The following is a 110,715-nucleotide window of genomic DNA, read 5'->3' as shown; positions in this document are numbered from 1 at the left end:
GGATACTTCGAGTTCGAGGCCCAGCCGCCCATGATCACGCCGTAGACCTCAAGCGAGGAGATGGCGAAAATGTACAAAATGGCCACGTTTATGTTCGAAACCACCCAGCCGTCGTTGAACGGGATCACCGCCCAGGCGATCAGCGACATCACCAGGCTGATCATCGGCGCCAGCAGGAACACCGTCCGGTCGGCCCCGGCGGGAAAGACCACTTCCTTGACCATGTATTTCAGGAAGTCGGCAAAACTCTGAAGAAGACCGTAGACACCCACAACGTTGGGTCCGCGGCGCATCTGCACGGCGGCCCAGACCTTGCGGTCGGCATACATCAGAAACGCCAGCGCCACCAAGAGCGGCACGACGACCAGCAGCACCTGTCCGATCAGGACCAAGGCGATGCCCAGGTAGGTGTTGGAAAAGAAATCAGCCATAGGTCCTCACACCGTGGGTATTCCGTTCTCCGCGCAATGCGCAACCACGACTTCGGCGTCGAGTTTGCGCAGCCCGCGGGGCAGCGATGGCGAGATGGTGTAAACAGCATCTGCCGACCACACGCCACCCTCTTCTTGTACATTTGTGCGCAGATGCCGGGCAAAACCGTAGCCCCGGATCAGCGCGTATTGCGCCGCAGCGCATTCCGCATAGGCATCCACGTCCGCGTTGTCGCGGGCGCCGGTCATCTCGACGGTGAACTGCACCAAGTCGCCGTCCAGCAGACGGGTTTCGACCCCCCGGTACTCCGGGGCAAAGCGCGTCACCGCACCGCCGGGCTGCATCGCGCAGGCCGCCAGCAACAGGGGCGATATGATCACCGCCCGGTTCATTCCGCCGCCAGTTTCCCGGATTTGCGCGCCGCCGCGTTGGCGCTGAGTTCGGCCATCACGGCCGAGGCCCGGGCAATCGGGTTGGTCAGGTAGAAATCGCGGATCGCGTTGCGGAAATCGGCCTTGCCCAGCGGCGCGGCATCCAGCGGCTGCCAGTCGTTTTCCGGGACCGTGTCGATCCCGGCCAGGTGCGGCACCTCGGCGACCAGTGCCTGGCGCAGCTGCGCGAGCGAGTCATAGGGCAGCGTCGCGCCCAGTTCACCAGACAGCGCCCGAAGGATGGCCCAGTTCTCCTTGGCCTCGCCGGGGGCAAAGCCCGCCCGCAGCGCCAGTTGCGGACGCCCCTCGGTATTGACGAACAGGCCCGGCTCCTCGGTATAGGCGGCGCCGGGCAGGATCACGTCGGCCCGGTGCGCGCCACGGTCGCCATGGCTGCCCTGGTAGATCACAAAGGCACCCTCGCCGATCTCGACCTCGTCGGCGCCGAGGTTGTAGATCACGTCGGCAGCGCTGACCGCCTCCATGCCGCCCTCGGCGGTGGCGCCCACGTCCATCGCGCCGACACGACCGGCGGCGGTGTGCAGCACCAGAAGTTTCGACCCCGTGGCTTCGGCCATCTGCATCGCCTTGGCGATCACCGCGGCGCCGTCGGCCTCGCGGATGGCGCCCTGCCCGAGCACGATCACCGGGTTCTTGTCGGAGATGTCATGGGCATCGGCCGCAGCGGCCTCCAGCGCGGCGCGATCCGTGCCCACATGGGTATAGTCATAGGTCAGATCGACCGCTTCGCCGATCATCCCCACCGCGGCGCCGTTCAGCCAGGCCTTGCGGATGCGGGCGTTGAGCACCGGCGCCTCGTCGCGCGGGTTGGTGCCGATCAGCAGGATCGCCCTGGATGCGTCGATATCCTCGATCGCCGCGGTGCCGACATAGCCCGAGCGGTTACCGGCCGGCAGCCGGGCCCCGTCGGTGCGGCATTCCACGACGCCACCCTGCCCCTCGATCAATTGCTTGAGTGCGTAGGCGGCCTCGACCGGAGCCAGATCCCCGACCAGGCCGGCCAGTTTCTCGGCGCCCTTGATCGCGGTGGCGGCCTTGTCCAGCGCCTCGGGCCAGGTGGCCGGGCGCAGCTTGCCGTTCTCGCGGATAAAGGGCTTGTCCAGCCGTTGGCGCCGCAGCCCGTCCCAGATGAAACGGGTCTTGTCGGAAATCCATTCCTCGTTCACGCCGTCATGGTTCCGCGGCAGGACGCGCTTCACTTCGCGCCCCTTGGTATCGACGCGGATGTTCGATCCCAGCGCGTCCATCACGTCGACGGTCTCGGTCTTGGTCAGCTCCCACGGGCGCGCGGTAAAGGCATAGGGCTTCGAGGTCAGCGCACCCACCGGGCACAGGTCGATGATGTTGCCCTGCAGGTTGCTGTCCAGCGTTTCGCCCAGATAGGACGTAATCTCGGCATCCTCGCCGCGCCCGGTCTGGCCCATCTGGGTGATCCCCGCCACCTCGGTGGTGAAGCGCACGCAGCGGGTGCAGGAGATGCAGCGGGTCATGTTGGTTTCGACCAGCGGCCCGAGGTTCACGTCATCCATGGCGCGCTTGGCCTCGCGAAAGCGCGAGAAATCGACGCCATAGGCGATCGCCTGATCCTGCAGGTCGCATTCGCCGCCCTGGTCGCAGATCGGGCAATCCAGCGGGTGGTTGATGAGCAGGAACTCCATCACCCCCTCACGGGCCTTCTTGACCATGGGCGAGTTGGTCTTGACCACCGGCGCCTGGCCTTCCGGCCCGGGCCGCAGGTCCTTGACCTGCATGGCGCAGGAGGCAGTGGGCTTGGGCGGGCCGCCGACGACCTCGACCAGGCACATCCGGCAGTTGCCGGCGATCGACAGACGCTCGTGATAACAGAACCGCGGCACCTCGATCCCCGCGACCTCGCAGGCCTGGATCAGGGTCATGGCCCCGTCCACTTCGATCTCGGTTCCGTCGATGTTGACTTTGCGCAGGTCAGACATGGTCTATTTCGCCCTCAAAAGCGCGCCGATTGCGCTGTTGTTCTTGATTTCCAGCCGGCCCAGCCGGCACAGGTCGCCCGGTGTGTCATAGTCGAGCCCGGCCTTGGCCATATAGGCCCGTCCGCGGTCGATCATCCGGGCCTTCTCGGCCTTGGAGTCGAGCAAGGCGCGGATCTCGCCATCGGAGTACCCCAGATCGTTCGCGCGGGCCTTGAGCCGGCGGATCTGTGCAATCCCCTTGAGAAGTCGCCCGCTGATATCGTCGCATTTGCGGCGAATCTCGTTGGCGACAACGATCGTGAAAATACCGTCGGCAATCTCGGGCACGTCGCGCAGCGGCGGCTTGGCCGAGGCGGCCCCGGCGGGCAGGCCCAGCAACAGGGTGACCGAGAACAGAACGGCAGACAGATACGGCATGGCAAATTCCTCCTTTGCGGAGGTCACAGCACAGGCCGCAGGGCGGCTGTTATGCAATAACGGCCACCCGGACAGGCGGGGATATGCCGCCAGCGTACTCATGGTTTCAGACAAGTCCCGCGGAAGGTCAACGTATCGCCCTCGATCCGCAACACGGCGGGATCGGTGTCCGGCCCGATGGCCCAGTCGATCCGCGACGAGCCGAAATTGGCGATGCAATAGCGGATGCCGGCATATTCCCCGGCCCCGCGCGCCCCGTCGAGCGATTGCGTGGCTTTCTTGACCTCCACCTGGAAATCGGCCGCCGAAACCTTGCGGTCGACCGCCTTTGCCTTGGTCTTGAAATGGATTCCGTCGAACCGGACCCGCTTGTCCTTGTCGGTACACCCGCCAAGCGCCAGCAGGCAGAGCGCCGCCAATGCCGCGCCCCTTGCCAGTTTGGGATATGTTGCCGAAGCCCCCATCATTGCGCTCACTCGGCCGCCATGGCGCCCATGCGCCCGGTTTTCTTGGCCTTGATGCGATCCTCGATCTCTTCGCGGAAGTGCCGGATCAGGCCCTGGATCGGCCAGGCCGCCGCATCGCCAAGCGCACAGATGGTGTGGCCCTCGACCTGCTTGGTGACCGAGAGCAGCATGTCGATCTCTTCCACCTCGGCATCGCCGGTCACGAGCCGGTCCATCACCCGCATCATCCAGCCGGTGCCCTCGCGGCAGGGCGTGCACTGGCCGCAGCTTTCATGCTTGAAGAATTTCGACAGCCGCCAGACCGCCTTCACCACGTCGGTGTTCTGATCCATCACGATCATGCAGCCGGTGCCGAAAGAGCTCTTGTTCTCGCGCATCCAGTCGAAATCCATGATCGCGTCTTCCAGCGCGTCCTTGGGCAGCACCGGGCAGGAGGCGCCACCGGGGATGATGGCCTTGAGGTTGTCCCAGCCGCCGCGAATGCCGCCGCCGTGACGCTCGATGATCTCGCGCACCGGCATCGACATCGCCTCTTCGAAAACGCAGGGCGTGTTCACATGACCGGTCAGCGCCATCAGCTTGGTGCCGTGGTTGTTGGGTCGCCCGAACGAGCTGAACCACTCCGGCCCGCGCCGCAGGATGGTCGGCGCCACCGCGATGGATTCCACGTTGTTCACCGTGGTCGGGCAGCCATAAAGGCCGGCCCCCGCCGGGAACGGCGGTTTCATCCGCGGCATGCCCTTCTTGCCCTCGAGGCTTTCCAGCAGTGCGGTTTCCTCGCCACAGATATAGGCGCCGGCACCGTGATGCAGGTAAAGGTCGAAGTCCCAGCCCGACTTGGCCGCGTTCTTGCCCAGCAAGCCCGCGTCATAGGCCTCGTCGATGGCCGCCTGAAGCGCCTCGCGCTCGCGGATGTATTCACCGCGGATATAGATATAGGCGGCATGCGCGTTCATCGCGAAGCTGGCGATCAGCGCCCCCTCGATCAGCGGGTGCGGATCGTGGCGCATGATCTCGCGGTCCTTGCAGGTCGCGGGCTCGGATTCGTCGGCGTTGATAACCAGATAGGCCGGGCGCCCGTCGCTTTCCTTGGGCATGAAGGACCACTTCAGCCCGGTCGGAAAGCCCGCGCCGCCGCGTCCACGCAGCCCCGAGTCCTTCATCTGCTGGATGATCCAGTCGCGTCCGTTGCCGATGATGCCGGCGGTCCCGTCCCAATGGCCACGGGCCATCGCGCCTTTCAGCGAGCGGTCATGCATCCCGTAGAGGTTGGTAAAGATCCGGTCCTGGTCCTTGAGCATGAGAGCTACCCTTGGCTGTCCTGGCGCATGCGCCAGAGTTGATAGATGTTGACGAAGGCCCAGATGAAGGCCGCGATCGATCCGAAATAGATCAGCATCTCGTAGCGGATCGACAGACCCAGCTGATGCACGATCCAGGGCGCCAGCAGCGACAACAGCGCGGCCGCGGCGATCACCACCCCGGTGAGCCGCCCCTTTCGGGTCATGGCCTTGTCACGTTCTTCGCTCATCGTCTTCCGTCACAATCCCCCCGCGCGGTCCGCGCGGCGGTGGTCAGTCGTACAGTTTGTCTTTTTTCGCCCGCTTGGCGAATTCCGTTTCTTCACCGGCGGCAAGCTTTGCTGCCTGCTCGATCCAGCCGTCCCGTTCGATCCGGCCCTTGAAGGTCAGCCGGTTGTCGACCCAGGCCACCTCGGCCGGGCCCCAGGCCGCGATCTGGTCGAAGTGATAGAACCCCAGGTCGTTCAGGGTCTGCTCCAGCTTCGGCCCGACGCCCTTGAGCATCTTCAGATCATCCGCCCCGCCCTCGCGCGGGCCGCTCAGGATCTCCGGCGCGACCTCCGCGACCTCACCCTCGGCGGGGGCTTCCGGCGTCGCCACCGGCTTGACCGGGGCCGCCTGTTTCGACACGCCGGTTTCGTCGGCCGCGCGCCCCTCGGAGCGGTCGGCGTTATCCGTGGCGGTCCCGTCCGACGGCGCGTCAGGCGCCGCATCGCGCACCCAAGGCGTCAGGATCGGCACCTCGGTGCCGTCAATGCGCTTGACGGTGTCGCCCAGTTTCACCGCGCGGTCGACGCTGGCGTTGTACTGGGTCCGACCGCTTTCGAAATCCTTGAGCGTGGTCAGCCCGGCGGCCGGCTCCGAGGCATAACGCCCGTTCTGCGGCCCCGGCACCGGCACCTTGCCGGCAGCCAGTTCATCAAGAATCTCGGCAAAGCGTTCGGCAGTCAGATCCTCGTAGTAATCCTTGCCGATCTGCGCCATCGGCGCGTTGGAACAGGCCCCGAGGCATTCCACCTCTTCCCACGAGAACTTGCCATCGGCGCTGAGCATGTGCGGCTTCGGCGCGATCTTGTCGCGACAGACCGCGATCAACTCACCCGCGCCACAGATCATGCAGGTCGTGGTGCCGCAGATCTGGATGTTCGCGACCGAGCCGACCGGCTGCAACTGGAACATGAAATAGAACGAGGCCACCTCGAGCGCGCGGATATGCGCCATGCCCAGCATGTCCGCGACATATTCGATCGCCGGGCGGGTCAGCCACCCCTCCTGCTCCTGCGCGCGCCACAGCAGCGGGATGATCGCGCTGGCCTGGCGGCCCTCGGGATACTTGGTGATCTGCGCCTCGGCCCAGGCCAGGTTGGCCGGGGTGTAGGTGAAGCTGTCAGGCTGTTCGTGATACAGGCGGCGGAGCATTATTCTGTCCCCTTGTCAGGGCCGCACCGGAGGATGCCTCCGGCGGGAGTATTTTTGCAGAGAAGAAGCAGGCTGGGCATGCGGGTCATCACCGGTCCACCTCGCCGAACACGATGTCGAGCGAGCCGATGATCGCGGCGATGTCGGCAAGCTGGTGCCCCTTGGCGACATGGTCCATCGCCTGCAGGTGCAGGTAACCCGGTGCGCGCAGCTTGGCGCGATAGGGCTTGTTGGTGCCATCGGCCACCAGGTAGACGCCGAATTCGCCCTTGGGCGCCTCAACGGCGGCGTAAACCTCGCCGGCGGGCACGTGGAAGCCCTCGGTATACAGCTTGAAGTGGTGAATCAGGCTTTCCATCGAGGTTTTCATGTCGCCGCGCTTGGGCGGGGTGATCTTGCCCCGGGCCAGGATATCGCCCTGGTTTTCCGGCATCCGCAGCTTTTCGATGGCCTGCAGGATGATCCGGGTGGATTGGCGCATCTCTTCCATCCGCATCAGGTAGCGGTCGTAGCAGTCGCCGTTCTTGCCCACCGGGATCAGGAAGTCGAACTCGTCATAGCACTCATACGGTTGGGCGCGCCGCAGGTCCCAAGCCAGCCCGACCGAGCGCGCCATGACACCCGAGAACCCGTACTCCTGAACCGTTTCTTCGGTCACCACGCCGATGTCGACGTTGCGCTGCTTGAATATCCGGTTCTCGGTCAGCAGCCCGTCGACATCATCAAGGAAGGCCGGAAAGGCCTTGGCCCATGTCTCGATGTCGTCCAGCAGCGCCGGCGGCAGGTCCTGGTGCACGCCGCCGGGCCGGAAATAGGCCGAGTGCAGCCGCGCGCCACAGGCCCGCTCGTAGAAGATCATCAGCTTTTCGCGTTCCTCGAAGCCCCAGACCGGCGGCGTCAGCGCGCCCACGTCCATGGCCTGGGTCGTCACGTTCAGCAGGTGGTTCAGAACGCGGCCGATCTCGGAATAGAGCACCCGGATCAGCGAGGCACGGCGCGGCACCTCGACCCCGGTCAGCCGTTCGATGGCCAGGCACCAGGCATGCTCCTGGTTCATCGGCGCCACGTAATCGAGCCGGTCGAAATACGGCAGGTTCTGCAGGTAGGTGCGGCTTTCCATCAACTTCTCGGTGCCGCGATGCAGTAGCCCGATATGCGGGTCGCACCGCTCGACGATCTCGCCGTCCAGTTCGAGCACGAGGCGCAACACGCCGTGCGCCGCCGGGTGTTGCGGGCCGAAGTTGATGTTGAAGTTGCGGATCTTCTGTTCGCCGGTCAGGGCATCTTCGAAGCCTTTGGAGCCGTCCATCAGAGTTTCTCCAGCTCTTGCAGTTTCACCGCCATGACCCAGGCCAGGATCGGCACGGCGATCGGGATGACGCAGGCCAGCGCCCAGTACTTGTGAATGCCGAAATGCGGCAGCAGTTTCAGCATCGGAATCGCCGTGATCGCGAAGATCGCCCAGAACAGGATTTCCATCACTTGGCCTCCGGCTTCTCGTCCCCTGGCAGGATATACTCGGCACCTTCCCAGGGGCTCATGAAATCGAACTGGCGGTATTCCTGGACCAGGCTGACCGGTTCGTAGACGACGCGTTTCTCCGCCTCGTCATAGCGCACCTCGGTATAGCCGGTGGTCGGGAAATCCTTGCGCAGCGGATAGCCGCGAAAGCCATAGTCGGTCAGGATGCGGCGCAGGTCCGGATGGCCCGAGAACAGGATACCGAACATGTCGAACACCTCGCGCTCGAACCAGTTGGCCGAGGGGTGGATGTCGATGATCGAGGGCACCATGTCCTCCTCGCGGATCGAGACCCGCAGGCGGATGCGCTGGTTCTGGTACATCGACAGCAGGTGATAGACCACGTCGAACCGTTTCGGCCGGTCCGGGTAATCCACCGCGGTGATATCCACCAGCGTGGAAAACTTGCAGGTGGCGTCGGCCTTCAGGAACTCGACCAGCCCCAAGATGTTGGCCGGGGCCACATCCACGTTCAGCTCGCCAAAACTGACGTCCCAGCCAAGGACACAGTCGGCGCGCCTGGCCTCGATATGCGCGCCCAGCTCGTTCAGTGCTTCGCTCATCGTGCTCTCTCCATCCTCGCGCGGGTCAGCGCACGATCGTGCCGGTGCGGCGGATCTTGCGTTGCAGCTGCATCAGCCCGTAAAGCAACGCCTCGGCGGTCGGCGGGCAGCCGGGCACATAGACGTCGACCGGCACGATGCGGTCACAGCCGCGTACCACCGAGTAACTGTAGTGATAATAACCGCCGCCATTGGCGCAGGAGCCCATCGAGAGCACATAGCGCGGCTCGGGCATCTGGTCGTACACCTTGCGCAGCGCCGGCGCCATCTTGTTGGTCAGCGTGCCGGCCACGATCATCAGGTCGGACTGGCGCGGAGAGGCCCGCGGCGCGATGCCGAACCGCTCGGCGTCATAGCGCGGCATCGAGGTATGCATCATCTCGACCGCGCAGCAGGCCAGGCCGAAGGTCATCCAGTGCAGCGACCCGGTGCGGGCCCAGTTGATGACATCCTCGGTCGAGGTCAGCAGAAACCCCTTGTCCTGCAACTCGCGGTTCAGCGCCTGGGTCGCGACCTCCTTGTCGGCCCCGGCGGTGTTGGCTCCGGCCATCACTCCCATTCCAGTGCCCCCTTCTTCCATTCGTAGGCAAAGCCGATGGTCAGAACGCCCAGGAACACCATCATCGACCAGAAGCCCAGATCGCTCAGGTTCTTGAACCCGACCGCCCAGGGAAACAGCATCGCGATTTCCAGATCGAAGATGATGAACAGGATCGACACGAGGTAGAACCGGATGTCGAATTTCATCCGGGCGTCGTCAAAGGCGTTGAAGCCGCATTCGTAGGCGCTGACCTTTTCCGGATCCGGATTGCGCACCGCCAGAACGACGGCGGCAAGGATCAGAACCAGCCCAAGCCCAATGGCGACCGCCAGAAACACCAGAATCGGGAGATATTCCCGCAACAGCTCTTCCACGAGTGGCTCCTTTCCCGCGCGCCTGCCGTGGCGCACCGTCAATTGGCATGTTGACCTGCCGCTTCTCTACTCTCGACGGTCCGGAGCGTCAACCAAGCCGGGCGCATTCCCGGCCTGTTCTTGCGACAGGGCGGATTGCGTTCAGAATACTGAATATTGGTGGCTTTTCCCGCATCTCCCCAGCCCTGCCGCAGTGCAGCGCAACCGCGCAGCGGCAAACCGACCCCGACCGCCTGCCGGGTTTCGCGGCACCGGGTGGGGTTTTCCGGCATAACGAGTCCGCTTTGGCGTCCAGCATCGGGCGACTCAGCTGCCGAACGCCCAGGCCGGTTTGCGCTTGTCGAAAAACGCGGCGATTCCCTCGCGGGCCTCTTCCCCCTCCCAACGATCCACCAGTGCGCGAATGGTATGGTCGATCACCGCCTCGTCGATGCGCGGCCCCAACTCCCGCGTGAGCCGTTTTGCCGCGGCCACCGCCCCCGGCGCGCAGGCGAGATAGGGGGCCACCTCGGCCTCGGCGGCCTCGGCGAGGTCACCGGCCGGCACCGCCCGCGCCAAAAGGCCAAGCTCCACCGCCTCGGTGGCATCGAACAGCCGCGCCGACATGAACACCCGCCGCGCCCGCGCCTCGCCCATGCGGGCGATGACATAGGGGCCGATTGTCGCCGGGATCAGCCCCAGACGGGTCTCGGTCAGGCCCATCTTCAGATGATCCACCCCCAGCGTGACGTCACAGACCGAGGCCAGCCCAACCCCGCCGCCAAAAGCATTGCCCTGCAACGCGCCGATCAACGGCTTGGGCAGGGTATTGAGCGCCTGCAGCGCCAGCGCCAGCTTGCGCGCCTCGATGAACCGGGTCTCGGGATCGGCGGCCATCTGGTCCTGCATCCACCCCAGGTCGCCCCCGGCGCAAAAGCTCTTGCCCGCACCGGTCAGGATCACCGCCCGCACCGCCGCGTCGGCCGCCAGTTTCTGCGCCGCCTGCGTCAGTTCCGCGATCATCGTGGCCGACATCGCGTTATGCTTGTCCGGCCGGTTCAGTGTCAGCGTCGCGACACCCCGCGCGTCGGTCTCGATGGTGATCGTGTCAAACATGTCTCAGCTCCCTTCGCCCCGGCGCATCGCCCGCGCCATATCCGCCGCCCTAGCGATCACCGCGGCATCCAACCCGGTGTCATACCCCGACCGCGCCAGATGCGCCTGCACCGCCTCGGTCGCCACGTTCCCTGCCGCGCCGGGCGCGTAGGGGCAGCCGCCCAAGCCGCCAACGGCGGCATCGAAGACCCGGACCCCCTGCGCCAGCGAGGCGTCGATATTGGCCAGCGCCCGGCCCGCCGTGTCGTGGTAATGGCCGGCCAGCCGATCCGCCGGCACCACGCCAGAGACCGCCTGCAGCATCGCCGTGATGCTCTCCGGCGTGGCCTGTCCGATGGTGTCGCCCAGCGAGATCTCGTAACAGCCCATGTCGAACAGCCTTTCGGCCACCTCGGCCACCTTGCCCGGCGCAACCGCCCCGTCATAGGGGCAATCGGTCACGCAGGAGATATAGCCGCGCACCGGCATCCCGATCTCGCGCGCGGCCTCCATGATCGGCACGAAGCGCGCGATGCTCTCCTCGATCGTGGCGTTGATATTGGCCTTGGAAAATCCCTCCGAGGCGGCGGCGAAGACCGCCACCTCGGAGGCCCGCGCCGCGACCGCATCCTGGAACCCGCGCATGTTCGGCGTCAGCGCGGCATAGCGCACACCGGGCGCCCGGGCGATCCCCGCCAACACCTCGGCGCTGCCGGCCATCTGCGGCACCCATTTCGGGCTGACGAAACTGGCGCATTCGATGCGCGAAAACCCGGCCCCGCTGAGGCAATCGACCAGCGCCACCTTTTCCGCCACCGGGATCGCGCGTTTCTCGTTCTGCAGCCCGTCACGGGGACCAACCTCGAAGATCTCGACCCGTTCACCCATCTGCGCCCCTTTCCCGCTTCTTCTCTTTCCAAATACTCACCGTCGCGCGGCCCGCCGCCTGCGCGCCGCTCAGCCTTCTTCGTCCTCCAGCCGCACCAGCGGCGCCCCGGCCTCGACCTGCGCACCGGCCTCGGCCAGGACCTCGGCCACCGTGCCGTCGCGTGCCGCCGTCAGGGTATGCTCCATTTTCATCGCCTCGAGCACAGCCAGTTTCTCGCCCGCGGTCACCGCCTGCCCGGCCGCGACGAACACCGCCTTGACCAGCCCCGGCATCGGCGCCTCGATCAGGTTGCCGTCACCGCCGGCCTCCTGCGCGCGGTCCAGCGGATCGACCACCGTGAAGGCATGGCCCGGCCCGTCGAACACGGTCAACCTGTTGCCGGCTCGCGCCATCGGTGCGGCCCGGGTCTCGGCAAAGGTCCAGCCGCGCGGCGCGCGCCGGGCCTGCACGATCTCGGCACCGACCGCGATCTCGGCGGCTTCAGATCCGGTCAGCCGGATCACCACGCGATACTCCTCGCCGTCCAACTCCAGGAACAAGCTGCGCGCCAGCGGCGACCACAGGGTAAAGCCAGTTGCATCGCCTTCCTCCATCAGCCCGGCGGCGGCAAAGCCGGCCTGGGCCACCACCCGGGCCGGGACCGCATCGACCCGGGTCAGTGCCTCGAGATCGCGCTCGATCAAACCGGTATCCACGTCGCCCCCGGCAAAGCCCGCGTGCCGTGTCAGCGCCCCGAGAAAGGACAGGTTGGTGACCGATCCGGCCACCTCGCTTTCGTCCAGCGCCCGCGACAGCCGCGCCAGCGCGATCGCGCGGGTGGGGCCATGGGTGATGACCTTGGCGATCATCGGGTCATAGAACGGGCTGATGGTATCGCCCGCCCGCACGCCGCTGTCGATGCGGGCCCGCGCCGGGAACTCCAGGTGGGTCAGCGTCCCGGTCGCGGGCAGGAACCCCTTTGGCACGTCCTCGGCATAGAGCCGCGCCTCGAAGGCATGGCCGGTCAGCGTGATCTGCTCCTGCGTCAGCGGCAGCGGTTCGCCGGCGGCAACCCGCAATTGCCATTCGACAAGGTCGATGCCGGTGATCGCCTCGGTCACCGGGTGCTCGACCTGGAGCCGGGTGTTCATCTCCATGAACCAGAACCGGTCGGGGCGCAGCCCGTCCGAGCCGTCGACGATGAACTCGATGGTGCCCGCGCCCTTGTAGCCGATGGCGCGCGCCGCGCGCACCGCCGCCTCGCCCATCGCCTCGCACATCTCGGACGTCATGCCGGGGGCCGGGGCCTCCTCGATCACCTTCTGGTGGCGGCGCTGGAGCGAGCAGTCGCGCTCGAACAGATGCACCGCCTCGGTGCCGTCGCCAAACACCTGCACCTCGATATGGCGCGGTTTTTCCACGAATTTCTCGATCAGAACCGCGTCATTGCCGAAAGCGGTGCGCGCCTCGCCACGGGCGCTGTCCAGCGCGGCGGCGAACTCCTCGGGGCGCGCGACCTTGCGCATGCCCTTGCCGCCGCCGCCCGCGACCGCCTTGATCAGGACGGGATAGCCGATGGTATCGGCCGCGCCCGAGAGATGCTCGGGGTCCTGATTCTTTCCGTGATAGCCCGGCACCACGGGCACCCCCGCCTCTTCCATCAGCGCCTTGGCGGCGTCCTTGAGGCCCATCGCCCGGATCGCGTCGGCCGAGGGGCCGATGAAGGTGAGGCCCGCGGCCTCCACCGCCTCGACGAAATCGGGGTTCTCGGACAGAAAGCCATAGCCGGGGTGGATCGCCTGCGCGCCGGTGTCCAGCGCGGCCCGGATGATCACCTCGCCGCGCAGGTAGCTGTCGACTGGGGCCGAGCCGCCGATATGTACGCTTTGGTCGGCCAATTGTACATGTTTGGCCCCCGCATCGGCGTCGGAGTAGACCGCCACGGTTTTCACCCCCATGGCGCGGGCGCTTTCGATCACGCGAACTGCGATCTCGCCGCGGTTGGCGATCAGGATCTTGGTGAACATGCGTCAGGTCCTTTCATAGGATGCGCACCGGGGGCGGTGTGGGTTCCCGTGTCGCGCCAACGGCGCCCCCCGGAGTATGTGTCTGCCAGAAAAAGGCCGGTCGGAAATGAAGAAGAGGCGGGCCCGCTCATGTCACCGCTCCCCGCCAGCTGCCGCCAAGCAACGCCTCGGCCTGCGCGACCATCGCGGTCAGGATCTCGCCCGCCGGTGGCCGGTCATGGATCAGGCCCGCCGCCTCGCCGACAAAGGTATTGGCACGCGCCGGATCGCCCGCATCCCAGCCGGCCTTCCAACCGGCGGCGATCTCATCGGCGTGGGCGGCAAGCCCCTGCGGGTCGTCGTGCCAGCGCTCGGTGACCGGGTTTTTCAGCACCCGCGCGGTGTACCGCCCCGGCCAGTTCAGCCCGCGTGCCGCGTCCATCACCGTGCTGCGGATGGTGTCGTCGCCGCTGGCGGCGATGGCGGCCTCGGTCATGCCGGGCGCGGCCAGCGATTCCGCGCTGGCCCAGAACCGCGAGCCGACCAGCACCCCATCGGCCCCCAGCATCAACGCGGCAGCCAGCCCGCGCCCGTCGGCAATCCCGCCGGCGGCGACCAGCAGGGTCTCGGGGGAATGCGCGGCAAGCCAGTCCGCCACCTCGGGCACCAACGTCAAGGTGGCGCGTTTCTCGCCATGCCCCCCGGCCTCGGCCCCCTGTGCGACGATCACGTCGGCCCCTGCCCCGGCCGCCCGTTTCGCATCCGCCAGCGTCTGCACCTGGCAGATCAGCGGCACGCCAGCGGCCCGGATCGCGGCGGCGAAGGGCACCGGATCACCGAAGGAGAGAAAGACCGCCGCCGGGTTGCGGGCCAGAACCGCATCAAGCAGGCTTGGGGTTTCCGCCAGTTTCCAGGTGATGAAGCCGCAGCCGACAGACGTATTGCCCGCCGCGTCGAACTCCCGCGCGATCCAGTCGGCGTCGCAATAGGCCCCGCCAATCAGGCCGAACCCGCCGACGCGGGTGACCGCCGCCGCCAACCGCCCGCCGGTGGCCAGCGCCATCGGCGCGCAAAGCACCGGGGCGTCGATGCCGAAGGCTTTCGTCAGTCGGGTTTCGATCATGGCGTCTCTCCCTGCCGCGCGCTCACATCCGGAACACGCCAAAGCGGGTGTCGTCGATCGGCGCGTTGAGCGCGGCGCTGAGCGACAGGGCCAGCACGTCGCGGGTCTTGCGCGGGTCGATCACGCCGTCATCCCAAAGCCGCGCGGCGGCATAGAGCGGGTGCGACTGGCGCTCGAACATCTCCAGCGTGGGGCGCTTGAACTCGGCCTCTTCCTCCTCGGACCAGCTGCCGCCGCTGCGTTCGATGCCGTCGCGCTTGACCGTGGCCAGTACGCCCGCCGCCTGTTCACCGCCCATCACGCTGATGCGGGAATTGGGCCAGGTCCAGAGAAACCGCGGCTGATAGGCGCGGCCCGCCATGCCGTAGTTGCCCGCGCCGAAACTGCCGCCCACCAGCATGGTGATCTTGGGCACGTTGGTGGTGGCCACGGCGGTGACCAGCTTGGCCCCGTGGCGCGCGATTCCCTCGTTTTCGTATTTTCGCCCGACCATGAAGCCGGTGATGTTCTGCAGGAAGAGCAGCGGGATATGACGCTGGCTGCAGAGCTCGACGAAATGCGCGCCCTTTTGCGCGGCTTCCGAGAACAGCACGCCGTTGTTGGCGATGATCCCCACCGGGCACCCCTTGAGATGGGCAAAGCCGGTCACGAGGGTCTCGCCGAAGCGCGGCTTGAACTCGTCAAAGCGCGACCCATCGACCACCCGCGCGATCACCTCGCGGATGTCATAGGGGGTGCGCAGGCCGGCAGGCACCGCGCCGAGGATCTCGTCGGGGTCATAGGCCGGCTCTTCGGGCGATTGCCATTGCACCGTCTGCGGCTTGGCGCGGTTCAGATGGCTGACCGCGCGGCGGGCCAGCGCCAGCGCATGGGCATCATCCTCGGCCAGGTAATCGGCCACCCCGGACAGGCGCGTATGCACGTCGCCGCCGCCCAGATCCTCGGCGCTGACCACCTCGCCCGTCGCCGCCTTGACCAGCGGCGGACCGGCGAGGAAGATCGTGCCCTGTTCCTTGACGATGATGGTCACGTCCGACATCGCCGGCACATAGGCGCCGCCGGCGGTACAGGACCCCATCACCACGGCGATCTGCGGAATGCCGCGCGCCGACATGTTGGCCTGGTTGTAGAAGATGCGGCCGAAATGATCGCGGTCGGGGAACACCTCGTCCTGTTGCGGCAGGTTGGCGCCGCCGCTGTCCACCAGATAGACGCAAGGCAACCCACATTCGGCGGCGATCTCCTGCGCGCGCAGGTGTTTCTTGACCGTCATCGGGAAATAGGTGCCGCCCTTCACGGTGGCGTCGTTACAGACCACCATGACCTCCTGCCCCTCGACCCGTCCGATCCCGGCGATCACCCCGGCGCAGGGGGCGGCGCCATCGTACATGTCATGCGCCGCCGTGGCGCCGATCTCGAGGAATGGCGATCCGGGATCGAGCAGGTTCGCCACCCGCTCACGTGGCAGCATCTTGCCGCGCGAGACATGGCGCGCGCGGGATTTCTCGCCACCGCCCGCCGCCGCCAGTTCGGCGGCCTCGCGGATCACCGCCAGCGCCTCCAGGTGGGCAGCGCGGTTGGCCTGAAACTCCTCGGACGAGGGGATGATCTTGGACACGAGTTTCATTGTTCGGCCTCCTGTTCCGCCGCCGCGCGGCGTTTGAGTTCCTTGCGGATCACCTTGCCCGTCACCGTCATCGGCAGCGCGTCGAGAAAGGCGATTTCCCTAGGGTATGAATAGCTTGCGAGTCGCTCTTTCACATAGGCCTGCAGGTCCGTCCCGGTCGCTGTCGCGCCGGGCTTGCGCACCACATAGGCCTTGACGATCTCGGTGCGCAGCGGGTCGGGCTTGCCCACCACGCCCACGGTGGCGACATCCGGGTGGGTCATCAGGCAATCCTCGATCTCGGCCGGGCCGATGCGGTAGCCGGCGCTGGTGATCACGTCATCCTCGCGCCCGACAAAGCGCAGGTAATCCCCCTCCCAGACGCCGCGATCGCCGGTGATCAGCCAGTCGCCCTGAACCTTTTTCGCGGTTTCTTCCGGGTTGTTCCAGTATTGCAGCAGCATCGAGGCCGAACCGCGCCGCACGGCGACGTCGCCCTCCTCCATCGTCGGTTGCCCAGCCCCGTCCAGCACGGCAATCTCGTGCCCCGGAACCGGCTTGCCGATGCAGCCGGGGCGCGCCGGGAAATCGGCGCCGCAGGAGGTGGCGATCATGTTGCACTCGGTCTGGCCGTAGAACTCATTGATCTCGAGGCCGAAGGCACCACGGCCCCAGGCCAGCATCTCGGCACCCAGCGGTTCGCCCCCCGAGGCGACCGAGCGCAGCCCCGGAACGCCCTGGTCGGCGGCCTTGAGCATCCGCAGGGCCGTGGGCGGGAAAAACACGTTTCGGACAGAGGCTTGCGCGATGATCTTCGCGGCCCCTTCGGGGGTGAACTTCTCCATCCGCGCGGCGACCACCGGCACCCCCAGCGCCAGCCCCGGCATCAGCACGTCGAACAGCCCGCCGATCCAGGCCCAGTCGGCCGGGGTCCACAGGCAATCGCCCGGCTGGCCCAGGCGATCATGGCTGAGGAACACCCCCGGCAGATGGCCGGTCAGCACCCGGTGCGCGTGCAGCGCGCCCTTGGGGCTGCCGGTGGTGCCGGAGGTATAGATCAACACGGCGGGATCCTCGGAGCCGGTATCGGCGAAGGGAACCGGATCGCCCGCGATCCCGGCCTCCTCCACCATCAGCGGCGTCGCCAGGTCGCCCAGGAGTCCTGCGCCCTCGGGATCGGTCAGCACCAGCCGCGCGCCGGCATCTCCCACCCGGCTGCGCAGCGCGTCATGCTTGAACAGCTTGAACAAGGGCACCGAGATCGCGCCGATCTTCCAGATCGCCAGATGCGCCGCAGCGCACCAGGGCGATTGGCTGAGCAGCACGCCGACCCGGTCGCCGGTTACAACGCCCTCGGCCAGCAGGCGCCGGGCCAGCGCATCGGCCATCGCCGCAAGCTCGGCCACCGTCACATCCCGGCGCGCGGGTCCGGTCAGGTCGATGATCGCCAACCGATCCGGATCGCCGCCCAAGGCTTGCGCGGCCATGTTCAACCGCGGCGGCACATCCCAGCCCCCCGCTACGCTCAAACCGGGTATTCCCTCAGCGGGCATCACGATACAACCTTTTGTTTTTGTGTCACTTTATTACAGGCGCGCGGATCGCCTCGTCGCATCTTCCCGATCCGGACTTGATCCAGATCACGGAAACGCCTGCCCCCCGGCGCGAAGGTCCGGCCACGAGAATAAGAAAGGACAGACAGATGACACGCCAAACGGCTGCATTGCTTTTTTCCACGGCTCTGGCCACGATGCTGGCCGGGCCCTTGGCCGCTCAGTCCCAAGGGGATTGGACCGTGGGTATCGGGTTCGGCCTCGTGAACCCGAAATCCGATAATGGTACGCTGGCGGGTGCCGCAGCGACGGTTGACGACAGCGTGCGTCCGACCTTCACGGGTGAGTACTTCTTTCGCGACAACTGGGGTATCGAGTTGCTGGCCGCGACGCCGTTCAAGCATGATGTGAACATCGGTGGCGCCTACGCCGCGACGGTCAAGCAACTGCCGCCGACCCTGACCGTGAATTACCATATTCCGACCCAGTCGGCCTTTACCCCGTTTGTCGGCCTCGGCCTGAACTACACCACCTTCTGGGACGAAACCTCGCCGCTTGGGGTGGTCGAGATCGATGATTCCTGGGGCGTGGCCGCACATGCGGGTGTGGATTACGACATCGGCAACAATGGCGCGCTGCGCATGGACGTGCGCTGGGTCAACATCCAGTCCGACGTGACGCTGAACGGCGCCTATATCGGTGAGGCCGAGATCGACCCGCTGGTCTGGGGCATTTCCTACATTCACCGGTTCTGATCTCCCCCCATGTGCGCCGGGCCGTGTGCCCGGTGCCGCTGACCGGCCCGCGCGCCTCCCTCGGTCGCGCGGGCCGTTTGCGTTTCGGCTTGGCCGCTCAGCCCATCGCGCCCATCAGTTCGCGCCCGATCAGCATGCGGCGAATCTCGCTGGTGCCGGCCCCGATCTCCATCAGCTTGGCATCGCGGAAAATCCGGCTGACGGCGGCATCCGACAGAAAGCCCGCGCCGCCCATCGCCTGCACCGCCTGGTGCGCCTGTTTCATCGCCTCCTCGGAGGCATAGAGACAGCAGGCCGCCGCATCCTGCCGGGTCACCGCCCCCTTGTCGCAGGCCTTGGCAACCTCGTAGACATAGGCGCGGGCCGAGTTCATCGCGGTGTACATGTCGGCGATCTTGCCCTGCATGAGTTGGAAGTTCCCGATCGGCTGGCCGAATTGTTTGCGCTCGGCCAAATAGGGCATGATTTCATCCAGGCAGGCGGCCATGATGCCGGTGCCGATCCCGGCCAGCACCACGCGCTCATAGTCCAGCCCCGACATCAGAACGCGCACACCCTTGCCTTCTTCGCCCAGCACGTTCTCGAACGGCACCTCGCAATCGTCAAAGATCAGTTCGGCGGTATTGGAGCCGCGCATGCCCAGCTTGTCGAAATGCGGCGAGGTCGAGAACCCCTTCATCGTCTTCTCGACGATAAAGGCGGTGATCCCGCGCGCGCCCGCCTCCGGATCGGTCTTGGCATAGACCACCAGCGTATCGGCGTCGGGGCCGTTGGTGATCCAGTACTTGTTGCCGTTCAGCACGTAGTAGCCGTTGCGCTTTTCCGCCCGCAGCTTCATCGACACCACGTCGGAGCCGGCACCGGGTTCGCTCATCGCCAACGCGCCCACATGCGTGCCTGAGATCAGCCCGGGGAGGTATTTCTTCTTCTGTTCCTCGTTCGCGTTCAGCTTGATCTGGTTGACGCAGAGGTTGGAATGCGCCCCGTAGGAGAGCGAGACCGAGGCGCTGGCGCGAGCGATCTCCTCGACCGCGATGGTATGGGCCAGGTACGACATGCCGGCGCCACCGTACTCCTCGGAAACGGTGATGCCGAGCAGGCCCAGATCGCCCATTTCCTTCCACAGATCGGCCGGGAAATCATTGTTGCGGTCGATCTCGGCCGCCATCGGTTTGACCCGCTCCTGCGCCCAGCGATGCACCATCTCGCGCAGCGCATTCACATCCTCACCCAGATCGAATTGCATGGTTGCGTTAAACATGGCCCCTCCCGGCGCATTTAATGAACACGTGTTCATTTAATACGGGCAAGACATGAGTCGCGTCAAGCATTGCATGCCGACCCGCCGGGACGGCGACCTTTCGTTGGATTTTCTGGCGGTGCGGCGCCCCTAGACGCAGGGCAGCAGGTAGAACGAGAACACCGCCCCCTGGCCTTCGACGCTTTGCACCTCGATCGAGCCCCCATGTTCCTCGACGATGGAGCGCGCGATCGCGAGGCCGAGACCGGCCCCGGCTGTGGTGCGTGCATCCGACTGATCCGCCTGGGTGAACGGCTGAAAGATGCTCTTGAGAAACTTCTTTGGAATGCCGATGCCCCGGTCGATGACCGATACGGCAACCCGCGCGCCATCCCGTTGCACCCGAACATCGACACTGCCGCCGGGTTCGGAAAACCGAACCGCGTTCGACAACAGGATGCTGAACACCTTGGACAGCCCCAGCGCATCGCCCTTGACGCACACCGGCGCCTTTGCGGGTTCATAGCGAATCTCGACCCCCTTCTCGGACCTGTAGTCCGCCAGGTCGGCGATGACCTCTCCGATCACCTTGTCGAGGCTCAGCCGGGTCAGCTTTGACGAATTCCGCCCGGTCGCGATCCGCTCCATGTCCAACAGGTTCTCGATCAGGTATTCCAGCCGCGCCGTGTTCTTGAGCCCCATGTCGGCCAGGCGGCCCGCCGTGCCCCCGGCGCCCCCCACGGGTCCGGAGTTGATCAGGCCGAAGGCCCCCTTGATCGCGGTCAGTGGCGTTCGCAACTCGTGGCTGAGATTGGCAACGAACTGTTGCTTGGCAAGCTCCGCCTGCTTGCGCTGGCTGATGTCGCGCACGTGGGCCAGAAAGCGCGGTTTCTCGTGGCGCGGGCGGATCAACTGGATGGTCACCTCGGCCGGTGTGCGGCGCCCGTCCGGGCGTCGCTGTTCCGCCTCGAAGTTGATCCACTTACTTCCGCCGGACAGGAGCTTTTTCACCCGCTCGACGATCTCCTTGCGCGAAAACCCTTCGATCAGATCGCAGGGGGTCAGTTCCGTCGCCGCCTGCCCCAACGCCCGAAGCCGGATACGCGCGCTCCGGTTGGTATAGAAAACATGATAGGTTTCCGGCCAGAACAGATAGATCTCGTCCTTGATGTGGTCAAAGGACATCTGCCGCTGCAAGTTCGCCTCGGCCGATTTGACCTCGGTGATATCGGTGTGGATGGACAGGTATTTCTCGGGCTTCCCGTCAGGAGAGAAGAACGGAACAATGGTCGCCTTGACCCAGTACGTCTCTCCGCTCTTCTTGATTTGCTTGACTTCCCCGCTCCAGGTCTTGCCGCTGGAGATGGTGGCCCAGAGTTCCTCGTAAAGCTCGGGGGGATGCTCATCGGAGCGCAACAGGCGATGGGTTTGCCCGATCAGTTCCTCGCGGGAGTAGCCGCTGATTTCGGCATAGCGATCATTGACATAGAGGATTTTTTCCTCGGCGTTTGTGACGCTGACAAGCGCGTGCTGATCCAGGGCATAGGCCAGAAAACTTTCGCCGGCCGCCGTACCGGGAGACCGTCGAACGATGGTGGGAAACAAAGTAGCCAAGTCCCCCTGGACCGTGCCGCCAGCCATTTCATCTCTCCTCAATGTCGCCCGACTGTTTTCCTAGGGTGACCTATCTTGTTATTTTTCTTCGTGGCTACACTATAGGTTGCCGGCCTGCGGGCTAGTCAATATCTAATTGATTTTTACCGGCTCCTGGCAGCGGTTTGCCGCACCGTCACTGTGCCTGAGCAAAACCCGGAAAGCCGGATTTGCGCGAAAATCCTCTTGGTTCCGCATTGACACAAGACTGCGCGCCAGGATCAGGGTGATGCGACGGCCCTACGCGGGGTCCTGGAACACGCCCCCCACCTCGGCGCGGATGATCCGCGCGATCAGCGCGCAATCCTCGAGGCTGAAGGTCAAGGGCACCCTCAAATCCACGATACCGGCAAGAACCCGGTCGGTCTGCGGCATGGCGGCAGAGGGCGCATAGCGCCAACTGTCATAACGCGAGGTGAAGCCCTGGGGTTCGGCGGCGCCGAACCACTTCAACTCGACCCCACGCGCAGCGCACCGCCGCAGCACCGCCTGCACCTTCTCCTCGGGCCAGTCGAGCAGCAGGAACTGGAACGACGATCCGACCGGTGTTTCGGCCTTCGGACGGTCGATCACGGTCAGCCCGGGCGTATTGCGCAGCCCCGCCTCAAGCACGCCGTAGCGTTCGTTCCAACGCGCCACCTGGGCCTCCAGCGCGCGCAATTGCGGACGCAGGATCGCGGCGCGCAGGTTGTCCATCCGGCCCGAGATATTCGGCGTGTCGTACTTGACCCGCTCGAACACCTCCGGCCCCGGTGCGGCGAGGTGACGATCATACAGCATGTAGGATCCCGACAGGATCACCGCCCGCGCGGCGACCTCTTCGTCGTCGGTCACCAGCAACCCGCCCTCACCCGAATTCACATGCTTGTAGGTCTGGCAGGAATAGCAGCCCACCAGCCCATGCCGCCCCGAGGGCACACCGTTCCACGCCGCCCCCATGGTATGGGCGCAATCCTCGATCACGGTGAGGCCGGCGGCGGTGCAGATCTCCATCAGCCGATCCATGTCGCAGATATGCCCACGCATGTGGCTGAGCAGCAGCACCCGCGCCTGATCCGCCTTGGCGACCAGGTCGTCCAGGTCGATGGTCAGCTGTTCGGTCACGCCGACGTAGGCGGGCTTTGCCCCGATCGAGGCGATCGCGCCCGGAACCGGCGCCAGGGTAAAGGCATTGGTCAGCACCGTGTCGCCGGGTTTCACCCCCGCCGCCCGCATCGCCGTCGACAGCGCATAGCCGCCAGACGTGACGGCAAGGCAGTATTTCGCCCCCATCTGCGCCGCGAACTCCTGCTCCAGCAGCGCCGCCTCGCTCACCTCGCCCTCGGCCACGTTGTAACGATGCAGCCGGCCATGACGCAGCACCGCCAGCGCCGCCTCGATCCCCTGTTCCGGGATCGGCTCCTGCTGGGTGAAACTGCCTGTGAAAATCTCGCTCATGCGCCGTTATTGGGCCGCCTGCACGGCACGGTCAATATCCCCCGGCGCGATTTCACGAAGTTGAAACCTTGTCCGATTGCGCGTCGCAAACAGGACAGATTGCCGCCGCCGCTTCCCTAGCCTGTCTGCATGACACCGCTCGACCTGATCCACGGGCTGTCCTGGCCCGACCTGCCGCCCGAGGTGCGAGCGCGGGTGCGCCTGTGCCTGCTCGACCTGATCGGTGTCGCCGCCGGCGGCCACGGCACGAGACTCAGCGCGATCATCCGCGATCATGCCGCCGCGCATTTCGGCGGCGATGCGCCGATGCTGTTCGAGGCCCGAACCGCCAGCCTGCCCGGCGTTGCGCTGGCCGGCGGCATGATGATCGACTCGCTGGACGGACATGACGGCTACAACCCGTCCAAGGGTCATATCGGCTGTTCCCTGTTCCCCGCCGCACTGGCCGTGGCGCATCGGGCGGGCGCCAGCGGCGCCGACTTTCTTGCCACCATCGCGATGGGTTACGAGATCGGCGCGCGCGTGGCCGAGGCCCAGCATGGCACCGTGCCCGAGTTCCACACCTCGGGCAGTTGGGGGGCGGTAACGGCGGCGGCCGCCGCCGCGCGCCTGTTGCGGCTGGATCGCGACCGGACCCGCCACGCGCTCGGCATCGCCGAGTACCACGGCCCGCGCAGCCAGATGATGCGCTGCATCGACCATCCCACCATGGTCAAGGACGGCTCTGGATGGGGGGCGATGGCCGGGGTCTCTGCCGCCTTGCTGGCCCAAGAGGGGTTCACCGGCGCCCCCGCCGTGACGGTCGACGCGGCGCCGGCGTACTGGCGCGATCTCGGCCAGCGTTGGGCCGTCCTCGAGCAGTATTTCAAACCCTACCCGGTCTGCCGCTGGGCCCATGCCCCGGTCGAGGGGGTGCTGGCGCTGCGCCGCGCCCATCACCTGCGCCCCGAGCAGGTCACGCGCATCGAGGTCGAGACCTTTCACGAATCCGTTCGCCTCGCGATGCGCGAGCCCAAACGCTCGGACGAGGCACAGTATTCCACCTCCTACCCCGCCGCGCTGGCCATGGTGCATGGAGAGATCCGGCCCGAACACCTGGCCGACGACTCCCTGGATCACCCGGAGGTGCTCCGGCTGTCCCGCTCCATGGTGCTGCGCGAAGCCGACCGCGCCAATGCCGCGTTCCCGCTGCGCCGTTTCGCCCGGGTCACGCTGATCCTGCACGACGGGCGCAGCCTGCGCGGCGATTGGGTCACCCCGCGCTGGGATCACACCGATCCCCCGACCGAAGGTGAGCTTCGCGTCAAGTTCCACGATCTGGCCGACCCTGTGCTGGGACGGCCCCGCGCCGACGCCATCGAGGACGCCCTGTCAAAACTGGAAAGAACCGGGCTGGCGCCGCTGACCGATCAGCTGTTCGCGCCGATCAACTGAGCCACGAGGCCGGGCAGATCCTCGAACCGCTCCAACAGCGCCTCGGGCGCCAGCGCCGCCATGTCGGCACCGGAGGGGCCGAAGGTCACCAGAACCGAGGGCACGCCGGCGGCGCGGGCGGTGTTGCGGTCGGTGTCGGAATCGCCGACCAGCAGCGTCCTGGCCGGATCGCCACCGGCGCGCCGGGCCGCCTCGCGCAGAGGTTCGGGATCGGGCTTGCGCACCGTCAGCGTATCGGCCCCGACCAGCGCGGCAAAGACGTCGCGCACGCCCAGCCGCCGCAGCAGCAGGTCGGCCAGCCCTTCGGGCTTGTTGGTGCAGACGCCAAGACCATAGCCCGCCGTACCCAGCGCCTCGACCGCCGCCATCGCGCCGGGATACAGCACGCTGTGCCGGTCGATATCCTCGGCATAGGCCTCGAGCAGCACCGGGTAATAGGCCTCGACCGTATCGGCGTCATAGCGCCCCAGCCGCTCCAGCCCCACGGTCAGCATCCGCTTGCCGCCACGCAGCGCAACACCCTGGTCGGCATCGGGATCAAGCACGTCGCCAACCCCCATCTGCCGGAAACAGGCATTGGCCGCCGCAATCAGGTCGCCCGAGGTATCGGCCAGCGTCCCGTCCAGATCGAAGATCACCGTGCGCATGTCCTGCCTCCTTCGGCGTGTTTCCGCCCGCCCCTGTTGCATCCCGCAACCTTGTTTGATCACGCCAACTGTTGCGCTGCTCCTCGCAGCGGATAAAACGGGCGGGACCAAAAGACAAAGAGAAATCGCAATGCCCATCGCCCTTGTCATCCTCGCTGCCGGAAAAGGCACGAGGATGAAATCCGACCTGCCCAAGGTTCTGCACCAGATCGGCCAGGCGCCGATGCTGGCCCATGCGGTGCAAAGCGGCGCGACGCTGGAGCCCGAACGCACCGTCATCGTGGCCGGACACGGGGCCGATGCGGTCGCCCTGGCCGCAGGAGAGATCGACGAGACCGCCCAGGTGGTGATCCAGTCCGAGCAGCTTGGCACCGCGCATGCGGTCGATCAGGCCCGCGCGGCGCTGGAGGGGTTCGCGGGCGACGTGGTCGTGCTCTACGGCGACACCCCCTTCGTGCAGCCCGAAACGCTGGAGCGGATGCTCACCGCGCGGGCGCAGAACGACGTGGTGATCCTGGGTTTCCATGCCGCCGACCCGGCCCGCTACGGGCGGCTGGTGATGGCCGGTGACCAACTCGATCGGATCGTCGAATACAAGGATGCCACCGAGGAAGAACGCGCCATTAGCTTTTGCAACAGCGGGCTTCTGGCCTGTGATGCGCAAACCCTGTTCGACCTGATCGCGCAGGTCGGCAATGACAACGCCTCGGGCGAATACTACCTGACCGACGTGGTCGAACTGGCGCGCGCGCGTGGCCTTTCGGTCACTGCCGTCGCCTGCGACGAGGCCGAGACGATGGGCATCAACTCCCGCGCCGACCTTGCCGGGGCCGAGGCGGTGTTCCAGGCCCGCGCCCGGGCCGAGCTGCTGGAGGCGGGGATCACGCTGATCGCGCCCGACACCGTGCACCTGGCCTTTGACACCGTGATCGGCCGCGACACGCTGATCGAGCCGAACGTGGTCTTCGGCCCCGGCGTCACGGTGGAATCCGGCGTCACGATCCGCGCCTTTTCACACCTCGAGGGGTGTCACGTCAGCCGCGGCGCGGTGGTCGGCCCCTATGCAAGGCTGCGCCCGGGGGCGGAATTGGCCGAGGATGTGCGCATCGGCAATTTCGTCGAGATCAAGAACGCCGAGATCGCCGAGGGCGCCAAGGTCAACCACCTGAGCTATATCGGCGATGCCAGCATCGGCGCCGGCAGCAACATCGGCGCCGGCACCATCACCTGCAACTACGACGGGGTGATGAAACACCGGACCAAGATCGGCCGCGGCGCCTTTATCGGGTCGAACACCATGCTGGTGGCCCCGGTGACAGTGGGCGACGGCGCGATGACCGGCAGCGGATCGGTCATCACCAAGGACGTCGAGGCAGAGGCCCTCGCCCTGGCCCGTGCCCGGCAGGAGAACAAACCCGGCCAGGCCCGGAAATTGTTCGCTTTGTTAAAGGCACGGAAAGAAAAACGTAATCAGGAGGCCGGATAATGTGCGGAATTGTCGGGGTCCTGGGAAGCCATGAAGCCGCGCCGATCCTCGTGGAGGCGTTGAAACGGCTGGAATACCGGGGCTATGACAGCGCCGGGATCGCCACGGTCAACGACGGCGTGCTGGACCGCCGCCGCGCGGTCGGCAAGCTGGTCAACCTCAGTGATCTTCTGGTCCATTCGCCGCTGGCGGGCAAATCCGGCATCGGCCATACCCGCTGGGCCACCCACGGCGCGCCGACGGTGAACAATGCCCACCCGCACCGCGCCGGCGCGGTCGCTGTGGTGCACAACGGCATCATCGAGAATTTCCGCGAACTGCGCGAAGACCTGGCAAAGGACGGCATCGGGTTTGAGACCGAAACCGACACCGAAACCGTGGCGCTGATGGCCCAGCGGTTCCTGCAACAGGGGGAAACCCCGGTGGCGGCTGCGATGAAGACCGTCGACTGCTTGCAGGGCGCCTTTGCACTGGCCTTTCTCTTCGAGGGTGAAGACGACCTGATCGTCGCCGCGCGCAAGGGCTCGCCACTGGCAATCGGACATGGCAAGGGCGAGATGTACGTGGGTTCGGACGCCATCGCCCTCTCGCCCTTCACCGACCGCATCACCTATCTCGAGGAGGGCGATCGCGCCGTCCTGACCCGGACCTCGCTGGAAATCCGCGACGAGCGGGGTGAACTGGCCAACCGCCCGGTCAGGACCATCCAGGTCGACGCCGCCCGCGTCGACAAGGCCGGGCACAAGCATTTCATGGCCAAGGAGATCGCCGAACAGCCCGCCGTTCTGGCCGATGCGATCCGCCACTACCTGCCCGCCGACCAGGAGACCGTGTGTCTGCCGGGTGCCGGGCTGGACTTCTCCAAGGTCGAACGGCTCACCCTCGTGGCCTGCGGCACCGCCTATTATGCCTGTCTGACCGCGAAATACTGGTTCGAACAGCTCGCCCGCATCCCGGTCGAGGTCGATATCGCCAGCGAGTTCCGCTATCGCGAACCGCCCCTGCCCAAGGGCACCGTGGCCCTGTTCGTCAGCCAGTCGGGCGAGACCGCAGACACGCTGGCGGCGCTGCGCTATTGCCGGGACAAGGCGGATCACATTGTGTCGGTGATCAACGTGCCGGAAAGCTCGATCGCGCGCGAAAGCGACCTGGCGCTGCCGATCCATGCCGGGGTCGAGATCGGCGTCGCCTCGACCAAGGCCTTTACCTGCCAGTTGACGGTGCTGCTGATCCTTGCGCTCAAGGCGGCGACGGATCGCGGTGAGATGACGCCCGAGGCGCGGGCCGACCTGGTCTCGGCGCTGCGGGGTCTGCCGCAAGTGATCAACAGCGCGCTGGCGTGCAACAATGACCTGAAGGCGGCGGCGCAGCAGTTGAGCAGCGCCCGCGACGTGCTGTTCCTGGGCCGGGGCCTGATGTTCCCGCTGGCATTGGAAGGCGCACTGAAACTAAAGGAAATCAGCTATATCCACGCCGAAGCTTATGCGGCTGGCGAATTGAAGCATGGCCCGATTGCCCTGATCGATGCCAGCGTGCCGGTGGTGATGATGGCGCCGATGGATCCGCTGTTCGACAAGACCGTCTCGAACATGCAGGAGGTGATGGCGCGCGAGGGCAAGGTGTTGCTGATCTCGGACGCCGCCGGGCTGACCGGGGCCGGCGACGGGGTCTGGCTGTCCGTGACGATGCCCGAGGTGACGCCGGTTCTGGCCCCGATCCTCTATGCCGTGCCGGCCCAATTGCTGGCCTATCACACCGCCATCGCCAAGGGCACCGACGTGGACCAGCCGCGCAACCTGGCGAAATCCGTGACGGTGGAATAGGAGGCCCGCAATGATCCAGACATCCGGTACAGCCGCCCCCGGGAGGCACGAAACGGGGAAATCCGGGGGGCGTTTCGTACAATCGCGCCCTGCGCTCCTGCCATGACACTTGACGACGCGCTGGCCCAGCTCAGGGCCCATGTCGAGCCCGGCCGCGCCGAACAGATGGCCGCCTATCACAAGCAGAGCCGCGTGGTGCTGGGCATCCCGAACCCGGTCCTCAACGACCTGACCAAGGGCTGGCGGCAAAGCCTCTCGGTGGTGGAGCGGGTGGCGCTCTCCGACGCGCTGTGGCGCAGCGACATCTTCGAGGCCCGACTGGCGGCGGCGAAACTCCTGACCCAGGCACGCATCCGGCCCGATGACGCAGTCTGGGCGCTGATCCAGGGCTGGGTGCCCGAGTTCGACAGTTGGGCGATCGCCGATCACGCCTGCATGGCGGCGCAGAAACGGCTGGTGGCCGATCCCGCGCGACTCGACGCGGTCGAGGCCTGGACCCGGTCCGAGCATATGTGGACCCGCCGCGCCGCGCTGGTCGCCACCCTGCCCTGGACCAAGCAGAACCACCCGAAACCGGCGGAGCTGGAGCAGCGCGACCGCATCCTCGGATGGGCGGCGGGCTATGTCACCGACCGCGACTGGTTCATTCAAAAGGCGGTGGCCTGGTGGCTGCGCGAGTTGAGCAAGCATGACCCGGAGCGCACCCGCGCCTTTCTTGCCCGCCACGGCGACGCGATGAAGCCCTTTGCCCGCAAGGAGGCGGCGAAATACCTGGCCGAGACGCCCGGTACGGATCAGCCCTCGGCGTAGACCTCGACCTCGATCAACTCGGTCAGCGGCGCGCCGAGGATGCGGAACGCCTCCAGCGACAGCCGGCTGCCGGCGGTGACCTCGCCGCCCGCCGGGATCAGCGCCACCGCGACCCAGCGCCCGGTGGTCGGCCAGACCACGCGCCCCTTGCCGCCCGCCGTGACCAGCGGCGTTTCCATCCAAAGCCCGGTCTTTCCCGGATCGCCCAGCCCGACCACCGTGCGACCCAACCCGCCATCGGCGGCCTGCGGCACGGCGGCGACCGGCGGCTCGTCCGGCAGGGAATCGCTGGCGGGGGGCAGCGGTTCCGCCTCCTGCACCTGCGGCGCATCGGATTTGCCAAGCCCGCCCAGACTGCCGCGCACGCTATCGACGACGCCGCCGACCTGCGCGCAGCCGGTCACGAACACAAGGGAAAGGATCGCCAGATGTCTCATGCCGGTGATCATATCCCGGTGCCACGGCCCGTGCCAGAGCCAATCCCCCTTGCCGCGAGGTCGGCAGCACTCTACCTATGCCTCATGAGCGCACCCTTGATCGATCCCTTTGCCCGCGCAATCACCTACTTGCGCGTCTCCGTCACCGACCGGTGCGATTTCCGCTGCGTTTATTGCATGTCGGAGAACATGACCTTTCTTCCCAAGAAAGAGTTGCTGACGCTGGAGGAGCTGGACCGCATGTGTTCGACCTTCGTGCATCTCGGGGTCGAGAAACTGCGCATCACCGGCGGCGAGCCGCTGGTGCGGCGCGATATCATGACCTTTTTCCGGTCGATGACCCGGCACCTGGACAGCGGCGCGCTGAAGGAGCTGACGCTGACCACCAACGGATCGCAGCTCGAACGGTTCGCGCAGGACCTGTTTGATGCCGGCGTGCGCCGGGTGAACATCTCGCTCGATACGCTGGACGAGGCGAAATTCGCCGAGATCACCCGCTGGGGCCGACTGCCGCAGGTACTGCGCGGCATCGACGCGGCGCAAAAGGCCGGGCTGCGGGTCAAGATCAACGCGGTGGCGCTCAAGGGCGTCAACGAGGACGAGCTGCCACGCATCACCGAATGGTGCGCCGAACGCGACATCGACCTGACCTGGATCGAGGTGATGCCGATGGGCGACATCGGCAACGAGGATCGGCTGGATCAATACTGGTCGCTCGACGACGTGCGGGCGCGCTATGCGCAGCATTACACCGTCACCGACCTGGCCGAGCGCACCGGCGGACCGGCGCGTTACGTGCGGCTTGAGGAGACCGGGCAGAAGATCGGGTTCATCACGCCGCTGTCGCATAACTTCTGCGAAAGCTGCAACCGCGTGCGCCTGACCTGCACCGGCGAGCTTTACATGTGCCTGGGACAAGAGGACATGGCCGATCTGCGCAGCCCCCTGCGCGATCACCCCGATAGCGACACCGCGCTGGAACAGGCGATCCGCACCGCGATCTCGCACAAGCCCAAGGGCCACGACTTTGACTATTCGCGCCAGCGGGCCGATGGGCAGATGTCGCGCCACATGAGTCACACGGGCGGCTGAATGCCCTCGGCCCCGGCGCTGTTCCGGCTGTATCGTGCCGTCACGCCGGTGATCCAGCCGCTGGCCTGGTGGGTGATGGCACGCAAGCTGCGCGCGCATGGGGTCGCCGCGAGCCGTCAACGCGAACGGCTGGGCCATGCCACCCTGCCCCGCCCCGAGGGGCAGTTGATCTGGTTCCATGCCGCCAGCGTCGGCGAAAGCCTGTCGGTGCTGAGCCTGATCGCGAAGCTGGGGGAGCGCCTGCCGGGGGCCGCATTCCTGATCACCTCGGGCACCGCCACCTCGGCCGAATTGATCGAAAAGCGGATGCCGCCACGCTGCCGCCACCAGTTCGCGGTGATGGATGCGCCGGGGCCTGTCGCCCGGTTCCTTGACCATTGGCGGCCCGATGCGGCGCTCTTCGTGGAAAGCGAGATCTGGCCGCTGACCATCGCGGAGGCCGCCAAACGGAACGTCCCGCTGGCGCTGATCAACGCGCGGCTCTCGGCCAAATCGGTCGCCGGGTGGAAGAAACGACCCGCGACCGCGCGGTTTCTCTTCGGGCACTTCTCCCTGCTGGTGGCACAGACGCAGGCCACCGCCGAGGATCTGGTCGCGATCGGCGCCCCCGCCGATAGGGTCGCGGTGGGCGTGAACCTCAAGACCACGACACCGCCGCCGCCGGTGGACGACGCCACAGTCGCGGCGTTGCGCGCCCGGATCGGCGCGCGGCCGGTCTGGCTGGCCGCTTCGACCCATGCGGGCGAGGAGGATGTCGTTCTGGCGGCCTACAAGGCGTTGCTGGGCGACCACCCCGACCTCTTGCTGCTGATCGCGCCGCGCCACCCCGAGCGCGGCGACGCGGTGGCCGCGCTGATCGAGGCGGGCGGCTTTTCCAGTGCCCGGCGCACCCGGGGCGAAGAGATCGGGGCGCAGACCCAGGTCTACCTCGCCGATACGCTGGGCGAGACCGGGGCGTGGTATACCCTCGCCCCCTTCGCCTTTCTCGGCGCCTCGCTGGTCGACAAGGGCGGCCACAACCCGCATGAGCCGGCGCAGTTCGGGGTGCCGCTGATCACCGGGCCGCATCTGGACAACGCACGCGCCGCCTATGACACCCTGCGCGATGCCGGCGGATTGGTGGAGGTGCGCGATGCCGCCACGCTGGCCACGGCGGTGGCCGGTTGGCTGGATCATCCCGCGCGTCTGGCGGCGGCGCAGGACGCGGCCCGCGCCCTTGCCCGGCGCGACGCGGATGCGCTGGCGCCGGTGGTGGATCGCCTGTGCGCCGCGCTGGCACTGGGGGCGGATCATGCCTGAGCTGTTCGTCACCAACTTCAACCGCAACTTCACCGGGGTCTCGGCCACCGCCGCCAACGTGATCCGCCAGCAGGTGCAGACCCACGACCTGGCGCTGGTCGGCCGCCCCCTGCCCGGCTGCCCGGACCCGATCCCGGTCGCGCGCGCCCGCGCGCTGTCGCGGCAGGCGCCGCCGGGCCGCCCCTTCGCGATCTGGCACGTGCGCCGCAACACCGAGATGCGCGCGGCGATCTGGGCCCGCGACGTGCTGCGGCTGCCGATCCGCATCGTCTTCACCTCTGCCGCGCAACGGAGGCACTCGGCGTTGCCGCGCTGGCTGATCAGCCGAATGGACGCGGTGATCGCCACCACCGAAGCCGCCGCCGGCTTCGTGCCCCATGTGCGCGCGGTGGTGCCGCACGGGGTCGATACCGATCTCTTCTCCCCCGCCGGGGACCGCGCCGCCGCCTGGGCCGCGCAAGGGTTTGGCGGCACGCTGGGGATCGCCACCATCGGCCGCATCCGCCCGGAAAAGGGCACCGACCTCTTTGTCGAGGCGATGCTGCGCCTGCTGCCGGAGTTACCCGGCGCCGTGGCACTGGTGCTGGGCCGCGCCGCGCGCGAACACCAGGGCTTTCTGAGCGGGCTCAAGGCGCGGGTCGCCGCCGCCGGCCTCTCCGACCGCATCCTGTTTCCCGGCGAGGTTCCCGCCGCCGATCTGCCGGCGCTGATGCGGGGGCTGTCGCTGGTGATGCAACTGCCGCGCTACGAGGGTTACGGCATGGCGCCGCTGGAGGGCATGGCCAGCGGCGTGCCCTTCGTCGCCAGCGCGGCGGGATTCTACCGGACCTTTTCCGCGCAGGGCCGCACCGGCATCGTCGTGCCGCAAGAGGCCGCAGACGAGGCGGCACAGGCCGCCCGCGCCCTGCTCTCCGACCCGGACCGCCACAGCGCGATGAGCCTGTCCGCGCGCGAGATCGCCGAGGCCGACTTCAGCGCCCGGACCGAGGCGGCAGGGATCGAGGCGGTGTACCAGGCGCTCTGGTCCGCGGGCTGACGCGCGAAACGAAACGGGGACGGACCCGCGGCCCCGCCCCCTTCTTCTCTTTGACAAATACTCCGGGGGACGCGCGAAGCGCGGGGGGCAGCGCCCCCTTCCTGCCCGTCCCCAGGCCGTTCAGGCCGCCGGCATCCGGCTTTCGACGATCTCGGCCCACCACGAGCAGCCAGCCGGGATCGCCTCGTCGTTGAAGTTGTATTCCGGGTGGTGCACCATCGCGGTGTCGCCGTTGCCCACCAGGATATAGGCACCGGGGCGCTCTTCGAGCATGAAGGCGAAATCCTCGCCCCCCATCACCAGCGGCGCGTCGTCGCACTGGCCCGCGACCGTTTTCGCCACCTCGGCGGCAAATTCGGTCTGGTCCTCGGTGTTCACCATCACCGGGTAGCCCCGGTGGTAATCGACCACGACGGAGCCGCCGAAGGTGGTGGCGATGCCGGAGCAGATTTCTTCGATCCGGGTCTCGGCCAGCGCGCGCATCTCCTTGCTCATGGTGCGCACGGTGCCCTTGAGGTGGACCTTCTGCGGGATCACGTTGAAGGCATTGGAGGAGGTCTCGAAAGAGGTGACCGAAACCACCACCTGGTCGATCGGGTCGGCGTTGCGGCTGGCGATGGTCTGCAGCGCGGTCACCGCCTGCGCCGCCATCACGGTGGTGTCCACGGTTTCATGCGGCTTGGCAGCATGGCCGCCCTTGCCCTCGAAATGGATGTCGAACTGGTCGGTGGCGGCAAAGAACGCACCGGGCCGGATGGCAAAACTGCCCACCGGCAGGCCGGGCCAGTTGTGCATGCCATAGACCTCCTGGATGCCCCAACGCTCCATCATGCCGTCATCGCACATCTCCTTGCCGCCGCCGCCGCCTTCCTCGGCGGGCTGGAAGATCACCACCACGGTGCCGTCGAAATTGCGCGTCTCGGACAGGTACTTCGCCGCGCCCAGCAGCATGGCGGTATGGCCGTCATGGCCACAGGCATGCATCGCGCCCGGCGTCTTGGAGGCATAGTCGACCCCGGTCGCCTCCATGATCGGCAGGGCGTCCATGTCGGCGCGCAGCCCGATCACCTTGCCCGAGCTGTCCTGCTTGCCCTTGATCACCCCGACGACACCGGTGCGCCCAATGCCGGTGACCACCTCGTCACAGCCGAAGTCCTTGAGCTTCTCGGCCACCATGGCACTGGTGCGGTGGGTTTCGAACAGGATCTCGGGATTCTCGTGCAGATCGCGCCGCCAGGCGGTGATCTCGTCCTGCAGTTCGGCAAAGCGATTCTTGACCGGCATGGGTCACACTCCTTGTTGTTCGCGCCCTCGGGGGGCATTCGTGTTTTGTCTCTCGCACCAGACCTAGCGCGTTTCCGTCACCGGGTGACGGACTCCGCATGTTTTCTGCGAAAACACGCTCTGTCCGCAAGCGGCACAGGCTAGGCCTGCGCCGTAGGCATCCGGCGTTCGACCAGTTCGGCGAACCAGCTGCAACCGGCCGGGATCGCCTCGTCGTCGAAGTTGTACTCCGGGTGGTGCAGCGCGGCGCTGTCACCGTTGCCGACATAGATGAAGGCCCCGGGGCGTTCCTGCAACATGTAGGCGAAATCCTCGCCCCCCATGATCAGCGGCGCCTCGGAGCAGCCGCCCGACACCGCCTCGGCGATGCCGGTGGCGAATGCGGTGGGTTCCTCGGCGTTGATGGTGATCGGCACGTGGCGCAGATAGGTGACCTCGGCCTGCGCCCCGAAGCCGTCGGCAACGCTGCGAGCCATCTCGCCCAGGCGGGCCTCGATCATGTCCTGCATATGGGCCGAATGGGTGCGCACGGTGCCGCGCAGTTTCACCGATTGCGGAATCACGTTATAGGCCGTCGACGATGTCTGCACCGAGGTGACCGAGAGCACCCCCTGTTCCACCGGGTCGGCGTTGCGGCTGACGATGCTTTGCAGCGCAAGGATGATCTGGCTGGCGGTGACGGTGGGGTCGATCGCCTCGTTCGGCTTGGCGGCATGGCCACCGCGACCCGTCACCTCGACAAAGAACTCGTCGGTCGCCGCCAGCATCGCACCGGGGCGGATGGCGAACTGGCCCACCGGCAGGCCGGGCATGTTGTGCATGCCATAGACCTCTTTCACGCCGAAGCGGTCCATCACGCCGTCGTCGATCATCGCCTTGGCGCCGCTGCCCAGCTCCTCGGCCGGCTGGAACAGCAGCACCACGGTGCCGTCGAAATTGCGCGTCTCGGCCAGGTATTTCGCCGCCCCCAGCAGCATGGCGGTATGTCCGTCATGGCCGCAGGCATGCATCACGCCGGGGTTTTGCGAGGCATAGGCGGCGCCGCTCTGCTCGAGGATCGGCAGCGCGTCCATGTCGCCGCGCAGCCCGATCACCTGGCCCCGGCTGTCGGTCCGGCCCCGGATGACGCCGACGACCCCGGTTTCGCCGATGCCGGTCACCACCTCGTCGCAGCCGAAGGCACGCAGCTTCTCGGCCACCAGCGGCGCGGTATGGTCCAGCTCGAAACCGATTTCGGGGTGGGCGTGGATCGTTTGCCGCCATTCGGCGATTTCTGGCAAAAGCTCGGCAAAGCGGTTCTTGATCGGCATTCTCGTGTCCTTGTTCAGCGGGCGGCGGCGCAGGCTGCGCCTCAGGCTGCCGGCATGCGGCGTTCGACCAGTTCGGCGAACCAGCTGCAACCCAGCGGGATCGCCTCGTCATCGAAGACATAGGCCGGGTGGTGGCACATCGGCGTGTCGCCGTTTCCCAGGAAAATATAGGCGCCCGGCCGTTGTTCCAGCATGAAGGAGAAATCCTCGGCCGGCATGATCGGGTCGGTCTCGTCGTCGACATGGTCGGACACCGCGCGCGCCGCCTCGACCGCATGGCGGGTTTCCTGCGGTGAATTCACGGTGACCGGGTAGCCCTCTTCCCAAATCACCTCGGCCTGCGCCCCGAAGGCGGCGGCGGTGTTTTCGACCACCCGGCGCACGCGCTCTTCGGCCAGCGCCCGCTCGTCGGGGTCGAGCGTGCGCACGGTGCCCTTCATCCGGACCTGGTGGGCGATCACGTTCGAGGCGTTGCTGTCGGTCTGAAAGGTGCCGACGGTCACCACCACCCGTTTCAGCGGGTTGACGTTGCGCGCGACGATGGATTGCAGCGACACCACGATCTGCGACGCCACCAGCGTGGTGTCGACCGCCTCGTGCGGGTTGGCGGCATGGCCGCCCTTGCCGGTCACGGTGATCTCGAACTCATCCGCCGAGGCCAGCAGTGGGCCGGGCCGGATCGCGAAGGCCCCCACCGGGAAGCCGGGCATGTTGTGCAGCCCGTAGACCTCCTGGATGCCCCAGCGGTCCATCAGCCCGTCGTCGCACATCGCCTTGCCACCGGCGCCGCCCTCTTCCGCCGGCTGGAAGATCAGCACCACCTTGCCGTCGAAGTTGCGGGTCTCGGAGAGGTATTTCGCCACCCCCAGCAGGATCGACGTATGCCCGTCATGGCCGCAGGCATGCATCACGCCCGGCGTCCTGGAGGCATAGTCGACGCCCGAGGCCTCCATGATCGGCAGCGCGTCCATGTCGGCGCGCAGCCCGATCACCCGGCCCGAGGTGTTGGTTTTCCCCTCGATCACCGCGACCACGCCGGTACGGCCGATGCCGGGGGTGATGTCGGTCAGGCCGAACTCCCTGAGCCGATCGACCACGAATCCGGCGGTTTCATGCACCTCGTACAAAAGCTCGGGCGTTTCGTGCAAATGGCGGCGCCAGCCGGTGATCTCTTCGTGCATGTCCGCCAGGCGGTTCTTGATCGGCATCTAGGCCTCCTGCTGCAGGCGGGTCACCAGCCGCGCCATGAAGTCCTGTCCTTCGGCGAACTGGGCCAGGGTGATGAACTCGTCGGGCTGATGCGCCTGGGCGATGTCGCCGGGGCCGCAGACCAGGGCGGAATAACCGGCCTGCTGGAACTGGCCGGCCTCGGTGCCGTAGCTGACCACATGGCTGGCGTTGTCACCGGTGAGCGCGCGCACCAGCGCCTCGGCGGTGCCGTTGTCCTCGGGTTTCAGGGCCGGCACGGCAAAGCGCGGCGTGATCTCGATCCGCGCGTCGGGGTGCACCCCCTGCATCGCGGCCTCGACCTCGGCCAGCTTGGTGTCGATCCGCGCGCGCCAATCGTCAAACCCCTCGTCCGGGACCGCGCGAAAGCCCAGGTCAAAACGGCAGTGCTTGGCGGTGATATTGGCCGCGGTGCCACCCTCGATCAGCCCGCAGTGCAGCGTCGTCCAGGGCGGATCGAACATCGCCGCCACGTCAGATGGCGTGCGGGCGCGCTCTGCCTCGTTCACCGTGTTGGCCCAGTCGATGACCTTGGCGGCCTCCATGATCGCGTTGACGCCGGTGTGCATGAGCGAGCTGTGGACCTCGAACCCCCAGACATCGACCCAGTAGCCATAGCCGCCCTTGTGGCCGGTCACCGCGCGCATCATCGACGGCTCGCCCACGATCACGGCCGAGCCCTTGGGCAGGACTGGCTGCATCGCCTCGATCATCGGCGGCGCACCAGTGCAGCCGACCTCTTCGTCGAAACTCAGCGCCAGTTGCAGCGGGCGTTTGACCCCGCGCGCCTGCGCCTCGACCAAGGCCCAGATCGCCAGCGCGTCATACCCCTTCATGTCGGTGGCGCCGCGCCCATACAGTTTGCCGTCACGCTCGGTCAGGGTGAACGGGTCCGAGGTCCAGGGCTGGCCGTCCACCGGCACCACGTCGGTATGGCCCGAAAGGACGACCGCCCCCTCTTGCCACGGGCCGACATGGGCAAAGAGCGCGGCCTTGTGGGGCTGATCGGGGTCGATCCAGCGGTGCGCGGTTATGCCATGCGCGGCAAGATACTCCTCAACCCAATCGACCAGCGGCAGGTTGGTGTCACGGCTGACGGTGGGAAAGCTCACCAGCTTTTCCAGGATTTCGCGCGGGGTCAAACGGTTGCCCATCATGCCCTCAATACCCGCTGTCGGTGGTCAGGACGAGATGCCCCGGCTCCACCTCATTGTACCGCGACGGCTCGGCCACGTAGTCGAGACCGTGGATCGGCGAGGGGATCGGTTTGAAGTTCAGATCCTTCTCGGACTTGCGCCGGTGCGGATCGGCGATCGGCACCGCCTTCATCAGCGCCTGGGTATAGGGGTGCTGCGGGTTCTCGAACACCCGCGCGCGCGGCCCCATCTCGACGATCCGGCCCAGGTACATGACGCCGACGTGGTGGCTGACGCGTTCAACCACGGCCATGTCGTGGCTGATGAAGAGATAGGACAGCCCAAGCTCGGCCTGAAGCTCCATCATCAGGTTCAGGACCTGCGCCTGCACGCTGACGTCCAGCGCGCTGACTGCCTCGTCGGAGACGATCAGCTTGGGGTTCAGTGCCAGCGCACGGGCGATGGCGATCCGCTGGCGCTGGCCGCCCGACATCTCGTGCGGATAACGCCGCATGAAACTGCGCGGCAGGTGCACCCGGTCGAACAGGTTGGCGACCCGGTCCTGGATCTCAGAGCCGCTAGCGATGCCGTAGTTGCGCATCGGTTCGGCCACCTGGTCCAGCAGCTGCATCTGCGGATTGAGCGAGGCGAAAGGATCCTGGAAGATCATCTGCATGTCGAGCCGCGCCTTGCGCAGGTCGCGCTGGTCCAGCTGCATGATGTCGACCCCGTCGAGGTCGATTTCGCCCGCGTCCGGTTCGACCAACCGCAGGATCGAGCGTCCGGCGGTGGACTTGCCGCAGCCGGATTCGCCCACGAGGCTGAGGGTCTGACCCTTGTTCAGGGTAAAGGAGACATCCTCGACCGCGTGCACATTGGCCACCGTGCGGCGAAAGAACCCGCCCTTGACCGCGAAACGCGTGGTCAACCCCTTGACCGTCAGCAGCGGCTTGTCGGTGCCGGGGATCGGCGCGAGGTTCTGACCCTCGACGCCCATCAGCTTCATCGGTTCTGGTGCGGCTTTGCCGCGCATCTCGCCCAGCTTGGGCACCGCCGCCAGAAGCGCCTTGGTATAGTCGTGCTGCGGGTTCTCGAAGATCTCTTCGACCGTGCCCTCCTCGACCTTGTTGCCGCGGAACATCACCACGACGCGGTCGGCCATCTGGGCCACCACCGCCATGTCATGGGTGATGAACATCACTGCGGTGCCGGTTTCCCGCTTCAGCCGGTCCATCAGCGCCAGGATCTCGGCCTGGATCGTCACGTCGAGCGCGGTGGTCGGTTCATCGGCGATCAGCAGGCGCGGCTCGCAGGCCATCGCCATGGCGATCACGACGCGCTGGCGCATGCCGCCGGACAGTTCATGCGGGTATTGTTTCAGCCGCCGTTCCGGTTCCGGGATGCGCACCTGTTTCAGCAGTTCCAGCGCGCGGGCCTCGGCCTGGGCCCGGGTCATCCCCATGTGCACCCGCAGCCCCTCGGTCAGCTGGCGGCCCACGGTAAAGACCGGGTTCAGCGCCGTCATCGGCTCCTGAAAGATCATGCCGATCTCGTTGCCGCGGATATGGCGCATCAGATCCTGCTCGGCGGCGGCCAGGTCCACTTTTTGGCCATCCTTGCGATCAAAAATTAGGCGCCCAGCGGCAATGTCGCCTCCGCCGAACTCGACCAGCCGCATCAGCGACAGGGAGGAAACCGATTTTCCGGACCCGGATTCGCCCACGATGCAGACGGTTTCGCCCGGCGCGACCTCGAACGAGATGTCCTCGACCCCGACAACCGGCCCGTCCTTGGTTTCAAATTCGACCCTGAGGCCCTCGATCCGGGCAATCGGATTATCCAGCACGGCACCATCCCCTTGTTGAAGTCTGAACGCTAAGGCGGCGTCGTGGCGGCTGTCAAACCCCCCGGGCGGGTTTTCCCGACGCCAAGGCTTGCTTTTTTCCCAAACTCTGTTTCGATGGTCGAATATCCGCTGCCCGGGTCACCGGCCCTGCTGTGCCATGGGATAAAATCCTTGGCGCAGCAAGTGGTTGAGACCTGCGGCGGACATATAACCATCCGCATCTCAAGCGGAAAAATGGTCACGCAAGTGTCCGACAAGGAGTGTAAAATGAAGATGAAAGCCCTATTGCTCGGCGCGATCGCATCTGCGGCGCTGGCCCCGGCCGCCATGGCGGAACGGGGTTCCGACGGCACTGTCAACATCATCTATTGGCAGGCCCCCTCGATCCTGAACCCGTTCCTGTCGGGCGGCACCAAGGATGTGGAATCCTCCTCGCTGGTGATCGAACCGCTGGCCCGCTACAACGAAAAGGGCGAGCTGGTGCCCTGGCTGGTCGACGCGGTGCCAACCGTCGAGAACGGCGGCGTGAGCGAGGATCTTACCTCGATCACCTGGAAGATCACCCCCGGCCTGAAATGGTCCGACGGCAGCGCCTTTACCTCGGCGGACGTGAAGTTCACCTATGAGTATTGCACCCACCCCGAGGGCGGCTGTGCGCAGGTGACCAAGTTCGAGGGCGTCACCAGTGTCGAGACCCCCGATGACCTGACCGTCAAGGTCACCTTCGAGAAGCCGACGCCGTTCCCCTATGGTCCCTTCGTTGGCGGCGAGAGCCCGATCCTGCAGGCGGCGCAGTTCGCCGACTGCATGGGCGCCAAGGCGCCGGAGTGCACCGAGCAGAACTTCAACCCGATCGGCACCGGCCCCTTCGTGGTGGACGAGTTCCGCCCGAACGACGTGATCACCCTGTCGGCCAACCCGAACTATCGCGACCCGGGCAAGCCGGCCTTTGCCAACGTGACCTTCAAGGGCGGCGGCGATGCCACCGCGGCGGGCCGCGCGGTGATGGAGACGGGCGAGTTCGACTATGCCTGGAACCTGCAGCTTGCGCCCGACGTGATTGCCCGGATGGAAGAGGGCGGCAAGGGCGTTGCGGTCGCCGGTTTCGGCCCGCTGGTCGAACGGATCATGCTGAACAACACCAACCCCGATCCGGCGCTTGGCCCGGATGAGCGTTCGGTGATCCGCCCGCACCCGTTCCTGAGCGATCCGGCAGTCTACAAGGCGATGTCGATGGCGATCGACCGCCCGCTTCTGGTCGAGATCGGCTATGGCAAGGCGGGCAAGGTCACCTGTAACTGGGTCCCGGCACCGGCGATCTATGCCGCCGATATCGAGGGCTGCGACATGCAGGACATCGAGGGCGCCAAGGCCATGCTGGAAGCGGCGGGCTACAAGGACAGCAACGGCGACGGCGTGCGGGAAACCCCGGACGGCAAGCCGATGAAAATCCTCTACCAGACCTCGACCAACGCGGTGCGCCAGGACTTCCAGGCGCTGATCAAGCAGTGGTGGAGCGAGATCGGCATCGAGAGCGAGCTGCGCAACGTCAACTCCAGCGTGTTCTTCGGCGGCGACCCGGGCAGCCCGGATACCTTCCAGAAGTTCTATGCCGACGTCGAGATGTACGCCAACACCTTCAACGGCACCGACCCGCAAAGCTATTTCGGCAACGGGCTGTGCGACAAGGCGCCTACCCCCGCCAGCCAGTGGCAGGGCGAGAACATCTCGCGCTTCTGCGACGAGGAATATGACGCGCTGCACGAAGAGCTGACCAAGACCGCCGATGCGGCCAAGCGCGCGGAGATCGGGCAGCAGTTGAACGCGATGGTGTTCGAAAAAGGCGGCATGATCCCGCTTGTGCACCGTGGCCGGTTGTCCGCCCACTCCAACACGCTGGGCGGCGTCATCCTGAACGTCTGGGATACCGAGCTGTGGAACGCGGCTGACTGGTACCGCAAGGACGGCTGACACCGCGTCCGTCAGGACGTGACCCGCCCCGGCAGCGTTCCGGGGCGGGTGACCCAAGACACTCGGGCAATAACCACACAATCAAGCTGCAAAGGCGCGCTCCCGAATGCTGACCTTCACCATCCGACGATTGGTTCTGGCCGTTCCGACGCTTTTGTTCATCAGTCTCGTCATTTTTCTCTTGCTGGAACTGGCGCCGGGCGACCCCATGGCGCAGGTTCCGCTGACCGTTCCCCCCGACGTGAAGGAAAAGATGCGCGAGGCGCTGGGCCTTGGGCAACCGATGCACATCCGGTTCTGGAAGTGGATCGTGCAATTCTTCTGGATCGAGCCGCAGGTTCTGATCGACTCGGTCTTCGGCACCTCCTTCTCGGTCGGCGACCTGCGCGTGATCTCCTGGCAGACCCGCAGCCCGGTGATGGACATCGTGGTCCAGCGCATCCCGCAGACCCTCTGGGTGGTCGGCACCGCCTATATCGTGGGCATCCTGATCGCGATCCCGATCGGCATCTATTCCGCCTACAAGCAATATTCCTGGTTCGACCAGGCCGGCACCTTTGTCTCGATGGTCGGCTTCTCGGTACCGCCGTTCTTTTCCGGCGTGCTGGTGATCGTGGTCTTCTCGGTCAACCTGGGCTGGTTCCCGTCGATCTATGACACCACGCACAAGGTGGTCGACTGGAACAGCTTCGTCGTCCAGCTTCAGCAGATGGTGATGCCGGTGATGGTGCTGGCGTTGCAGATCACCGCGCAGATCAGCCGGTTCATGCGCGCCTCGATGCTGGACAACCTCAATCAGGACTACGTGCGCACCGCCCGCGCCAAGGGGCTGGGCGAAACCACCGTGGTCATGCTCCACGTGCTGCGCAACTCGATGATCCCGGTTGTGACCGTGATCGCGCTGGGGGTGCCGTCGATCTTTGGCGGCGCCATCATCACTGAGCAGGTGTTCAAGGTGAACGGGATCGGCCAGTTACTGATCGGCGCGATCCAGGCCAACGACCTGCCGATGGTGCAGACGCTGACCTTCATCTTCGCCGTGCTGATCGTGCTGTTCAACCTGATCGCCGACGTGCTCTATGGCCTGCTCGACCCGAGGATCCGCTATGACTGACAAGGACCGTCTCGTCCCCGACGAAGGGCTTGCCCCGGCCTCGACCGCCCTGCCCGGCGGTGCCGGCCCGTTGGAGGAATTCACCAAGCCCCCCACCAACCAGTGGCGCGAGGTCTGGGACCAGTTCAAGCACCACAAGGGCGCGCTCTATGGCGGCATCATGTTCCTGGTGATCGTGTTCTGGGTCTATCTCGGGCCGCTGGTCTGGACCCTGGACGCCACCCATATCGACATCCGCGCCCGCAACCAGGGGCCCAGTTTTGACCACCCGTTCGGCACCGACCAGCTGGGGCGCGATACCTTTGCGCGGATGATGGCGGGCGGCAAGACCTCGGTCTCGGTCGGCATCACGGCGATGCTGCTGGCGCTGGGGCTGGGCTCGTTCGTCGGCGTGATGGCGGGTTTTTTCAAGCGGCTGGACGGGCTGCTGATGCGGCTGACCGACCTGTTCCTCGCGCTGCCGCTGTTGCCGCTGCTGCTTGTGATGATGCTACTGTTCCGCGATCCTCTGAACGCGGCCTTCGGACCGGAACGCGGGATCTTCATCCTGATCGTGGCGGCCATCGGGGTGACCAGCTGGATGCCCACCGCACGCATCGTGCGCGGCGACGTTCTGGCGCTGAAGGAGCGCGAGTTCGTCCTGGCCGCCCGCTCGATCGGGACCACCAACACCAAGATGATCCTGCGCCATATCCTGCCCAACGTGCTGTCGCCGATCATGGTCTCGGCGACGCTGGGCATCGCCACCGCGATCATCACCGAAAGCGCGCTGAGCTTTCTCGGCCTCGGCTTTCCGCCGGATTTCCCGACCTGGGGGCGGTTGTTGTTCGATGCCACCGACTATCTCCAGCAATACCCCGAGCGGGTGTTCTGGCCCGGGCTGGCGATCTCGCTGACCGTGCTCAGCGTCAACTACCTTGGCGACGGGCTACGCGACGCGCTGGATCCGCGCATCCGGGGCCGCTGAGCCGGACAGGACAAAAAGGAACGGAACCGACCGCCGCCCCCACCCGGGCGGCGGTTTTGGTTTCGGCGGGGTGCGGACGGCAAAACGCCCCTCCGCCAAAGCGGGGCGCAGACGGGAAATCGTTCCCGGAGACACCGACAAACAGACGGTTTATCACCTTGTTTTTCGCGTCATCCCCGCCCTAGTGGGACTTTGTTCCGTTTTTGCGAGGCTATGACATGTTCGAGACATTCGGGTTCGAGGACACCACCGCGCGCGAGGTCAGCGTCTTGTTCGGCCTCGGTCTGGGCCTTGCCTTTGGCGTGCTGGCACAGATCACCCGGTTCTGCCTGCGCCGGGCTCTGGTCGGCACGGATCGTCGCAGCGCGATGGGCGTCTGGCTGACCGCGCTTGCCATCGCCGTGATCGGCACGCAGGGGGCCGTGGCACTGGGCTGGATCGGGTTCGAGGATCACCGCTTTCTCGCGTCCGGTCTGCCGGTGCTGGCCATCGTGCTGGGCGGGCTGGCCTTTGGCGCCGGTATGGTGCTGACCCGGGGCTGCGTGTCGCGGCTGACGGTTCTGGCGGGGGGCGGCAACCTGCGGGCGCTGCTGGTGCTGCTGGTGTTCGCGGTCACGGCCCATGCCACGCTCAAGGGGGTGTTGGCGCCGCTGCGCACCGGATTGGGGAGTTTGACCGTCGAATTGGGGAATTTCACCACCCTTGCCGCCCTGCCCGGCGGCGCGCCGGTCTGGGCCGCGCTGATCGCGGCGGCCGCGCTCCTTTACGCGCTGCGCTCGGGCGCCGCGCCGCATTCGCTCATTGGGGCGGCGGCCATCGGGGTATTGGCCGCGTTGGGATGGGTCGGGACCGGGTTCATCCTGTTCGACGAATTCGAGCCGATCGCGATGGAAAGCCTGTCCTTCACCTCGCCGATGTCGGAGACGCTGTTCTTTACCGTCGCGTCCTCGGCGGTGCCAGCGGGGTTCGGGCCGGCGCTGGTCGGTGGCGTGGTCTTGGGGGCGCTGGCGGCCTCCCTGCTGCGCGGGGAATTCGCCTGGCAGAGTTTCGACGGGCCGGCACAGACCGGCCGTTACCTAGCCGGCGCGGTGCTGATGGGCGTGGGCGGCGTGCTGGCCGGCGGCTGCACCCTGGGTGCGGGGCTGTCGGGGGTGCCGACGCTGAGCCTTGCGGCGATCCTGGCGCTGGCCGCGATCGCCCTGGGCGGGATCGCTATGAATGCGATCCTTTCTCGATCCCTTTCCGGATCCGGCGCACCGCGCCCCATACGGCCAGCACAACCGGCAGAGTGAGCGCCCCGGTCAACATCCCCTTGCTCAGCCCGGCGGCATGCGCCACCGGGTAGAGCAGGTAGCTGGCCAGTGACACCGCGTAATAGCTGATCGCCACCACCGAGAGCCCCTCGACCGTGTGTTGCAGCCGCAGCGACAGGTCGGCGCGGCGGTCCATGCTGGCCAACAGCGCCTGGTTCTGCGCGCTGCGTTCCACGTCCACCCGCGTGCGCAACAGCTCACCCGCGCGCATGGCGCGATCCGCCAGCGCCTGCAGCCGCTCTCGCGTCGAGGTCACCGTGCGCATGGCGGGCGCATAGCGACGGGCCATGAAATCGGCAAAGGTCTGGCGGCCCTGGAACCGCTCTTCGCGCAGCGAGGCGATGCGCTGGTTGACGATCGCCTCATAGGCGCCGGTGGCCCCGAAGCGGAACGAGCTGCGCGCGCCCATCGATTCCAGTTCGGCGGAAATCGACAGCAGTTTGGTCAGGGTCTGTTCCGCCGGGATGCCACCACCGGTCATGTCGACCATGAGTTGCGACAGGTGGTTGTCGAGCGTGCCAATCTCGCCCGAGAGCTGCTGAGCGCGGGAGAACCCCAGCATCGACATCGCCTTGTAGGTCTCGATCTCGCACAGCCGCTGGACCACGCGGCCGATGCGTCGCTGGCCGGCCCCCTCGCCCACGAAGACGGCAAAGCGCATGTGACCGGCCGGGTCGATACGGAAATCGCCCGCCGCCACCGCCGCATCGTCCAGAACGTAGGAGGCGGCGGTGCTTTCGGGCACGAACCAATCGGCCAGCGCGGCGTTCACGCCGGCTTCGTCCGGGCGCGGGCAGACCCGGAGCGCGATCGAAGTGATGCGCTGACCCGGCGCCGCGTTCAGCCAATCCTCGGGGAAGACCGCGAAATCGGCCGGATCGAAGGGCCGGTCGCTGAGCCCGTCGGAGATCGCGGTATAGGTCACGAACTCGGTATGCTGTTCCCATTTCAGCGCGTGGCGCCCGATGCGGCCACTGTAGTGGGTGGCGCCCGGCTGTGGGTGCGGCGCGCCGTGGCGGTCGAGCAGGTCGGTCAGGTGCGCCACGTCGGCGGCACGGTCGCGGCTGACCGCCTCTTTCGGTTGCTTGATGGCAAGGTAGACCACCGTCGAGGTGTTCTTCATCGCCGGAAACGGGCGCGCGTGCAGCTCGTTCGCGAGCCGGTAACGCAAAGGGTGGTCTTCGATCGGGGGCATCTGTCGGTCCTTGCTTTGCCCTATCTAAACGCAGCCGGGGCGAAAAAACAAAAACTTTTTTATTTCAATGTGTTACCGGAATACAGTGGCATACCGAACCGCGTCGACCCGGCGGCGCCCCCGGGAAAACGAAAAAGCCCCGCCACAGGGGCGGGGCTTTGACGCGTTTCGGTTGGCCTTTCGATCAGTCGATCAGCGGGATCAGCTTGTCGAGGCTGTCCTTGGCATCGCCGTAGAACATGCGCGTGTTCTCCTTGTAGAACAGCGGGTTCTCGATCCCGGAATAGCCGGTGCCCTGCCCCCGCTTGGAGACGAAGACCTGTTTCGCCTTCCAGCACTCCAGCACCGGCATGCCGGCGATCGGGCTGTTGGGGTCCTCTTGCGCGGCCGGGTTCACGATGTCGTTCGAGCCGATGACGATCGCCACGTCGGTGTCGGGGAAATCATCGTTGATCTCGTCCATCTCCATCACGATGTCATAGGGCACCCGCGCCTCGGCCAGAAGCACGTTCATGTGCCCCGGCAGACGGCCGGCCACCGGGTGGATGGCAAAGCGGACGTTCTTGCCCTTGGCGCGCAGCTTCTTGGTCAGGTCACTGACCGCGTTCTGCGCCTGCGCCACCGCCATGCCGTAGCCGGGGATGATGATGACGCTGTCGGCCTCGTTCAGGGCCGATGCGACACCCTCGGCGTCGATGGCGATCATCTCTCCCTCGACCTCCATCTGCGGGCCAGCCGCACCGCCGAAGCCGCCCAGGATCACCGAGATGAACGAGCGGTTCATCGCCTTGCACATGATGTACGACAGGATCGCGCCCGAGGAGCCGACCAGCGCACCGACCACGATCAGCAGATCGTTGCCGAGGCTGAAGCCGATCGCCGCCGCCGCCCAGCCCGAGTAGCTGTTCAGCATCGAGACCACCACCGGCATGTCGGCGCCGCCGATACCCATGATCAGGTGGTAACCGATGAAGAAGGCAGCCAGCGTCATGATCGCCAGCGGCACGAAGCCCCCGGTGTTGAAGTACCAGATCAGGCAGATCAGCGAGAGGGCTGCGGCGCCGGCGTTCAGCATGTGGCCGCCGGGCAGCTTCTTGGCGGCCGAGTTCACCTTGCCGGCCAGCTTGCCATAGGCAATGACCGAGCCGGTGAAGGTGACCGCCCCGATGAAGATCCCGAGGAAGAGTTCGACCTTGAGGATGTTCAGCTCGACCGGGGTCTTGTGCGCGATCAGCGCGGCAAAGGTGCCGAGATGCAGGTCATGCGTCCAGGCCGCGAGTCCGGTGGCGTCCAGCGCGTCCGGGGCCGTCGCCATGATGGCGCCGACATGGCCCATCTCGAAATGGGCGTTGAAGCCCACGAAGACCGCCGCGAGACCGACCAGCGAGTGCATCGCGGCGACCAGTTGCGGCATGCCGGTCATCTCGACCTTGCCGGCCACATAGGCGCCGATCACGCCGCCTGCGGCGAGCAGCACGATCGACAGCAGCCAAAGCCCCTGTGCCGGGCCGATCAGCGTTGCAAAGACCGCCAGCGCCATGCCGGCGATGCCGTACCAGACCGCGCGCTTGGCGCTTTCCTGCCCCGAGAGGCCGCCCAGCGACAGGATGAAGAGGACGGCCGCGACCACATAGGCCGCCGTGGTAAATCCGAATTCCATGATCCCCTACTCCTTACGATTTCTGGAACATGGCGAGCATGCGCCGAGTCACGAGGAAGCCACCGAAGATGTTGATCCCGGCCATGAAGACCGACAGCGCGGCCAGGACGATCACCAGCCCCGAGCCCGAGCCGATCTGCAACAGAGCGCCCAGGATGATGATCGACGAAATGGCATTGGTGACCGCCATCAGCGGGGTGTGCAGGCTGTGGCTGACGTTCCAGATCACCTGGAAGCCGACGAAGACCGACAGCACAAAGACGATGAAGTGCTGCATGAAGCTGGCCGGGGCCACCAGGCCCACCCCCAGCAGCAGCACCGCGCCGACCGTCAACAGGGTGACCTGGGTCTTGGTCTGCTGCTTGAAGGCCGCGACCTCTTCCGCCCGCTTTTCTTCCGGCGTCAGTTCCTTGGGCTTTTCCTTCTTCTGCGCCGCGATCGCCTGAACCTTGGGCGGCGGCGGCGGGAAGGTGATTTCGCCGTCATGGGTGACGGTGGCGCCCCGGATCACGTCGTCGTCCATGTCGTGCACGACCTTGCCGTCCTTCTCGGGCGTCAGGTCGGTCATCATGTGACGGATGTTGGTGGCATAGAGCGTCGAGGCTTGCGAGGCCATCCGGCTGGGGAAATCGGTATAGCCGATGATGGTGACGCCGTTGTCGGTGACGATCTTTTCGTCCGCGACGGTCAGCTTGCAGTTGCCGCCCTTCTCGGCGGCGAGATCGACGATCACCGAGCCCGGCTTCATGGCCTTGACCATGTCCTCGGTCCACAGTTCCGGCGCCTCGCGGTTGGGGATCAGCGCGGTGGTGATCACGATGTCTACCTCGGGCGCCAGCTCGCGGAACTTGGCCAGCTGTGCCTCGCGGAATTCAGGGCTCGACACCGAGGCATAACCGCCGGTGGCGGCGCCGTCCTGCTGCTCTTCCTCGAAATCGAGATAGACGAACTCGGCACCCATCGATTCGACCTGTTCGGCCACCTCGGGACGCACGTCGAAGGCATAGGTGATCGCGCCGAGGCTGGTCGAGGTGCCGATCGCGGCAAGACCCGCGACACCGGCACCGACCACCAGCACCTTGGCCGGGGGCACCTTGCCCGCCGCCGTCACCTGGCCGGTGAAGAAGCGGCCAAAGTTGTTGCCCGCCTCGATCACCGCGCGGTAGCCGGCGATATTGGCCATCGAGCTGAGCGCGTCCATCTTCTGCGCGCGGGAGATCCGCGGCACCATTTCCATGGCGATTACGGTGGCGCCCTTGGACTTGGCCAGTTCCAGCCCCTCTTCATTCCCGCCGGGATTGAAGAAGGAGATCAGCGTCTTGTCCTTGGTCAGGCGCTTCAGCTCGGTCTCGTTCGGCTGGCGCACCTTGGCAATGATGTCGGCCGTCTTCCACAGCGCCGCCGCGGTTTTGACGATCTCGACACCGGCCGCCTCATAGGTGGCATCCGAAAACCCGGCGGCCGCGCCGGCCCCGGTCTCGATGGCACACTCATAACCCAGCTTTTGCAGTTGCCTGGCCGAGTCGGGTGTCATCGCCACCCGCGCTTCGCCCTCGTAGATTTCCTTCGGTGTCCCTATCTTCACCTATCTGGTCCCCCTTTGTCGCCCCTGCGCGGGACGCGATACGGTACAGTTTGCAAATCCGTCACCTATCGCGCGCAAGAAAATTACGCAAGCGCGGCAAAGGTCGCACGGGGTATTTGATACATATCAGTTACACCCAACGGCGTGTTTTTTGTTCATAACGCCCGAAATCGGCGTGATAGGTACGGCGCAGGCGGTCTTCCTCCGGCAGGATGAAGCGGCGCTCGATCACCCAGGTGAAGATCGGCAGAAGCGGCAGCGCCAGCACCGCGTCGAAGCGCAGGATCAGCCCGGCGAGCACCAGCAGGTCGCCCAGGTAGATCGGGTTGCGGCTGCGCTTGTAGATCCCCGACTGCACCAGCGCGCTGGGGGTGCCATGGGGCAGGACGGTGGTGTGGTGGCGGCGCAGTTCGACCACCGCCAGCAGCATCAGAAGCACCCCGCCCCCGACCAGCAGGCCGCCGGCGAAATCGGACCAGGCGCCACCAAACTCAAGCCCGGCGGGATAATACCGGGCCTGGCCCCAGGCGATCAGGATCGCACCGAGCAGCCAGGCGGGGGGCGTGTCGATCCACTTCATGCGCGCTCCTGCAGGATTCTTCGAAGAATCCTGACAAATTTCTTCGAAGAAATTTGACTCATTCCCACTCCATCTCGGCGAACACGCGACCGGCGTTCTTGGTCGCCAGTTCTTCGAACGTGTCCAGGTGTTCCCATCGGGACTGATCGACGTAATAGGCACCGGCCAGGTCGCCGCCCGAGTCCAGATGATCTTGGATCTTGGCCCGCAGGTCCAGCAGGTAGTCGTGAGTATAGCGTCGCACCTGGGCGAAATTGGTCGGGTGCCCGTGTCCGGGAATCACATAGGTGGGGGCGAGCGGCTCCAGCTTCTCCTCCCATGTCTCCAGCCAGCAACTGGTGCAGGTGGTCTCGAAGATCGGCAACATCCGCTCGTGAAAGGCGATGTCGCCGGTGATCATCAGCCCCCACTGCGGAATCCAGACCTGCGTATCACCCGGATCATGGGCCGGGCCGAGATGCAGCACCTTGATCTCTACCCCGCCAAGGGTGATGTCGTATTCCTCTTCAAAGGTCAGGTTGGCATGTTCGACCCGTGTGCCCTCGGCCTTGTCGCGGTTGTAGCGCTGCATCCCCTGCAGGATGAAATCGCCGTTCTCGGTGGTTTCCTCGACCGCGTCCGCATGGGCCAGGATATCCACGCCCTGGTCGCGCCAATAGCTATTGCCCAGCATAGCGTGGCCCTGACCATTCTCGTTGATCACCAATACCACGGGCTGATCGGTGACGCGCCTGATCTCGTCGTGCAGCGCGGCGGCCAGGCGGGCAGAGGCGCCGGCGTTCATCACCACGACACCCTCGTCGGTGACGATGAAGGACAGGTTGTTGTTGTGGCCGGAATTCTCATAGGTCGGCGGCGCGGTGGCGCCGATGGCCGAGAACACATGCGGGATCACCTCGACCGGCTTGGAATAAAGCTCGGACTGGGGATATTGATCGGCGATGTCCTCGCTCGCCCATCCGGCGGTGGCGGTGATGCTGGCCACGGCGATGGCGGCGGCGCTCAACAGATACTTCATGACTCCTCCCAAACGTGATCCCATGCGGGAAATCCGGCAAACATTCGCATCTGTGAATGGGTAAGTAAAGTGACGGAACGACGACCCTTGTCCCGCAGTCCGCGCCCGCTAGGGTGACGGCAACCCAAGGGAGGAACAGGCGAATGACACTGAACGGCAAACACGCATTGGTCACCGGCGGCGGAACCGGCATCGGGCTGGCCATCGCCCGGGCGCTTGCGGCCGGGGGCGCGCAGGTGACGATCACCGGGCGGCGGCAGGAGGTTCTGGACGAGGTCGCCGGCCCGGGCTTGACCGGCCTTGCGATGGACGTGCGCGACGAGGGCGACGTGGTCGCCAAGATCGAAGCCGCGGTGGCGGCGCGCGGACCGGTGCAGATCTGCGTCGCCAATGCCGGCATCGCCGAGGGCCGCGCGCTGCACAAGACCTCGCTGGAGATGTGGCGCAACATCATGGCCACCAACCTCGACGGGGCCTTCCTGACCATCCGCGAAAGCCTTGCCTCGATGCGACAGACCGATTGGGGCCGTGTCCTCACCATCTCGTCCATCGCCGGGCTGCGCGGGCTGAAGGGGGCGGCGGGCTATACCGCCTCGAAACACGGGGTGATCGGGCTGACCCGCGCGCTGAGCGAGGATTACATCGGCACCCCCTTTACCTTCAACGCGATCTGCCCGGGCTATGTCGACACCCCGATTGTCAGCCGCAACGTCGACAGCATCGCCCAGCGCGCCGGGGTCAGCGAGGAAAAGGCGCGCGACATGATGGTCAGCGCCAATCGCCACAACCGCCTGATCGCCCCGGAAGAGGTGGCCGCCGCCGCGATGTGGCTGGTCGGACCCGGATCGGAGAGCGTGAACGGCCAGTGCATCGAGATCGCCGGCGGCCAGTCCTGAGGCTCAGGGTCGCGCCAGCCCGTCGCCGATCATCGCGGCCAGCAGCGCCACGCGGGCGCGGTAGGCGGGGTAATCGGGCGCGGTCATCTTGAGGCCCTTGAGGGCGGCGGCGAGGGTCGCCGCCACGGTCGGCGCCGGACCGGGCAACCGGATCATCCCCGCCTGCGCCGCCGCCTCCAGCCATGCGGCATAGACCGAGGCCAGCCGCGCCTCGCCCTGCCGGATGATCTCGGCGGCGGCGGACTGCCCGGCGTCGAGCAGCTCCATCCCGTGCGGCGAGGTCAGCATCGCCTCGACCGCCGCGCCGCCCTGCGCGGCAAAGGCCGCTGCCAACCGCTCGGTCACCGGACCGTCGCCCGCAAGCGCCGCCTCGACCGCCGCCGCCGCGTCGTCGTAATACTGCCGCACCAGGTGGCGATAGATGTCGTCCTTGTTGCGGTAATGCAGGTAGAGCGCCGGGCGCGACATGCCCGCACCGCGCGCGATGTCCTCCATCGAGGTCTTGCGAAACCCATAGGTGGCAAAGGCCCGCCAGCTTGAGGCGAGGATCGCCGCCTGCTTGGAATTGGAATCTGTGTCTGCCGCCGCCATCCATGTTGGATTGCAGGTTACCGAAAAACTGTCAATTGACATCCTGACATTTTATACCATTTATGTCATACCTTGCGCGGCATCCACACCAGGGAGATCCCCATGCCCACCCCCCTTACCGTCAACGGAACCCGATACGACATCGACCTGCCCGAGGATGTGCCCCTGCTCTGGGTGCTGCGGGACGAGATCGGGCTGACCGGGACAAAATACGGCTGCGGCGTGGCCGCCTGCGGCGCCTGCACCGTGCAGATCGACGGCGAGGCGGTGCGCAGTTGCCAGGTCCCGCTGGGCGATGTCCGGGGCGAGGTCACCACCATCGAGGGGCTGGGAACACCCGACGCCATGGCCGCGATCCAGCGCGCCTGGGCCGAACACCAGGTGGCGCAATGCGGATATTGCCAGTCCGGCCAGATCATGCAGGCCGCCGCGCTGCTGGCCGAGACCCCCGCGCCCAGCGATGACGAGATCGACGCGGCGATGCAGGGCAACCTGTGCCGCTGTGGCACCTATCCCCGCATCCGCGCCGCGATCCACAGCGCCGCGAAGATGATGAAGGAGGCCTGATCCCATGGCCAGCATCGGAAAAATCGCCCGCCGCAGCTTTCTCATCGGCTCCGCCGCCATCGTCGGTGGCGTGGCCTTCGGCACCTATTACGTCGCCCGCCCCGCCCCCAACCCGCTGACGCCCGGAGCAGGCGGCGGCGCGCTCAACCCCTTCGTGCTGATCGACGCCAACGGCATCACCCTCATCGCCCCGCGCGCCGAGATGGGCCAGGGCGTGCAGACCACCTGGGCGGCCCTGATCGCCGAGGAGCTGGACGTGGAGATGGACCAGATCCGCGTGCTGCACGGCCCCGCCGCGCAGGCCTATTACAACAGCGCCCTGCTGGGCGAGGCGCTGCCCGGCAAGGGCTATGACAAAACCAGCTTCGGCCACACGCTGGCCGAGACGCTGGGCCGGGTCGGCAAGGTGATGAACATGCAGGTGACCGGCGGCTCGACCTCGATGGTCGATGGCTACAGCCGCATGCGGGCCGCCGGCGCCAGCGCCCGCGAGACATTGAAACAGGCCGCTGCCGACCTGCTGGGGGTGGCGCGCGCCGATCTGCGCACCGAAAAGGCGATGGTCATCGCCGCCGATGGACGCGAGATCGCCTATGCCGACCTGGCCGAGGCCGCCGCCGGGCTCGATCCGATCGACGCGCCGCTGCGCGACCCGGCGCAATGGCGCATCCTCGGCAAGCCCGTCGATCGCGTCGACATGGTGGACAAGGTCACCGGCACCGCGCGCTTTGGCATCGACGTGCGGCTGGAGGGGATGCGGTTCGCCGCATTGCGGATGAACCCGCATCTGGGCGGGCGCATGATCCGGTTCGACGACAGCCCGGCGCGGGCGATGCCGGGGGTGGACCGGGTGGTCAACCTGGGCAACGGGATCGCCGTTGTCGCCTCGAACACCTGGCTGGCGATGCAGGCGGCAGAGGCGGTCGAGATCGACTGGGAGATGGGCACCAACCCGCCCGATACCGAGGCGGTGTTCGACCGGATCGCAGCGGGTTTTGACGGCGGCGCCAACTCGACCCTGCGCGACGACGGCGATGCCGCGACCCTGCCCGAGGGCGCCACCGAGATCACGGCGGAGTACCGCGTGCCCTACCTCGCCCATGCGACGATGGAGCCGATGAACGCCACGGCGCTGTACTCGGGCATCAAGCTGGAGGTCTGGTGCGGCAACCAGGCGCCGCTGTTCACCCGCAAGAGCTGCGCCGCGGCGGTCGGGCTGGCCCCGGAGGCGGTGGAGGTGCACACCACCTACATGGGCGGCGGCTTTGGCCGGCGCGGAGAGCTGGATTTCTCGGTCTACGCCGCGCAGGTGGCCGCCGAGATGCCGGGCACGCCGGTGCAACTGACCTGGTCGCGCGAAGAGGACATGACCCACGATTTCTACCGTCCCGGCGCGCTGGCGCGGTTCCGCGGCGCGGTCAAGGATGGCAAGGCGGTGCTGCTCGACGGCCAGATCGCGGCGCAATCGCCGACGCAACAGGCGATGGGCCGCTGGCTTGGCCTGCCCGCCGCCGGTCCGGACAAGGGCACCGTGGACGGCGCCTTCAACCAGCCCTACGCCATCCCCAATTTCCGCGTTCGCGGCTACCTCGCCGATCTCACCATCCCGGTCGGCTTCTGGCGCTCGGTCGGGGCGTCGATGAACGGCTTTCTGTTCGACAGTTTCATCGACGAGATGGCCCATGCAGCCGGGCGCGATCCGCTGGCGTTCCGGCTGGAGCTGGCGCGGGCGGAATACGCCCCCGCCGCCACGGTTCTGGAGACGGTGCGCGAGATGTCCGACTGGACCGGCGAGACGCCCGAGGGCGTCGGTCGCGGGGTCGGCTTCTGCTACAGTTTCGGCACCCCCACGGCGACGGTGATCGAGGTTCGCGACACCAAGGACGGTATCGCCATGAGCCGGGCCTGGATCGCGGCGGACGTGGGCGTGGCGCTCGACCCGCGCAACCTCGAGGCGCAGCTGTCCGGCGGCATGGTCTACGGGCTGTCGGCGGCCTGCTTTGGCGAGATCACCTTTGCCGAGGGGGCAGTCGAACAGCAGAACTTTCCCGATTACGACGCGTTGCGCATCCATAACACCCCGACGACCGAGGTGCGCATCCTGCAGAACCAGGAGCATATCAGCGGCGCGGGCGAGCCGGGCACGCCACCCTCGATGCCGGCGCTGGCCAATGCGCTGTTCGACCTGACCGGCAAGCGGGCGCGCAGCCTGCCCTTGATGCACGACTTCGATCTGCTGGTCTGAGAACTCCGGGGTTGGTCCGTCACCCGGCGAGCCAGCCCTCTTTGCGAAACCGGCGACAGTGCAGTCCGGTTCGGGACCGCCTTGCGTCAGGTCGGGAAAGGACGCTCAGGCGCTGCGTTGCAGGGGCGCGCGGCGCGTAGCGGACCAGGCCCGCACTGCATCGCCGAAGGCGGTGAACAGGGGCCGCGAGACCGGGTCGTTGGCGGCGTCGTATTCCGGGTGCCACTGCACCGCGAGGGTAAAGCCCGGCGCATCCTTGACATGGATCGCCTCGGGCGTGCCGTCGGGCGCCCAGCCCTCGACCTCGATGCGAGCGCCCGGGCGCTTGATGCCCTGCCCGTGCAGCGTGTTGGTCATCACCTCGGGCGCGCCGAACAGCTTGTGAAACACGCCGCCCTCGGCCAGCCGCACCCGGTGACGCAGGGCGAATTTCTCTTCCAGCGTGCCCTCGGGCGGCATCCGGTGGTTCATCCGCCCCGGCAGATCGCGGATCTCGGGGTAGAGCGAGCCGCCCATCGCCACGTTGACCTCCTGAAAGCCGCGGCAGATCCCCAGGAAGGGCTGGCCGCGCTCGACGCAGGCGCGCACCAGCGGCAGCGCCACGGCGTCGCGCGCCCGGTCAAAGGCACCATGCGCCTCGGTCGCCTCTTCGCCGTATTCCTCGGGGTGAACGTTGGGCCGCCCGCCGGTCAGCAGGAACCCGTCGCAGATATCAAGCAGGTCCTCGACCGGGACAAAGCGCGGATCGGCGGGGATGATCAGCGGAACGCAGCCCGCGACGCAGGCGACGGCCTCGGAATTCATCGTTCCGCCCGCGTGGGTCGGATAGCTGTCGTTGATCAGAAAGGAATTGCTGATGATGCCGACAACGGGGCGGGCCATGAATTGCTCACTTTCACGTGTATACACGCACTGGATACAGGGCCGCGCGGGGCGCTGCAACACCCCGCCCCTGCATCACGGCGCAGACGGTTGTGCCGGGGCGCACAACCGGGCCGCGCGCCCGAAAACCGGGCAGCGGCGGCGCGCGCGATCAGGCCTCGCCGGTCAGGCCGGCGGCCTCGATCCCCGCCAGCGCGGCGGCGGCGTCATTGTCCGAGGTATCGCCGGTCACGCCGACCGCCCCCACCACCGCGCCGGTTCCATCGCGAACCAGGACACCGCCCGGCACCGGGATCACCTGGCCGCCGTAGACGCCGTTGACCGCCGCCATGAAATAGGGCTGTGCCTCGGCCCGGGCCATCTGGGCGCTGCCCGCCATGCCCAGCATCACCGCGCCGTAAGCCTTGCCGTGGGCAATGGCGAACCGGCCCGGAGAGGCGCCGTCTTCACGCTCGAAGGCCAGCAGGTGGCCGCCCGCGTCGAGCACCGCCAGGGACAGCGGTTTCAATCCCAGCTCGCGCCCCTTGTCGCGCGCCGCGCTGATGATCCTGCGGGCCTGGTCCAATGTTATCGCCATGCCGTCCTCTCCCTATTTTGTTTTCTTCTCGGCTGAAAATACGCTCCGGGGCGAGGAGCTAGACTGCCCCGCGCCCCGTCAGCTCATCCCGCCAATTGCGCCTTCAGTTCCAGCCGGCGGCGATGCAGCACCGGCTCGGTATAGCCCGAGGGCTGAACCCGGCCCTTGAACACCAGGTCGCAGGCGGCCTGAAAGGCGATGCCGTCAAACCCCGGCGCCATCGGTCGATAGGCCGCGTCACCGGCGTTCTGCCGATCCACCACCTGCGCCATCTTGCGCAGGGCCTCCATCACTTGGTCCTCGCTCACCACGCCATGATGCAGCCAATTCGCCAGCGCCTGCGAGCTGATGCGACAGGTGGCGCGGTCCTCCATCAGGCCGACGTCATGGATGTCGGGCACCTTGGAGCAACCGACCCCCTGGTCGATCCAGCGCACCACGTAGCCCAGGATGCCCTGCGCGTTGTTCTCGATCTCGCGGGCGATCTCGTCATCGCTCAGGTTGCGCCCCTCCATCACCGGGATGGTCAGCAGGTCGCCCAGCGTGCCGCGCGCGCCACCGGCGGCGATCTCGTCCTGGCGGGCAAAGACATCGACCAGGTGATAATGCGTCGCGTGCAGCGTGGCGGCGGTGGGCGAGGGCACCCAGGCACAGTTGGCACCCGCCTGCGGATGGCCGATCTTGGCCTCGAGCATGTCGGCCATGCGGTCGGGCATCGCCCACATCCCCTTGCCGATCTGCGCCTTGCCCTGCAAGCCGCAGGCCAGGCCGATATCGACGTTGCGATCCTCGTAAGAGGTGATCCAGGGGGTCGATTTCATCTCGCCCTTGGGCCGCATCGGGCCGGCTTCCATGCTGGTGTGGATCTCGTCGCCGGTGCGGTCGAGGAAGCCGGTGTTGATGAAGGCCACCCGCGATTTCGCCGCCCGGATGCATTCCTTGAGGTTCACGCTGGTGCGGCGCTCCTCGTCCATGATGCCGAGTTTCACGGTATTGCGCGGCAGGCCGAGAATATCCTCGACCATGTCGAAGATCTCGACCGCGAAGGCGACCTCGGCCGGTCCGTGCATCTTGGGTTTGACCACGTAGACCGAGCCGTGCAGCGAGTTGCCGCCCTGCGCCTTGAGGTCATGCATGGCGATCATCGTGGTGCAGAGCGCATCCAGCAACCCCTCGGGGATCTCGCCGCCCTGCCCGTCAAGGATGGCCGGGTTGGTCATCAGGTGGCCGACATTGCGGATCAGCATCAGCGAGCGACCTTTCAGCGTGATGACGCCGCCGTCCGGGGCGGTGAACTCCAGATCCGGCGCCAGCACCCGGTCAAAGGTCTTGCCGCCCTTGCTCACGCTTTCCTTCAGGTCGCCCCTCATAAGGCCGAGCCAGTTGGAATAGGCCAGCACCTTGTCTTCGGAATCGACGGCGGCGACGCTGTCCTCGCAATCCATGATGGTGGACATGGCCGATTCCAGGATCACGTCGCTGATCCCCGCCGGATCGTCGCGGCCCACCGGGGTGTCGGGCCCCAGGACCACGCGGATATGCAACCCGTTGCAAGTGAACAGGAACTCCGACCCATCCGCGTTGCGCCCGGCGTATTGCGCCGGATCCACCGGCCGCACCGGCCCCTGCGGACTGGCCAGGATCACCCCGCCCGCGTCCTGGTCGATGCCGGTGACCTCGGCCCAGGATACGCGCTCGAGCGGCACCGCCTTGTCCAGGTGCGCCTTGGCCCAGGCGATCACCCGGCCCCCGCGCGCGGAATCATAGCCGCCGCCCGTGGGCAGGTCGCCCAGCGCGTCGGTGCCGTAAAGCGCATCATAGAGCGACCCCCAGCGCGCGTTGGCCGCATTCAGCGCAAAGCGGGCGTTGGTGATCGGCACCACCAGTTGCGGGCCGGGCACATGGGCGATCTCAGGATCGACGCCGGCGGTGTCGATGGCAAAATCCGCGCCCTCGGGCAGCAGGTAGCCGATCTCGCGCAGGAAGGCCTCGTACGCGGCGGCATCATGCGGCCGGCCCTTGCGGGCGAGGTGCCAGGCGTCGATCTGACCCTGCATCTTTTCGCGGGTGGCGAGAAAGGCGCGGTTCTTCGGCCCCAGCTCGGCGACCATGCGCGCCAGACCCGCCCAGAAGGTCTCTGCCGTCACGCCGGTGCCGGGCAGCGCCCGGTCCTCGACGAAGCCTGCCAAGTCCGCCGCTACCTGCAGCCCGTGCCGCTCCACTCTCTTCGTCATTGCCAAACGCCTCCTGCAAAAATGCCCTTGTTCACCGTCTAGAACGAAAGTTTCCTATCGGCAACACGTCGGTAAAGTCTTTTGACCAATTTTCCCGATAGCAGTTTCAAACCGGCCCTGAAAACCCTCGGGAGCGCGGCGTGGGGACGCCTTGCAGGGGACCGGGCATTTGCCTAACGTCGGCGCCGATCCAACCCAGCGAGGCCCCCATGCGCGACGCCGCCCCCCAGACGATTTATCTCAAGGACTACGCGCCGTTCGGCTATCTGGTCGACTCGGTCCACCTGACCTTTGATCTTGCGCCCCATGCCACGCGGGTGACCAGCCGCATCGCCTTTCGCCCCAACCCGCAGGCGCGCGATCGCCGCTTTTTCCTGCATGGCGAGGGGCTGACGCTGATCCGCGCCGCAATCGACGGCGCCGGGATCACGCCCGAGATCACCGACGGCGGGCTGACCGCCGAAGCGCCCGACGCGCCCTTTGTCTGGGAATGCGAGGTCGAGATCGACCCGGGACACAACACCGCGCTGGAGGGGCTGTACATGTCGAACGGTATGTACTGCACCCAGTGCGAGGCCGAGGGCTTTCGCAAGATCACCTATTACCCCGACCGCCCCGACGTGATGAGCACCTTCAGCGTGCGCATCAACGGCGATCTGCCGGTGCTGCTGTCGAACGGCAACCCCACCGGGCGCGGCGAAGGCTGGGCCGAATGGCACGATCCCTGGCCCAAGCCGGCCTATCTGTTCGCGCTGGTGGCGGGCAATCTCGTGGCGCAATCGGACAGCTTCACCACCGTGTCGGGCAAACCTGTGGACCTGAACCTCTGGGTGCGGCCGGGGGACGAGCACAAATGCGCCTTTGGCATGGAGGCGCTGAAGAAGGCGATGAAATGGGACGAGGATACCTATGGTCGCGAATACGACCTGGATGTCTTCAACATCGTCGCGGTGGACGATTTCAACATGGGCGCGATGGAGAACAAGGGGCTGAACATCTTCAACTCTTCCTGCGTTCTGGCCAGCCCCGACACCTCGACCGACATGAACTTCGAGCGCATCGAGGCGATCATCGCGCATGAGTATTTCCACAACTGGACCGGCAACCGCATCACCTGCCGCGACTGGTTCCAGCTGTGCCTGAAAGAGGGGCTGACGGTGTTCCGCGACAGCCAGTTCACCGCCGACATGCGCTCTGCCCCGGTCAAGCGGATCAGCGACGTGATCGACCTGCGCGCGCGGCAGTTCCCCGAGGATACCGGGCCGCTGTCACACCCGGTGCGCCCCGAGAGTTTCCAGGAGATCAACAACTTCTACACCGCCACCGTCTATGAGAAGGGCGCCGAGGTGATCGGCATGCTCAAGCGGCTGGTGGGCGATTCCGCCTATGCCGAGGCGCTGGACCTGTATTTCGCGCGTCATGACGGGCAGGCCTGCACCATCGAGGACTGGCTCAAGGTCTTCGAGGATGTCACCGGCCGCGACCTGGGCCAGTTCAAACGCTGGTATTCGCAATCGGGCACGCCGCGGCTGAGCGTGGAAGAGGCGTTCGAGGATGGCACCTATACCCTGACCTTCACCCAGCGCACCGCCCCCACCCCCGGCCAGCCGGAGAAGAGCCCGCAGGTGATCCCGATCGCGGTGGGCCTGCTTGGCCCCAACGGCGACGAGGTGCTTCCGACGCAGGTGTTGGAGATGACCGAGACGACCCAGTCGTTCACCTTCGAAGGGCTGGCGGCGCATCCCGTCCCCTCGATCCTGCGGGATTTCTCGGCGCCGGTGATCCTCGACCAACTGCCCGAGAGCGCCGACCGCGCCTTTCTGCTGGCCCATGACACCGACCCCTTCAACCGGTGGGAGGCGGGCCGAGACCTGGCGCGGCAGTGCCTGATCGACATGATCACCAAGGGCGCCGACCCGGATGCCGATTACCTGGACGGCATCCGCAGGGTGCTGCGCGACGACCAGCTTGACCCGGCCTATCGCGCGCTGATGCTGGGCCTGCCCGGCCAGTCGCAACTGGCCGGCTTCCTGCACGAGGCCGGCATCACCCCGGACCCGATGGCGATCTGGTCCGCGGTGGAACGGCTGAAGGATGCCCAGGCCGAGGCCTTGGGGGATTTGCTGGGTGAATTGTACAATTCGGCGCAGGTGGCCGGCCCCTATGCCCCGGACGCCGCGCAATCGGGCAAGCGGGCGCTGGCCGGCGCGATCCTGGGCCTGATGACCCGGCGCGACGGCGGCGAACAGGCGGCGGCGCAATTCGCGGCGGCCGACAACATGACGCTCCAGCTTTCAGCGCTGGCCTGCCTGCTGCGCGCGGGCAAGGGGGCGGCGCAGTTGGCGCGGTTCTATGACCAGTGGAAGGCCGACCGGCTGGTGATCGACAAGTGGTTCATGCTGCAGATCACCGAGGCCGCCCCGAAGGACGCGGCGCAGATCGCCCGGGCGCTGACCGAACACGCCGATTTCACCTGGAAGACGCCCAATCGCTTTCGCGCGGTCTTTGGCGCGCTGGCGGGCAACCACGCGGGCTTTCATGCCCCCTCCGGCGCCGCCTACGCGTTGCTGGCCGATTGGCTGATCCGGCTCGATCCGCTGAACCCGCAGACCACCGCGCGGATGTGCAGCGCGTTCCAGACCTGGAAACGCTATGACGCGGAGCGGCAGGCGCTGATCGGGGCGCAGCTTGAGCGCATCGCCTCGACGCCGGACCTGTCGCGCGACACCGCCGAGATGATCTCCCGCATCCGGGGCGCGTGAGGTGCCGCGCCCCCTGCCCTGCTCCCTGTCCCCCGGCGCCGGTCGCTGAACGGTGCCCGGGGGCAGCTTCAGCTTTTCGCGGCGGGGGCGCAGCCCGAGGATGCTGGGCGTTCTGATCTGCGTCTATGCAGCGCTGCTCGCCGCGATCCTGCTGTTTGACGCCGCGTGGTGGCTGATGGCGCTCTTGGCGCTGCCGACCCTGCCGGCGCTCTACGATCTCTACCGCGACCCCGAGGCCGGGTTGACGCTGGACGCGGAGTCCCTGTCGTGGCGCAGCGGGCGGCGCAAGGGAACTCTGGCCCTGTCGGAGATCGCGCGTCTGCGCCTCGATACCCGTTGGGATTTCTCGGTGCGCGCGACGGCGGTGCTGACATCGGGGCGACGCATCCGCCTGCCCGACGAATCGTTGCCGCCGCACCGGGTGTTCGAAGCGGCGCTTCTGGCCCGTGGCGTTCAGGTGGAGCGGCATCATTTCACCGTGTTCTGACCCGGCCTTCTGACCCGGCGTCACCCGATCAATGAACAATCGCGGCCCGGACCCCGGGTGAAACGGCGCTCCGGTTCCCTTCCGGGGACAATGCCACTCAATTACCCCATTCGCCGTCCGCAAACACCCCCGTGGTGCCACCTTTGCGCCCCAATGCAGCGGCAGGTTCACGGGGAAATCCGCAGCTGCCGCCATTCGGGGTCTTCATGTTCCAATTCGATCGCCACGCGTTGCCTTCCATTCTGCCCGTGTTGGCCCAGTCCATTGCCCGTTTCACGCGGCGCGCCCCCTCGCCCGTCCTGCCGTCAGAGCCGGAGGCCTCGCTCGAGACCTTGGTCGACATCCCGATCCGCGAGGGCGAGACCGGAAGCGATATCGCGCAACAGGCGCGGGAACGGGGGCTGTTCCTGGCCCGGCAGGACCGCTGGGACGACCTTGCGGCGGAAATTCGCGCCGCCGATTCCGCGCGGAGCGCCGCGCCAGGCGGGGTGCCACTGGCCGAGCTGCTGGCCTATGGTGCACGCTGCGACGTCGTGCAGGCCGTCGAACAGGCATTGGAGCGGGGGGCCGGGGCCGAGGATCCCGCGCTGCTCTCGGGGATCATGTCGCTGGAGGCGATGCGGCAGGAACACCGGACCGATCCCCACGTGACCCTTGTCGTGGCGCTGGCGCATATCGACATCGCCTGGGCCTGGCGCGGCACCGGCGCGGAGGCCACCCTTCCCGCGCTGAACCGGCAACGCTGTGCCGCGCATTTCGACCGCGCCGCGCGCCTGTTGGAGGCCTTCGACGCCATAGCGCTGGACAGCCCGGCGGTGGCCTCGGCGCAATGCGCGCTGCTGGCGCGCCGCCCCGGATTGGCGCGACGACTGGCCGACAGCCATGGCGCGCTGATCGACCTCGATCCGCAGAACTTCCGGGCCATGCGCGCGCTCGGGGCGCACCTGCTGCCCGACCGCGCGGCGCTGGACCTCGAGGCGCGCCGCACCGCCGCGCGCACGCAGGACATCTGGGGCACGGGCGGCTATGCTTGGGTCTGCTTCGACGCCATTGCCGGGGATGCCGACGCCCTCGACGCGGTGGATGTCGATTTCTTCATCGACGGGCTGCGCGATATCGTCGCCGCGCATCCCGAGCAGGAGATGATCAACCTGCTTGCCGCCTATTGCGCGATCACCCTGCGCCGCGACGGGGACACGCCGGCGCCGGACAGTCCGCGCGCACGCATCGCCGCCTGTGCCGGCTGGCTGATCCGCGACCACCTGACCGAAGTGCACCCGCTGGTCTGGGCCCATGCGGCACAGGGGTTTGACAACAACCTGCGCGTCGCCTCGCCGCAGCGGTTCGCCGCGCGCGGGCGGGCCGACGCGCTGCGCGCCATCGCCGAACAGTTCCGCGACGACCTCGACCGCGGGCTGCGCATCACCTTTACGCCGGAGGGGCCGGTGACCGGCGCGCTCTGATCCCCTTGCCCAGCCGCGCGCTCTGGCCTAGAACGCAGGCCGGACATTCGCGGAGACGAGGCACCCCATGCTGGACCTGACATTCGAGCCCCCCAAGCCCAAGGTGATCGCCGGGGCCAAGCACGACTGGGAACTGGTGATCGGCATGGAGGTCCATGCGCAGGTCAGCTCGCGCGCCAAGCTGTTCTCGGGCGCCTCGACCCAATTCGGCGCCGAGCCCAATTCCAACGTCTCCTTCGTCGACGCGGCGATGCCCGGCATGCTGCCAGTGATCAACGAGTTCTGTGTCGAACAGGCGGTCCGCACCGGGCTGGGCCTCAAGGCCGGGATCAACCTGGTCAGCGCCTTTGACCGCAAGAACTATTTCTACCCCGACCTGCCGCAGGGCTATCAGATCAGCCAGCTCTATCACCCCATCGTCGGCGAGGGCGAGGTGCTGGTCGAACTGGGCGAGGGCATCGGCCGCATGGTGCGGATCGAACGCATCCACCTGGAGCAGGACGCCGGCAAGTCGATCCACGACATGGACCCGAACATGTCCTTTGTCGATCTGAACCGCACCGGCGTGGCGCTGATGGAGATCGTCAGCCGCCCCGACATCCGCGGGCCGGAAGAGGCCGCCGCCTATATCGCCAAGCTGCGCCAGATCCTGCGCTATCTTGGCACCTGCGACGGCAACATGCAGAACGGCAACCTGCGCGCCGATGTCAACGTCAGCATCTGCCGCCCCGGCGATTACGAGAAATACTGGGAAACCCAGGATTTCAGTCACCTCGGCACCCGCTGCGAGATCAAGAACATGAACTCGATGCGGTTCATCCAGCAGGCGATCGAGGTCGAGGCCCGGCGCCAGATCGCCATCGTCGAGGCCGGCGGCACGATCGACCAGGAAACCCGCCTCTATGATCCCGACAAGGGCGAGACCCGCTCGATGCGGTCCAAGGAAGAGGCGCATGATTACCGCTACTTCCCCGATCCCGACCTGCTGCCGCTGGAAATCGAGCAGGCCTGGGTGGACGAGATCGCCGCCGCGCTGCCGGAACTGCCGGATGCCCGCAAGGCGCGCTATATCGCCGATTTCGGCCTGACCGACTATGACGCCAGCGTGCTGACCGCCGAGGTCGAGACGGCCGCCTATTTCGAGGCGGTGGCGCAGGGGCGCGACGGCAAGCTGGCGGCCAACTGGGTCATCAACGAGCTGTTCGGCCGGCTGAAGAAAGACGACCACGACATCACCACCAGTCCGGTCAACCCGGAGCAGTTGGGCGGGATCATCGACCTGATCTCCAAGGGCGACATCTCGGGCAAGATCGCCAAGGACCTTTTCGAGATCGTCTATACCGAGGGCGGCGACCCGGCCGAGATCGTCGAGGCGCGCGGCATGAAACAGGTCACCGACACCGGCGCCATCGAGGCCGCGGTCGACGAGGTGATCGCCGCCAACCCCGCCCAGGTGGAAAAGGCCAAGGCCAACCCGAAACTGGCCGGCTGGTTCGTGGGCCAGGTGATGAAGGCCACCGGCGGCAAGGCCAACCCCAAGGCAGTGAACCAGATCGTCGCGGCCAAGCTGGGGCTGTAAGCCCCATCACCACGGCAAAATGTACAGGAAACCCCGGCCCGGCGCCGGGGTTTTTCATTGAGGGGGCTGGGGGGAACGGCCTCAGGCGCGCCAGAACTGCACCGTCAGGATGGCATAGACGACCATCAGCTCCAGCCGGCCCACCAGCATGGCAATAGACAGCATCCACTTGGCCGGGTCGTTCAGCCCGGCGAAGTTGCCCGCCGGCCCGATCTTGTCGCCCAGGCCCGGGCCGATATTGGCCAGCGCCGTCGCCGCGCCGGAGATCGCGGTGATCATGTCCAGCCCGGTCAGCGCCAGCCCCCAGGACAGCAGCCCCAGCGACACCACGAAGAACATGAAGTAGGAAATCACCGAGCTCAGCACGTCGGCCCCCACCGGGCGGCCCTCGAACCGCGGGGTAAAGACCCCGTGCGGGTTGCGGATACGCCGGATCTGCACCGCGATCGAGGAAAACAGCAGTTGGTAGCGGAAGATCTTGACCGAGCAGGCGGTCGAGCCGGCACAGCCGCCGATCAGCCCGATGAAGAAGAACAGCATGATCAGGAAACTGCCCCAGGTCATGTAATCGACGCTGGAAAACCCGGTACCGGAGATGATCGAGGTGATGTTGAACAGCGCCTCTCGCATCGCCTGTTCCCAGTGATGCGGAAAGATCGAGGTCAGCACCAGCGTCGTCACCAGCACCAGGACCGCGATGACGATCAGGAAGGTGCGCACCTGGCTGTCGCGAAACAACGGGCTGGCGTGGCCGTTGATCATCTGGACATAGCGCACGAAGGGCAGCGCGGCGAGCACCATGAAGACCGAGGCCGCATATTCCGCCGGCCCCGAGAAGGTGCCGAAGGAGGCATCATAGTTGGCGAAACCGCCGGTCGAACAGGTGGTCAGCGCATGCACCAGCGCGTCGAAGAACGACATGCCCAGCGCCATGTAGGTGAACATGCAGGCAACGGTCAGCCCGATGTAGATGGTCGAGATCTGGCCGGCGATCGCGGTGGCGCGCGGCAGGATCTTGCCCATGGTCTCGAAGGCCTCGGAGCGAAAGATCTGCATCCCGCCCACCCGCAACTCGGGCAGGAAGACCATCGCCACGACGATGATCCCGATGCCGCCCAGCCATTGCAGGATGCCACGCCACAACAGGATGCCGTGCGGCAGGTCGTCCAGCCCCGTCACCACCGTCGAACCGGTGGTGGTCACGCCCGACATCGCCTCGAAATAGGCATCGACAAAACGCAACTCGGTCTCGCCCAGCATGAAGGGGATCGCACCGAACAGCGGCAGGACCGCCCAGACGCCGGTGGTCAGGAGAAAGGTCTGCTGGATCGTCAGCCCCTCGCGCCGGCCATTGGAACAACTCAGCGAGATCATCCCCCCGACCAGCACCGAGACCATCCCGCTTTCCAGGAAGACATGCCATTCGCCACGCCCCTCGATCAGGTCGGCGATCAACGGCAGGGCCATGGTCGCGCCGAGAATGGCGACGAGCAGGCCGATCACATATCCGACGGGACGCAGGTCAAACATGAGCGGCAGCGTTGGCGCGCCCTGCGCCGACTGTCAAGCGCGACAGGCCGGCGCCGGCACGGTCCCGGGCCTCATTCGCCGTCGCCGGGCATCCGTGGCGGTTTGGACGGCGCCCGGGCGCGTCGGCGGGGTGCCGGTTTGGTCGCGGGCTTGGCCGCCGGTTTTGCCTCGGCCGCGGGAGGGGCCGCCGGTGCCTCTGCCGGTTTCGCTGCAAGAGTCCGGGCTACGGTTTTTTTCGCCGGGGCCTTGGTACCGGCCCGCGTCGCCTTGGCCGGAGGCGTGGGCGCCTCAGCCTTGATTGGCGCATCGGGGGGCGTGGACGGCTTCGCCACCGTTTTTTGCGGAACCGCCTTTGCCGCCGGTTTCGGTGCCGGTGTCACCTTTTCTGCCGTCTTCAAGGGCGTGGCAGGCGCCGGGCGTGTCGTGGTCCGGGCCGCCGGGGGGCGGGCCGTGCGCGGTTTGGCCGCCGGTTTGGCAGGTGTTTTCGCGGCAGGCTTCGCCGCCGGTTTGGCGGCTGTCTCTCCGCCGGACCAGGCAAGGGACACCGCCCGTGCCTGAAGCGCGGGCATGTTGGCGGCGAACAGGGTGAAGGTCTGCATCACCGCAAGCTGCTGGCTGGCGGCATAGCCCGCCAAGCGCAACATCGCGGTCTGGGCACTGAGGGGATCGAATATCGGGGTCATGATGAGATCGCTCCGCTTTTGAGCATCGGGCCGCGCGCCGGCCGGCGCGCATCACGAGACCAGCATAGCGCAGGGCGAATGCAATTGCAGCATTTTTCGCTGCAGCGCGGAATTTCGGTCAGGATCCGCCCCGCCAGGCGGCCGCGCCGCCGCTCAACCCGCGTGGATCAGCGAGGCAAACAGGTGCGGATCGAGGCTTTCGGAGGCAAAGGTCTCGCCCTCGACCAGCAGGCTGACGGCGTCATGGCTGTGCAGGCTCTCCTGGTGGCTGGCAATGATGCGGAAATCGCCGATGCGCTGATCGGCCTGCAACTGGGCGCAGAACAGCCGCACCGCATCCTCGACGAAGATCGGATTGGCGGCGTTCATCTCGGCAAAGGCCTGTTCGTCCTCACGCTTGACCATGACCTGCGTCTCGGTCGGCACCGCCCGGCGGCAGGCCTCGATCAGGTCCTCGAACCACAGGCAGGGCGCATCCGGGTCCAGCACCACCGAGACTCGCGCGACCGAGCGCTGCGAATGCGGCGTCGCCAGTTGGCCGCGCTGCGACCGGGCGTGTTCGCTGAGTTCCAGCGAACAGGGGCAGGTCGAGGAGTAGACATAGTCGAGGTGCATGATCTTCTTGCGCACCCCGTCGGTTTCCACGAGCTCCAGCGCGATGTCGTAATACTGGTAGCCGGCCAGCCCCGAGCGCAGGCTCTCCACCTTCATCGGGAAGGAAAAGCGCATCTGGATGCGGGCATCGAAGCTTTCGAGGTCGCTCTTGTAATCGTCCAGCGCCGCCTCGATCACCTCGAAGCTGAAGGTGCGATCCGCATGGGCATAGAACGAGCGCATGATGCGGCTCATGTTGATGCCCTTCTTGTCCGCCTCGAGGCTGACCGAGCCGGTCACCCCGGTTTCCAGCGTCAGATCGCCGTTGTCGCGGGTATGAAACCGGATCGGCAGGCGGAAGTTCGAGATCCCCACATGCTGGATCTGCTGTTTCGCGCCCCGGATCAGGCTGGCCGGCCCGTTCTGAAGATCGGGCAGCGTCGCCTTGTAGGCCTCGTCGACCGTGAAGTCCTGTGGGTAGTGCCGCGACAGGTCGGGATAGTTCCCCAGCGCCTGGCCGGGCAGCAGCCGCGCGATGGCTGGGTCAAGCTGTGCAACCTCGGTCGCCGTGGCGCTTGCGGCCCAGGCCCGCAACACGTCAAGCGCCGCTGCGGCGTCGTTTTCGTCGGGCGCGCCGTCCAACGCGGGGAACTGAATATTCATTGCCGATCCCTTTGCATCTGCCCGCCAAATCTAGGCGCGGGGACTGTGGATTTCCATTCCTAATCCCAATACGCACCGAGACTGGCGGTGGATCACTTGTTTTTCCCGCCCCGGCCCGACACCCGGACCTCAGTTCGCGGCATCGAGCGCCCCGGTGATGTCGGCCAGAAGATCCTCGAGGTTCTCGATCCCCATCGACACCCGCACCAGCCCCGGCGTGATCCCCAGCTGCGCGCGCTGCTCTTCGCTCAGGCGCTGGTGGGTGGTCGTGGCGGGATGGGTGACGATGGTCTTGGCATCCCCGAGGTTGTTGGAGATCTGCGCGATCTTCAGCGCGTTGAGGAACCCGAAGGCGGCCGGTTGCCCGCCCTTGAGGTCGAGCGACAGCACCGTGCCCCCTGCGCCCATCTGGGCGCGCGCGAGGTCGTATTGCGGATGCGCCGCCAGCCCGGGGAACAGCACGCGGGCCAGCGCCGGGTGATGCTGGACCGATTCGGCCACGGCCTGCGCGTTGGCGGCCTGCGCCCGCACGCGCAGGTCCAGCGTTTCCAGCCCCTTGAGCATGATCCAGGCGGTGAACGGGCTCATCGCGCCGCCGGTATGTTTCATGTAGGGTTCGACTTTTTTTCGGATCACCTCGCGGGTTCCCAGGATCACGCCGCCCAGCGCGCGCCCCTGCCCGTCGATGTGCTTGGTCGCCGAATAGACCACCAGGTCGGCGCCCTGTGCCACCGCGTCCGAGAACACCGGCGTGGCAAAGACGTTGTCGACCACCACCAGCGCGCCCACCGCGTGGGCCAGGTCGGCGACGGCGGCGATGTCGATCACTTCGAGCGTCGGGTTGGAGACCGATTCGAAGAACACCGCGCTGGTGTCGGGGCGGATCGCCGCCCGCCACTGGTCCAGGTCGGTGCCGTCGACGAATGTGACCTCGACGCCAAAGCGGCCGAGCACCTCTTCGAGGATATAGAGGCACGAACCGAACAGCGCCCGTGCCGCGACCACGTGATCGCCTGCCTTGAGCAGCGCCGTGAGCGCGCCGGACACCGCCGCCATCCCCGAGGCAGTGGCAAAGGCGTCCTCGGCCCCCTCGATCCGGGCGATCCGGTCCTCGAACATGCGCACGGTCGGGTTGCCATAGCGGGCATAGATATACTCGTCCTCGCCGGCCTCGATGAACCGGGCCTCGGCGGCTTCGGCGCTGTCATAGGCAAACCCCTGGGTGAGGTAGATCGCCTCACTCATTTCGCCGTACTGGCTGCGGCGGGTGCCGGCGTGAACTGCGGTGGTACGTGATTTCCAGTTGTCGCTCATGTTCTCATCCTCTGGCCCGTCCAGGCGGGCACAAAAAAAACCCCGATCGCGGCCAAGCGAAAGGGGTCTTTCATCCTGACCTTTTAGCGGTGTGTTTAACGTGGCCCGCAATCCGGTAACAAATCGCCACGATCCTTCGATGGGCCGGGCATACGCCCAAGGCAGGCGTCCGTCAAGACAGGCGGCCTCCCCTTGCCCCCGGCGCGGAAAGCCGCATGATCACGCCCTGACCGAGGGAGGCTGAGATGAGTGCACCGATCGACCTGTATTACTGGCCCACGCCGAACGGCTGGAAAATCTCAATCGCGCTGGAGGAGATGGGCCTGCCCTATGCCCTGCAGCTGGTGGACATCACCGCCGGCGCCCAGTTCGAACCGGCGTTCCTGAAGATCGCGCCGAACAACCGGATGCCGGCGATCACCGATCCCGACGGGCCGGACGGGGCGCCGATCTCGATCTTCGAATCGGGGGCCATCCTGCAATATCTCGCGCGCAAGACCGGGCGGTTCTGCGGCAGCACCGAACGACAACGCATCGCGGTCGACCAATGGCTGATGTGGCAGATGGGCGGGGTCGGGCCGATGGCGGGCCAGGCGCATCACTTCCTGCAATACGCCCCGGCGATGGACCCGCCGCAGGACCTGCCCTATGCCAAGGACCGCTATCGCGCCGAGGTGGGCCGCCTCTATGGCGTGCTCAACCGGCAGTTGGCCGACAACGAATTCGTCGCCGGCGATTTCTATTCGATCGCCGACATGGCGATCTGGCCTTGGGCGCATCTGTGGAAGCGGCAGGAGCAACAGATCGACGACAAGCCGCATTTCGCCCGCTGGATCAAGACCGTAGGCAGCCGCCCCGCCGTACAGGCCGGCCGGGCGGTGGCCGCCGAGAAACGTGCCAACATCGCGCAGGACAAGCAGGCGCAGGCGCTGCTGTTCAAACGCTAGGCGGCCCGCCCGGCACGCCTGACCCCGGTCGCGGGGCCTCAGCCCTCGTCCAGGTCGACGACCGCCAGCCCCAGCTTGCGCGCGGCGGCCAGTGACAGGATCCCCGAATCGAGTCCCTGCGGTTTCTGGTAGCGGCGCACGGCAGCACGGGTGCGGGTATCCATCTCGCCCGACACCGTGCCGTGATAGAGGCCGCGAACCGCCAGTGCGCGCTGCAGGCTGGCCAGGAACTCGGGCGTCATGTCGCTGGCGCAGGGGGTTTCGAACCAGGTTTCCTTGCGCTCGCGCACGATCCTCTGCACCGTCTCGGTCTTGAAGGTCGCCGGGCGGCTCACCGTGCCATCGGCGTGGATCTCGGCCGGTTGCATCATCACCTGTTCGGTCTCCGTCTCGATCACCGCCGGGCTCACATGTTTTCCCCAGCAGGTGCCGGGGGGGGCGCCGGGGGGCGCCTGCTGGATCTGGCGGCTGACTTCGGGTTCGCCCAGCGCGGCGATGTCGCCCACCGGCCCGGCACAGGCGGCAAGCCCGGCCAGCGCCAGCGCGCTGAGGATCGTTCGGGTCGGTGTCATGCTCGGGCCTCGACAGGCGTGTTCTCTCGTTGCGGCCAGTCTAGCGCAGATCGCCGGCGGCGCAAAGTTTCCCGCAACCGGCCCCGGGATTCCGTGTCATCCCGCCTCGGACAGCAGCAGGTCGAGCATCTCCGAGATGTCCTCGACCCGCTCGGCGATCACATGGGTCACCCCGTGCCCGCGCTGCACCCGACCGGTGACCCGCAGCAGCCGCCCGGAGATCACCGCGCGGCGGAATGCCTCGTAGATCTTGCGCCAGACGATCACGTTGACCACGCCGGTCTCGTCCTCGAGCGTGAGAAAGATCACCCCCTTGGCGGTGCCCGGTCGCTGCCGCAGGATCACCAGCCCGGCCACCGCCACGCGCGCCCCCCCGGGCGGGTCGTCCAGCCGCGCCGCCGGCAGGCAGGCGGGCGGGCGTGGCCATGGATCGGGAGATGTGACTGGGGGCGTAACGGGGGATCGCGGTTCAGGCATCGACATGAGAACAAAAATAGAACATGAATGGCGTTTTGTCGAGCCGCCCCGCCCCCGGGCAAAACGGGCTGGAAACGTGCCGACGGCTTGGCTAAGGAGTCGGGGACCACCGAGAAGGACGCAGCACAGATGCCCAAGATCACCTATATCGAGCACAACGGAACCGAACATGTCGTCGACGTCCCGGTCGGGCTGACCGTGATGGAAGGCGCCCGTGACAACAACATTCCGGGCATCGAGGCCGATTGCGGCGGCGCCTGTGCCTGTTCGACCTGCCATGTCTATGTCGATCCCGCCTGGGTCGAGAAGCTGCCGGCCAAGGAAGACATGGAAGAGGACATGCTGGATTTCGCCTATGCGCCCGATCCGACCCGCTCGCGCCTGACCTGCCAGATCAAGGTGACCGAGGATCTGGACGGTCTGGTCGTGCAGATGCCCGAAAAGCAGATCTGATGCGGCTTGGCGCGGCGCTTTTCCTGGCGCTGTGCCTGGCACCGCCGGTCCTCGCCGGCGCGACGCCTCCGGCCTGCGTCGGCGCGATCCGGACGGCGCAATATACCACCCCCACCGACCGCTATCCGCACGGTGCGCTTGGTGATCCCTGGGAATGGGCGGCGCTCTCCGTCCGCTTTCGGCTGGAGTTGCCCTGCCTGACCGGCGAGGTCGGCGCGATGGTGACCCTACCCGAGGACATGGTGTTCGAAGATGTGCGCCCGCTGCTGCGCGATCTCGACGGCGACGGCGAGGCGGAAATCCTGACCGTGGAATCACAGCGCGACCGGGGCGCAAGGCTGGCCGTCTACAAACGTGTCGGCGGCATGTTGCGGCGGGTGGCGGCCACCCCGCATATCGGGCAGCGCAACCGCTGGCTGGCGCAACTGGGGGCCGCCGACCTGGATGGCGACGGGGCGGTGGAGATCGCCTATATCGACCGTCCGCACCTGGCCAAGACCCTGCGCATCTGGCGCTACAAGGACGGCGCGCTGACCCCCGTGGCCGAGGCGCCCGACCTGACCAATCACCGGTTCGGAGAGCCCGAGATTTCCGGCGGCATCCGCACCTGCGGCAGCGGCCCCGAAATCATCACCGCCGATGCCAACTGGTTCCGCCTGATCGCCAGCACCCTGAGGGGCGGCCACATCACCCGGCGCGACATCGGCCCCTATACAGGACCGGACAGCATGGCGGACGCACTGGCCTGTCGTTAGGCCACCGCCCGCCGCATGGTGATCGAGGTCGGGCGGTCATAGCCCGCGTGCGTCGTCTCACCGGTTCTGGCAAAACCCAACCGGGCGAAGGCGGCGTGGTTCTCCGCCAGTTCCACCCGCACCTGCAGTTCCAGCACCGGCAGCCCCAGCGCGCGGGCGCGGGCGACGGCCAGGTCGACCAGCCGCCGCGCCAATCCGGTGCCGCGCTGGCGGGGGTCCACCGCCAGCTTGCCCAGGTAGAGGCAATCCGGCCTTGGCGTCAGCACCACGCAGGCCGCCACCGGATGCCCGAGTGCCCAGACCTCGGCGGTGCCGGCCTGGTTTGAAAGCCCCTCCAGCGTCAGCCGGTGCATCGAGCTGGGCGGGTCGATCCGTCCGTCCATATAGGCGAAGCTTTCCCGGATCAGCGCCAGCACCTGCGCCAGCCGCGGATCATCGGGCAGCAGCCGCTCCGGCGCCTCCATCCTAGCCGCTGACCACGTGATCGCCGCTGATATCGCCCAGCGACTGGAACAGGCCGGCGGTATTGGAAACCCCGAACTTCTTCAGCAGGCGCGCCCGGTGCACCTCGACCGTGCGATAGCTGAGCTCCAGCGCGCGGGCGATCTCCTTGCTGGTCTTGCCCTCGCCGAGGAGCGAGAACACCTCGCGCTCGCGCCGGGTCAGCGGCTGATAGGGGCGGGTGTCGGAGAGGTCGGCAAAACTCCAGACCGCGCGGGCCAGCGGGGCGTTCGGGGTAAAGGTATGGCCGCGCACCCGGCACCAGAACAGCTCGCCGCCGTTGCGCATCATCACCCGCTCGTCCCAGTACTCGCCGCTTTCCTGCAGGTCGCGCACACCGCGGTTGCGGATGTTCACGAATTCCTCCTGGCTGGGATAGAGCACGGCAAAGGTGCTGTCGCGCAGCGCATCCACGGAATAGCCGAACATCGTGGCAAAGGCGACGTTGCATTCCCGGATCACCCGGTTCTCGGTCACCACCAGGCCCACCGGCGCATGGACAAAGGCCAGTTCGGCCAGATCGCGGCTGGCGAACAGGCGATCCAGCACCTCTTCGGTCGCTGCGGTCATGCATTTCTCCCCATCGTGGTCAGGTTACACCGGGACCGGGCGCGCTGCAAAGGCCGGCTCCGCGCTCAGCTTTCGCCCAGCGCGCGCCACCCGATGTCGCGGCGATAAAATCCCTGCGGCCAGTCGATCGCCTCGGCCATGGCATAGGCGCGGTCGCGGGCCTCGGCCAGGGTCGCGCCGCGCGCGGTGGCGTTCAGCACCCGGCCGCCATTGGCCAGGATCTTGCCGTCCTGCGCCCTGGTCCCGGCGTGAAAGCACTTCTCGGAACTGGTCTCGGACAGCCCGTCCAGCCCGCGAATCTCGGTTCCCTTCTCGTAGGCCCCCGGATAGCCCTTGGCGGCCAGCACCACGGTCATCGCGTGATCGTCGGCCCAGTTGACGCGGGCCTCCGACAGCCGGCCCTCGGCGGCGGCATGCATCAGGTCCATCGCCTGCGCCCCCAGCCGCAGCATCAGCACCTGACATTCGGGATCACCGAAACGCACGTTGTATTCCACAAGCCGCGGCTGGCCGTCCTTGATCATCAGCCCCACGTAGAGCACGCCCTGATAAGGCGCGCCGCGCCGGGCCATCTCGGCCATGGTCGGGCGCACGATCTCGTCCAGCGCCTTTTGCGTGACCGCATCGGTCATCACCGGGGCAGGGGAATAGGCGCCCATGCCGCCGGTGTTGGGGCCGGTATCGCCCTCGCCGACCCGCTTGTGGTCCTGCGCGGTGCCGATCGGCAGCACGGTCTCGCCGTCGCAGAGCACGAAGAAGCTGGCTTCTTCGCCCTCCATGAATTCCTCGATCACCACCTCGGCGCCGGCTGCGCCGAACTCGCCGCCGAACATGTCGTCGATGGCCGCCAGCGCCTGTTCCACCGTCTCGGCCACGATCACGCCTTTGCCGGCGGCCAGCCCGTCGGCCTTGACCACGATCGGCGCACCCTGCGCCCGCACGTAGTCCCGGGCCGCCTCGGCATCGGTGAAATGACCATAGCCGGCGGTGGGCGCATCGGCGGCGTCGCAGATTTCCTTGGTAAAGCTTTTCGACGCCTCCAGCCGCGCCGCTTCCCGGTTCGGACCGAAGACGAGAATCCCCGCCTCGCGCAAGCGGTCGGCGACACCGGCGGCCAGCGGCGCCTCGGGGCCGACGATGACGAAGTCGATGGCGTTCTCCTCGGCAAAGGCCACCACCGCCGCACCGTTCTCGACATCCAGCGCGGCGCAATCGGCGATCTGGGCGATGCCGGCATTGCCGGGGGCCACGATCAGCTTGTCGCATTTCGGGTTCTGCATCACGGCCCATGCCAGCGCGTGTTCGCGCCCGCCGCCGCCGAGGATGAGGATGTTCATGGGGCTTGGTTCTCCGATCTGCTTGGCCTTGCCTGCGCGGCGTTCTAAGCTGGGCGCTGCCGCAGAACAAGCCGGCAGAAGAACAAGCCACAGCAAGGCGCGCCAGATGTCAGACCTGATCGACGACCCGACACCGGGACAGAACATGCCCGAATACACCGTTTCGGAGATCTCGGGCGAGATCAAGCGCACGCTGGAGGGCAGCTTTGGCCGGGTCCGCGTGCGCGGCGAGGTGGGCCGCGTGTTCCGCGCCCGCTCGGGGCATCTTTACTTCGACGTCAAGGATGACCGCAACGTGCTGGCCTGCACCACCTGGAAGGGGCAGGTCGCCAGCCTCAGCGTCGAGCCCGAAGAAGGGCTGGAGGTGGTCGTCACCGGCCGCATGACCGCCTTTGGCGGGCAGTCGAAATACAACCTCAACGTCGACGAGGTGGCGGTCGCCGGCCAGGGCGCGCTGATGGCGCTGCTGGAAAAGCGCAAGAAACAACTCGCCGCCGAGGGGCTGTTCGATGCCGCGCGCAAGCGCCCCCTGCCCTACCTGCCGCAGATCATCGGTGTCGTGACCTCGCCCTCGGGGGCGGTGATCCGCGACATCTTGCACCGGCTGCGCGACCGGTTCCCGCGCAAGGTGCTGATCTGGCCGGTGGCGGTGCAGGGAGCGAACTGCGCGCCCGAGGTGGCCCGCGCCATCGACGGCTTCAACCGGCTGTCCCCCGGTGGCGCGCTGCCGCGTCCCGACCTGATCATCGTCGCGCGCGGCGGCGGTTCGGTGGAGGATCTCTGGGGCTTCAACGAGGAAATCGTGGCACGTGCCGCCGCCGCCTCCGAGATCCCGCTGATCTCTGCCGTCGGGCACGAGACCGACACCACGCTGATCGACTTCGTCTCGGACAAGCGCGCGCCCACCCCCACGGCGGCGGCCGAACTGGCGGTGCCGGTGCGGCTGGAACTGATGGCCTGGACCGACAGCACCGGCGCGCGGCTGTCACGGGCGGCGACCACCGCCCTGACCCAGCGCCGCCAGCGGCTGGGCGATCTGGCCCGCGCGCTGCCGCGTGGCGAAACCCTGCTCGATTCGCCGCGCCAGCGGCTCGACTGGATCGCCGAGAAACTGCCGCAGGCGCTGCGCGGCGGAGTGCAGCGGCGGCGCGTCTCCTTGTCGGAGGTGGCCGGCGGCCTGCGCCCCTCGGCGCTGCGCGGGCTGGTCACGACCCGGCGCGACCGGCTGACCAACCTCTCCGCCCGCATCACCCTGCGCCCGATCCGGCGCGAGATCACCACCCGGCACGAGCGGATCGCCGCCCTGTCGGACCGGCTCGAGGCCGCCGGCGGCCACCGGCTCTCCCGCCTGCGGCAGGAGTTGGACGCGCGCGCGCGCCTGCTGTCCTCGCTGTCCTACAAGGCGACACTGGAACGCGGCTATGCCGTGGTCCGCAGCGGGGAAGAGGTGGTGACCTCGGCGGCGACGGCCCGCACAGCCGCCACACTGACGATCGAATTCCGCGACGGCGAGATCACCGCGCACCCCACGGACGCCCCCGACACGCCGCCCGCAGCCAGCACACCACGCAAGACCTCCAAACCCAAGCCGCCGCCAGAGCAGGGCTCGCTGTTCTGACAGACTGCTCCAGGACAGGCGCCCGGCGCCCTTTTTCTGGCCGGCAAACCTCCGGGGGAAAGGCGGCCCAGCCGCAGCCGGGGCAGCGACCCACTCCCGTGCCTGCCTAGACCCCCACGTCGGGGCCGTAGCAGACCATCTCTTCGTCGATGTCCTCGGCCTCGTAAAGCTCGGTCGCCTCCGGGTCGTTCTCGAACCGCGCGATCAGCCCGTCCGGCCCGCGGGTAAAGGTCCAGCATTGCGGGTCGAGCCGGTCCTCGTAGAGAAAACAGATCTGGCCCTCTTCCTCGTACCAGACGCCCTTCTTGCAATCGCCATCAAGGAACGACCAGATCACGCGGCGCCCCTCGAGGTAACGCTCCACCCCGTAGGCGGCGCCGCCGTTGCCGTAGAACAGGGTCTTGCCCCGCGTATAGGCATCGAAGGCCTCGGCCGAGAGGCTCTGGGTCTGGGAGGGGGCCGGGGCCGCCGCCAGAAGCAGCAGCGGCAGAGAGAGAATCAGGTGAAACGGGCGCATGGGGCGGAGTGTGGCAGATCAGCGGGGCGCTTGCCAATCACCGCCCCTGCCCCGGCGGCGGATTGCCATCCGCCCAGGCCCGCGCGCGCCGGTCCATGATCCGGCGCCAGAGCGGCGGGACCAGCGCGATCGCCGCCATCACCGGCATCGACCGGGGCAGCAGCGGCATCCGCGCGGGGTCCAGCCGCAGCGCCGGAAAGGCACGGCCCGGGTTCTGGTGGTGGTCGGAATGGCGCGGCGCGTTCAGCATCAGCGCCGAGGAATACCACTGCGGCGCGTTCCAGGAATGGCCCGGCCCCGCCGGCTCGGCCCGACCGTCCGGACCTGTGGCACGGCGCAGCCCATAGTGTTGCACGTAATCGGCCAGCAAAAGCTGCGCCTGCGCATAGGCGCACAGCGCCAGCAACACCCCCACGCCGGACCATCCCGCCAGCAGCCCCGCCGCCGCCAAGGTCGCCACCGCCCCGCCGAGGTAGATCACATAGGGGTGCAGCCCCCGCGCCCCGCCCGCGCGGCGCGCCCGCGCGGCGGTCTCGGCCCGGAGCCCGGCGCGGAACGAGCCGATCCAGGCGCGCAGGAAGAACCGGTACACCCCCTCGCCCAACCGCGCGGAATTGGGATCGCGATCGGTGGCCACATGCACATGGTGCACCTTGGGATGCGCCGAGGCATGATGCCCGAAAAGCAGCGTCACATAGACCAATACCCCCAGCCGCCGCAGCCCGCGCGCGGAGCGGTGGATCAGCTCATGCGCGTTGGGATGCGAGACCTGGCCCAGGAACAGCCCCAGCGCCAGCCCGGTCAGCACCCGGCCCGCACCGTCCAGCACCGGCCCGGCGGCAATCGCCCAGACCCCCAGCGGCAACAGCAGCAGATGCGCCAGCCCCAGCACCACCGAGAGCCGGTTGGCCGCCGCCTCTGCCTCTTCGATCCGTGGCAGCGCCTCCGGCCCCAGCCGGTCGGCCAGCGCCACGAAAACGGTCATGTAACCCAGCGCCAGCGCCGGCCACCAACCACCCCACAGACAGGCGGCGAACAACAGCCCGGCAGGCGTCAGACTGGCGAGGACAAAACGGAGCATGGGGCACCTTTCGATCCGCCGAAGCAGCGGCGCGGGCAGCTTCTGCCGCTGGCGCCCGGCTGTCAATTCGGCCATTCTGCCGCCGACGCAGCTTCGGGAGATCCGCGCCCATGACCGCCCTGTTCCTCGCCGCACTGGCCTGCGCGCTGGCCTACCTGCCGCTGGTGGCGCGCGATCCCGGCGCCCTGCGCAGCACGGTCAAGACCGCCGCCGTAGCGCTGCTGGCGCTGGCGGCCTGGCGCGCGCAGGCCCCGATGCTTCTGATCCTTGCGCTGGCGCTCTGCGCACTGGGGGACTGGTGCCTGTCGCGCCCGGGCGAGCGGGCCTTCATGGCCGGGGTCGGCGGGTTTGCCGCCGGGCATCTCGCCTATGTGGCGCTGTTCCTGACCCGCGCCTCCTCCGATCCCGGCCTGCTGGTCAGCGGCTGGCGGTTGGCGGCACTGGTCGGGCTGGCGGTGCTGGGGGCGGCGATGGCGGCGCGGCTCGCCCCGCGCGCCGGTGCACTGCGGATCCCGGTGTTGGTCTATATCCCGGTCATCCTCGGCATGGGGGCCTGTGCGCTGACCCTGCCACCCGAGGGGGCGCTGGCGCTGGTGCCCCTCGCGGCGGCGAGTTTCATTGCCTCCGACCTGATCCTCGCCTGGGAGGTGTTCCTGTTCCGCCCCGGTCACCGGCTGTTGCGGCTGGCGCCCTATGCGATCTGGCCGCTCTACTGGGGGGCGCAGGCGGGGTTTCTGGCCGCCTTTGCCGCGCCCCTGTCCTAGCCGTGCCACGGCGCGCAGCCTTTGCAACTGGCCGCGATCCGCATTAGGTGAGTAGGATATCACGCGGAGATTGCCATGGCGTTTTTCACCAAGCTCAAGGACCGGCTGTTCAAATCCTCCTCCAAGATCGAGCAGGGGCTTGATGCCATCGTCGAGGACGGCGGCGAAGCCGAGGTGCTGGCCGACGAGCCGCAGGAGGTGCCCCCGACACCCGAGGCCCCGACCCCTGCCCCCGAGCCGCAGCCCGAGCGCGAACCGGAGCAGGTGCCTGAGCCCGAACCGGAGCCAGAGACAGTGCCCGCGCCCGAACCGGTCACGCCCGAACCCACGCGTGAGCCGGAACCCGGCCCCGCGCCGCAACCGGCCCCGGAACGGCCGCGCCCCGCCGAACCGGCCCAGCCGGTGCCCGATGATCCGCAACCGCAAAGCCCCCCTGCCGAGATGCCGGGCCTCGACGTGCCGAGCGAGATCCCCGGTGGCAATCCCGGCCTGCTGGGGCGGCTGCTGGGGCGCAAGGCGCCGCGCACCGTCACCCGGCGGGTGCTCGACGACGAGATGCTGGAACAGATCGAGGAATTGCTGATCAGCGCCGACATGGGCGTTGACACCGCGCTGCGGGTCACCGCCAACCTCGCCGAGGGGCGGTTCGGCAAGAAGCTTTCGACCGACGAGATCAAGCGCCTGCTCGCCGGTGAGATCAGCCGCATCATGGAACCTGTCGCCAAGCCGCTGCCGCTTTATCCCCGGCGGCCGCAGGTGGTGCTGGTGGTGGGCGTCAACGGCTCGGGCAAGACCACCACCATCGGCAAGCTCGCCAGCCAGTTCAAGGCGGCCGGCAAGAAGGTGGTGATCGCCGCCGGTGATACCTTTCGCGCCGCCGCCGTCGAGCAGCTCCAGGTCTGGGGCGATCGCGCCGGCGTGCCGGTGCTGACCGCGCCCGAGGGTTCCGACCCCGCCAGCCTTGCCTTTGACGCCATGACCAAGGCGCAGGAAGACGGCGCCGACCTGCTGATGATCGACACCGCCGGACGGTTGCAGAACCGCGCCGACCTGATGGAGGAACTGGCCAAGATCGTCCGCGTGATCCGCAAGAAGGACGAGACCGCGCCGCACAACACGCTGCTGGTGCTGGATGCCACCACCGGGCAGAACGCGCTGAGCCAGGTGGATATCTTCAAGAAGATCTCCGATGTCTCCGGGCTGGTGATGACCAAGCTCGACGGCACCGCCAAGGGCGGCGTGCTGGTGGCGCTGGCCGACAAGTACGGTCTGCCGATCCATGCCATCGGCGTGGGCGAACAGATCGACGATCTCGCCCCCTTCGACCCCGCCGAGTTCGCCGCCGCGCTGACCGGGCTGGAGGGCTGAGCCTCCGCGGTCCCGTGCGCCCATCCCCACGACCTCTCCGACCACGGGGGCGCAGCAGGTGAGCAACTGGCTGATCTCTCTCGAGGGCACCGAGGCGGGGCACCAGCTTGCCCTGGCGCTGGCGGTGATGGCGGCGGCTCTGCATGCGGTCTTCGGCGCGTTGCAGAAGGGGCGTCACGATCCCTGGATCAGCCGCGGTGCGATCGACGGCGCCTATGGGCTGATGGCGGCCCCCTTCGCGCTGTTCGTGGTGCCCTGGCCGGCGCCGCATCTGTGGCCGATCTTTGCCGGCGCCTGGGTGATCCATACCGGCTACAAGCTGTTGCAGGCGCAGGCCTATACCAAGGGGGCCTATACCGTGGTCTACCCGGTGGTGCGCGGCACCGGGCCGCTGTTCACGGTGATCGGCGCCTGGCTGATCTTCGGCGAGATCTTCACGCCGGTGCAGTGGCTGGGCGTGGCGGTGCTGCTTTCGGGGATTTTCGGCCTTGCCTTGTACAACCTGGCCTTCCTGACCACTGCGCGCGACACGCTGGTGCCGGCGCTGGCGCTGGCCTTTGGCACCGGGCTCTTCGTGGCGCTTTACACCACCTATGACGCCTATGGCATCCGGGCGGCGGCGGACCCGTTCACCTTTCTCGCCTGGTTCTTCATGATCGACGGGATCGCGATGCCGCTGCTGGCGCTGCGACACCTGCGCGGCATGGACCGCCGCCCGGCGCCCGGCCCGCTGATCCTGCGCGGGATTTCCGGCGGGCTGGTTGCGTTTTTCAGCTTTGGCGCGATCCTGCTGGCGACCCGTCTGGACAAGGTGGGCGAGGCCGCGGTGCTGCGCGAAACCTCGACCGTGTTCGCCGCGCTGATCGGCTGGCTGGTGCTGAAGGAAACGGTGGGACCGCGACGCATCGCCCTTATGGGGTTGATCGCGCTGGGGGCGGTGATAGTTGAGATGGGTGGCTGAGGAGAGCACGATGAGCGAGAAGAAAGACGTCAACCCGATCCTGCGGCAGGTGCTGGAACTGGGCCCGCCGGTGGCCTTTTTCGTGCTGTACCTGAAACTGCGCGATCAGGACTTCGACATTGGCGGCACCACCTATTCGGGTTTCATCGTTTCCACCGTGCTGTTCGTGCCGCTGATGCTGGCGGCGATGGCGATCCTGTGGCGGCTGACCGGAAAGCTCAGCCGGTTGCAGATCTTCACCGCCTTCATCGTGATCTTCTTCGGAGGGCTGACCGCCTGGTTCAACGACGAACGTTTCTTCAAGATGAAGACCACCATCGTCTACGGCATCTTTTCCGGGCTGCTCGGGCTGGGGCTTGTACAGGGGCGATCCTATCTCGCCTTCGTGATGTCCGACATGCTGCCGATGAAAGAGGTGGGCTGGATGATCCTGACCCGACGGCTGTGCCTGGGGTTCGCTGTGCTGGCCGGCGCCAACGAGTTGGTCTGGCGCACCATGTCCACCGACCTCTGGGTCAAGATCGAGACCTTCGGCTTTCCCATCGCGCTGTTCCTGTTCCTGTGGTGGCAGGTGATGGGACTGCAGAAATACCTGATCGAGCCGGGCGACAGCGACCTGTGACAGACGCCCTTGCAGTGAAACGGCCGTTTTCCAGACAGGAGCGCGCATGACCGCATTGTCCATTCCCGGAACCAGTTTCCTCTCGGCCGCCTCCGAGGAGTTGAAACGGATGCTGTCCGCGCAGGCCGAGCCGGTGGCGCTGACGGTGGGCGAGGTCCTGTTCGAACAGGGCGCCGAGGGGGATTCGCTGTTCGCCGTCCTCGAGGGCCAGATCGAATTCTCGGTCCTGTCGGCGCATGGGCGCAAGCTGACGCTTGACCTGATGGGGCCGGGCGCGGTCTTTGGCGAGATCAGCCTGTTCGACCCCGGCCCGCATACGGCGACGGTCACGGCGCTGACACCGGCGCGGCTGTTGCGGGTGCGTCACGCAGACGTGCTGGAGCGGATTCACCGCACCCCCGACATGGCCGACGACCTGATCCGGCTGGCCGGGCAGCGGATGCGCTGGATGGGGCGGCAGTTGAACGAACAGGTGTTCCTGCCGCTCTCGACCCGGCTGGCGCGGCGCCTGCTGCACCTGGAGGAGGTCACCGTCAACGTCAACGGCGGTGCCGTGGGCCTGTCACAGGCGGAACTGGCCGAGTTCGTCGGCGCCACCCGCGAGGCGGTGTCCAAGACCCTGTCGGGCTGGCGCGAAACCGGCGTGATCGAGACCGGGCGCGGCGGCGTGACGATCCACGACCGGATCGCGCTTGAGGCACTTGCCGAACTCGAAGCGATTTGAACCGGGACGCCGAAAACGTCGCGGTCCGAAAATGAGACTTCTGTGATCTGCATTACATACGTCCGGGCGGGAATCGGAGAGAAACGAGACCCAAGGGGTTCTGTGCCGGTCGCTTTTCTGTCCTCCCCTATGGCCCGGTCACAGGTTCCCTTTTCGTCCGTGGGTCGGTCCCACATGTGTTTCCGGCCGACGTGTTACGAGCCATGTGTCCGCCCGACGCATGGCTCGTTTTTTATCAATCCCCGCAGCCGATCCGACCGCCCCGACGTCAGGGCATGACCGCCGAAGCGCCGGAGATGCGGGCGATCTGGGTCAGGATGTTCGCCAACACCTCGGTCTGCACCTGTTTCGCGTCCTTGATCAGCAGCCGAAGCGTTTCGCGCCCGCAACGAAAAAGGCCGGACGCGCGGCCCGGCCTTTCCCAAATCGGTCAGGGATGTGGGATCAGTCCTCCAGCCCCAGCGCGACAAAGCGCGGTTGGCCGCCACGACGGATCAGCAGCAGCAGCGACTTGCGCCCGGCCTCGCGGGCGGCGTCGACACGCTCTTGCAGGTCGTCGAGGGTGGCGACCTTCTGCTGCCCGGCCTCGGTGATCAGATCGCCGGCACGCAGCCCTTTCTCAAAGGCCTGGCTGGCCTCGTCCACGTCGACGACCACAAGCCCGTCCATGTCGTCATCGATGCCCAGTTCTTTGCGCATCTCGTCCGTGGGCGGGGTCAACGACAGGCCCAGGATCTCCAGCTCGCGCGGGGCGGGGGCTGCTTCGCCGTTCATAGCGGCAGGGACCGCGCGCTCGGCCTCTTCGCGGCGACCCAGGGTCACCAGGAGGGTCTTGGTCGCGCCGTCACGGAACACCACCACACGCACCGCCTTGCCGACGGCAGTGTTGCCGACCTGCTTGACCAGCGCCCGGGTGTCCTTCACCTCCTTGCCGTCGAAGCTCATGATCACGTCCCCCGCGAGCAGGCCGGCCTCCTTGGAGGGACCGTCGGGCACATCGGTGATCAGCGCCCCCTCGGCCTTGGCCAGGCCGATCGCCTCGGCCACGTCGTCGGTCACGTCCTGGATGCGGACGCCGAGCCAGCCGCGGCGGGTTTCGCCGAACTCGCGCAACTGGTCGACCACCTTGCTGACCACGTTCGAGGCCATCGAGAAGCCGATACCGATGGAGCCACCGTTGGGCGACAGGATCGCGGTGTTCACGCCGATCACCTCGCCGTCCATGTTGAACAGCGGCCCGCCCGAGTTGCCGCGGTTGATCGCCGCGTCGGTCTGGATGTAATCGTCATAGGTGCCGCTGAGTGCCCGGTTGCGCGCCGAGACGATGCCGACCGAGGCCGAGAACCCCTGCCCCAGCGGGTTGCCCATGGCCATCACCCAATCGCCCACGCGGGACAGGTCACTGTCCCCGAAGCTGACGAAGGCGAGCGGTTTGTCGGTCTTGACCTTGAGCAGAGCGATATCGGTGTTGGGGTCGGTGCCCACCACCTCGGCCTTGATTTCCTCGCCGTCGAAGAACTCGATCTGGATCTCGTCGGCGCCGTCGATGACGTGGTTGTTGGTGACCACGTAGCCATCCTCGGAGATGACAAAGCCCGAGCCCAGCGCCGAAGAGCGCCGCGGCCGGTCCTGATCATTGTTGCGGTCCTGGAACTCCTTGAAGAAATCCTCGAAGGGTGAGCCCTTCGGAACGATGCCCTGCGGGCCGGTGCGGCCCTCGACCAGCGTCGTGGTGGTGATGTTGACCACCGCCGGGCTGATCTTTTCCGCCAGGGGCGCGAGGCTTTCCGGCTTGGCCTGGGCAAGCGCGACCTGCGCCAGCACGAAGACCATGGTCAAAACGGTCAGTCCGATGACCCGCATGCGGGTGATCGGGCCGGCCTGCCCGTCTGGATTTGTGATTGCCTGTGGCTGCACTGGAAGCCTCCTTGTAAAATCATGGTTGAGCGCCGGTCGCCGTATCAGAGCGACGGTGGCCGGATTCCACGGGTGCAATGTAGGTGCTCCGCCCTCGCCTGCAACGAGTGTTGCATGCAATCAAGCCGTTGTGAAAGCCAAGCCGTGAAAATTGAAGGGGACGGGCCCGAAAACAGCGGCGGGCCGCGCATCGGCGCGATCACGCCCCCAGTTGATGCGCGATCCAGAGCAGGATCAGCCCGGTCACCAGCCCGAGCGCGCCGACCTGGCGGCGGACCGGCTCGGGCAATGCGCGCAGTGCCTCTAGCATGCGCTCGACAAGCGAAGGGGCCAGCACCCAGGCCAGCCCCTCCACGATCAGAACCAGCCCGAGGGCCAGAATGACGGTTGCCATCAATCCGCCGCGACCGGCGCCTGAACCGGCGTGCGCTGGCTCTGCTGCGACGGCTGCGAGGACAACGCGCCGCGACCGGCGCCCTCGGCGGACTTGAGATAGTTGAAGAACTCCGAATCCGGCGACAGCACCATCGACGAGTTGTTCCCCTTCAGCGCGCGGCTGTAGGCGGTGAGCGAGCGATAGAACTCGAAGAACTCGGGATCCTGACCAAAGGCCTCGGCAAAGATCGCGTTGCGCTGGGCATCGGCCTCGCCTCGGGTGATCTCGGCCTCGCGCTTGGCGTCCGAGACCAGCTCGACCACGGTCCGGTCGGCCTGGGCGCGCACGCGCTGCGCTGCCTCGTTACCGCGGGCACGCTCATCGGTCGCCTCGCGCTCCCGCTCGGCCCGCATCCGGTCGAAGGTCGCCGCAAGGTTCTGCGACGGCAGTTCGGTGGATTTCAACCGCACGTCGATGATGGTGACCCCCAGCGCGCGCGCCTCTCCGATCGCCCCGTCGCGGATCCGCAGCATCAGCGCGGCCCGGTCGGAACTCAGGATGTCGTTGGAGCTGACCGAGCCCAGGATCTCGCGGGTCTGCGACCGCAGGATCGAATCGAGCCGGGTTTCCGCCGCCGTGATACCGCCGGCACCGACGGCTTGGCGGAACCGGTTCACATCGGTGATGCGATAGCGCGCGAAGGCATCGACCACCAGCCGGCGATCATCCAGCGGCGTCACCTCCAGCGGCTGCACATCACGGCTGAGGATGCGGTCGTCATATTTCACGACCTGCTGGATCAGCGGGATCTTGAACGCCAGGCCGGGGTCCTCCTTGACCGCGACGACGCGGCCGAACTGGAGCACCAGCGCCTTTTCGCGTTCGTCCACGATGAAGATCGACGACATCACCGCCGCGACCAGGACGACCACGATCGGAAGGATAAAGGTGGATTTCCGCATCAGTTGTTCTCCTGGCTGCCGGTGCCGCGCCGCAGTTCGTTCAGCGGCAGGTAGGGCACCACGCCCTGCCCCGCGCCGCCGACGCTCTCGTCGAGGATGATCTTGTCGATATCCCCCAGCACCTGTTCCATGGTTTCGAGATAGAGACGCTTGCGCGTCACCTCGGGGGCCTTGGCGTATTCGGCCAGCACGGCGGTAAAGCGGCTTGCCTCACCCTGGGCCTCGTTCACCACCTGCGCGCGATAGCCCTCGGCCTCTTCCAGAAGCTGGGCCGCCTCACCGCGGGCCTCGGCCAGCACCCGGTTGGCATAGGCATCGGCCACGTTCTGCAGCCGGTCACGTTCCTGCTCGGCCGCCTGCACCTCGCGGAAGGCGTCGATCACCTGCTCGGGCGGATCGGCCTTGTCGAAGTTGACCCGAACGATGTTGACGCCGCTGTCATAGCTGTCCAGCGTCGACTGGATCAGGTCCAGCAGACGGTCGGCAATCACGCCCCGGTCGCGGTTCAGGATCGGCGCCAGTTCGGATTGCGCGATGATCTCGCGCATGGCCGATTCCGACACTGCCCGGATGGTCGAGCGCGCATCGCGCAGGTTGAACAGGAATTCGGCCGGGTCGTTGATGTTCCAGACCACTTGGAAATCAATGTCGACCACGTTCTCGTCCCCGGTCAGCATCAGCCCGGCATCCTGGCCCCGGCCGGTGCCGATATCCTCGCGCTGTTCGGTGGTGACCGGGATCACCTCGGCAGTGACCACGGGCCAGGGGGCAAAGTTCAGCCCCGGCTGGCCGATGCTCGAGAACTTGCCCAGGAACAGTTCGACCGACTGCTCTTCCGGCTTGACGGTATAAAAGCTCGCCATGCCCCAGAGGACCGCCGCCGCGATGACGCCCAGGCCGATGGTGCCACGGGTGAACATCGGACCACCGCTGCCCTTGCCGCCGCCGGTGCCGCCGCCCTTGCCGCCGCGCCCGCCCATCAGCACGCGCAACTGTTCCTGGCCCTTTTTCACCAGCTCGTCGATCTCGGGGATCTGGGGGCCGTCATCGTCCGGGCGCCGGCCACCGCCGCCGCCGTTGTTGCCGCCGCCGTTATTTCCCCGGTTGCCTCCGCCCCCGGACGAACCGCCGCCCCCCCAGGGGCCTCCGCTATTGCCCGCCATCGTGTCTTTCCCCTTCTCGTGCCGCCGCTGCGGCCTTGTTCACTTACCTGTGTCCGCCGGCGCTCAAATCAAGCGCTGCGCACCGGTGCTTTCATTGTCACGATTTCCTCGGACATGGTCGGGTGCACCGCCACGGTCCGGTCGAAATCCTCTTTCGTTGCGCCCATCTTGACCGCAACGCCGGCCAGCTGGATCATCTCGCCGGCGCCCGGCGCCACGATATGACAGCCCAGAACCTTGCGCGTGGCCTTGCTGACCACGAGCTTCATCAGTACCCGGTCGGCCCGGCCGGCAAAGCTCTGCTGCATCGGCTTGAAGCTGGTGGAATAGACCTCGATCGGCTCCTGCTCCGCGGCGTCCTCTTCGCTCAGGCCCACGGTGCCCATCTCGGGCTGGGTAAAGATCGCGGTCGGGATCAGCTCGTGATCCACCGGGGTCGGGTTGCCCTTGAACACGGTTTCGACAAAGGCCATCCCCTCGCGGATCGCCACCGGGGTCAGGTTCACCCGGTCGGTGACATCGCCGATGGCATGGATCGAGGGCACGGCGGTCTGGCTGTATTCGTCCACCACGACCTCGCCCTTGCGACCGCGCTCCACGCCCAGCGCCTCGAGCCCCATGTCGTCGGCGTTCGGCGCCCGCCCGGTGGCGAACATCACCTGGTCGAACAGGCGTTCGGTGCCGTTGGTGGCCTTGACGCGGATGCCGTCGCCGTCGCGGGCCATCTCGAGGATGTTGGTGCCCAGGTGCAGGTCGATGCCGCGCTGGCGCATCTCTTCGCTGACCAGACCGCGCGCCTCGTTGTCAAAGCCGCGCAGGATCTGCGCACCACGATAGAATTGGGTGACCGCGACGCCAAGCCCGTTGAGGATGCCGGCGAATTCGCTGGCGATGTAGCCACCGCCGACGATCAGGATCGACTTGGGCAGTTCCGGAAGGTGGAAGATGTCGTTCGAGGTGATGCCCAGCTCGGCCCCCGGCATGTCGGGCTTGACCGGCCGTCCGCCGGTGGCCAGCAGGATGTGCCGGGCGGTCTTGCGGCTGCCGTCGGCCAGTTCCACCGTGTGGGGATCGACCAGCCGCGCGCGCTGGTCGAAGCTTTCGACACCGGCGTTCTTCAACAGGTTGCGATAGATCCCTTCGAGCCGGTCGAGTTCCGCCTCAAGCTTGCCCCGGAACGCGGTCCAGTCGAACCGGCCCGGCGCGATCGACCAGCCATAGCTCTTGGCGTCCTCGACCATGTCGGCGTATTCGCTGGCGAAGACCATCAGCTTTTTCGGCACGCAGCCGCGGATCACGCAGGTGCCGCCATAGCGATCCTCTTCTGCCAGCGCCACCTTTGCACCGGTGTCCCCGGCGGCCACGCGCGCGGCGCGCACCCCGCCCGAGCCGCCGCCGATGACGAACAGATCGTAGTCAAAGCTCATGTATTGCGGTCCTCAATCCGAAAGATCGGTGAACAGGTTCTCGCTCTCGACGAAATCCAGCCTGTCATGCTCGATCGTACCCTCGTTGATGTCGCGCAATTCGACCCGGCCATCTCCGAATCCCAGCACGACGGTGTCACAGATATCGATGAACAGGCCGTTTTCAACCACGCCGGGCATCTGGTTCAGCACCAGCGCCAATTGCCGGGCATTGCCGATCCGCTTCAGGTGCAGATCCAGGATGAAATTGCCCTCGTCGGTGACAAAAGCGGCCTCGCCGTTCATCCGCAGCGTGGTGTCGCGCCCCAGCACGTCCATCGAGATCAGGGTTTCCTCGATCAGCGCCTGGGTGGTCTGCCAGCCAAAGGGAATCACCTCGACCGGCAGCGGGAAGGCCCCGAGCGTCTCCACCTGCTTGCCGATGTCGGCAATCACCACCATCCGGTCCGAGGCGGTGGCGACGATCTTTTCCTGCAACAGCGCCCCGCCGCCGCCCTTGATCAGGTTCAGGTCGGCATCGAATTCATCGGCGCCGTCGATGGTCAGGTCCAGCCAGCGCGCCTCGTCGAGGCTGATCACCTCGATGCCGACGTCGCGGGCCAGTTCGGCGGTGCGGGTCGAGGTCGGCACGCCTTTGAATTTCAGCCCGTCCTCGCGCACCATCTCGCCCAGGCAGCGCACCAGCCAGGCGGCGGTGCTGCCGGTGCCGAGCCCGACACGCATGCCGTCCTCGACGTAATCGGCGGCGCGGCGGGCGGCGACGAATTTGGCCTTGTCGATGGGCGATAGTTCTCCGGTCATGGCAGCCTCGTTCGGATGGGATCATCGGGGTTATAGGGAAATCCGGCCGCCTCTGCGAGGGCTATTCGGATTTCTCCGCCGACGCGGGACGTCGCCTGTGCATCGCTCGCACCACCTTGCGCATGGCGGCGATGAATTCGGCGCGTTCGGCGCGGCGCGCGCCTCTCCCGCGCGGCTTGTACGAAAGGACACGATTTTCCCCGATCCGGTCAGCGCCGCGAACCGGATGCCCGCGACGCGCCGGTGATGTCCTATTTCGGTTGATAAAGATCCGAGGTCTTGTCGCGCACCGCCAGCCACCAGCCCGATTGTTCCGGCCATGACCCATATCCCGTGTCATGGCCAAGCGCCTGCGCCGCGTGCAGGGCCCACATCGGATCGACCAGCGCCTCGCGCCCGATGGCGATCAGGTCGGCCTGCCCCCCGGACAGGATCTCCTCGGCCTGCTGCGGGTGGGTGATCAGCCCCACCGCCATCGTCGGCAGGCCCGCCTTGTGCCGGACCTCCTCGGCGAAGGGCACCTGGAACCCCGGCTGGCGCTTGCCGCTGCCGCTGGCGGTTGCCGCCCCGGCAATCCCGGAAGAGGAGCAATCCATCACGTCGATGCCGATCTCTTTCAACCGCTTGGCCAGTTCCACCGTGTCCGGCAGGGTCCAGCCCGCCGGGTCGCCATCGACGGCAGAGGTGCGGAAGAACACCGGCAGATCCTCGGGCCAGGTCGCGCGCACGGCTTTCGCCACCTCCAGCGCCAACCGCATCCGCCCCTCCAGATCGCCGCCATAGGCGTCGGTCCGCTTGTTCGACAGCGGCGACAGGAACGAGTGGATCAGGTAGCCATGCGCGCCGTGGATCTCGACAATCTTGTAGCCGGCGGCCTGCGCCCGGCGGGTGGCCGCGACGAAATCCTCGACCAGCTGTCCGATCTCCGCCTCGCTCAGCGCATGGGGCATCGGCCAGCCCTCGGCGACCGGGATCTCGGACGGGCCGACCGGGGTCCAGGGCATATCGCCCCGGGCGAAATCGGCATCGTTCAACGGCCCGTTGCCGAACCAGGGCCGCTGCATCCCTGACTTGCGGCCCGCATGGCCCAGCTGCACCGCCGGGATCGCGCCATGGGTCAGGGCGAACTGCGCCACGCGGGCATGGCCGGTGATCTGGCTGTCGCACCACAGCCCGGCGCAGCCATGGGTGATACGGCCCGCTTTCTGCACCGCCGTCGCCTCGGTAAAGACGATTCCCGCCCCGCCGATGGCGAACCGGCCCAGCTGGACCATGTGCCAATCCTCAAGATGCCCCTCGTGCGCCGAATACTGGCACATCGGCGAAATCACCACGCGGTTTCGGGCGGTGATCCCACGTAGGGGGACGGGGCGGAACAGGTGCGGCGTGTCGGTCATGGGGCCTCTCGGTCTATGTTTGCCGGCACGCTATCCCGGGCGCCGGGGCGGTGCAATCAGTCACCTCGATGACTTGTTTCCGATCGGAAATGTCGCTTTGGTGCGCCCGAGTCGCGCCCCTCCTCGGATATGAATCACCCCATGACCACGCCCTTTCGCCTGCACTATGCCCCCGACAACGCCTCGCTGGTGATCCGGCTGGCGCTGGAGGCGCGCGGGCTGCCCTTCGACACGGTGCTGGTGGACCGCGCCACGCGGGAACAGCACGGCGCCGCCTATCGCGCGCTGAACCCGGCCGGGCTGATCCCGGTGCTGGAAACGCCCGACGGACCGCTGTTCGAGACCGCCGCGATCCTGCTCTGGCTGGCGGACCGCCACGGCGGGTTGGGGCCGGCGCCGGATGATCCGGGTCGCGGGGCGTTCCTGAAATGGCTGGTCTTCACCTCCAACACGCTGCACGCCGATCTGCGCATGCTGTTCCATCCCGAGCAATACATCGACGCGGCACAGGCGGACGTTCTGCGCGCGGGTCTGACCGCGCGTCTGCGGCGGCATCTGGCACTGCTCGATCACGCCGTCGCGGCACCGGATTGGCCCGGCGGCGCGACCGAGTTCTATCTCGCCTGCCTGCTGCGCTGGATGGCGCTGTACCCCGAGGATTTTGACCGGGGCTGGTTCAGATTGACCGATTTTCCCGCCCTGGCCGCGCTCTGCGCCCGCGTCGAGGATTCGGACGCCGCCCGCGCTGCCGCCCGTGCCGAGGGGCTTGGCGCGCAACCTTTCACCTCTCCCCGCCCCGCAACCCCGCCCGAAGGGACCGCCACCTGATGTTTCTTTCCGTCTTCGACATGTTCAAGGTGGGCGTCGGCCCGTCCTCGTCGCACACCATGGGGCCGATGGTCGCCGCCGCGCGGTTCCTCGCGCTGATGCGCGCCTCGCCCTTCGACTTTGCCGGGCTGCGCGCCTCGCTGCATGGCTCGCTCGCCTTTACCGGGGTGGGCCACGCCAGCGACCGCGCCACCATCCTCGGGCTGGCCGGATTCGTGCCCGAGACCTACGAGGCCGAAAAGGCCGAGGCGGCGCTGTCGCAGATAAGCGCCGACAAGGTGATCCGTCACGAGGACCTCGGCGCGCTGCGGTTCGATCCGGCGCAGGACCTGGTCTTTGACTATGACCACGTGCTGGAGGGACATGCCAACGGCATGATCCTGATGGCCACCGACGCGCAGGGCGACGTGATCCTGCAACAGGTCTATTACTCCATCGGCGGCGGTTTCGTCCTGACCGAGGAGGAACTGGCCGAGGGCCGCGACACCGATGATGGCCCGCCGGTGCCCTACCCGTTCAAATCCGCCACCGAAATGCTGGAGATGGCGCGCAAGAGCGGCAGGACCATCGCCGGCATGAAACGCGCCAACGAGGTGTCGCGCGGCAGCGCCGAACATCTTGCCGGCGGCACCGCTCGCATCTGGGAGGTGATGAACGGCTGTATCGAGCGCGGCCTCGCGGCGCGCGGCATCCTGCCCGGCGGGCTGGATATCCGCCGCCGGGCGCATGACATCCACCAGGCGCTGACGGCCGAGTACGGCATGAACCTGACCGCGCCGCATACCATCAACGACTGGATCGCGACCTATGCGATGGCGGTGAACGAGGAAAACGCCGCCGGCGGCCAGGTGGTGACCGCGCCGACCAACGGGGCGGCGGGTGTGGTGCCGGCGGTGATCCGTTACTGGCTCGACCACGTACCGGGGGCCAGCGCCGACCGGGTCGAGGAATTCCTGCTGACGGCGGCCGCGATCGGCGGGCTGGTCAAGTACAATGCCTCGATCTCCGGCGCCGAGGCCGGTTGCCAGGCCGAGGTGGGCTCGGCCTCGGCGATGGCGGCGGCGGGGCTCTGCGCGGTGCTGGGCGGCAGCCCGGAGCAGATCGAGAACGCCGCCGAGATCGCGTTGGAGCATCACCTGGGCATGACCTGCGACCCGGTGAAGGGGCTGGTGCAGGTGCCCTGCATCGAGCGCAACGGGCTGGGCGCGATCAAGGCGGTCAGCGCGGCGAGCCTGGCGCTGCGCGGCGATGGCCGGCATTTCGTGCCGCTCGACGCCTGCATCGAAACCATGCGCCAGACCGGCGCCGACATGAGCGAGAAGTACAAGGAAACCTCGTTGGGCGGGCTGGCGGTGAACGTTCCCAATTGCTGAGTGCGCCCGTCCCGCTTGCACCGGATCACCGCGCCGCCTAGCGTGGCGCCATGAGTGCCGACCGACCCGTTCTGGGCATACTCCTGATGCTGGGCTTCTGCCTGCTCGCTCCTTTGGGCGACGCGGTGGCCAAGCTGCTGGGCGAGACGCTGCCGCTGGGCCAGTTGCTGTTGGTGCGTTTCGCGGTGCAGGCGGCGATGCTGATCCCGATCGTTGCCGCCACCGGGCGGCTGTGGCGGATGCGCGGGCGGATCCTGCGGCTGGCCGCGCTGCGCACGCTGCTGCACATGGGCGGCATCGGCTGCATGTTCACCGGGTTGCAGTACCTGCCGCTGGCCGATGCCATCGCCATCGCCTTCGTGATGCCGTTCCTGATGCTGCTGCTGGGAAAATACGTATTGGGCGAAGAGGTGGGCGGCCGCCGCCTTGCCGCCTGCGCGGTGGGATTCTGCGGCACGCTTCTGGTGATCCAGCCCAGTTTTGCCGAGGTCGGCTGGCCGGCGCTGTTCCCGCTTGGCGTGGCGGTGCTGTTCGCGCTGTTCATGCTGGTCACCCGGCAGTTGGCCAAGGATATCGACCCGATCGGCTTGCAGGCGGTCAGCGGGGTGATGGCCACCGCCGTGCTGCTGCCGGTCCTTCTGATCGGCGATATCGCAGGCAGCGCACCGCTGTCCCTTGTCGCCCCGTCGGGCGGGGAATGGGGGCTGCTGGCCGCCATCGGCGTGATCGGCACCGGCGCGCACCTGCTGATGACGTGGTCGCTGCGTTACGCGCCGGCGGCGACACTGGCGCCGATGCAATACCTCGAGATCCCCGTCGCCACGATGTTCGGCTGGCTGATCTTTCGCGATCTGCCCGACGGGTTGGCCGGCGTGGGCATCTGCGTGACCATCGCCGCCGGGCTTTACATCGTCATGCGCGAGCGGGCCCAGGCCCGGGCATTGACGCGGCCCCAACCGCCCCGGGGGCAAGCGCCCGTGTGACCGCGCCCAGCGCCGAACGCGGAACGATCACCAGGAGGCCCGGCCCGTCGGTCTCGATCCGCACCGGACCCAGCGCCCGGTTCGAGGTGCCGACGCGACCATCCGGGGCCATCTCCAGCCCGTCGATCGGCCATTCCAACCCCTGCGAGCGCCCGGTCAGCCGGCACATCGGGAACAGCGACACGACCGCCCCCAGCTCCAGGTCCAGCGCCAGGCGCGGCGGGGCGTGGAACACGACCTCGCCCGGGCCGATCAGGATGCAGCGCTGCGCCGGGTGACGCACCAGCGTGTTGAACGCCGCCAGCTGGTGATCGACCCGGGCGCCGAGGAACCCAACCGCCAGCATCAGCGGCGCCGAGACCGTTCGCATGACCTTGTCGAAATCGGTGCTCTCCTGTTCCGAGATCGGAAACAGCCGTTCGGGCGGGATCCGGTCGCGGTCGGCGCGGCTGAGCGAATCGAAGTCGCCGATCACCGCCTCGGGCATGTGCCCGGCGGACAGCGCCGCCGCCGCGCCGCCATCCGCCGCGACCAGCCTTGGCGCCAGGGCCAGCGCCACCGCCAGATCGTCTGCGCCCAGCGCCCCGCCGCCGATCAGCGTCACCGGGATGGCGAAATTTCTAATTTCTGTTTTCATGTCGTCTTTCATGGGGGTTTCGGAAGCTGATCACAATCTGGCCACAAAATGATACGGTCTTCGGCACAGATTCGGGCCGAATTTGTCGCTTCCGGCGTGTTAGGTCAGTCCAACTAATCTGAAAAGGACGAGCAGCCTATGGTACAGAGTAACAAGGTGTTGACCGTTTCCTACGGCACGTTTTCCTGCACCCTTGAGGGATTCGAGGATTCCTTTGACACGATGAAGGCAATTGCCGAGTACTTCCGCGACCTGGCCGCGGATGACAGGTATTTCGGCGCCGAACCGCCACAGCCCGACACCGAGATGCTGGCCCGCATCGCCGAGCGCGAGGTTTCCCGCCATGTCGAGGCCCGCCGCGAAGGCTCGGGCTTTGTCCTGCGTGCCGCCGAAGTCGCGGCCCCCGCGGCGCTGGAGGCCGCAGAGGCCGTGCAGGAACAGCCCGCCCCCGAGCCGCAAGCCGAAGCACCGGTACAGGCCCCCGAACAGGCAGCCCCCGAGGTGACCGCGCCGGAACAGGCCGAGGCCGACCACGTGGAAGACACGTTGGAAGCTGAACCGCCGGCGCAGGAAGAGACGCCCGCCGAGGCAACCTCCTCTGACGAGGATCTGGACGAGGTGGATACCGCCGAGCCGGAAGTCGACGCAGTCTTTGAGGCCGAGGCTGACGCGGATGCCGCCGAACCCGAGCCGGAAGTCGAGGTCGAAGCCTTCATGGCCGGGATCGAGGCCGCCGTGAAAGAGCAGGACGCGCCCGAAGAGGACGTCATCGAAGACGCCGAAGCGCCCGTTGATGAAGCGTCCGTCGATGTCGTCACCGCCGAACCGGTGGCGCCGCGCGCCGCCCCGGCCCCCGACAGCATCGCCGCGAAGCTGCAGCGTATCCGCGCGGTCGTGTCCCGCAATGAACAGGTCGTGACCGAGGCCGACTATAGCGAGGACGAGCATTCCGAGGATGCCTTCACCGCCGCGCTGCCCGACTCGCATCTCGATGAGACCACCGATACCCCCACCCCGCGCGCCGAGGACGCCGCCGAAGATGCCATCGAGGACACCTTCGAAGACGCCATCGCGGATACGGCCGAGGTCTCGACTGAGGACAGCGACGAGGATCTGCCCGCCCCCACCGAAACGGAAACGGCGGCGGATCTGTCCGAGGAGCCCCACGAGGAAACCGCTGGCGACGAGGCCGATCCGATGATGGCACGCCGCGCCGCCCGGCTTCAGCGTCGCCTGGCCCGCGCCCAGCTGGCCGGGGACACCGAGAAGGTCGCCGAGGTCGAGGCCGCGCTCGAGGCCCTGACGGCCCCCGCGCCCGAAGCCCACCATGACGCGCCCCGCCACGACGAGGCCCTCCAGGACGACGAGGCGTTGTTCGCCGATCTCGACCGCGCCCTGAAGGCCAGGGCCAGCGAACCGGCCGAGAATATCCTCGCCGACGATCCCGACGCGGGATACGAAGAGGACGGCGAAGACGACTATGCCGCAGTGGCCGAAGCCCTGGAGCCCCGGGTCATGATGGTCAAGCACGCCAAGGCGCACGAGGCCGAACAGCCCCGCGAGGCGGCCCCGGTCGTGCCCAGCGTCGAACTGCCGCCCAGCACCCTGCAGCCCGACGACGAGGCCGAGCTGATGCGCGAACTGGCCGAGGTCGAGGCCGAGCTGCGCGGCGAGGCCGCAAAGGCACAGGCGCCCGAGCAGGTCGAGCCGGCCCGGGACGAGGCACAACAGGCGGATACCGCCCGGGAAGAGGAAGAGGCCGAACGCAAATCACGCGCGGCAAAATCCGACCTGTCGCGCCTGATGGCCGCCGCCGACGAGAAACTGGAGGCCCCCGAGGCGACCTCCACCCGCGAGGCCTATTCCCACCTGCGTGCCGCTGTCGCCGCGACCCGCGCCGAACGGTCGGCCGGTGGCTCGGTCGGCGACAGTGCCGATACCGAGGCCTATCGCGACGATCTGGCCCGCGTCGTGCAACCGCGTCGCCCCAAGCCGGCCGGTGCCCATACCCGCCGCCCGACCGCCCCCGACCAGCAGCGCCCGGCGCCGCTGAAACTGGTGGCCGAGCAGCGGATCGACGAGGTTGCCGAGATCGCCGCGAAGACCGGGCCGGTCCACCCGCGCCGGGTGTCCGCCCAGATCGAGGCCCCTGCACCGACCAACCCCGACGAGAGCTTTGTCGCCTTTGCCGAGGAGATGGGCGTGCAGGAACTGCCCGAGCTTCTGGAGGCCGCGGCCGCCTACATGCAGTTCGTCGAGGGCCGGGACCAGTTCACCCGCCCGCAGCTGATCCACAAGGCCCGCGAGGCCGTGGAAGGCGACTTCAGCCGCGAGGATGGTCTGCGCGCCTTTGGCACGCTGCTGCGCGAAGGCAAGATCCTGAAGACCGAGAACGGTCGCTTCATCGCCGCACACGACATCGGCTTTCAACCCGCCTCACGCGCGGCGGGCTGAGCCCGAACAGTCGCGGTGCGCCCCGCAAGGGACGTGCCCACCTGGGGGAAAGGCAGGCCATGGGCCTGCCTTTTTCGTTTCGGGTTGCGGAGAAAAAGCTCGCGCCCAAGCGGACGCTTCCCGGGATCAATCCCGGTCGTCGCTCGCCTCGGGGTCGGCTTGCCCGACCCCGCGAAAGATGAACTTGAACGGCAGCGCCCAGAGACCCCCCAGCGCGACATAGACGATCAGTTCAACCAGGATCGACGGCCGGTCGATCCAGTTCACCAGCGTCACCGCCGCGACGATATAGGCCGGCATCCCGATCAGCAGAATCACCAGCGACCAGCGGCGGCGGGCTTTGTAGCTGAGCGCCATCAGTCTGCAAACGGATCGGTGACGAGGATGGTGTCGTCGCGCTCGGGCGAGGTCGACAGCAGCGCCACCGGGCAATCGATCAATTCCTCGATGTGGCGGACGTACTTGATCGCGTTGGCGGGCAGATCATTCCACGACCGGGCCCCTTCCGTCGATTCCGACCAGCCCGGCATTTCCTCGTAGATCGGCTTGCAGCGGGCCTGCTGATCGGAGGCGATGGGCAGATAGTCCAGCCGTTCGCCGTCAAGCTCATAGCCGACGCAGATCTTCAGCGTCTCGAACCCATCCAGCACATCGAGCTTGGTCAGCGAGATGCCGTTTACGCCACTGGTGGCGCAGGTCTGGCGCACGAGGGCGGCATCGAACCAGCCACAGCGGCGCTTGCGGCCGGTCACGGTGCCGAATTCATGGCCCCGCTCGCCCAGGCGCTGGCCGTCGTCGTCGTCCAGTTCGGTCGGGAACGGCCCCTCGCCCACGCGAGTGGTATAGGCCTTGACGATGCCTAGGACGAAGTCGATGGCGCCCGGCCCGATGCCGGTGCCGGTGGCCGCCTGCCCGGCAATCACGTTCGACGAGGTGACAAAGGGATAGGTGCCGAAATCGATGTCGAGCAGCGCGCCCTGCGCGCCCTCGAACAGGATCCGCTTGCCGGCCTTGCGCTTTTCGGTCAGCACCTTCCAGACCGGCGCGGCATATTGCAGGATCTGCGGTGCGATCTCGTTCAGCTTGGCGATCAGCCCATCCCGGTCGATGGCTTCAAGGCCCAGCCCCGCCCGCAGCGCATTGTGATGCACCAGCGCGCGATCGACGCGCAGCTCGAGCGTGGCCTTGTCGGCCAGGTCTGCGACTCGGATCGCGCGGCGCCCGACCTTGTCTTCGTAGCACGGCCCGATGCCGCGCCCGGTGGTGCCGATCTTGGCGACCGAGTTCTGTGCCTCGCGCGCGCGGTCCAGCTCGCCGTGAAACGGCAGGATCAGCGGCGCGTTCTCGGCGATCATCAGAGTTTCGGGCGTGATCTCGACCCCCTGTTCGCGGATCTTCTCGATCTCGGCGACCAGGTGCCATGGGTCCAGCACCACGCCGTTGCCGATCACGCTGAGCTTGCCACCGCGCACCACGCCCGAGGGCAGCGCGTTCAGCTTGTAGACCTCGCCGTCGATCACCAGCGTATGGCCGGCGTTATGCCCGCCCTGGAACCGCGCGATCACATCGGCACGCTCCGAGAGCCAATCCACGATCTTGCCTTTTCCTTCGTCGCCCCATTGGGCGCCGACCACGACGACATTGGCCATATCCGGTCCTTCGCTGCGCTTGTTCAAACCCGCGTCGGTATAGCGATGCGGATGCGGCAGGAAAACCGCAAATTCGACGCAGGCGGCCCCGGGACTGGACAGCATCCCGGCTTTGGGCGATTTTGTGCCCGACCTGAACCGGGAGGGATCGTGACCATGGGCCTGTTGCTGCGTTGGGTTTTCGCCTTTGTCCTGCTTGCGCTGACCTACAACCCGACGCCCTGGAATTATGTCCACTGGTCGATGGCGAACTACAGCAGCTCGCTCTCGCTCACCGTGCTGGCGGGGCTGATCCTGCTGATCTGCTACATTATTTACCTGCGCGCCACGCTGCGCTCGATCGGCGGATTCGGGATGTTTCTGGTCCTCGCCGTCGTGCTGGCGCTGCTCTGGGTTCTTTACGATCTCGGGGTGCTGGCGCTGGACAACCGCGATCTCAACGTCTGGCTCAGCATCCTCGCGCTGTCGGCAGTGCTGGGAATCGGTCTGGGCTGGAGCCACGTACGCCGGCGGCTTTCGGGGCAGGCCGACATCGACGACGTGGACGAATAGCGGGGCCGGTCACGCCCCCTTGGGCAGGTGCACCGGGTCGCCATGCGGGGTCGAGAGATAGGCCGCCTCCCAAGCTGCGCGCAGGCGCTCCACCTCGTCCGGTGCGGCCTGGCCCAGATCGGCAAGCAGCCCCTCCAGCGTCTCCAGCCAGGCATCGAAGTAATCGTCGCCGCCGTCGAGTTCCTTTTTCAGCCCGTGGCGCGCAAGGGTTTTCGAGAACCGCGCCGTCCACTCGGGCCATGCGAAATGGCCCGCCTCGTTCAACGAGACGGTCAACGCAAAAACCTGCCCATGCCAGGGCTGGGTAAAGACCGGTTCGGGGCCCCGGGTCTCGGGCGTCTGATTGCTCATGCCGGCTCCAGGTAGGATTGCCAGAGGTCGAGGGTGACCTCGTCGCGCGGATTCTCGGGCGCGGCCCAGAGTTCGCCCGCCGGGAACACCACGGTGTAAAGCGGTTCGGGCGCCTCGCCCAGCCCATGGGCATGGGCGTCGGGCAGCACATGCGCGCCGTGACAGCGCAGCACCCGCCCCTCGGCGCCGGCGGCATAGGCCGGCAGGCGGGTATGACCGCCATCGACCAATCGGTTGGCGGCAGGGCGCAGGGTGCGCACCTGCTGGCCGGGGGCAAAGGCAGGCACCCCGTCAAAGGGCCGGTCCGTCGGCCCGCCTTTGGCAAGGGCCGCCGCGACGTCATCCGCCTTGAGCGCACGATCGGCCAGCGCATGGCGGCCCTCATCGCCCTGCCCGCGCAGATCGTCCACGCTCAAGACCCCGTTATCGACCAGCAGATCGACCAACGCGGCAGTCCATTTCTCGAAATAGGACAGGCTGGCATAGTCCTTGGGCGACAGGCATTCGCGGGCGTGGCGCGACATGTCGAGGTTCCACTGCCCCAGCGCCCCGGCGGCCAAGGTCACCGCCAGCGCCCGCGCGTGCCATTCCTCGGCGAACACTGGATCGTCGGGCGCGCCGGGATCGACCGGCGCGTCGCCGAACCGTCCCCCCATGTCATGCACGCGCGTCATGCGCCGGGGGTCCGTGCCAGACCGGTGCCGACCATGCTGTCGCGGGTCACCAGTTTCGCCAGATCCTCGATGCCCATCCCCTCGGTGCCCTCGGGGCGGCGGGGAATCACCAGATAGCGGACCTCGGCGGTCGAATCCCAGACCCGCACGGCGGTCTCTTGCGGCAGTGTGACACCGAATTCGGCCAGCACCTTGCGCGGCTCGCGCACCGCGCGAGAGCGGTAGGCGTCGGATTTGTACCAGGCCGGCGGAATGCCCAGCAGTGGCCACGGGTAACAGCTGCACAGGGTGCAGACCACCATGTTGTGCTGCGTGGCGGTGTTCTCGACCGCGATCACATGTTCGCCCTGACGGCCGAAAAATCCCAGGTCGGCGACCACCGGCGTGGCGTCCTCCAGCAGGGCGGCGCGAAATGCCGGATCGGCCCAGGCCCGGGCCACAACCTGTGCGCCGTTCCGGGGACCGATGCGATTCTGGTAGGTGTCTATGATCTCGTCCAGCGTGGCGGGCTCGATCAGCCCCTTGCGCGCCAGCAGGGTTTCCAGCGCCCGCACCCGCAGCGCCGGGTCAGGCGGCAGCAGGGCGTGCGGATCGTCGTGGTCATGGTGATCGTGTGGCATGGGCGCAGATTGCGCGCCCGCGCGCCGATTTGTCCAGCCCACAGTTGCCCGCCCGGAAAGCGACGGCGCGAAACTGTTTGCTTGCCCCGCCCGGCAAACTTCCCTACATACCCCGCGACACCGGGAAAGCGCTGCAGGAACTCATGGAAAACGTCGTCCTCATCATCCACCTCCTTCTTGCCGTCGGCCTGATCGCCGTCGTGCTGCTTCAGCGCTCGGAAGGCGGTGGGCTGGGCATGGGTGGCGGCGGTGGCGGCGGCGTCATGAGCGGCCGCGCGGCGGCGACCGCCCTGGGCAAGGTGACCTGGATCCTCGCGGCGGCCTTCATCGTGACCTCGATCCTGCTGACCATCATCGCGGCGGAAAAATCGGCCGGTACCTCGGTGATCGACCGTCTGGGCAATGCCCCCGCGGTCGAGGAACCCGACACCAGCGCGCCGGATCTGCCGGCGGGTCAGGACCTGTTGCCGCCGGCCGAGGGCGATAACGCACCGCTGGTGCCGCGCGCCGACTAAACCACCAAACCTAGAAAACAGGACGAGAACCGCAACAGCATCTTGCGGTTCTCTTGCGCATGGCGTGCGAATCCTGTAACCATGAAGTCCCGTGATGCTGCGGTTTTTCGACCGCTTCGGGCATCGGAAATACAGGCAATCACGGGAGCAGCCGAACAATGGCGCGTTTCATCTTCATCACCGGCGGTGTCGTATCCTCACTTGGCAAGGGGCTGGCCTCGGCGGCGCTGGGGGCGCTGCTTCAGGCACGCGGCTTCTCGGTGCGGCTGCGCAAGCTGGACCCCTACCTCAACGTCGATCCGGGCACGATGTCGCCATTCGAACATGGCGAGGTCTTCGTCACCGACGACGGCGCCGAGACCGACCTCGACCTCGGCCACTACGAACGCTTTACCGGGGTGGCCGCGCGCAAGACCGACTCGGTCAGTTCGGGGCGGATCTATTCCAACGTGCTGGAAAAGGAACGCCGCGGCGATTACCTCGGCAAGACGATTCAGGTCATTCCCCACGTCACCAACGAGATCAAGGATTTCATCCGCATCGGCGAGGACGAGGTCGATTTCATGCTCTGCGAGATCGGCGGCACGGTTGGCGACATCGAAGGGCTGCCCTTCTTCGAGGCGATCCGCCAGTTCAGCCAGGAAAAACCGCGCGGTCAGTGCCTGTTCATGCACCTGACGCTGCTGCCCTTCATCAAGGCCAGCGGCGAGCTCAAGACCAAGCCGACCCAGCACAGCGTCAAGGAATTGCGCTCGATCGGGTTGGCGCCCGATATCCTGGTCTGCCGGTCGGAGGGGCCGATCCCGCAGAAGGAACGCGAGAAACTGGCGCTGTTCTGCAACGTGCGCCCCGAGGCGGTGATCGCCGCGCAGGACCTGAAATCGATCTATGAGGCGCCGCTGGCCTATCACGGTGAGGGGCTGGATCAGGCGGTTCTCGATGCCTTCCAGATCAGCCCGGCGCCGCGCCCCGAGCTGTCCCGGTGGGAGGATGTGGCAGATCGCATCTACAACCCCGAGGGCGACGTGAAGGTCGCCATCGTCGGCAAGTACACGCAGCTCGAGGATGCCTATAAATCCATCGCCGAGGCGCTGACCCACGGCGGCATGGCCAACCGGGTCAAGGTCGCTGTGGAATGGGTCGATGCCGAGATCTTCGACACCGAGGACCCGGCGCCCTATCTCGAGGATTTCGACGCCATCCTGGTGCCCGGCGGCTTTGGCGAGCGCGGCACCGAGGGCAAGATCAAGGCGGCCCAGTTCGCCCGCGAACACAAGGTGCCCTACCTGGGGATCTGCCTTGGCATGCAGATGGCGGTGATCGAGGCGGCGCGCAACGTTGCCGGGGTCAAGACCGCCGGGTCGGAGGAATTCGACCACGAGGCCGGCAAGAAACGGTTCGAACCGGTGGTCTATCACCTCAAGGAATGGGTGCAGGGCAACTACAAGGTCACCCGCAGCGCCAGCGACGACAAGGGCGGCACCATGCGGCTGGGCGCCTATGACGCGGTGCTGAAAGAGGGCTCCCGCGTCGCCAAGGTCTATGGCACCACCCAGATCGAGGAACGCCACCGCCACCGCTACGAGGTCGACATCAAGTACCGCGACAAGCTCGAGGAGTGCGGGCTGCATTTCTCCGGCATGTCGCCGGACGGGCGCCTGCCCGAGATCGTCGAATGGTCGGATCACCCGTGGTTCATCGGCGTCCAGTTCCACCCTGAACTGAAATCGAAACCCTTCGAGCCGCACCCGCTGTTCAAGGATTTCGTCCGCGCGGCCAAGGAAACCTCGCGGTTGGTGTGAGGGGGGCGCATTGCCGCCTTCCTCCTCCGGCCCCACCATGCGCCTGATCGCCCTGCTCCTCGCCCTCGGGGCCACCGCCGCCACCGCGCAGGAGGTGGTCGAGGTCCCTTATCGCGAGCTCGAAACCCTCGCCCCCGGTCTGGTCACCTTCGACCGGCTGCCGGCGAGGCCCTATCCGGGGTATGATTTCGATCATGGCATCGCCTTTCCCGGCGGTCTTCTGGGCGAGGCGTTCCAAGGTCAGAGCGTCGAGGCCGAACGGATCGACGAGGGCGGCCCGCACGACGTGCTGCGCGGCGCACCCAAGGCCCCGCTGGCGCTGCGGCCCGGTCAACCGGGCCAGGTGGTCAGCCTGTCGCTGCACGAGGGGTTCGGTTCGATGGCGCTTTATCCGCTGGGCGCGCTGGGCCAACCCGACCCGCTGGCACGTGGCGAAGGTGCGGTGGCGGTGCTGTTTCGCCGCGATGTCTGCGCCGTGGGGCTGCGCGTGCACACCGAGTACAGCAGCGCGCTGGGGCTCAACACCGGGCACCGGGGCAACGTCACCCTCACGCTCTATGCGCGCGACGGGACCCGCATCGCACTGAGGCAGCTGACCTTGCCCGAAGGGATCACCGAACATGCGCTGTTCGACCCCTCTGCCCGCATCGCCGGCATGACGGTCGAGAACCGCGATCCGGGCGGCGTCGCGCTGGACGATCTGCGGTTTGGCTGCCCCCGGCTCACCGGTTGAGGGCAATCCGCTTGCCAAGGACGCGTCGCGACGGCAGACTTCCGGCGCCGCTAAAGGAGAACAGGTAATGACAAAAGGCTATTGGGTGGGTCATGTGGACGTACAGAACGCCGATGTGTACGAACGCTACCGGGACGCCAACGCCGTGCCCTTTGCCGAATACGGCGCCCGTTTTCTCGTCCGTGGCGGCCCGCAGGAGGTTCGCGAAGGCACCGTGCGAAAACGCACCGTGGTGATCGAATTCGACAGCTATGACAAGGCTGTGGCCTGTTACGACAGCGCGGGGTATCAGGCGGCGAAGGAGATTCGCGAAGCGGTCTCGACCGGCGATCTGGTCATCGTCGAGGGCTATGACGGCTGATCCGCGCCAGACGCGGGAACGAAACGAAAAAAGGGTCCGGCAATGTTGAAAAAGCTGTTCCAATCGTTCCGACCGGCGGCACCGGCGGCACTTCCCGATCCGGATGCGGAACTCGCGCTCGGGGCGCTCCTGGTGCGGGTGGCGCAGGCCGACCGCGATTACCAGGTCGAAGAGATCAGCCTGATCGACCGCATCCTGGCCCGGATGTACCAGCACAACGCGATCGAGGCCGCCAAGGTGCGGGCCACCTGCGAGAAACTGCACTCGGCCGCCCCCGAGACCGATACCTTCGGCAAGCTGATCCGCGAGACCACCGGGCTCGAGGAACGGCTCGCGGCGCTGGACGCCCTGTGGGAGGTGGTGCTGGCCGACGGTGAGCAGAAAGAGGGCGAGTTGAAGATCATCGAGGAGGCCCGCAAGGCGATGGGCCTGAGTTTCGCCGACAGCGAGGCCGCGCGCGACCGGGTTCAGGCCCGGCTCTGACCGCGCGCCCTTGGCGTGGCAGGGGCGCGGTTATATATCGACAGTCATGTTCCGCGATTTCCTGTCCCGGTTGACCCGGCCCGACCCCGATCCCCTGACCGAAGACGATGCCCGGCTGGCGCTGAGCGCGCTTCTGGTCCGCATCGCGCGCTCGGACAACGATTATGCCCAGGCCGAACGCGACCGCATCGACCGGGTGACCGCCACCCGCTATGGCCTCTCGCCGTTCGAGGCCACGGCGCTGCGTGGCCGCGCCGAGACGCTGGAGTCCGAGGCCCCCGACACCGTCCGTTTTACCCGCGCGATCAAGGACGCCGTGCCCTATGAAGAGCGACGCGCCGTGGTCGAAGCCGCCTGGTCGGTGGTGCTCGCCGATGGGGAACGCGCCAAGGAGGAGGACGCGCTGTTGCGGCTGGTGGCCAACCTGCTGGGGGTGAACGACCGCGACTCTGCGCTGGCCCGGCAAAAGGCCGCGCGCGGGTGATCGCCTGGCTGGGCATGTACGACATGGCCCCGCTGCGCGCCGCCAACGACAGGCTTTGGACCGGGATTCGCACAGCCCTAGGCGAGGGACCGGAGAGGCTGGACCGCGATGCCGACCCCTGGGAGGTCTGGCAATCGCCCGAACTGCTGCTGGCACAGACCTGCGGCATGCCCTACCGGACCCGGCTGCACGACGCGGTCACGCTGGTGGCCACCCCCGATCACGGCCTGCCGGGCTGCCCGCCCGGTCACTACACCTCGGTGCTGGTGGTGCGGGCCGACGCGCCCGGCGCGGTGCCGGAGGATTTCGCCGGCGGAACGCTGGCCTATAACGAGGCGCTGTCGCAATCGGGCTGGGCAGCACCATATGCCTATTTCACCGAGCGCGGCATCGGCTTTTCCCACCTGTTGCGAACCGGGGCGCACGCGGCCTCGGCCCATGCCGTGGCCGAGGGGCGCGCCGATATCGCCGGGATCGACGCTGTGACCTGGGCGCTGTTGCGTGATCACGATCCGGTGGTGGACGCGCTGCGGGTGATCGGCACCACCGCGCCCACCCCCGCCCTGCCCTATATCACCGCTGCCAACCGCGATCCCGAACCGCTGCGCGCCGCCCTGACCCGTGCCGTCGCCGCCCTCTCCCCCGCCGACCGCGCCGCGCTGCACCTGCGCGGCATCGAGTTCCTGACGAAAAGCGCCTATCTCGCGGTCCCCACACCGCCGCCGCCCGCCGCCTGACCCTGCCCGAAACCCCACCCGTTGCGGTCGGCCTTTGGTCAATTCGGACGGTTCGATTGTCGTTCCGGCGTTTTGAAAGTTGCAATACGCAAAATTTTCCGCCCTAGTATCGAACTGACCCGACATCAGACCCGGAGCACCCGTGGCCGACGCAACGCCCGTCATCGAAATTCGCGACCTGCACAAAAGCTATGGTGAGCTGGAGGTGCTCAAGGGCGTCGACATCACCGCCCACAAGGGTGATGTCGTCTCGCTGATCGGATCCTCCGGATCGGGCAAATCGACGCTGCTGCGCTGCGCCAACCTGCTCGAGGACAGCCAGCAGGGCGAAATCCTGTTCAAGGGCGAGCCGGTGACCTGGAAGGGGCATGGGCTGCACCGTCGCCCGGCCGATCCGCGCCAGGTGCTGCGGATCCGCACCAACCTGTCCATGGTGTTCCAGCAATTCAACCTCTGGGCCCATATGACCATCCTGCAAAACGTGATGGAGGCGCCGCTGACCGTGCTGGGGCGTGACCGCGCCGATGTGGAAGCGGCGGCGCGCAGGTATCTCGACAAGGTCGGCATCGGCGACAAGTGCGATGCCTACCCGGCGCAGCTCTCCGGTGGCCAGCAGCAGCGCGCGGCGATCGCCCGCGCCCTTTGCATGGAGCCCGAGGCGCTGTTGTTCGACGAGCCGACCAGCGCGCTGGACCCGGAACTGGAACAGGAAGTTGTGCGCGTGATCAAGGACCTGGCCACCGAGGGGCGCACCATGCTCATCGTCACCCATGACATGAACATGGCCCATGACGTGTCCGATCACGTGGTGTTCCTGCATCTGGGCCGAATCGAGGAACAGGGCCCGCCTGAAACGCTGTTCGGCGCGCCCAAATCAGAACGTCTGCGGGGGTTCCTGTCCTCGACAACCCACGCGGCCTAACCTCAAATGACCAAGATCAAAAAAGGGAGTATCCAAATGAAAAAACTGGTTCTTGCCACCGCCGCCCTGGCGCTTTGCGCCGGGATGGCCTCTGCCGAAACCATCCGCCTGGGCACCGAAGGCGCCTATGAGCCGTGGAACTATATCAATGACAAGGGCGAGGTCGACGGATTCGAGCGCGAGCTGGGCGATGAGCTGTGCAAACGCGCCGAACTGACCTGTGAATGGGTCACCAACGACTGGGATTCGATCATCCCCAACCTCGTCTCGGGCAACTATGACGCGATCATCGCCGGCATGAGCATCACCGCCGAGCGCCAGGAAGTGATCGACTTTACCACCAACTACACGCCGCCGGACCCCTCGGCCTATCTGGCGATGTCGCCCGATCTGGACGTCGAAAGCGCGGTGATCGCGGCCCAGACCAGCACCATCCAGGCCTCCTTCGTGGCCGAAAAAGGCTGGACGCTGGTCGAGTTCGCAACGCCCGAGGAAACCATCGCCGCGGTCCGCAACGGCGAGGCTGACGCGGTGCTGGCCGACAAGTCCTATCTCGCGCCGGTCGCCGACGCAGAGGCGGAGCTCGTCCTGCTCGAGCGTGAAGAAGCGATCGGCGGTGGCGTCGGCATGGGCTTTCGCAAATCCGACACCGCTTTGAAGGACAAGTTCGACGCGGCCATCCAGTCGATGAAGGACGACGGAACCCTCAACGCGATGATCTCGAAATGGGAAGTGGCCAGCACGTTCTGATCGCCTTCCGACCCTGTTTAACGCCCACCCCCGGACCGTATCGGGGGTGGGCCCCCTGATCGCGCAGCATGTTCAATTTTTGCACTGATCCCGACACACTTCCAAAGCTGCAATGGTTTGCCTGTTACCTCACGACAGGCAAGCATATGGGATTCTATTTCTCTTTCGTGACCGTTCTGCTGCTGCTGGCGATCACCGCGCCGGCTGCGCTGCTGTTCGGGTTCAGCGGGGCAAGTGCGGCGCGCGCGCGATTCCTGCCGCTGCGCTGGGTCGGCAAGGCCTATATCGCGATCGTGCGCGGCGTCCCGGATATCGCGTTCTTTCTGTTCTTCGTGATCGCCCTCGACCAGGCCTTTGAATGGATGCGGCACAAGGTGAAATGCCCCGATTGGGATCAGCCGATCCGCCAGGGCAATGATTTCGTGGTCTGCGCCCAGGCCAAGCTGCCGCTGGGCACCGCACCGCAATGGGTGCATGAAACCTATGGGTTTTTCCTTGCGGTGCTGACCTTTGCCATCGTGTTCGGGGCCTTTGCCGCCAATGTGATCTATGGCGCGATGCGCGCCGTCCCAAGGGCCCAGATCGAAACCGCCGAGGCCTATGGCATGAGCCACCGCCAGACCTTCTGGCGCATCCTGGTGCCGCAGATGTGGGTCTATGCGCTGCCGGGGCTGTCGAACCTGTGGATGGTGCTGATCAAGGCGACCCCGCTGCTGTTCCTGCTGGGGGTCGAGGATATCGTCTACTGGGCGCGCAAGCTGGGCGGCACCGCCAACCCGCGCTTTACCGATTACCCCCATGCCGACTGGCGGATGTGGTATTTCCTCGCGCTGCTGGTGTTTTACCTGCTGTTCACCAAGGCCTCTGAACTGGTGCTGGACCGAATCATGCGCCGGCTTTCGCGCGGGCAGGCCACCGCCGCCGGCGAGGCCCAGCGCCGCGCCGCAGGAGGGCCGCCATGAGTTGCTGGCAAACCGTTCAGGATTACGCCCTGCGCTCGCTCGGGATCGGCGAGCGGCTGTTGCCGCGCGACGATTTCACCCTGTGCGAGCAATTCACGCTGATCGGCTCGGGCATGATCTGGAACGTCTATTTCGGGCTGATCGCCCTGCTGGCCGGCTTTTTCATGGCCACCGCGCTGGCCATGGGCAAGGCGTCGCACAACCTGTTGCTGCGCAAGACATCGGAATGGTTCATCTTCCTGTTCCGGGGCTCGCCGCTGTTCATCCAGTTCTTCTTTGCCTACTTCCTGTTTCTCAGCCTCAAGGGCGTGAGTTCCATCTTTGATCCCTTCACCTCGGCGGGGCTCGGGGCGGTGGTGGTGCTGTTCCTCAACACCGCCGCCTACTCGGGCGAGATTTTTTACGGTGCGCTGCTGTCGATCCCGCGCGGCGACCTCGAGGCGGCCGATGCCTATGGTTTCTCGGGCTGGAAGAAGTTTCGCAAGATCACCTGGCCCACCATGCTGCGGCTGGCCTGGCCGGCCTATACCAACGAGGCGATCTTCCTGTTCCACGCGACCACGCTGGTCTTTTTCTCGGGCTTTCCGGCCTGGCGGCAAAAAGGCGACGCGCTGTATTACGCCAGCTACTTTGCCGACAAGACTTTCAACCCATTCATCCCCTACCCGATCCTGGCGATGTATTTCATCCTGGTCACGCTGACGATCGTGGGCAGCTTCGGGTTGGTCAACCGACGGCTCAACCGGCACCTGCCGGCGGACCGGCGCGCCCGGCTGCGGCTGCGGCCAAACCTGCTGCGGTAACCGAACCACCCCGCGACACGCACAGAAAACCACCAATGCACCGGCGGGCGGCGGGTTCCGTCATGGAGGCCGCAACTCTTCCCTTGCGTGATGGCCTGTGCCGGGCTACCAATAATTTGATCAAATTATCGGCGCGGTTTGGCGCCCCGCTCCGGGGCGATGTCCCGCGCCCGCGAGCAGGTGACAGAATGCAGAACTTTCTTCGCAAGCACCCGCAGATCCACTCGATCCGCGTGGCCGCCGCCGACCTCAACGGCCAACCGCGCGGCAAGCGGATCCCGGCCCGCTTCGCCGACAAGGTGGTCAGCGACGGCACGCGGTTTCCGCTTTCCGTGATGAACCTCGACATCTGGGGCGAGGATATCGACGACAGTCCGCTGGTATTCGAAAGCGGCGACCGCGACGGCGTGCTGCGCCCGACCGAGCGCGGTTTCGTCCCGATGCCCTGGCTCAGTTCGCCCAGCGCGCTCTTGCCGATCTGGATGTACCGCGACGACGGTCGCCCGTTCGAGGGCGATCCGCGCCACGCGCTGGCCGCCGTGCTCAACCGTTACAAGGCGCGCGGACTGAAGCCGGTGGTCGCCGTCGAGCTGGAGTTCTTCCTGATCGACGACAGCGGCAAGAGCCTCCAGGTGCCGGTC

At 66.8% G+C, this 110,715-nt stretch carries 107 protein-coding genes and 1 riboswitch (2 of these 108 only partly in view); of the genes, 45 read left to right on the top strand and 62 right to left on the bottom strand.

All coding sequences use genetic code 11. The features are described 5' to 3' along the window. The 19 genes from nuoH to ABWV23_RS08025 form a co-directional block, all read right to left on the bottom strand. On the bottom strand, positions 1-431 hold the start of the coding sequence (gene nuoH / locus ABWV23_RS08115; RefSeq protein WP_353346790.1) for an NADH-quinone oxidoreductase subunit NuoH. It extends 610 nt beyond the left edge of the window; only the first 431 of its 1,041 coding nucleotides appear in the window; it begins with the start codon at positions 429-431; its stop codon lies beyond the left edge, outside the window. 6 nt (positions 432-437) lie between these two features. After that, positions 438-824, bottom strand: coding sequence for a YNQ4 family lipoprotein (locus ABWV23_RS08110; protein WP_353346789.1), 387 nt, complete (start codon positions 822-824; stop codon positions 438-440). Next, on the bottom strand, positions 821-2,836 hold the full coding sequence (gene nuoG / locus ABWV23_RS08105) for an NADH-quinone oxidoreductase subunit NuoG (protein ID WP_353346787.1): 2,016 nt from the start codon (positions 2,834-2,836) through the stop codon (positions 821-823). Before nuoG ends, ABWV23_RS08110 begins: the two co-directional genes overlap by 4 nt. A gap of 3 nt (positions 2,837-2,839) precedes the next feature. Beyond that, entirely contained in the window at positions 2,840-3,253 is a 414-nt protein-coding gene (locus ABWV23_RS08100) for a DUF5333 domain-containing protein (RefSeq protein ID WP_353346785.1), read from the bottom strand. Between the two features lie 98 nt (positions 3,254-3,351). Continuing rightward, complete coding sequence (locus ABWV23_RS08095; RefSeq protein ID WP_353346881.1) at positions 3,352-3,720, bottom strand: hypothetical protein; 369 nt, start codon at positions 3,718-3,720, stop codon at positions 3,352-3,354. A gap of 5 nt (positions 3,721-3,725) precedes the next feature. Further along, positions 3,726-5,021: an NADH-quinone oxidoreductase subunit NuoF gene (nuoF, locus tag ABWV23_RS08090; RefSeq protein ID WP_353346783.1), complete on the bottom strand. Its 1,296-nt coding sequence runs from the start codon at positions 5,019-5,021 to the stop codon at positions 3,726-3,728. A 5-nt stretch (positions 5,022-5,026) separates the two neighbouring features. Then, positions 5,027-5,251 (bottom strand): DUF5337 domain-containing protein, encoded by a 225-nt coding sequence (locus ABWV23_RS08085; protein ID WP_353346781.1) that lies wholly within the window; start codon positions 5,249-5,251, stop codon positions 5,027-5,029. Between the two features lie 43 nt (positions 5,252-5,294). Beyond that, a complete protein-coding gene (nuoE, locus tag ABWV23_RS08080) occupies positions 5,295-6,440 on the bottom strand; it encodes an NADH-quinone oxidoreductase subunit NuoE (RefSeq protein ID WP_353346779.1) in 1,146 nt (381 codons plus the stop codon). An 88-nt stretch (positions 6,441-6,528) separates the two neighbouring features. Continuing rightward, on the bottom strand, positions 6,529-7,749 hold the full coding sequence (locus ABWV23_RS08075) for an NADH-quinone oxidoreductase subunit D (protein ID WP_353346777.1): 1,221 nt from the start codon (positions 7,747-7,749) through the stop codon (positions 6,529-6,531). After that, on the bottom strand, positions 7,749-7,919 hold the full coding sequence (locus tag ABWV23_RS08070) for a hypothetical protein (RefSeq protein WP_353346775.1): 171 nt from the start codon (positions 7,917-7,919) through the stop codon (positions 7,749-7,751). The genes ABWV23_RS08075 and ABWV23_RS08070 overlap by 1 nt, the downstream gene beginning before the upstream one ends. Then, on the bottom strand, positions 7,919-8,524 hold the full coding sequence (locus ABWV23_RS08065) for an NADH-quinone oxidoreductase subunit C (RefSeq protein WP_353346773.1): 606 nt from the start codon (positions 8,522-8,524) through the stop codon (positions 7,919-7,921). The genes ABWV23_RS08070 and ABWV23_RS08065 overlap by 1 nt, the downstream gene beginning before the upstream one ends. 25 nt (positions 8,525-8,549) lie before the next feature. Beyond that, complete coding sequence (locus tag ABWV23_RS08060) at positions 8,550-9,083, bottom strand: NuoB/complex I 20 kDa subunit family protein (protein ID WP_353346771.1); 534 nt, start codon at positions 9,081-9,083, stop codon at positions 8,550-8,552. Then, positions 9,074-9,439 (bottom strand): NADH-quinone oxidoreductase subunit A, encoded by a 366-nt coding sequence (locus ABWV23_RS08055; RefSeq protein WP_353346769.1) that lies wholly within the window; start codon positions 9,437-9,439, stop codon positions 9,074-9,076. The genes ABWV23_RS08060 and ABWV23_RS08055 overlap by 10 nt, the downstream gene beginning before the upstream one ends. A gap of 306 nt (positions 9,440-9,745) precedes the next feature. After that, on the bottom strand, positions 9,746-10,534 hold the full coding sequence (locus ABWV23_RS08050) for a crotonase/enoyl-CoA hydratase family protein (RefSeq protein ID WP_353346767.1): 789 nt from the start codon (positions 10,532-10,534) through the stop codon (positions 9,746-9,748). Positions 10,535-10,537: 3 nt separating this feature from the next. Beyond that, positions 10,538-11,401, bottom strand: coding sequence for a hydroxymethylglutaryl-CoA lyase (locus tag ABWV23_RS08045; RefSeq protein ID WP_353346765.1), 864 nt, complete (start codon positions 11,399-11,401; stop codon positions 10,538-10,540). A gap of 69 nt (positions 11,402-11,470) precedes the next feature. After that, on the bottom strand, positions 11,471-13,408 hold the full coding sequence (locus ABWV23_RS08040) for an acetyl/propionyl/methylcrotonyl-CoA carboxylase subunit alpha (protein WP_353346763.1): 1,938 nt from the start codon (positions 13,406-13,408) through the stop codon (positions 11,471-11,473). Positions 13,409-13,535: 127 nt separating this feature from the next. Continuing rightward, the gene (locus ABWV23_RS08035; RefSeq protein ID WP_502901631.1) at positions 13,536-14,510 is read right to left on the bottom strand and encodes an NAD(P)H-dependent flavin oxidoreductase; all 975 of its coding nucleotides are present in this window, start codon (positions 14,508-14,510) and stop codon (positions 13,536-13,538) included. A gap of 22 nt (positions 14,511-14,532) precedes the next feature. Further along, positions 14,533-16,137, bottom strand: coding sequence for a carboxyl transferase domain-containing protein (locus ABWV23_RS08030; protein WP_353346761.1), 1,605 nt, complete (start codon positions 16,135-16,137; stop codon positions 14,533-14,535). Next, on the bottom strand, positions 16,134-17,669 hold the full coding sequence (locus ABWV23_RS08025) for an AMP-binding protein (RefSeq protein WP_353346759.1): 1,536 nt from the start codon (positions 17,667-17,669) through the stop codon (positions 16,134-16,136). Before ABWV23_RS08025 ends, ABWV23_RS08030 begins: the two co-directional genes overlap by 4 nt. 149 nt (positions 17,670-17,818) lie before the next feature. Here ABWV23_RS08025 and ABWV23_RS08020 point away from each other — a divergent pair, with 149 nt between their 5' ends. Further along, on the top strand, positions 17,819-18,424 hold the full coding sequence (locus tag ABWV23_RS08020; protein ID WP_353346757.1) for an OmpW/AlkL family protein: 606 nt from the start codon (positions 17,819-17,821) through the stop codon (positions 18,422-18,424). Positions 18,425-18,521: 97 nt separating this feature from the next. On the opposite strand, the gene ABWV23_RS08015 is transcribed toward ABWV23_RS08020, so the two are convergent. From ABWV23_RS08015 to ABWV23_RS08005, 3 genes are all read right to left on the bottom strand, one after another. Beyond that, a complete protein-coding gene (locus ABWV23_RS08015) occupies positions 18,522-19,685 on the bottom strand; it encodes an isovaleryl-CoA dehydrogenase (RefSeq protein WP_353346755.1) in 1,164 nt (387 codons plus the stop codon). 129 nt (positions 19,686-19,814) lie between these two features. Next, the gene (locus ABWV23_RS08010) at positions 19,815-21,305 is read right to left on the bottom strand and encodes a PAS domain-containing sensor histidine kinase (protein ID WP_353346753.1); all 1,491 of its coding nucleotides are present in this window, start codon (positions 21,303-21,305) and stop codon (positions 19,815-19,817) included. Positions 21,306-21,557: 252 nt separating this feature from the next. Continuing rightward, positions 21,558-22,754, bottom strand: coding sequence for a DegT/DnrJ/EryC1/StrS family aminotransferase (locus ABWV23_RS08005; RefSeq protein ID WP_353346751.1), 1,197 nt, complete (start codon positions 22,752-22,754; stop codon positions 21,558-21,560). A gap of 129 nt (positions 22,755-22,883) precedes the next feature. Here ABWV23_RS08005 and ABWV23_RS08000 point away from each other — a divergent pair, with 129 nt between their 5' ends. Beyond that, complete coding sequence (locus tag ABWV23_RS08000) at positions 22,884-24,188, top strand: MmgE/PrpD family protein (RefSeq protein WP_353346749.1); 1,305 nt, start codon at positions 22,884-22,886, stop codon at positions 24,186-24,188. Here ABWV23_RS08000 and ABWV23_RS07995 read toward each other — a convergent pair. Then, positions 24,164-24,835 carry an HAD-IA family hydrolase gene (locus tag ABWV23_RS07995; protein ID WP_353346747.1) on the bottom strand — a complete coding sequence of 224 codons (672 nt, stop codon included), beginning with the start codon at positions 24,833-24,835 and terminating at the stop codon, positions 24,164-24,166. The genes ABWV23_RS08000 and ABWV23_RS07995 overlap by 25 nt on opposite strands. A gap of 130 nt (positions 24,836-24,965) precedes the next feature. Between ABWV23_RS07995 and glmU the strand changes: the two genes are divergently transcribed. The 3 genes from glmU to ABWV23_RS07980 all read left to right on the top strand — a co-directional run bounded on the left by glmU (position 24,966) and on the right by ABWV23_RS07980 (position 28,954). Then, a complete protein-coding gene (glmU, locus tag ABWV23_RS07990; protein ID WP_353346745.1) occupies positions 24,966-26,321 on the top strand; it encodes a bifunctional UDP-N-acetylglucosamine diphosphorylase/glucosamine-1-phosphate N-acetyltransferase GlmU in 1,356 nt (451 codons plus the stop codon). Beyond that, positions 26,321-28,144, top strand: a complete 1,824-nt coding sequence (glmS, locus tag ABWV23_RS07985) for a glutamine--fructose-6-phosphate transaminase (isomerizing) (protein WP_353346743.1) — start codon at positions 26,321-26,323, stop codon at positions 28,142-28,144. The genes glmU and glmS overlap by 1 nt, the downstream gene beginning before the upstream one ends. Positions 28,145-28,246: 102 nt before the next feature. Next, positions 28,247-28,954: a DNA alkylation repair protein gene (locus tag ABWV23_RS07980; protein WP_353346741.1), complete on the top strand. Its 708-nt coding sequence runs from the start codon at positions 28,247-28,249 to the stop codon at positions 28,952-28,954. Here the strand turns inward: ABWV23_RS07980 and ABWV23_RS07975 are convergent. Continuing rightward, positions 28,939-29,391: a hypothetical protein gene (locus tag ABWV23_RS07975; protein ID WP_353346739.1), complete on the bottom strand. Its 453-nt coding sequence runs from the start codon at positions 29,389-29,391 to the stop codon at positions 28,939-28,941. The two genes, ABWV23_RS07980 and ABWV23_RS07975, sit on opposite strands and share 16 nt — an antisense overlap. A gap of 84 nt (positions 29,392-29,475) precedes the next feature. On the opposite strand from ABWV23_RS07975, the gene moaA reads away from it, so the two are divergent. From moaA to ABWV23_RS07960, 3 genes are read left to right on the top strand one after another with little or no spacing between them, the layout of a single operon-like run. Then, positions 29,476-30,483 (top strand): GTP 3',8-cyclase MoaA, encoded by a 1,008-nt coding sequence (gene moaA, locus ABWV23_RS07970; protein ID WP_353346737.1) that lies wholly within the window; start codon positions 29,476-29,478, stop codon positions 30,481-30,483. After that, complete coding sequence (locus ABWV23_RS07965) at positions 30,484-31,782, top strand: 3-deoxy-D-manno-octulosonic acid transferase (protein WP_353346735.1); 1,299 nt, start codon at positions 30,484-30,486, stop codon at positions 31,780-31,782. It abuts the gene before it with no gap. Further along, a complete protein-coding gene (locus ABWV23_RS07960; protein ID WP_353346733.1) occupies positions 31,775-32,818 on the top strand; it encodes a glycosyltransferase family 4 protein in 1,044 nt (347 codons plus the stop codon). Before ABWV23_RS07965 ends, ABWV23_RS07960 begins: the two co-directional genes overlap by 8 nt. 120 nt (positions 32,819-32,938) lie before the next feature. Here ABWV23_RS07960 and ABWV23_RS07955 read toward each other — a convergent pair whose 3' ends face one another. The 5 genes from ABWV23_RS07955 to ABWV23_RS07935 form a co-directional block, all read right to left on the bottom strand. After that, positions 32,939-34,102, bottom strand: coding sequence for a M20 aminoacylase family protein (locus tag ABWV23_RS07955; protein ID WP_353346731.1), 1,164 nt, complete (start codon positions 34,100-34,102; stop codon positions 32,939-32,941). 140 nt (positions 34,103-34,242) lie between these two features. Then, a complete protein-coding gene (locus tag ABWV23_RS07950) occupies positions 34,243-35,412 on the bottom strand; it encodes a M20 aminoacylase family protein (protein WP_353346729.1) in 1,170 nt (389 codons plus the stop codon). Between the two features lie 41 nt (positions 35,413-35,453). Then, positions 35,454-36,620: a M20 aminoacylase family protein gene (locus ABWV23_RS07945; RefSeq protein WP_353346727.1), complete on the bottom strand. Its 1,167-nt coding sequence runs from the start codon at positions 36,618-36,620 to the stop codon at positions 35,454-35,456. Next, the gene (gene argE / locus ABWV23_RS07940; RefSeq protein WP_353346725.1) at positions 36,621-37,793 is read right to left on the bottom strand and encodes an acetylornithine deacetylase; all 1,173 of its coding nucleotides are present in this window, start codon (positions 37,791-37,793) and stop codon (positions 36,621-36,623) included. A 7-nt stretch (positions 37,794-37,800) separates the two neighbouring features. Further along, on the bottom strand, positions 37,801-39,621 hold the full coding sequence (locus tag ABWV23_RS07935; RefSeq protein ID WP_353346723.1) for an ABC transporter ATP-binding protein: 1,821 nt from the start codon (positions 39,619-39,621) through the stop codon (positions 37,801-37,803). A 267-nt stretch (positions 39,622-39,888) separates the two neighbouring features. Between ABWV23_RS07935 and ABWV23_RS07930 the strand changes: the two genes are divergently transcribed. From ABWV23_RS07930 to ABWV23_RS07915, 4 genes are all read left to right on the top strand, one after another. Further along, positions 39,889-41,592 (top strand): peptide ABC transporter substrate-binding protein, encoded by a 1,704-nt coding sequence (locus tag ABWV23_RS07930; RefSeq protein WP_353346721.1) that lies wholly within the window; start codon positions 39,889-39,891, stop codon positions 41,590-41,592. Between the two features lie 106 nt (positions 41,593-41,698). Continuing rightward, the gene (locus ABWV23_RS07925) at positions 41,699-42,706 is read left to right on the top strand and encodes an ABC transporter permease (RefSeq protein ID WP_353346719.1); all 1,008 of its coding nucleotides are present in this window, start codon (positions 41,699-41,701) and stop codon (positions 42,704-42,706) included. Further along, positions 42,699-43,673 (top strand): ABC transporter permease, encoded by a 975-nt coding sequence (locus ABWV23_RS07920; RefSeq protein ID WP_353346717.1) that lies wholly within the window; start codon positions 42,699-42,701, stop codon positions 43,671-43,673. The genes ABWV23_RS07925 and ABWV23_RS07920 overlap by 8 nt, the downstream gene beginning before the upstream one ends. A gap of 218 nt (positions 43,674-43,891) precedes the next feature. Next, positions 43,892-44,965, top strand: a complete 1,074-nt coding sequence (locus ABWV23_RS07915) for a YeeE/YedE family protein (RefSeq protein ID WP_353346715.1) — start codon at positions 43,892-43,894, stop codon at positions 44,963-44,965. Here ABWV23_RS07915 and ABWV23_RS07910 read toward each other — a convergent pair. The 5 genes from ABWV23_RS07910 to ABWV23_RS07890 form a co-directional block, all read right to left on the bottom strand. Continuing rightward, complete coding sequence (locus ABWV23_RS07910) at positions 44,886-46,181, bottom strand: DUF3422 family protein (RefSeq protein WP_353346713.1); 1,296 nt, start codon at positions 46,179-46,181, stop codon at positions 44,886-44,888. The genes ABWV23_RS07915 and ABWV23_RS07910 overlap by 80 nt on opposite strands. Before the next feature lie 184 nt (positions 46,182-46,365). After that, complete coding sequence (locus tag ABWV23_RS07905; protein ID WP_353346711.1) at positions 46,366-47,841, bottom strand: NAD(P)(+) transhydrogenase (Re/Si-specific) subunit beta; 1,476 nt, start codon at positions 47,839-47,841, stop codon at positions 46,366-46,368. A 13-nt stretch (positions 47,842-47,854) separates the two neighbouring features. Continuing rightward, complete coding sequence (locus ABWV23_RS07900; protein WP_353346709.1) at positions 47,855-49,426, bottom strand: Re/Si-specific NAD(P)(+) transhydrogenase subunit alpha; 1,572 nt, start codon at positions 49,424-49,426, stop codon at positions 47,855-47,857. A gap of 130 nt (positions 49,427-49,556) precedes the next feature. After that, positions 49,557-50,006 carry a methyltransferase family protein gene (locus ABWV23_RS07895; protein ID WP_353346707.1) on the bottom strand — a complete coding sequence of 150 codons (450 nt, stop codon included), beginning with the start codon at positions 50,004-50,006 and terminating at the stop codon, positions 49,557-49,559. Between the two features lie 58 nt (positions 50,007-50,064). Beyond that, positions 50,065-51,024 carry an MBL fold metallo-hydrolase gene (locus ABWV23_RS07890; RefSeq protein WP_353346705.1) on the bottom strand — a complete coding sequence of 320 codons (960 nt, stop codon included), beginning with the start codon at positions 51,022-51,024 and terminating at the stop codon, positions 50,065-50,067. Positions 51,025-51,167: 143 nt separating this feature from the next. On the opposite strand from ABWV23_RS07890, the gene ABWV23_RS07885 reads away from it, so the two are divergent. Continuing rightward, positions 51,168-51,920, top strand: coding sequence for an SDR family NAD(P)-dependent oxidoreductase (locus ABWV23_RS07885; protein WP_353346703.1), 753 nt, complete (start codon positions 51,168-51,170; stop codon positions 51,918-51,920). A 3-nt stretch (positions 51,921-51,923) separates the two neighbouring features. Here the strand turns inward: ABWV23_RS07885 and ABWV23_RS07880 are convergent, their stop codons facing one another. Beyond that, positions 51,924-52,511, bottom strand: a complete 588-nt coding sequence (locus tag ABWV23_RS07880; protein ID WP_353346701.1) for a TetR/AcrR family transcriptional regulator — start codon at positions 52,509-52,511, stop codon at positions 51,924-51,926. 102 nt (positions 52,512-52,613) lie between these two features. On the opposite strand from ABWV23_RS07880, the gene ABWV23_RS07875 reads away from it, so the two are divergent. Next, on the top strand, positions 52,614-53,078 hold the full coding sequence (locus ABWV23_RS07875) for a (2Fe-2S)-binding protein (protein WP_353346699.1): 465 nt from the start codon (positions 52,614-52,616) through the stop codon (positions 53,076-53,078). 4 nt (positions 53,079-53,082) lie between these two features. Next, positions 53,083-55,323, top strand: a complete 2,241-nt coding sequence (locus tag ABWV23_RS07870) for a xanthine dehydrogenase family protein molybdopterin-binding subunit (RefSeq protein ID WP_353346697.1) — start codon at positions 53,083-53,085, stop codon at positions 55,321-55,323. A gap of 105 nt (positions 55,324-55,428) precedes the next feature. Here the strand turns inward: ABWV23_RS07870 and ABWV23_RS07865 are convergent, their stop codons facing one another. From ABWV23_RS07865 to ABWV23_RS07855, 3 genes are all read right to left on the bottom strand, one after another. Further along, positions 55,429-56,205: a gamma-glutamyl-gamma-aminobutyrate hydrolase family protein gene (locus ABWV23_RS07865; RefSeq protein WP_353346695.1), complete on the bottom strand. Its 777-nt coding sequence runs from the start codon at positions 56,203-56,205 to the stop codon at positions 55,429-55,431. A gap of 151 nt (positions 56,206-56,356) precedes the next feature. Then, positions 56,357-56,782, bottom strand: coding sequence for a GlcG/HbpS family heme-binding protein (locus ABWV23_RS07860; protein WP_353346694.1), 426 nt, complete (start codon positions 56,780-56,782; stop codon positions 56,357-56,359). Between the two features lie 83 nt (positions 56,783-56,865). Beyond that, positions 56,866-59,016, bottom strand: coding sequence for a malate synthase G (locus tag ABWV23_RS07855; RefSeq protein ID WP_353346692.1), 2,151 nt, complete (start codon positions 59,014-59,016; stop codon positions 56,866-56,868). A gap of 209 nt (positions 59,017-59,225) precedes the next feature. Between ABWV23_RS07855 and pepN the strand changes: the two genes are divergently transcribed. The 4 genes from pepN to gatB all read left to right on the top strand — a co-directional run bounded on the left by pepN (position 59,226) and on the right by gatB (position 65,307). Then, complete coding sequence (pepN, locus tag ABWV23_RS07850; protein ID WP_353346690.1) at positions 59,226-61,778, top strand: aminopeptidase N; 2,553 nt, start codon at positions 59,226-59,228, stop codon at positions 61,776-61,778. Positions 61,779-61,878: 100 nt separating this feature from the next. After that, positions 61,879-62,265, top strand: a complete 387-nt coding sequence (locus ABWV23_RS07845; RefSeq protein ID WP_353346688.1) for a hypothetical protein — start codon at positions 61,879-61,881, stop codon at positions 62,263-62,265. A gap of 206 nt (positions 62,266-62,471) precedes the next feature. Beyond that, positions 62,472-63,728: a hypothetical protein gene (locus tag ABWV23_RS07840; protein ID WP_353346686.1), complete on the top strand. Its 1,257-nt coding sequence runs from the start codon at positions 62,472-62,474 to the stop codon at positions 63,726-63,728. Between the two features lie 67 nt (positions 63,729-63,795). Then, the gene (gene gatB / locus ABWV23_RS07835) at positions 63,796-65,307 is read left to right on the top strand and encodes an Asp-tRNA(Asn)/Glu-tRNA(Gln) amidotransferase subunit GatB (RefSeq protein WP_353346684.1); all 1,512 of its coding nucleotides are present in this window, start codon (positions 63,796-63,798) and stop codon (positions 65,305-65,307) included. An 81-nt stretch (positions 65,308-65,388) separates the two neighbouring features. Here gatB and ABWV23_RS07830 read toward each other — a convergent pair whose 3' ends face one another. The 4 genes from ABWV23_RS07830 to metZ form a co-directional block, all read right to left on the bottom strand. Beyond that, on the bottom strand, positions 65,389-66,837 hold the full coding sequence (locus ABWV23_RS07830; RefSeq protein ID WP_353346682.1) for a TrkH family potassium uptake protein: 1,449 nt from the start codon (positions 66,835-66,837) through the stop codon (positions 65,389-65,391). 71 nt (positions 66,838-66,908) lie between these two features. Next, complete coding sequence (locus tag ABWV23_RS07825; RefSeq protein ID WP_353346680.1) at positions 66,909-67,520, bottom strand: hypothetical protein; 612 nt, start codon at positions 67,518-67,520, stop codon at positions 66,909-66,911. 153 nt (positions 67,521-67,673) lie between these two features. Beyond that, positions 67,674-68,777, bottom strand: a complete 1,104-nt coding sequence (folE2, locus tag ABWV23_RS07820; RefSeq protein WP_353346678.1) for a GTP cyclohydrolase FolE2 — start codon at positions 68,775-68,777, stop codon at positions 67,674-67,676. 129 nt (positions 68,778-68,906) lie between these two features. Beyond that, positions 68,907-70,091 (bottom strand): O-succinylhomoserine sulfhydrylase, encoded by a 1,185-nt coding sequence (gene metZ, locus ABWV23_RS07815; protein ID WP_353346676.1) that lies wholly within the window; start codon positions 70,089-70,091, stop codon positions 68,907-68,909. A 63-nt stretch (positions 70,092-70,154) separates the two neighbouring features. After that, a riboswitch (SAM riboswitch) is annotated at positions 70,155-70,231 on the bottom strand. A 105-nt stretch (positions 70,232-70,336) separates the two neighbouring features. On the opposite strand from metZ, the gene ABWV23_RS07810 reads away from it, so the two are divergent. Beyond that, positions 70,337-71,038 carry a glutathione S-transferase N-terminal domain-containing protein gene (locus ABWV23_RS07810; RefSeq protein WP_353346674.1) on the top strand — a complete coding sequence of 234 codons (702 nt, stop codon included), beginning with the start codon at positions 70,337-70,339 and terminating at the stop codon, positions 71,036-71,038. A gap of 38 nt (positions 71,039-71,076) precedes the next feature. Here ABWV23_RS07810 and ABWV23_RS07805 read toward each other — a convergent pair whose 3' ends face one another. Beyond that, the gene (locus ABWV23_RS07805; RefSeq protein ID WP_353346672.1) at positions 71,077-71,610 is read right to left on the bottom strand and encodes a peptidoglycan-binding domain-containing protein; all 534 of its coding nucleotides are present in this window, start codon (positions 71,608-71,610) and stop codon (positions 71,077-71,079) included. 96 nt (positions 71,611-71,706) lie between these two features. Continuing rightward, the gene (locus ABWV23_RS07800) at positions 71,707-72,087 is read right to left on the bottom strand and encodes an OB-fold nucleic acid binding domain-containing protein (protein WP_353346670.1); all 381 of its coding nucleotides are present in this window, start codon (positions 72,085-72,087) and stop codon (positions 71,707-71,709) included. Positions 72,088-72,216: 129 nt separating this feature from the next. On the opposite strand from ABWV23_RS07800, the gene ABWV23_RS07795 reads away from it, so the two are divergent. Beyond that, positions 72,217-72,540: a 2Fe-2S iron-sulfur cluster-binding protein gene (locus ABWV23_RS07795; RefSeq protein WP_353346668.1), complete on the top strand. Its 324-nt coding sequence runs from the start codon at positions 72,217-72,219 to the stop codon at positions 72,538-72,540. After that, positions 72,540-73,295 (top strand): FG-GAP repeat domain-containing protein, encoded by a 756-nt coding sequence (locus ABWV23_RS07790; RefSeq protein ID WP_353346666.1) that lies wholly within the window; start codon positions 72,540-72,542, stop codon positions 73,293-73,295. Before ABWV23_RS07795 ends, ABWV23_RS07790 begins: the two co-directional genes overlap by 1 nt. On the opposite strand, the gene ABWV23_RS07785 is transcribed toward ABWV23_RS07790, so the two are convergent. The 3 genes from ABWV23_RS07785 to purD form a co-directional block, all read right to left on the bottom strand. After that, the gene (locus tag ABWV23_RS07785; protein ID WP_353346664.1) at positions 73,292-73,759 is read right to left on the bottom strand and encodes a GNAT family N-acetyltransferase; all 468 of its coding nucleotides are present in this window, start codon (positions 73,757-73,759) and stop codon (positions 73,292-73,294) included. The two genes, ABWV23_RS07790 and ABWV23_RS07785, sit on opposite strands and share 4 nt — an antisense overlap. Position 73,760: 1 nt before the next feature. Then, on the bottom strand, positions 73,761-74,366 hold the full coding sequence (locus ABWV23_RS07780; protein ID WP_353346662.1) for a LuxR C-terminal-related transcriptional regulator: 606 nt from the start codon (positions 74,364-74,366) through the stop codon (positions 73,761-73,763). A 65-nt stretch (positions 74,367-74,431) separates the two neighbouring features. Continuing rightward, the gene (gene purD / locus ABWV23_RS07775) at positions 74,432-75,703 is read right to left on the bottom strand and encodes a phosphoribosylamine--glycine ligase (protein WP_353346660.1); all 1,272 of its coding nucleotides are present in this window, start codon (positions 75,701-75,703) and stop codon (positions 74,432-74,434) included. A 106-nt stretch (positions 75,704-75,809) separates the two neighbouring features. Between purD and xseA the strand changes: the two genes are divergently transcribed. Further along, on the top strand, positions 75,810-77,321 hold the full coding sequence (xseA, locus tag ABWV23_RS07770) for an exodeoxyribonuclease VII large subunit (protein WP_353346658.1): 1,512 nt from the start codon (positions 75,810-75,812) through the stop codon (positions 77,319-77,321). A 106-nt stretch (positions 77,322-77,427) separates the two neighbouring features. Here xseA and ABWV23_RS07765 read toward each other — a convergent pair whose 3' ends face one another. Then, on the bottom strand, positions 77,428-77,838 hold the full coding sequence (locus tag ABWV23_RS07765) for a hypothetical protein (RefSeq protein ID WP_353346656.1): 411 nt from the start codon (positions 77,836-77,838) through the stop codon (positions 77,428-77,430). A gap of 37 nt (positions 77,839-77,875) precedes the next feature. Further along, complete coding sequence (locus ABWV23_RS07760; protein WP_353346654.1) at positions 77,876-78,919, bottom strand: alkane 1-monooxygenase; 1,044 nt, start codon at positions 78,917-78,919, stop codon at positions 77,876-77,878. A 110-nt stretch (positions 78,920-79,029) separates the two neighbouring features. On the opposite strand from ABWV23_RS07760, the gene ABWV23_RS07755 reads away from it, so the two are divergent. The 5 genes from ABWV23_RS07755 (at position 79,030) to ABWV23_RS07735 (ending at position 83,358) form a co-directional block, all read left to right on the top strand. Then, the gene (locus tag ABWV23_RS07755; RefSeq protein WP_353346652.1) at positions 79,030-79,683 is read left to right on the top strand and encodes a lysoplasmalogenase family protein; all 654 of its coding nucleotides are present in this window, start codon (positions 79,030-79,032) and stop codon (positions 79,681-79,683) included. Between the two features lie 75 nt (positions 79,684-79,758). Further along, complete coding sequence (ftsY, locus tag ABWV23_RS07750; protein ID WP_353346650.1) at positions 79,759-81,051, top strand: signal recognition particle-docking protein FtsY; 1,293 nt, start codon at positions 79,759-79,761, stop codon at positions 81,049-81,051. 58 nt (positions 81,052-81,109) lie between these two features. Beyond that, entirely contained in the window at positions 81,110-82,012 is a 903-nt protein-coding gene (locus ABWV23_RS07745) for an EamA family transporter (protein WP_353346648.1), read from the top strand. Positions 82,013-82,022: 10 nt separating this feature from the next. Next, positions 82,023-82,634, top strand: a complete 612-nt coding sequence (locus ABWV23_RS07740) for an inner membrane-spanning protein YciB (RefSeq protein WP_353346646.1) — start codon at positions 82,023-82,025, stop codon at positions 82,632-82,634. A gap of 46 nt (positions 82,635-82,680) precedes the next feature. Further along, positions 82,681-83,358 (top strand): Crp/Fnr family transcriptional regulator, encoded by a 678-nt coding sequence (locus ABWV23_RS07735; RefSeq protein WP_353346644.1) that lies wholly within the window; start codon positions 82,681-82,683, stop codon positions 83,356-83,358. 444 nt (positions 83,359-83,802) lie between these two features. Here ABWV23_RS07735 and ABWV23_RS07730 read toward each other — a convergent pair whose 3' ends face one another. The 7 genes from ABWV23_RS07730 to ABWV23_RS07700 form a co-directional block, all read right to left on the bottom strand. Next, the gene (locus tag ABWV23_RS07730; protein ID WP_353346877.1) at positions 83,803-85,221 is read right to left on the bottom strand and encodes a Do family serine endopeptidase; all 1,419 of its coding nucleotides are present in this window, start codon (positions 85,219-85,221) and stop codon (positions 83,803-83,805) included. 253 nt (positions 85,222-85,474) lie between these two features. Then, positions 85,475-85,669: a DUF2065 domain-containing protein gene (locus tag ABWV23_RS07725; protein WP_353346642.1), complete on the bottom strand. Its 195-nt coding sequence runs from the start codon at positions 85,667-85,669 to the stop codon at positions 85,475-85,477. Then, positions 85,669-86,613 carry a protease modulator HflC gene (gene hflC, locus ABWV23_RS07720; protein ID WP_353346640.1) on the bottom strand — a complete coding sequence of 315 codons (945 nt, stop codon included), beginning with the start codon at positions 86,611-86,613 and terminating at the stop codon, positions 85,669-85,671. Before hflC ends, ABWV23_RS07725 begins: the two co-directional genes overlap by 1 nt. Next, positions 86,613-87,776 carry an FtsH protease activity modulator HflK gene (hflK, locus tag ABWV23_RS07715; RefSeq protein WP_353346638.1) on the bottom strand — a complete coding sequence of 388 codons (1,164 nt, stop codon included), beginning with the start codon at positions 87,774-87,776 and terminating at the stop codon, positions 86,613-86,615. Before hflK ends, hflC begins: the two co-directional genes overlap by 1 nt. A 68-nt stretch (positions 87,777-87,844) precedes the next feature. Next, positions 87,845-89,203, bottom strand: coding sequence for a glutathione-disulfide reductase (gene gor, locus ABWV23_RS07710; RefSeq protein ID WP_353346636.1), 1,359 nt, complete (start codon positions 89,201-89,203; stop codon positions 87,845-87,847). 12 nt (positions 89,204-89,215) lie between these two features. Further along, complete coding sequence (rpiA, locus tag ABWV23_RS07705) at positions 89,216-90,004, bottom strand: ribose-5-phosphate isomerase RpiA (RefSeq protein WP_353346634.1); 789 nt, start codon at positions 90,002-90,004, stop codon at positions 89,216-89,218. Positions 90,005-90,255: 251 nt separating this feature from the next. Then, positions 90,256-91,401, bottom strand: coding sequence for an NADH:flavin oxidoreductase/NADH oxidase (locus ABWV23_RS07700; protein ID WP_353346633.1), 1,146 nt, complete (start codon positions 91,399-91,401; stop codon positions 90,256-90,258). A 141-nt stretch (positions 91,402-91,542) separates the two neighbouring features. Here ABWV23_RS07700 and ABWV23_RS07695 point away from each other — a divergent pair, with 141 nt between their 5' ends. From ABWV23_RS07695 to ABWV23_RS07685, 3 genes are read left to right on the top strand one after another with little or no spacing between them, the layout of a single operon-like run. Further along, positions 91,543-92,229: a glutathione S-transferase family protein gene (locus ABWV23_RS07695; protein ID WP_353346631.1), complete on the top strand. Its 687-nt coding sequence runs from the start codon at positions 91,543-91,545 to the stop codon at positions 92,227-92,229. Continuing rightward, entirely contained in the window at positions 92,229-93,602 is a 1,374-nt protein-coding gene (locus ABWV23_RS07690) for an L-serine ammonia-lyase (RefSeq protein ID WP_353346629.1), read from the top strand. Before ABWV23_RS07695 ends, ABWV23_RS07690 begins: the two co-directional genes overlap by 1 nt. 50 nt (positions 93,603-93,652) lie before the next feature. Next, a complete protein-coding gene (locus ABWV23_RS07685) occupies positions 93,653-94,585 on the top strand; it encodes a DMT family transporter (RefSeq protein ID WP_353346627.1) in 933 nt (310 codons plus the stop codon). Here the strand turns inward: ABWV23_RS07685 and ABWV23_RS07680 are convergent. Further along, entirely contained in the window at positions 94,515-95,222 is a 708-nt protein-coding gene (locus ABWV23_RS07680) for a thiamine diphosphokinase (protein ID WP_353346625.1), read from the bottom strand. The two genes, ABWV23_RS07685 and ABWV23_RS07680, sit on opposite strands and share 71 nt — an antisense overlap. A 138-nt stretch (positions 95,223-95,360) precedes the next feature. Here ABWV23_RS07680 and ABWV23_RS07675 point away from each other — a divergent pair, with 138 nt between their 5' ends. Continuing rightward, positions 95,361-97,676, top strand: a complete 2,316-nt coding sequence (locus tag ABWV23_RS07675) for a chemotaxis protein CheA (protein WP_353346623.1) — start codon at positions 95,361-95,363, stop codon at positions 97,674-97,676. A gap of 126 nt (positions 97,677-97,802) precedes the next feature. On the opposite strand, the gene ABWV23_RS07670 is transcribed toward ABWV23_RS07675, so the two are convergent. Together ABWV23_RS07670 and ABWV23_RS07665 are read right to left on the bottom strand one after the other, a co-directional pair. Beyond that, positions 97,803-98,033, bottom strand: coding sequence for a DUF2842 domain-containing protein (locus tag ABWV23_RS07670; RefSeq protein ID WP_353346621.1), 231 nt, complete (start codon positions 98,031-98,033; stop codon positions 97,803-97,805). Next, a complete protein-coding gene (locus ABWV23_RS07665) occupies positions 98,033-99,325 on the bottom strand; it encodes an adenylosuccinate synthase (RefSeq protein ID WP_353346875.1) in 1,293 nt (430 codons plus the stop codon). Before ABWV23_RS07665 ends, ABWV23_RS07670 begins: the two co-directional genes overlap by 1 nt. Positions 99,326-99,481: 156 nt before the next feature. On the opposite strand from ABWV23_RS07665, the gene ABWV23_RS07660 reads away from it, so the two are divergent. Then, positions 99,482-99,877: a DUF6524 family protein gene (locus tag ABWV23_RS07660; RefSeq protein ID WP_353346619.1), complete on the top strand. Its 396-nt coding sequence runs from the start codon at positions 99,482-99,484 to the stop codon at positions 99,875-99,877. Between the two features lie 9 nt (positions 99,878-99,886). Here ABWV23_RS07660 and ABWV23_RS07655 read toward each other — a convergent pair whose 3' ends face one another. The 3 genes from ABWV23_RS07655 to nthA are packed head-to-tail and all read right to left on the bottom strand — an operon-like array spanning position 99,887 to position 101,522. After that, on the bottom strand, positions 99,887-100,228 hold the full coding sequence (locus tag ABWV23_RS07655) for a nitrile hydratase accessory protein (RefSeq protein ID WP_353346618.1): 342 nt from the start codon (positions 100,226-100,228) through the stop codon (positions 99,887-99,889). Further along, on the bottom strand, positions 100,225-100,902 hold the full coding sequence (nthB, locus tag ABWV23_RS07650) for a nitrile hydratase subunit beta (protein WP_353346616.1): 678 nt from the start codon (positions 100,900-100,902) through the stop codon (positions 100,225-100,227). The genes ABWV23_RS07655 and nthB overlap by 4 nt, the downstream gene beginning before the upstream one ends. Then, positions 100,899-101,522, bottom strand: coding sequence for a nitrile hydratase subunit alpha (gene nthA, locus ABWV23_RS07645; protein WP_353346614.1), 624 nt, complete (start codon positions 101,520-101,522; stop codon positions 100,899-100,901). The genes nthB and nthA overlap by 4 nt, the downstream gene beginning before the upstream one ends. A gap of 143 nt (positions 101,523-101,665) precedes the next feature. On the opposite strand from nthA, the gene secG reads away from it, so the two are divergent. The 12 genes from secG to ABWV23_RS07585 all read left to right on the top strand — a co-directional run. Beyond that, the gene (secG, locus tag ABWV23_RS07640; RefSeq protein ID WP_353346612.1) at positions 101,666-102,037 is read left to right on the top strand and encodes a preprotein translocase subunit SecG; all 372 of its coding nucleotides are present in this window, start codon (positions 101,666-101,668) and stop codon (positions 102,035-102,037) included. A 158-nt stretch (positions 102,038-102,195) separates the two neighbouring features. Continuing rightward, positions 102,196-103,839: a CTP synthase gene (pyrG, locus tag ABWV23_RS07635; RefSeq protein WP_353346610.1), complete on the top strand. Its 1,644-nt coding sequence runs from the start codon at positions 102,196-102,198 to the stop codon at positions 103,837-103,839. A gap of 37 nt (positions 103,840-103,876) precedes the next feature. Continuing rightward, positions 103,877-104,572: a hypothetical protein gene (locus tag ABWV23_RS07630; RefSeq protein ID WP_353346609.1), complete on the top strand. Its 696-nt coding sequence runs from the start codon at positions 103,877-103,879 to the stop codon at positions 104,570-104,572. A gap of 67 nt (positions 104,573-104,639) precedes the next feature. Next, entirely contained in the window at positions 104,640-104,933 is a 294-nt protein-coding gene (locus tag ABWV23_RS07625) for a DUF1330 domain-containing protein (RefSeq protein WP_353346607.1), read from the top strand. 42 nt (positions 104,934-104,975) lie between these two features. After that, a complete protein-coding gene (locus ABWV23_RS07620) occupies positions 104,976-105,416 on the top strand; it encodes a tellurite resistance TerB family protein (RefSeq protein WP_353346605.1) in 441 nt (146 codons plus the stop codon). A gap of 46 nt (positions 105,417-105,462) precedes the next feature. Then, positions 105,463-105,900 (top strand): tellurite resistance TerB family protein, encoded by a 438-nt coding sequence (locus ABWV23_RS07615; protein WP_353346603.1) that lies wholly within the window; start codon positions 105,463-105,465, stop codon positions 105,898-105,900. Beyond that, positions 105,897-106,637 carry a phosphate/phosphite/phosphonate ABC transporter substrate-binding protein gene (locus ABWV23_RS07610; protein WP_353346602.1) on the top strand — a complete coding sequence of 247 codons (741 nt, stop codon included), beginning with the start codon at positions 105,897-105,899 and terminating at the stop codon, positions 106,635-106,637. Before ABWV23_RS07615 ends, ABWV23_RS07610 begins: the two co-directional genes overlap by 4 nt. 142 nt (positions 106,638-106,779) lie before the next feature. Further along, a complete protein-coding gene (locus ABWV23_RS07605; protein ID WP_353346600.1) occupies positions 106,780-107,559 on the top strand; it encodes an ABC transporter ATP-binding protein in 780 nt (259 codons plus the stop codon). Positions 107,560-107,595: 36 nt separating this feature from the next. After that, the gene (locus ABWV23_RS07600; RefSeq protein WP_353346598.1) at positions 107,596-108,309 is read left to right on the top strand and encodes a transporter substrate-binding domain-containing protein; all 714 of its coding nucleotides are present in this window, start codon (positions 107,596-107,598) and stop codon (positions 108,307-108,309) included. Positions 108,310-108,377: 68 nt separating this feature from the next. Continuing rightward, on the top strand, positions 108,378-109,271 hold the full coding sequence (locus ABWV23_RS07595) for an ABC transporter permease (protein ID WP_353346596.1): 894 nt from the start codon (positions 108,378-108,380) through the stop codon (positions 109,269-109,271). After that, the gene (locus tag ABWV23_RS07590; RefSeq protein ID WP_353346594.1) at positions 109,268-110,074 is read left to right on the top strand and encodes an ABC transporter permease; all 807 of its coding nucleotides are present in this window, start codon (positions 109,268-109,270) and stop codon (positions 110,072-110,074) included. Before ABWV23_RS07595 ends, ABWV23_RS07590 begins: the two co-directional genes overlap by 4 nt. Positions 110,075-110,262: 188 nt before the next feature. Then, a protein-coding gene (locus ABWV23_RS07585) for a glutamine synthetase family protein (protein WP_353346592.1) crosses the window boundary here: on the top strand, positions 110,263-110,715 show its start. It continues 882 nt past the right edge of the window; the window shows 453 of its 1,335 coding nt (coding positions 1-453); the start codon lies at positions 110,263-110,265; its stop codon lies off the right edge, out of view.

Origin of the sequence: Aquicoccus sp. SU-CL01552 (assembly GCF_040365005.1) — a bacterium.
Lineage (GTDB): Bacteria > Pseudomonadota > Alphaproteobacteria > Rhodobacterales > Rhodobacteraceae > Antarcticimicrobium.
This window is presented reverse-complemented; position numbering and strand designations above follow the sequence as displayed.

What these genes read in the sequence shown, in the direction of transcription:
- ABWV23_RS08065 (WP_353346773.1), bottom strand. Translation starts at nt 8,524, where the DNA reads ATGAGCGAAGCACTGAACGAGCTGGGCGCGCATATCGAGGCCAGGCGC.
- ABWV23_RS07595 (WP_353346596.1), top strand. Translation starts at nt 108,378, where the DNA reads ATGTTCAATTTTTGCACTGATCCCGACACACTTCCAAAGCTGCAATGG.
- xseA (WP_353346658.1), top strand. Translation starts at nt 75,810, where the DNA reads ATGTCAGACCTGATCGACGACCCGACACCGGGACAGAACATGCCCGAA.
- ABWV23_RS08085 (WP_353346781.1), bottom strand. Translation starts at nt 5,251, where the DNA reads ATGAGCGAAGAACGTGACAAGGCCATGACCCGAAAGGGGCGGCTCACC.
- ABWV23_RS08070 (WP_353346775.1), bottom strand. Translation starts at nt 7,919, where the DNA reads ATGGAAATCCTGTTCTGGGCGATCTTCGCGATCACGGCGATTCCGATG.
- ABWV23_RS07860 (WP_353346694.1), bottom strand. Translation starts at nt 56,782, where the DNA reads ATGGCGATAACATTGGACCAGGCCCGCAGGATCATCAGCGCGGCGCGC.
- ABWV23_RS07945 (WP_353346727.1), bottom strand. Translation starts at nt 36,620, where the DNA reads ATGCCGATCAAGAACCGCCTGGCGGACATGCACGAAGAGATCACCGGC.
- hflC (WP_353346640.1), bottom strand. Translation starts at nt 86,613, where the DNA reads ATGCGGAAATCCACCTTTATCCTTCCGATCGTGGTCGTCCTGGTCGCG.
- ABWV23_RS07600 (WP_353346598.1), top strand. Translation starts at nt 107,596, where the DNA reads ATGAAAAAACTGGTTCTTGCCACCGCCGCCCTGGCGCTTTGCGCCGGG.
- ABWV23_RS07735 (WP_353346644.1), top strand. Translation starts at nt 82,681, where the DNA reads ATGACCGCATTGTCCATTCCCGGAACCAGTTTCCTCTCGGCCGCCTCC.
- ABWV23_RS07620 (WP_353346605.1), top strand. Translation starts at nt 104,976, where the DNA reads ATGTTGAAAAAGCTGTTCCAATCGTTCCGACCGGCGGCACCGGCGGCA.
- glmS (WP_353346743.1), top strand. Translation starts at nt 26,321, where the DNA reads ATGTGCGGAATTGTCGGGGTCCTGGGAAGCCATGAAGCCGCGCCGATC.
- ABWV23_RS07800 (WP_353346670.1), bottom strand. Translation starts at nt 72,087, where the DNA reads ATGCCTGAACCGCGATCCCCCGTTACGCCCCCAGTCACATCTCCCGAT.
- ABWV23_RS07760 (WP_353346654.1), bottom strand. Translation starts at nt 78,919, where the DNA reads ATGCTCCGTTTTGTCCTCGCCAGTCTGACGCCTGCCGGGCTGTTGTTC.
- ABWV23_RS07685 (WP_353346627.1), top strand. Translation starts at nt 93,653, where the DNA reads ATGAGTGCCGACCGACCCGTTCTGGGCATACTCCTGATGCTGGGCTTC.
- ABWV23_RS07730 (WP_353346877.1), bottom strand. Translation starts at nt 85,221, where the DNA reads ATGCGGGTCATCGGACTGACCGTTTTGACCATGGTCTTCGTGCTGGCG.
- ABWV23_RS08030 (WP_353346761.1), bottom strand. Translation starts at nt 16,137, where the DNA reads ATGAAACTCGTGTCCAAGATCATCCCCTCGTCCGAGGAGTTTCAGGCC.
- ABWV23_RS07890 (WP_353346705.1), bottom strand. Translation starts at nt 51,024, where the DNA reads ATGAAGTATCTGTTGAGCGCCGCCGCCATCGCCGTGGCCAGCATCACC.
- ABWV23_RS07660 (WP_353346619.1), top strand. Translation starts at nt 99,482, where the DNA reads ATGGGCCTGTTGCTGCGTTGGGTTTTCGCCTTTGTCCTGCTTGCGCTG.
- ABWV23_RS07700 (WP_353346633.1), bottom strand. Translation starts at nt 91,401, where the DNA reads ATGACCGACACGCCGCACCTGTTCCGCCCCGTCCCCCTACGTGGGATC.
- pyrG (WP_353346610.1), top strand. Translation starts at nt 102,196, where the DNA reads ATGGCGCGTTTCATCTTCATCACCGGCGGTGTCGTATCCTCACTTGGC.
- ABWV23_RS07670 (WP_353346621.1), bottom strand. Translation starts at nt 98,033, where the DNA reads ATGGCGCTCAGCTACAAAGCCCGCCGCCGCTGGTCGCTGGTGATTCTG.
- argE (WP_353346725.1), bottom strand. Translation starts at nt 37,793, where the DNA reads ATGGGCAACCGTTTGACCCCGCGCGAAATCCTGGAAAAGCTGGTGAGC.
- ABWV23_RS07725 (WP_353346642.1), bottom strand. Translation starts at nt 85,669, where the DNA reads ATGGCAACCGTCATTCTGGCCCTCGGGCTGGTTCTGATCGTGGAGGGG.
- ABWV23_RS07665 (WP_353346875.1), bottom strand. Translation starts at nt 99,325, where the DNA reads ATGGCCAATGTCGTCGTGGTCGGCGCCCAATGGGGCGACGAAGGAAAA.
- ABWV23_RS07905 (WP_353346711.1), bottom strand. Translation starts at nt 47,841, where the DNA reads ATGGAATTCGGATTTACCACGGCGGCCTATGTGGTCGCGGCCGTCCTC.
- ABWV23_RS07975 (WP_353346739.1), bottom strand. Translation starts at nt 29,391, where the DNA reads ATGAGACATCTGGCGATCCTTTCCCTTGTGTTCGTGACCGGCTGCGCG.
- ABWV23_RS08050 (WP_353346767.1), bottom strand. Translation starts at nt 10,534, where the DNA reads ATGTTTGACACGATCACCATCGAGACCGACGCGCGGGGTGTCGCGACG.
- purD (WP_353346660.1), bottom strand. Translation starts at nt 75,703, where the DNA reads ATGAACATCCTCATCCTCGGCGGCGGCGGGCGCGAACACGCGCTGGCA.
- ABWV23_RS08035 (WP_502901631.1), bottom strand. Translation starts at nt 14,510, where the DNA reads ATGATCGAAACCCGACTGACGAAAGCCTTCGGCATCGACGCCCCGGTG.
- ABWV23_RS07925 (WP_353346719.1), top strand. Translation starts at nt 41,699, where the DNA reads ATGCTGACCTTCACCATCCGACGATTGGTTCTGGCCGTTCCGACGCTT.
- secG (WP_353346612.1), top strand. Translation starts at nt 101,666, where the DNA reads ATGGAAAACGTCGTCCTCATCATCCACCTCCTTCTTGCCGTCGGCCTG.
- nthB (WP_353346616.1), bottom strand. Translation starts at nt 100,902, where the DNA reads ATGACGCGCGTGCATGACATGGGGGGACGGTTCGGCGACGCGCCGGTC.
- ABWV23_RS07920 (WP_353346717.1), top strand. Translation starts at nt 42,699, where the DNA reads ATGACTGACAAGGACCGTCTCGTCCCCGACGAAGGGCTTGCCCCGGCC.
- nthA (WP_353346614.1), bottom strand. Translation starts at nt 101,522, where the DNA reads ATGCCACACGATCACCATGACCACGACGATCCGCACGCCCTGCTGCCG.
- ABWV23_RS08110 (WP_353346789.1), bottom strand. Translation starts at nt 824, where the DNA reads ATGAACCGGGCGGTGATCATATCGCCCCTGTTGCTGGCGGCCTGCGCG.
- ABWV23_RS07590 (WP_353346594.1), top strand. Translation starts at nt 109,268, where the DNA reads ATGAGTTGCTGGCAAACCGTTCAGGATTACGCCCTGCGCTCGCTCGGG.
- folE2 (WP_353346678.1), bottom strand. Translation starts at nt 68,777, where the DNA reads ATGAATATTCAGTTCCCCGCGTTGGACGGCGCGCCCGACGAAAACGAC.
- ABWV23_RS07675 (WP_353346623.1), top strand. Translation starts at nt 95,361, where the DNA reads ATGGTACAGAGTAACAAGGTGTTGACCGTTTCCTACGGCACGTTTTCC.
- ABWV23_RS07950 (WP_353346729.1), bottom strand. Translation starts at nt 35,412, where the DNA reads ATGCCGATCAAGAACCGCTTTGCCGAGCTTTTGCCAGAAATCGCCGAA.
- ABWV23_RS07630 (WP_353346609.1), top strand. Translation starts at nt 103,877, where the DNA reads ATGCGCCTGATCGCCCTGCTCCTCGCCCTCGGGGCCACCGCCGCCACC.
- ABWV23_RS08000 (WP_353346749.1), top strand. Translation starts at nt 22,884, where the DNA reads ATGACACCGCTCGACCTGATCCACGGGCTGTCCTGGCCCGACCTGCCG.
- gor (WP_353346636.1), bottom strand. Translation starts at nt 89,203, where the DNA reads ATGAGCTTTGACTACGATCTGTTCGTCATCGGCGGCGGCTCGGGCGGG.
- ABWV23_RS07980 (WP_353346741.1), top strand. Translation starts at nt 28,247, where the DNA reads ATGACACTTGACGACGCGCTGGCCCAGCTCAGGGCCCATGTCGAGCCC.
- ABWV23_RS07805 (WP_353346672.1), bottom strand. Translation starts at nt 71,610, where the DNA reads ATGACACCGACCCGAACGATCCTCAGCGCGCTGGCGCTGGCCGGGCTT.
- ABWV23_RS07840 (WP_353346686.1), top strand. Translation starts at nt 62,472, where the DNA reads ATGTTCCAATTCGATCGCCACGCGTTGCCTTCCATTCTGCCCGTGTTG.
- ABWV23_RS07765 (WP_353346656.1), bottom strand. Translation starts at nt 77,838, where the DNA reads ATGCGCCCGTTTCACCTGATTCTCTCTCTGCCGCTGCTGCTTCTGGCG.
- ABWV23_RS08045 (WP_353346765.1), bottom strand. Translation starts at nt 11,401, where the DNA reads ATGGGTGAACGGGTCGAGATCTTCGAGGTTGGTCCCCGTGACGGGCTG.
- ABWV23_RS07655 (WP_353346618.1), bottom strand. Translation starts at nt 100,228, where the DNA reads ATGAGCAATCAGACGCCCGAGACCCGGGGCCCCGAACCGGTCTTTACC.
- ABWV23_RS07895 (WP_353346707.1), bottom strand. Translation starts at nt 50,006, where the DNA reads ATGAAGTGGATCGACACGCCCCCCGCCTGGCTGCTCGGTGCGATCCTG.
- pepN (WP_353346690.1), top strand. Translation starts at nt 59,226, where the DNA reads ATGCGCGACGCCGCCCCCCAGACGATTTATCTCAAGGACTACGCGCCG.
- ABWV23_RS07740 (WP_353346646.1), top strand. Translation starts at nt 82,023, where the DNA reads ATGAGCGAGAAGAAAGACGTCAACCCGATCCTGCGGCAGGTGCTGGAA.
- ABWV23_RS07680 (WP_353346625.1), bottom strand. Translation starts at nt 95,222, where the DNA reads ATGAAAACAGAAATTAGAAATTTCGCCATCCCGGTGACGCTGATCGGC.
- ABWV23_RS08095 (WP_353346881.1), bottom strand. Translation starts at nt 3,720, where the DNA reads ATGATGGGGGCTTCGGCAACATATCCCAAACTGGCAAGGGGCGCGGCA.
- ABWV23_RS07830 (WP_353346682.1), bottom strand. Translation starts at nt 66,837, where the DNA reads ATGTTTGACCTGCGTCCCGTCGGATATGTGATCGGCCTGCTCGTCGCC.
- ABWV23_RS07695 (WP_353346631.1), top strand. Translation starts at nt 91,543, where the DNA reads ATGACCACGCCCTTTCGCCTGCACTATGCCCCCGACAACGCCTCGCTG.
- ABWV23_RS07960 (WP_353346733.1), top strand. Translation starts at nt 31,775, where the DNA reads ATGCCTGAGCTGTTCGTCACCAACTTCAACCGCAACTTCACCGGGGTC.
- ABWV23_RS07915 (WP_353346715.1), top strand. Translation starts at nt 43,892, where the DNA reads ATGTTCGAGACATTCGGGTTCGAGGACACCACCGCGCGCGAGGTCAGC.
- ABWV23_RS08015 (WP_353346755.1), bottom strand. Translation starts at nt 19,685, where the DNA reads ATGTTTAACGCAACCATGCAATTCGATCTGGGTGAGGATGTGAATGCG.
- ABWV23_RS08020 (WP_353346757.1), top strand. Translation starts at nt 17,819, where the DNA reads ATGACACGCCAAACGGCTGCATTGCTTTTTTCCACGGCTCTGGCCACG.
- ABWV23_RS07880 (WP_353346701.1), bottom strand. Translation starts at nt 52,511, where the DNA reads ATGGCGGCGGCAGACACAGATTCCAATTCCAAGCAGGCGGCGATCCTC.
- ABWV23_RS07870 (WP_353346697.1), top strand. Translation starts at nt 53,083, where the DNA reads ATGGCCAGCATCGGAAAAATCGCCCGCCGCAGCTTTCTCATCGGCTCC.
- ABWV23_RS07885 (WP_353346703.1), top strand. Translation starts at nt 51,168, where the DNA reads ATGACACTGAACGGCAAACACGCATTGGTCACCGGCGGCGGAACCGGC.
- ABWV23_RS08005 (WP_353346751.1), bottom strand. Translation starts at nt 22,754, where the DNA reads ATGAGCGAGATTTTCACAGGCAGTTTCACCCAGCAGGAGCCGATCCCG.
- nuoE (WP_353346779.1), bottom strand. Translation starts at nt 6,440, where the DNA reads ATGCTCCGCCGCCTGTATCACGAACAGCCTGACAGCTTCACCTACACC.
- nuoF (WP_353346783.1), bottom strand. Translation starts at nt 5,021, where the DNA reads ATGCTCAAGGACCAGGACCGGATCTTTACCAACCTCTACGGGATGCAT.
- ABWV23_RS07955 (WP_353346731.1), bottom strand. Translation starts at nt 34,102, where the DNA reads ATGCCGGTCAAGAATCGCTTTGCCGAACTGCAGGACGAGATCACCGCC.
- ABWV23_RS07930 (WP_353346721.1), top strand. Translation starts at nt 39,889, where the DNA reads ATGAAGATGAAAGCCCTATTGCTCGGCGCGATCGCATCTGCGGCGCTG.
- moaA (WP_353346737.1), top strand. Translation starts at nt 29,476, where the DNA reads ATGAGCGCACCCTTGATCGATCCCTTTGCCCGCGCAATCACCTACTTG.
- hflK (WP_353346638.1), bottom strand. Translation starts at nt 87,776, where the DNA reads ATGGCGGGCAATAGCGGAGGCCCCTGGGGGGGCGGCGGTTCGTCCGGG.
- ABWV23_RS08060 (WP_353346771.1), bottom strand. Translation starts at nt 9,083, where the DNA reads ATGGGAGTGATGGCCGGAGCCAACACCGCCGGGGCCGACAAGGAGGTC.
- ABWV23_RS07810 (WP_353346674.1), top strand. Translation starts at nt 70,337, where the DNA reads ATGAGTGCACCGATCGACCTGTATTACTGGCCCACGCCGAACGGCTGG.
- rpiA (WP_353346634.1), bottom strand. Translation starts at nt 90,004, where the DNA reads ATGACCGGAGAACTATCGCCCATCGACAAGGCCAAATTCGTCGCCGCC.
- ABWV23_RS07965 (WP_353346735.1), top strand. Translation starts at nt 30,484, where the DNA reads ATGCCCTCGGCCCCGGCGCTGTTCCGGCTGTATCGTGCCGTCACGCCG.
- ABWV23_RS07690 (WP_353346629.1), top strand. Translation starts at nt 92,229, where the DNA reads ATGTTTCTTTCCGTCTTCGACATGTTCAAGGTGGGCGTCGGCCCGTCC.
- ABWV23_RS08010 (WP_353346753.1), bottom strand. Translation starts at nt 21,305, where the DNA reads ATGGCTGGCGGCACGGTCCAGGGGGACTTGGCTACTTTGTTTCCCACC.
- ABWV23_RS07825 (WP_353346680.1), bottom strand. Translation starts at nt 67,520, where the DNA reads ATGACCCCGATATTCGATCCCCTCAGTGCCCAGACCGCGATGTTGCGC.
- ABWV23_RS08075 (WP_353346777.1), bottom strand. Translation starts at nt 7,749, where the DNA reads ATGGACGGCTCCAAAGGCTTCGAAGATGCCCTGACCGGCGAACAGAAG.
- ABWV23_RS07910 (WP_353346713.1), bottom strand. Translation starts at nt 46,181, where the DNA reads ATGCCCCCGATCGAAGACCACCCTTTGCGTTACCGGCTCGCGAACGAG.
- gatB (WP_353346684.1), top strand. Translation starts at nt 63,796, where the DNA reads ATGCTGGACCTGACATTCGAGCCCCCCAAGCCCAAGGTGATCGCCGGG.
- ABWV23_RS08025 (WP_353346759.1), bottom strand. Translation starts at nt 17,669, where the DNA reads ATGCCCGCTGAGGGAATACCCGGTTTGAGCGTAGCGGGGGGCTGGGAT.
- ABWV23_RS07615 (WP_353346603.1), top strand. Translation starts at nt 105,463, where the DNA reads ATGTTCCGCGATTTCCTGTCCCGGTTGACCCGGCCCGACCCCGATCCC.
- ABWV23_RS07855 (WP_353346692.1), bottom strand. Translation starts at nt 59,016, where the DNA reads ATGACGAAGAGAGTGGAGCGGCACGGGCTGCAGGTAGCGGCGGACTTG.
- ABWV23_RS07785 (WP_353346664.1), bottom strand. Translation starts at nt 73,759, where the DNA reads ATGGAGGCGCCGGAGCGGCTGCTGCCCGATGATCCGCGGCTGGCGCAG.
- ABWV23_RS07875 (WP_353346699.1), top strand. Translation starts at nt 52,614, where the DNA reads ATGCCCACCCCCCTTACCGTCAACGGAACCCGATACGACATCGACCTG.
- ftsY (WP_353346650.1), top strand. Translation starts at nt 79,759, where the DNA reads ATGGCGTTTTTCACCAAGCTCAAGGACCGGCTGTTCAAATCCTCCTCC.
- ABWV23_RS07865 (WP_353346695.1), bottom strand. Translation starts at nt 56,205, where the DNA reads ATGGCCCGCCCCGTTGTCGGCATCATCAGCAATTCCTTTCTGATCAAC.
- ABWV23_RS07845 (WP_353346688.1), top strand. Translation starts at nt 61,879, where the DNA reads ATGCTGGGCGTTCTGATCTGCGTCTATGCAGCGCTGCTCGCCGCGATC.
- ABWV23_RS07795 (WP_353346668.1), top strand. Translation starts at nt 72,217, where the DNA reads ATGCCCAAGATCACCTATATCGAGCACAACGGAACCGAACATGTCGTC.
- ABWV23_RS08040 (WP_353346763.1), bottom strand. Translation starts at nt 13,408, where the DNA reads ATGTTCACCAAGATCCTGATCGCCAACCGCGGCGAGATCGCAGTTCGC.
- ABWV23_RS08100 (WP_353346785.1), bottom strand. Translation starts at nt 3,253, where the DNA reads ATGCCGTATCTGTCTGCCGTTCTGTTCTCGGTCACCCTGTTGCTGGGC.
- ABWV23_RS07995 (WP_353346747.1), bottom strand. Translation starts at nt 24,835, where the DNA reads ATGCGCACGGTGATCTTCGATCTGGACGGGACGCTGGCCGATACCTCG.
- ABWV23_RS07625 (WP_353346607.1), top strand. Translation starts at nt 104,640, where the DNA reads ATGACAAAAGGCTATTGGGTGGGTCATGTGGACGTACAGAACGCCGAT.
- glmU (WP_353346745.1), top strand. Translation starts at nt 24,966, where the DNA reads ATGCCCATCGCCCTTGTCATCCTCGCTGCCGGAAAAGGCACGAGGATG.
- ABWV23_RS07755 (WP_353346652.1), top strand. Translation starts at nt 79,030, where the DNA reads ATGACCGCCCTGTTCCTCGCCGCACTGGCCTGCGCGCTGGCCTACCTG.
- ABWV23_RS07780 (WP_353346662.1), bottom strand. Translation starts at nt 74,366, where the DNA reads ATGACCGCAGCGACCGAAGAGGTGCTGGATCGCCTGTTCGCCAGCCGC.
- nuoG (WP_353346787.1), bottom strand. Translation starts at nt 2,836, where the DNA reads ATGTCTGACCTGCGCAAAGTCAACATCGACGGAACCGAGATCGAAGTG.
- ABWV23_RS07790 (WP_353346666.1), top strand. Translation starts at nt 72,540, where the DNA reads ATGCGGCTTGGCGCGGCGCTTTTCCTGGCGCTGTGCCTGGCACCGCCG.
- metZ (WP_353346676.1), bottom strand. Translation starts at nt 70,091, where the DNA reads ATGAGCGACAACTGGAAATCACGTACCACCGCAGTTCACGCCGGCACC.